The sequence below is a fragment of the Massilia sp. YIM B02443 genome, from assembly GCF_030411955.1.
Taxonomy (GTDB): Bacteria; Pseudomonadota; Gammaproteobacteria; order Burkholderiales; family Burkholderiaceae_D; genus Telluria.
The window spans coordinates 400,671-514,501 of sequence record NZ_JASNRA010000001.1 but is presented as its reverse complement, the minus strand read 5'-3'; the positions used below and the strand labels follow the sequence as shown (position 1 = coordinate 514,501).

104 protein-coding genes (1 of these 104 only partly in view) are annotated in these 113,831 nt (G+C 65.6%); 72 read left to right on the top strand and 32 right to left on the bottom strand.

From position 1 onward, the window contains the following. A protein-coding gene (locus QPK27_RS02225) for a hypothetical protein (RefSeq protein WP_290416559.1) crosses the window boundary here: on the top strand, nucleotides 1–248 show its 3' end. Its footprint begins 394 nt before the window's first position; only the last 248 of its 642 coding nucleotides appear in the window; its start codon lies beyond the left edge, outside the window; it ends in the stop codon at nucleotides 246–248. 191 nt (nucleotides 249–439) lie between these two features. On the opposite strand, the gene QPK27_RS02220 is transcribed toward QPK27_RS02225, so the two are convergent. Continuing rightward, the gene (locus QPK27_RS02220; protein WP_290416558.1) at nucleotides 440–2,059 is read right to left on the bottom strand and encodes a DNA polymerase Y family protein; all 1,620 of its coding nucleotides are present in this window, start codon (nucleotides 2,057–2,059) and stop codon (nucleotides 440–442) included. Further along, nucleotides 1,989–2,696: a translesion DNA synthesis-associated protein ImuA gene (gene imuA / locus QPK27_RS02215; protein WP_290416557.1), complete on the bottom strand. Its 708-nt coding sequence runs from the start codon at nucleotides 2,694–2,696 to the stop codon at nucleotides 1,989–1,991. The genes QPK27_RS02220 and imuA overlap by 71 nt, the downstream gene beginning before the upstream one ends. A gap of 233 nt (nucleotides 2,697–2,929) precedes the next feature. Between imuA and QPK27_RS02210 the strand changes: the two genes are divergently transcribed. The 7 genes from QPK27_RS02210 to QPK27_RS02180 all read left to right on the top strand — a co-directional run bounded on the left by QPK27_RS02210 (nucleotide 2,930) and on the right by QPK27_RS02180 (nucleotide 11,153). After that, the gene (locus QPK27_RS02210; RefSeq protein WP_290416556.1) at nucleotides 2,930–3,349 is read left to right on the top strand and encodes a DUF86 domain-containing protein; all 420 of its coding nucleotides are present in this window, start codon (nucleotides 2,930–2,932) and stop codon (nucleotides 3,347–3,349) included. 170 nt (nucleotides 3,350–3,519) lie between these two features. Continuing rightward, nucleotides 3,520–4,104, top strand: a complete 585-nt coding sequence (locus tag QPK27_RS02205; protein WP_290416555.1) for a DUF2760 domain-containing protein — start codon at nucleotides 3,520–3,522, stop codon at nucleotides 4,102–4,104. Beyond that, a complete protein-coding gene (locus QPK27_RS02200) occupies nucleotides 4,101–5,957 on the top strand; it encodes an Hsp70 family protein (protein ID WP_290416554.1) in 1,857 nt (618 codons plus the stop codon). The genes QPK27_RS02205 and QPK27_RS02200 overlap by 4 nt, the downstream gene beginning before the upstream one ends. Beyond that, the gene (locus tag QPK27_RS02195; RefSeq protein ID WP_290416553.1) at nucleotides 5,954–8,791 is read left to right on the top strand and encodes an Hsp70 family protein; all 2,838 of its coding nucleotides are present in this window, start codon (nucleotides 5,954–5,956) and stop codon (nucleotides 8,789–8,791) included. Before QPK27_RS02200 ends, QPK27_RS02195 begins: the two co-directional genes overlap by 4 nt. Nucleotides 8,792–8,831: 40 nt before the next feature. Further along, a complete protein-coding gene (locus tag QPK27_RS02190; protein ID WP_290416552.1) occupies nucleotides 8,832–9,467 on the top strand; it encodes a DUF4230 domain-containing protein in 636 nt (211 codons plus the stop codon). Between the two features lie 72 nt (nucleotides 9,468–9,539). After that, entirely contained in the window at nucleotides 9,540–10,070 is a 531-nt protein-coding gene (locus QPK27_RS02185; protein ID WP_290416551.1) for a nuclear transport factor 2 family protein, read from the top strand. Nucleotides 10,071–10,172: 102 nt separating this feature from the next. After that, nucleotides 10,173–11,153: a tripartite tricarboxylate transporter substrate binding protein gene (locus QPK27_RS02180; protein WP_290416550.1), complete on the top strand. Its 981-nt coding sequence runs from the start codon at nucleotides 10,173–10,175 to the stop codon at nucleotides 11,151–11,153. Between the two features lie 62 nt (nucleotides 11,154–11,215). On the opposite strand, the gene QPK27_RS02175 is transcribed toward QPK27_RS02180, so the two are convergent. Continuing rightward, the gene (locus QPK27_RS02175) at nucleotides 11,216–12,859 is read right to left on the bottom strand and encodes a mechanosensitive ion channel family protein (protein WP_290416549.1); all 1,644 of its coding nucleotides are present in this window, start codon (nucleotides 12,857–12,859) and stop codon (nucleotides 11,216–11,218) included. Nucleotides 12,860–13,040: 181 nt separating this feature from the next. Here QPK27_RS02175 and QPK27_RS02170 point away from each other — a divergent pair, with 181 nt between their 5' ends. The 3 genes from QPK27_RS02170 to QPK27_RS02160 all read left to right on the top strand — a co-directional run bounded on the left by QPK27_RS02170 (nucleotide 13,041) and on the right by QPK27_RS02160 (nucleotide 16,682). Then, a complete protein-coding gene (locus tag QPK27_RS02170; RefSeq protein WP_290416548.1) occupies nucleotides 13,041–14,069 on the top strand; it encodes an SDR family oxidoreductase in 1,029 nt (342 codons plus the stop codon). 413 nt (nucleotides 14,070–14,482) lie between these two features. Next, complete coding sequence (locus QPK27_RS02165) at nucleotides 14,483–15,124, top strand: PRC-barrel domain-containing protein (RefSeq protein WP_290416547.1); 642 nt, start codon at nucleotides 14,483–14,485, stop codon at nucleotides 15,122–15,124. 208 nt (nucleotides 15,125–15,332) lie between these two features. Continuing rightward, nucleotides 15,333–16,682, top strand: coding sequence for an ISNCY family transposase (locus QPK27_RS02160; RefSeq protein ID WP_290416546.1), 1,350 nt, complete (start codon nucleotides 15,333–15,335; stop codon nucleotides 16,680–16,682). A gap of 92 nt (nucleotides 16,683–16,774) precedes the next feature. Here the strand turns inward: QPK27_RS02160 and hrpA are convergent, their stop codons facing one another. Beyond that, nucleotides 16,775–20,953, bottom strand: coding sequence for an ATP-dependent RNA helicase HrpA (gene hrpA / locus QPK27_RS02155; protein WP_290416545.1), 4,179 nt, complete (start codon nucleotides 20,951–20,953; stop codon nucleotides 16,775–16,777). Nucleotides 20,954–21,009: 56 nt separating this feature from the next. Between hrpA and argA the strand changes: the two genes are divergently transcribed. Then, nucleotides 21,010–22,323, top strand: coding sequence for an amino-acid N-acetyltransferase (gene argA / locus QPK27_RS02150; protein WP_290416544.1), 1,314 nt, complete (start codon nucleotides 21,010–21,012; stop codon nucleotides 22,321–22,323). 93 nt (nucleotides 22,324–22,416) lie between these two features. Next, nucleotides 22,417–22,689 (top strand): oxidative damage protection protein, encoded by a 273-nt coding sequence (locus QPK27_RS02145; RefSeq protein ID WP_290416543.1) that lies wholly within the window; start codon nucleotides 22,417–22,419, stop codon nucleotides 22,687–22,689. Nucleotides 22,690–22,770: 81 nt separating this feature from the next. Here QPK27_RS02145 and QPK27_RS02140 read toward each other — a convergent pair whose 3' ends face one another. Both QPK27_RS02140 and rpiA read right to left on the bottom strand, forming a co-directional pair. Then, on the bottom strand, nucleotides 22,771–23,079 hold the full coding sequence (locus QPK27_RS02140; RefSeq protein WP_290416542.1) for a hypothetical protein: 309 nt from the start codon (nucleotides 23,077–23,079) through the stop codon (nucleotides 22,771–22,773). Nucleotides 23,080–23,092: 13 nt separating this feature from the next. Continuing rightward, a complete protein-coding gene (gene rpiA, locus QPK27_RS02135; RefSeq protein WP_290416541.1) occupies nucleotides 23,093–23,770 on the bottom strand; it encodes a ribose-5-phosphate isomerase RpiA in 678 nt (225 codons plus the stop codon). A 197-nt stretch (nucleotides 23,771–23,967) separates the two neighbouring features. On the opposite strand from rpiA, the gene QPK27_RS02130 reads away from it, so the two are divergent. Continuing rightward, a complete protein-coding gene (locus tag QPK27_RS02130; protein WP_290416540.1) occupies nucleotides 23,968–24,771 on the top strand; it encodes a hypothetical protein in 804 nt (267 codons plus the stop codon). Nucleotides 24,772–24,799: 28 nt separating this feature from the next. Here the strand turns inward: QPK27_RS02130 and QPK27_RS02125 are convergent, their stop codons facing one another. Further along, nucleotides 24,800–25,477, bottom strand: a complete 678-nt coding sequence (locus tag QPK27_RS02125) for a helix-turn-helix domain-containing protein (RefSeq protein ID WP_290416539.1) — start codon at nucleotides 25,475–25,477, stop codon at nucleotides 24,800–24,802. Nucleotides 25,478–25,609: 132 nt separating this feature from the next. Here QPK27_RS02125 and QPK27_RS02120 point away from each other — a divergent pair, with 132 nt between their 5' ends. From QPK27_RS02120 to QPK27_RS02090, 7 genes are read left to right on the top strand one after another with little or no spacing between them, the layout of a single operon-like run. Next, nucleotides 25,610–27,658: a serine hydrolase gene (locus QPK27_RS02120; protein WP_290416538.1), complete on the top strand. Its 2,049-nt coding sequence runs from the start codon at nucleotides 25,610–25,612 to the stop codon at nucleotides 27,656–27,658. Then, nucleotides 27,658–28,668, top strand: a complete 1,011-nt coding sequence (locus QPK27_RS02115) for a dipeptide epimerase (protein ID WP_290416537.1) — start codon at nucleotides 27,658–27,660, stop codon at nucleotides 28,666–28,668. Before QPK27_RS02120 ends, QPK27_RS02115 begins: the two co-directional genes overlap by 1 nt. Further along, nucleotides 28,665–29,975, top strand: a complete 1,311-nt coding sequence (locus tag QPK27_RS02110) for a peptide MFS transporter (protein ID WP_290416536.1) — start codon at nucleotides 28,665–28,667, stop codon at nucleotides 29,973–29,975. The genes QPK27_RS02115 and QPK27_RS02110 overlap by 4 nt, the downstream gene beginning before the upstream one ends. A 26-nt stretch (nucleotides 29,976–30,001) precedes the next feature. Continuing rightward, nucleotides 30,002–32,242, top strand: coding sequence for a TonB-dependent receptor (locus QPK27_RS02105; protein ID WP_290416535.1), 2,241 nt, complete (start codon nucleotides 30,002–30,004; stop codon nucleotides 32,240–32,242). Beyond that, nucleotides 32,242–33,267 (top strand): DUF1611 domain-containing protein, encoded by a 1,026-nt coding sequence (locus QPK27_RS02100; protein WP_290416534.1) that lies wholly within the window; start codon nucleotides 32,242–32,244, stop codon nucleotides 33,265–33,267. Before QPK27_RS02105 ends, QPK27_RS02100 begins: the two co-directional genes overlap by 1 nt. A 12-nt stretch (nucleotides 33,268–33,279) precedes the next feature. After that, on the top strand, nucleotides 33,280–34,857 hold the full coding sequence (locus QPK27_RS02095; protein WP_290416533.1) for a serine hydrolase: 1,578 nt from the start codon (nucleotides 33,280–33,282) through the stop codon (nucleotides 34,855–34,857). After that, nucleotides 34,854–36,053 (top strand): dipeptidase, encoded by a 1,200-nt coding sequence (locus tag QPK27_RS02090; protein WP_290416532.1) that lies wholly within the window; start codon nucleotides 34,854–34,856, stop codon nucleotides 36,051–36,053. The genes QPK27_RS02095 and QPK27_RS02090 overlap by 4 nt, the downstream gene beginning before the upstream one ends. Here QPK27_RS02090 and QPK27_RS02085 read toward each other — a convergent pair. The 3 genes from QPK27_RS02085 to edd are packed head-to-tail and all read right to left on the bottom strand — an operon-like array spanning nucleotide 36,050 to nucleotide 39,175. After that, nucleotides 36,050–36,598, bottom strand: a complete 549-nt coding sequence (locus QPK27_RS02085) for a Rhs element Vgr protein (RefSeq protein WP_290416531.1) — start codon at nucleotides 36,596–36,598, stop codon at nucleotides 36,050–36,052. The genes QPK27_RS02090 and QPK27_RS02085 overlap by 4 nt on opposite strands. A gap of 25 nt (nucleotides 36,599–36,623) precedes the next feature. After that, complete coding sequence (gene eda, locus QPK27_RS02080; protein ID WP_290416530.1) at nucleotides 36,624–37,247, bottom strand: bifunctional 4-hydroxy-2-oxoglutarate aldolase/2-dehydro-3-deoxy-phosphogluconate aldolase; 624 nt, start codon at nucleotides 37,245–37,247, stop codon at nucleotides 36,624–36,626. An 8-nt stretch (nucleotides 37,248–37,255) separates the two neighbouring features. Beyond that, entirely contained in the window at nucleotides 37,256–39,175 is a 1,920-nt protein-coding gene (gene edd / locus QPK27_RS02075; RefSeq protein ID WP_290416529.1) for a phosphogluconate dehydratase, read from the bottom strand. A gap of 228 nt (nucleotides 39,176–39,403) precedes the next feature. Between edd and pgi the strand changes: the two genes are divergently transcribed. Together pgi and QPK27_RS02065 are read left to right on the top strand one after the other, a co-directional pair. Continuing rightward, nucleotides 39,404–41,047, top strand: coding sequence for a glucose-6-phosphate isomerase (gene pgi / locus QPK27_RS02070; RefSeq protein WP_290416528.1), 1,644 nt, complete (start codon nucleotides 39,404–39,406; stop codon nucleotides 41,045–41,047). Between the two features lie 20 nt (nucleotides 41,048–41,067). Then, nucleotides 41,068–41,964, top strand: coding sequence for an SMP-30/gluconolactonase/LRE family protein (locus QPK27_RS02065; RefSeq protein ID WP_290416527.1), 897 nt, complete (start codon nucleotides 41,068–41,070; stop codon nucleotides 41,962–41,964). A gap of 120 nt (nucleotides 41,965–42,084) precedes the next feature. Here QPK27_RS02065 and QPK27_RS02060 read toward each other — a convergent pair whose 3' ends face one another. Next, nucleotides 42,085–42,294 (bottom strand): cold-shock protein, encoded by a 210-nt coding sequence (locus QPK27_RS02060; protein WP_290416526.1) that lies wholly within the window; start codon nucleotides 42,292–42,294, stop codon nucleotides 42,085–42,087. Between the two features lie 276 nt (nucleotides 42,295–42,570). Between QPK27_RS02060 and QPK27_RS02055 the strand changes: the two genes are divergently transcribed. The 6 genes from QPK27_RS02055 to tal all read left to right on the top strand — a co-directional run bounded on the left by QPK27_RS02055 (nucleotide 42,571) and on the right by tal (nucleotide 48,314). Next, nucleotides 42,571–43,749 carry an ATP-binding protein gene (locus QPK27_RS02055; RefSeq protein ID WP_374046999.1) on the top strand — a complete coding sequence of 393 codons (1,179 nt, stop codon included), beginning with the start codon at nucleotides 42,571–42,573 and terminating at the stop codon, nucleotides 43,747–43,749. After that, nucleotides 43,746–44,123, top strand: a complete 378-nt coding sequence (locus QPK27_RS02050; RefSeq protein WP_290416525.1) for a response regulator — start codon at nucleotides 43,746–43,748, stop codon at nucleotides 44,121–44,123. Before QPK27_RS02055 ends, QPK27_RS02050 begins: the two co-directional genes overlap by 4 nt. Before the next feature lie 165 nt (nucleotides 44,124–44,288). After that, nucleotides 44,289–45,758 (top strand): glucose-6-phosphate dehydrogenase, encoded by a 1,470-nt coding sequence (gene zwf / locus QPK27_RS02045; RefSeq protein ID WP_290416524.1) that lies wholly within the window; start codon nucleotides 44,289–44,291, stop codon nucleotides 45,756–45,758. A gap of 7 nt (nucleotides 45,759–45,765) precedes the next feature. Continuing rightward, nucleotides 45,766–46,620 (top strand): SIS domain-containing protein, encoded by an 855-nt coding sequence (locus tag QPK27_RS02040; protein ID WP_290416523.1) that lies wholly within the window; start codon nucleotides 45,766–45,768, stop codon nucleotides 46,618–46,620. 74 nt (nucleotides 46,621–46,694) lie between these two features. Further along, complete coding sequence (locus QPK27_RS02035; protein WP_290416522.1) at nucleotides 46,695–47,192, top strand: GAF domain-containing protein; 498 nt, start codon at nucleotides 46,695–46,697, stop codon at nucleotides 47,190–47,192. 192 nt (nucleotides 47,193–47,384) lie between these two features. Next, nucleotides 47,385–48,314, top strand: coding sequence for a transaldolase (gene tal / locus QPK27_RS02030; RefSeq protein WP_290416521.1), 930 nt, complete (start codon nucleotides 47,385–47,387; stop codon nucleotides 48,312–48,314). A gap of 69 nt (nucleotides 48,315–48,383) precedes the next feature. On the opposite strand, the gene QPK27_RS02025 is transcribed toward tal, so the two are convergent. Then, nucleotides 48,384–49,001, bottom strand: a complete 618-nt coding sequence (locus QPK27_RS02025) for a TetR family transcriptional regulator (protein WP_290416520.1) — start codon at nucleotides 48,999–49,001, stop codon at nucleotides 48,384–48,386. 165 nt (nucleotides 49,002–49,166) lie between these two features. Between QPK27_RS02025 and QPK27_RS02020 the strand changes: the two genes are divergently transcribed. The 5 genes from QPK27_RS02020 to QPK27_RS02000 all read left to right on the top strand — a co-directional run bounded on the left by QPK27_RS02020 (nucleotide 49,167) and on the right by QPK27_RS02000 (nucleotide 57,957). Then, nucleotides 49,167–50,489, top strand: coding sequence for an efflux RND transporter periplasmic adaptor subunit (locus QPK27_RS02020; RefSeq protein ID WP_290416519.1), 1,323 nt, complete (start codon nucleotides 49,167–49,169; stop codon nucleotides 50,487–50,489). Between the two features lie 24 nt (nucleotides 50,490–50,513). Continuing rightward, nucleotides 50,514–53,699, top strand: coding sequence for an efflux RND transporter permease subunit (locus QPK27_RS02015; protein WP_290416518.1), 3,186 nt, complete (start codon nucleotides 50,514–50,516; stop codon nucleotides 53,697–53,699). Then, the gene (locus QPK27_RS02010; RefSeq protein WP_290416517.1) at nucleotides 53,696–55,138 is read left to right on the top strand and encodes an efflux transporter outer membrane subunit; all 1,443 of its coding nucleotides are present in this window, start codon (nucleotides 53,696–53,698) and stop codon (nucleotides 55,136–55,138) included. The genes QPK27_RS02015 and QPK27_RS02010 overlap by 4 nt, the downstream gene beginning before the upstream one ends. 199 nt (nucleotides 55,139–55,337) lie before the next feature. After that, a complete protein-coding gene (locus QPK27_RS02005; RefSeq protein ID WP_290416516.1) occupies nucleotides 55,338–57,017 on the top strand; it encodes a methyl-accepting chemotaxis protein in 1,680 nt (559 codons plus the stop codon). Between the two features lie 145 nt (nucleotides 57,018–57,162). Next, the gene (locus QPK27_RS02000; protein ID WP_290416515.1) at nucleotides 57,163–57,957 is read left to right on the top strand and encodes a hypothetical protein; all 795 of its coding nucleotides are present in this window, start codon (nucleotides 57,163–57,165) and stop codon (nucleotides 57,955–57,957) included. Between the two features lie 24 nt (nucleotides 57,958–57,981). On the opposite strand, the gene hemW is transcribed toward QPK27_RS02000, so the two are convergent. The 5 genes from hemW to QPK27_RS01975 form a co-directional block, all read right to left on the bottom strand. Continuing rightward, entirely contained in the window at nucleotides 57,982–59,220 is a 1,239-nt protein-coding gene (gene hemW / locus QPK27_RS01995; RefSeq protein WP_290416514.1) for a radical SAM family heme chaperone HemW, read from the bottom strand. 11 nt (nucleotides 59,221–59,231) lie between these two features. Further along, complete coding sequence (gene rdgB, locus QPK27_RS01990) at nucleotides 59,232–59,816, bottom strand: RdgB/HAM1 family non-canonical purine NTP pyrophosphatase (RefSeq protein ID WP_290416513.1); 585 nt, start codon at nucleotides 59,814–59,816, stop codon at nucleotides 59,232–59,234. 85 nt (nucleotides 59,817–59,901) lie between these two features. Further along, nucleotides 59,902–60,636, bottom strand: coding sequence for a ribonuclease PH (gene rph / locus QPK27_RS01985; RefSeq protein WP_290416512.1), 735 nt, complete (start codon nucleotides 60,634–60,636; stop codon nucleotides 59,902–59,904). Between the two features lie 12 nt (nucleotides 60,637–60,648). After that, the gene (locus QPK27_RS01980; RefSeq protein ID WP_290416511.1) at nucleotides 60,649–61,587 is read right to left on the bottom strand and encodes a PP2C family serine/threonine-protein phosphatase; all 939 of its coding nucleotides are present in this window, start codon (nucleotides 61,585–61,587) and stop codon (nucleotides 60,649–60,651) included. A 13-nt stretch (nucleotides 61,588–61,600) separates the two neighbouring features. Then, complete coding sequence (locus QPK27_RS01975) at nucleotides 61,601–62,590, bottom strand: serine/threonine-protein kinase (protein ID WP_290416510.1); 990 nt, start codon at nucleotides 62,588–62,590, stop codon at nucleotides 61,601–61,603. Between the two features lie 93 nt (nucleotides 62,591–62,683). On the opposite strand from QPK27_RS01975, the gene QPK27_RS01970 reads away from it, so the two are divergent. The 4 genes from QPK27_RS01970 (at nucleotide 62,684) to QPK27_RS01955 (ending at nucleotide 67,042) form a co-directional block, all read left to right on the top strand. Next, nucleotides 62,684–63,571, top strand: coding sequence for a YicC/YloC family endoribonuclease (locus tag QPK27_RS01970; protein WP_290416509.1), 888 nt, complete (start codon nucleotides 62,684–62,686; stop codon nucleotides 63,569–63,571). A 217-nt stretch (nucleotides 63,572–63,788) separates the two neighbouring features. Next, nucleotides 63,789–64,436, top strand: coding sequence for a guanylate kinase (gmk, locus tag QPK27_RS01965; protein ID WP_290416508.1), 648 nt, complete (start codon nucleotides 63,789–63,791; stop codon nucleotides 64,434–64,436). Between the two features lie 68 nt (nucleotides 64,437–64,504). Beyond that, nucleotides 64,505–64,708, top strand: a complete 204-nt coding sequence (gene rpoZ / locus QPK27_RS01960; RefSeq protein ID WP_005665923.1) for a DNA-directed RNA polymerase subunit omega — start codon at nucleotides 64,505–64,507, stop codon at nucleotides 64,706–64,708. A gap of 87 nt (nucleotides 64,709–64,795) precedes the next feature. Further along, nucleotides 64,796–67,042: a bifunctional (p)ppGpp synthetase/guanosine-3',5'-bis(diphosphate) 3'-pyrophosphohydrolase gene (locus QPK27_RS01955; RefSeq protein WP_290416507.1), complete on the top strand. Its 2,247-nt coding sequence runs from the start codon at nucleotides 64,796–64,798 to the stop codon at nucleotides 67,040–67,042. Between the two features lie 141 nt (nucleotides 67,043–67,183). Here QPK27_RS01955 and QPK27_RS01950 read toward each other — a convergent pair whose 3' ends face one another. Then, entirely contained in the window at nucleotides 67,184–67,777 is a 594-nt protein-coding gene (locus QPK27_RS01950) for a biliverdin-producing heme oxygenase (RefSeq protein ID WP_290416506.1), read from the bottom strand. A 68-nt stretch (nucleotides 67,778–67,845) separates the two neighbouring features. Then, nucleotides 67,846–68,415 carry a transcription elongation factor GreB gene (gene greB / locus QPK27_RS01945; protein WP_290416505.1) on the bottom strand — a complete coding sequence of 190 codons (570 nt, stop codon included), beginning with the start codon at nucleotides 68,413–68,415 and terminating at the stop codon, nucleotides 67,846–67,848. A 97-nt stretch (nucleotides 68,416–68,512) separates the two neighbouring features. Between greB and QPK27_RS01940 the strand changes: the two genes are divergently transcribed. The 15 genes from QPK27_RS01940 to sugE all read left to right on the top strand — a co-directional run bounded on the left by QPK27_RS01940 (nucleotide 68,513) and on the right by sugE (nucleotide 83,764). Next, nucleotides 68,513–69,631 carry a sensor histidine kinase gene (locus tag QPK27_RS01940; protein ID WP_290416504.1) on the top strand — a complete coding sequence of 373 codons (1,119 nt, stop codon included), beginning with the start codon at nucleotides 68,513–68,515 and terminating at the stop codon, nucleotides 69,629–69,631. Continuing rightward, nucleotides 69,628–70,272 (top strand): response regulator transcription factor, encoded by a 645-nt coding sequence (locus tag QPK27_RS01935; RefSeq protein WP_290416503.1) that lies wholly within the window; start codon nucleotides 69,628–69,630, stop codon nucleotides 70,270–70,272. Before QPK27_RS01940 ends, QPK27_RS01935 begins: the two co-directional genes overlap by 4 nt. 120 nt (nucleotides 70,273–70,392) lie before the next feature. Further along, complete coding sequence (locus tag QPK27_RS01930; RefSeq protein WP_290416502.1) at nucleotides 70,393–71,982, top strand: GGDEF domain-containing protein; 1,590 nt, start codon at nucleotides 70,393–70,395, stop codon at nucleotides 71,980–71,982. 62 nt (nucleotides 71,983–72,044) lie between these two features. Next, the gene (gene fliB, locus QPK27_RS01925) at nucleotides 72,045–73,277 is read left to right on the top strand and encodes a flagellin lysine-N-methylase (RefSeq protein ID WP_290416501.1); all 1,233 of its coding nucleotides are present in this window, start codon (nucleotides 72,045–72,047) and stop codon (nucleotides 73,275–73,277) included. 323 nt (nucleotides 73,278–73,600) lie between these two features. Beyond that, complete coding sequence (locus QPK27_RS01920; RefSeq protein WP_290416500.1) at nucleotides 73,601–75,172, top strand: flagellin; 1,572 nt, start codon at nucleotides 73,601–73,603, stop codon at nucleotides 75,170–75,172. A gap of 84 nt (nucleotides 75,173–75,256) precedes the next feature. Then, complete coding sequence (locus tag QPK27_RS01915; RefSeq protein WP_290416499.1) at nucleotides 75,257–75,610, top strand: flagellar protein FlaG; 354 nt, start codon at nucleotides 75,257–75,259, stop codon at nucleotides 75,608–75,610. A gap of 181 nt (nucleotides 75,611–75,791) precedes the next feature. Then, complete coding sequence (gene fliD, locus QPK27_RS01910) at nucleotides 75,792–78,413, top strand: flagellar filament capping protein FliD (protein WP_290416498.1); 2,622 nt, start codon at nucleotides 75,792–75,794, stop codon at nucleotides 78,411–78,413. Between the two features lie 59 nt (nucleotides 78,414–78,472). Next, a complete protein-coding gene (gene fliS / locus QPK27_RS01905) occupies nucleotides 78,473–78,922 on the top strand; it encodes a flagellar export chaperone FliS (protein WP_290416609.1) in 450 nt (149 codons plus the stop codon). A 40-nt stretch (nucleotides 78,923–78,962) separates the two neighbouring features. Continuing rightward, entirely contained in the window at nucleotides 78,963–79,298 is a 336-nt protein-coding gene (locus QPK27_RS01900) for a flagellar protein FliT (protein ID WP_308633363.1), read from the top strand. A gap of 29 nt (nucleotides 79,299–79,327) precedes the next feature. Next, nucleotides 79,328–80,506: a flagellar hook-length control protein FliK gene (locus QPK27_RS01895; RefSeq protein WP_290416497.1), complete on the top strand. Its 1,179-nt coding sequence runs from the start codon at nucleotides 79,328–79,330 to the stop codon at nucleotides 80,504–80,506. Further along, nucleotides 80,499–80,888, top strand: a complete 390-nt coding sequence (locus QPK27_RS01890) for an EscU/YscU/HrcU family type III secretion system export apparatus switch protein (protein ID WP_290416496.1) — start codon at nucleotides 80,499–80,501, stop codon at nucleotides 80,886–80,888. Before QPK27_RS01895 ends, QPK27_RS01890 begins: the two co-directional genes overlap by 8 nt. 2 nt (nucleotides 80,889–80,890) lie before the next feature. After that, nucleotides 80,891–81,640: a flagellar brake protein gene (locus QPK27_RS01885; RefSeq protein ID WP_290416495.1), complete on the top strand. Its 750-nt coding sequence runs from the start codon at nucleotides 80,891–80,893 to the stop codon at nucleotides 81,638–81,640. A 38-nt stretch (nucleotides 81,641–81,678) separates the two neighbouring features. Continuing rightward, a complete protein-coding gene (locus tag QPK27_RS01880) occupies nucleotides 81,679–82,812 on the top strand; it encodes an HD domain-containing phosphohydrolase (protein ID WP_290416494.1) in 1,134 nt (377 codons plus the stop codon). 44 nt (nucleotides 82,813–82,856) lie between these two features. Continuing rightward, entirely contained in the window at nucleotides 82,857–83,306 is a 450-nt protein-coding gene (locus QPK27_RS01875) for an Rrf2 family transcriptional regulator (RefSeq protein ID WP_290416493.1), read from the top strand. Between the two features lie 137 nt (nucleotides 83,307–83,443). Continuing rightward, entirely contained in the window at nucleotides 83,444–83,764 is a 321-nt protein-coding gene (gene sugE, locus QPK27_RS01870; RefSeq protein ID WP_290416492.1) for a quaternary ammonium compound efflux SMR transporter SugE, read from the top strand. A gap of 27 nt (nucleotides 83,765–83,791) precedes the next feature. Here sugE and fliE read toward each other — a convergent pair whose 3' ends face one another. Then, nucleotides 83,792–84,163, bottom strand: coding sequence for a flagellar hook-basal body complex protein FliE (fliE, locus tag QPK27_RS01865; protein WP_290416491.1), 372 nt, complete (start codon nucleotides 84,161–84,163; stop codon nucleotides 83,792–83,794). Nucleotides 84,164–84,360: 197 nt separating this feature from the next. Here fliE and fliF point away from each other — a divergent pair, with 197 nt between their 5' ends. From fliF to QPK27_RS01795, 14 genes are all read left to right on the top strand, one after another. Continuing rightward, nucleotides 84,361–86,064 carry a flagellar basal-body MS-ring/collar protein FliF gene (gene fliF, locus QPK27_RS01860; RefSeq protein ID WP_290416490.1) on the top strand — a complete coding sequence of 568 codons (1,704 nt, stop codon included), beginning with the start codon at nucleotides 84,361–84,363 and terminating at the stop codon, nucleotides 86,062–86,064. Further along, complete coding sequence (gene fliG / locus QPK27_RS01855; protein ID WP_290416489.1) at nucleotides 86,057–87,061, top strand: flagellar motor switch protein FliG; 1,005 nt, start codon at nucleotides 86,057–86,059, stop codon at nucleotides 87,059–87,061. The genes fliF and fliG overlap by 8 nt, the downstream gene beginning before the upstream one ends. Next, nucleotides 87,061–87,777, top strand: a complete 717-nt coding sequence (gene fliH, locus QPK27_RS01850) for a flagellar assembly protein FliH (RefSeq protein WP_290416488.1) — start codon at nucleotides 87,061–87,063, stop codon at nucleotides 87,775–87,777. Before fliG ends, fliH begins: the two co-directional genes overlap by 1 nt. A 2-nt stretch (nucleotides 87,778–87,779) precedes the next feature. Beyond that, nucleotides 87,780–89,192, top strand: a complete 1,413-nt coding sequence (fliI, locus tag QPK27_RS01845; RefSeq protein ID WP_374046993.1) for a flagellar protein export ATPase FliI — start codon at nucleotides 87,780–87,782, stop codon at nucleotides 89,190–89,192. Between the two features lie 40 nt (nucleotides 89,193–89,232). After that, nucleotides 89,233–89,676 (top strand): flagellar export protein FliJ, encoded by a 444-nt coding sequence (gene fliJ, locus QPK27_RS01840; protein WP_290416487.1) that lies wholly within the window; start codon nucleotides 89,233–89,235, stop codon nucleotides 89,674–89,676. A gap of 39 nt (nucleotides 89,677–89,715) precedes the next feature. After that, a complete protein-coding gene (locus tag QPK27_RS01835) occupies nucleotides 89,716–91,005 on the top strand; it encodes a flagellar hook-length control protein FliK (protein WP_290416486.1) in 1,290 nt (429 codons plus the stop codon). Nucleotides 91,006–91,374: 369 nt separating this feature from the next. Continuing rightward, on the top strand, nucleotides 91,375–91,896 hold the full coding sequence (gene fliL / locus QPK27_RS01830) for a flagellar basal body-associated protein FliL (protein WP_290416485.1): 522 nt from the start codon (nucleotides 91,375–91,377) through the stop codon (nucleotides 91,894–91,896). Between the two features lie 24 nt (nucleotides 91,897–91,920). Further along, nucleotides 91,921–92,904: a flagellar motor switch protein FliM gene (fliM, locus tag QPK27_RS01825; RefSeq protein WP_290416484.1), complete on the top strand. Its 984-nt coding sequence runs from the start codon at nucleotides 91,921–91,923 to the stop codon at nucleotides 92,902–92,904. A gap of 62 nt (nucleotides 92,905–92,966) precedes the next feature. Beyond that, the gene (gene fliN / locus QPK27_RS01820; RefSeq protein WP_290416483.1) at nucleotides 92,967–93,410 is read left to right on the top strand and encodes a flagellar motor switch protein FliN; all 444 of its coding nucleotides are present in this window, start codon (nucleotides 92,967–92,969) and stop codon (nucleotides 93,408–93,410) included. After that, complete coding sequence (gene fliO / locus QPK27_RS01815) at nucleotides 93,407–94,150, top strand: flagellar biosynthetic protein FliO (protein WP_290416482.1); 744 nt, start codon at nucleotides 93,407–93,409, stop codon at nucleotides 94,148–94,150. Before fliN ends, fliO begins: the two co-directional genes overlap by 4 nt. Continuing rightward, entirely contained in the window at nucleotides 94,140–94,880 is a 741-nt protein-coding gene (fliP, locus tag QPK27_RS01810; RefSeq protein WP_290416481.1) for a flagellar type III secretion system pore protein FliP, read from the top strand. Before fliO ends, fliP begins: the two co-directional genes overlap by 11 nt. Nucleotides 94,881–94,888: 8 nt before the next feature. Then, nucleotides 94,889–95,158, top strand: coding sequence for a flagellar biosynthesis protein FliQ (gene fliQ / locus QPK27_RS01805; protein WP_005665867.1), 270 nt, complete (start codon nucleotides 94,889–94,891; stop codon nucleotides 95,156–95,158). Between the two features lie 96 nt (nucleotides 95,159–95,254). After that, the gene (gene fliR, locus QPK27_RS01800) at nucleotides 95,255–96,109 is read left to right on the top strand and encodes a flagellar biosynthetic protein FliR (protein ID WP_290416480.1); all 855 of its coding nucleotides are present in this window, start codon (nucleotides 95,255–95,257) and stop codon (nucleotides 96,107–96,109) included. Between the two features lie 163 nt (nucleotides 96,110–96,272). Next, entirely contained in the window at nucleotides 96,273–98,372 is a 2,100-nt protein-coding gene (locus QPK27_RS01795) for an AsmA family protein (RefSeq protein WP_290416479.1), read from the top strand. Nucleotides 98,373–98,402: 30 nt separating this feature from the next. Here QPK27_RS01795 and QPK27_RS01790 read toward each other — a convergent pair whose 3' ends face one another. The 12 genes from QPK27_RS01790 to flgB all read right to left on the bottom strand — a co-directional run bounded on the left by QPK27_RS01790 (nucleotide 98,403) and on the right by flgB (nucleotide 110,249). Then, complete coding sequence (locus QPK27_RS01790; RefSeq protein WP_290416478.1) at nucleotides 98,403–99,095, bottom strand: hypothetical protein; 693 nt, start codon at nucleotides 99,093–99,095, stop codon at nucleotides 98,403–98,405. A 168-nt stretch (nucleotides 99,096–99,263) separates the two neighbouring features. Beyond that, a complete protein-coding gene (gene flgL / locus QPK27_RS01785) occupies nucleotides 99,264–100,475 on the bottom strand; it encodes a flagellar hook-associated protein FlgL (RefSeq protein WP_290416477.1) in 1,212 nt (403 codons plus the stop codon). A gap of 30 nt (nucleotides 100,476–100,505) precedes the next feature. Next, complete coding sequence (gene flgK, locus QPK27_RS01780) at nucleotides 100,506–102,485, bottom strand: flagellar hook-associated protein FlgK (protein ID WP_290416476.1); 1,980 nt, start codon at nucleotides 102,483–102,485, stop codon at nucleotides 100,506–100,508. A gap of 95 nt (nucleotides 102,486–102,580) precedes the next feature. Beyond that, entirely contained in the window at nucleotides 102,581–103,543 is a 963-nt protein-coding gene (gene flgJ / locus QPK27_RS01775; RefSeq protein ID WP_290416475.1) for a flagellar assembly peptidoglycan hydrolase FlgJ, read from the bottom strand. A 19-nt stretch (nucleotides 103,544–103,562) separates the two neighbouring features. Continuing rightward, complete coding sequence (locus QPK27_RS01770) at nucleotides 103,563–104,681, bottom strand: flagellar basal body P-ring protein FlgI (protein ID WP_290416474.1); 1,119 nt, start codon at nucleotides 104,679–104,681, stop codon at nucleotides 103,563–103,565. 18 nt (nucleotides 104,682–104,699) lie between these two features. After that, nucleotides 104,700–105,347: a flagellar basal body L-ring protein FlgH gene (locus QPK27_RS01765; RefSeq protein ID WP_290416473.1), complete on the bottom strand. Its 648-nt coding sequence runs from the start codon at nucleotides 105,345–105,347 to the stop codon at nucleotides 104,700–104,702. A 32-nt stretch (nucleotides 105,348–105,379) separates the two neighbouring features. Beyond that, nucleotides 105,380–106,162 carry a flagellar basal-body rod protein FlgG gene (gene flgG, locus QPK27_RS01760; protein ID WP_290416472.1) on the bottom strand — a complete coding sequence of 261 codons (783 nt, stop codon included), beginning with the start codon at nucleotides 106,160–106,162 and terminating at the stop codon, nucleotides 105,380–105,382. Nucleotides 106,163–106,229: 67 nt separating this feature from the next. Next, on the bottom strand, nucleotides 106,230–106,970 hold the full coding sequence (flgF, locus tag QPK27_RS01755) for a flagellar basal-body rod protein FlgF (protein WP_290416471.1): 741 nt from the start codon (nucleotides 106,968–106,970) through the stop codon (nucleotides 106,230–106,232). A 155-nt stretch (nucleotides 106,971–107,125) separates the two neighbouring features. Further along, on the bottom strand, nucleotides 107,126–108,646 hold the full coding sequence (locus QPK27_RS01750) for a flagellar hook protein FlgE (protein WP_290416470.1): 1,521 nt from the start codon (nucleotides 108,644–108,646) through the stop codon (nucleotides 107,126–107,128). A 40-nt stretch (nucleotides 108,647–108,686) separates the two neighbouring features. Further along, on the bottom strand, nucleotides 108,687–109,394 hold the full coding sequence (locus QPK27_RS01745; RefSeq protein WP_290416469.1) for a flagellar hook assembly protein FlgD: 708 nt from the start codon (nucleotides 109,392–109,394) through the stop codon (nucleotides 108,687–108,689). Between the two features lie 21 nt (nucleotides 109,395–109,415). After that, nucleotides 109,416–109,817: a flagellar basal body rod protein FlgC gene (gene flgC / locus QPK27_RS01740; protein WP_290416468.1), complete on the bottom strand. Its 402-nt coding sequence runs from the start codon at nucleotides 109,815–109,817 to the stop codon at nucleotides 109,416–109,418. Between the two features lie 15 nt (nucleotides 109,818–109,832). Then, nucleotides 109,833–110,249 (bottom strand): flagellar basal body rod protein FlgB, encoded by a 417-nt coding sequence (gene flgB, locus QPK27_RS01735; protein ID WP_290416467.1) that lies wholly within the window; start codon nucleotides 110,247–110,249, stop codon nucleotides 109,833–109,835. 166 nt (nucleotides 110,250–110,415) lie between these two features. On the opposite strand from flgB, the gene flgA reads away from it, so the two are divergent. The 5 genes from flgA to QPK27_RS01710 all read left to right on the top strand — a co-directional run bounded on the left by flgA (nucleotide 110,416) and on the right by QPK27_RS01710 (nucleotide 113,751). After that, the gene (flgA, locus tag QPK27_RS01730) at nucleotides 110,416–111,150 is read left to right on the top strand and encodes a flagellar basal body P-ring formation chaperone FlgA (RefSeq protein ID WP_290416466.1); all 735 of its coding nucleotides are present in this window, start codon (nucleotides 110,416–110,418) and stop codon (nucleotides 111,148–111,150) included. A gap of 106 nt (nucleotides 111,151–111,256) precedes the next feature. Further along, nucleotides 111,257–111,568, top strand: a complete 312-nt coding sequence (gene flgM, locus QPK27_RS01725) for a flagellar biosynthesis anti-sigma factor FlgM (RefSeq protein ID WP_290416465.1) — start codon at nucleotides 111,257–111,259, stop codon at nucleotides 111,566–111,568. Nucleotides 111,569–111,571: 3 nt separating this feature from the next. After that, complete coding sequence (locus tag QPK27_RS01720) at nucleotides 111,572–112,042, top strand: flagella synthesis protein FlgN (RefSeq protein ID WP_290416464.1); 471 nt, start codon at nucleotides 111,572–111,574, stop codon at nucleotides 112,040–112,042. Nucleotides 112,043–112,260: 218 nt separating this feature from the next. After that, a complete protein-coding gene (locus tag QPK27_RS01715) occupies nucleotides 112,261–113,496 on the top strand; it encodes a diguanylate cyclase (RefSeq protein ID WP_290416463.1) in 1,236 nt (411 codons plus the stop codon). Nucleotides 113,497–113,610: 114 nt separating this feature from the next. After that, on the top strand, nucleotides 113,611–113,751 hold the full coding sequence (locus tag QPK27_RS01710) for a hypothetical protein (protein WP_290416462.1): 141 nt from the start codon (nucleotides 113,611–113,613) through the stop codon (nucleotides 113,749–113,751). Nucleotides 113,752–113,831 lie beyond the last annotated feature (80 nt).

Here is a 113,831-nt window from a genome sequence, read left to right as displayed (position 1 = left end):
TTACAATCCCGAAAAAATACTATTGTCTCCAACATCGGCGTTTAGATACTCTAATCCGACGAAAAAGCAAAAGTTCATCTACGCCGCCAACAATAGACGCCTTCGGCACATTTCCGAAAAACTTCGAAATTTACGACTATGAAATTCTGCATGCAGGCAAGCCAAACGTAATCATTTCAGCCATTATGGACGAAAATTGTGTGATTGAACTTCGTTTTAATGTCGCAACAAATAAAAAGGGGGAATGATGGCATATACAGTTGCTCAACTCGTTACAGCATTGGAAGGAATTAATAGCTCGACCTTAAAATCACAGATTCTCGATTTTTAAATAGCGGCGGCCTTGTCGATATCACAAGTGCACCAGTGAGCCAGTATCAGTCGCAACCTGCTATTAACGGCGTCGTGCAAAACGGCACGTTCAAACGGGACTCGACACTTAACCGAACAAGCCATGCAAAAACCAGCGTGGCGTCGCATCCTCGCCCGAGCCATTGATGCGCTCGCGATACACCCAGTACAGCATGTGGTCCTTGCCTTCGGCAATAAAGTAATCACGCGTCTGCGTCTCGCTCCACCACCCTGCCTCGATGCGTTCGGGGTTCGACGCCACCCGCAATGGCGAGCCATAGAACGGCCGGTGGTCGCGCATCAGCAGCGCGATCGGCTTGGCCAGCAGCCAGCTCGGCCGCGGCAAACTTTGCACGTCGGGCGGCATCTGCGCCGCGCGCAGCGAGGGGCTGATCTTCTGCTGCACCGGCACCCAGGCATTCGCCACCTCGGGACGGTAGTCGGCATGCGGCAGGAACTGCAGCACGTTCTCGGTTCCCAGGCGCGCCACCAGCAGCTCGATCATGCGCATGCGGTCTTCCTCGCTGCCGCCGGGATCGGGGAACAGCGAATCGGTGGGCGGCGCCATCGCCTGCAATTGCTGCGCCTGCAGGCCGAGGCCGATCACCGGCGCCTCGAGTTCGAGCTTGGCCAGGCGCTCACGCAGCAGCCGCACCAGGTGCTCGTCGCGCCAGGTGGGTTCGGCCAGCGCCAGTTCGACCGGGGTGGGCGGACGCGCCACCCTGCCCCGCTCGTGTTCGAGCAGCAGCAGGATGCGCTCGACCGCCAGCTGGCGCGCGCACAGCCAGCCGGTCATCTGCAGCACCAGGCGGTGGGCGCCGGCCAGCAGCAGGTCGGCCTGCTCGATGCGATCGAACAGTTCGAGCCGCGCATGGAAGTGTTCGGGCGGTGCCACCCACTCGAACAGTTCGTGGCTGTGGCCGTAGGCGGCGTCGAGCACGTCGAGCAGCGCGCGCCCGCAGCGCCGCTGCAGGCCGGGACGCGGCAGGCGCCGCAGCGCGTCGAGCCGGCGGCAGCCGAGGCCTTCGAACCAGGCGGCATAGGGACGCGCCGGCGGCAGCAGCGCCACCGGCAGGCGGTCGAGCCGGCGCACCAGCGACTCCATGCGCAGGGCGCGGCCGGCGTTGCGACGCGCCAGCAGCCAGGCGCCGCGCGCGGTGGGGGCGCAGCTGATGCAGGCGGTGAAGCCGAGCGCATCGAGGTTGGCGCGGATGCGCGCGCACAGGCGGCGGATGCCGCCGAACAGGCGCAGGCTGGCGCCGACGTCGAGCAGCAGCGTGGCTTCTTCGGCCATGGCCACCTGCGGCGTGTACTGCAGCATCGCCATCGCCGTCGCGTTCAGGGCCTCGGCTTCGCGCTCGTGGCTGCGTTCGACGATGCGCGCCTCGGGCATCAGCATCAGCACGCCGCCACGGCGCATGCCGGGCTGCACGCCGGCGGCGCGCGCCAGTGGCGACAGCGCCATCACCCGCTCCTGCTCCAGCACGACGCTGCCTGCGTCGTTGCCGAAGCTGGCGCCGACGCCGGCAGCGGTGTGTGGTGCTAGAGCGGAAGCGGCGCCGATAGCCGCACCGGCAATAGCGCCAGCAGCGGTGCCAGCAGCGGCGCCAGCAGTAGCGCCAGCAGCGGCGCCGCCGTCAGTGCGCCAGCGCGGGCTGAAGACCTCGAGCGGTAGCTGGGGCAAATACAGGCCGATCCAGAGGCGCATGGCGTTGCAGCAGTGAAGGGGTCAATGGAAGGAACAGCGGCGCTTCGCGCAGCGGCCCCCGGCGTTTGACGAAGTCGATGCTCATGCCGCCGGCCGCCGGCCGCAAGGCAAGACGCAAGGGCGCGGGAGAAGCGTCCTGCGCCGCGGCCAGCGGACGCAGCATGAAGAACAGCGTGTCGCCACCCTGGGCCGCCAGGTGCAGGCGGCGCAGGCTGTCGGGACGCACGTGATTGGCCCAGAACAGCAGCGCTCCGCAACTGCCGCTACGCAGCACCTGCTCGGCCGCCCACAACGCGTCGGCGCTGCGCTTGCTGCGCAGCCACAGCAATTGGGCCGGGTCGAGGCCGAGCGCGGCCAGCGCCAGCGCCTGCGGCGCATGGGGCGGCTGCAGCAGGACGATACGGCGTTCGGCGCAGGCCGACAGCGCCGGGCGCAGCAGGCGCATTTCGCCGATGCCGGGTTGCTGCAGCAGCAAATCGACCAGGGTGCCGCTGGGCCAGCCGCCACCCGGCAGCTGGCTGGACAACGCCGCATGGCCGGTGTCGATGCAGCGCGTGTCGGCATGCGCCAGTTGCGACGCGCGCCACAACGATGGGTGCAAGGCCTCCGGCGCGGCAAGAATGGATGAACAATTCATGGCAGGTTGGCAAACTAATACTGTATAAACATACAGTACTCGTTGAAGCCGGGTTTGGCAAGATCTATTCATTTTAGCTATACCAGTTGGGTGATTGGTATTGACCGAAATTAAACGTACTGCCGAGCTGGCGCACATTTCCGTGTGATCGCGGCGCTTGTTTATTGGCGCTTTGGCACCAGATGGCCTGTGCGCTGCTTTTACCCTGCAGCGCCCACGCACAAGGAGCATCCATGCAAGACGACATCCTGGTCAGCAAGGCCGCCACCATCGAACGCTGCTGCGCCCGCGCGCGCGAGGAATTCGACAAGGATCCGGCCACCTTCCCCGACGACGTCACGCGCCAGGACGCCGCCACGCTGAACGTGATCCGCGCCTGGGAAGCGGCCATCGAGATGGGCGACTACGTGATCGGCAACGCGCGCCTGGGGCTGCCGCAGGACGAGCGCGCAGTCATCACCCTGCTCGCCGAGCATGGATGGATCGCGCCGACGCTGGCCGAAGACCTGAAGCGCAGCGGCGAATTCTGCCGCGCCGAATGGGATTACCAGGCCGCGCCGTTGCCGGCGCTGGTGACCATCATCAAGCGCGGCCTCGACGATTTCACCGATTACGCGGCGGCCCTGCTCGGCGGCGCCCGCACCGTCGACTGAAAAGAACGATCAGGCAACAGTCCGCCAACATCGAGGCAACATCGCGGCAACAACCGTTGTCAGCGCGCCAACCTCGCCCTAACTGGTATCATGCGCCATTTTCCGGATAACCAAGCGCCGTTTGTCCGACACGAACGCCCGCCAATCCGCACTATTCAGCACAACAACAAATGACCACACCAAACAACCTGCCCGGCTTCTTCAGCCGTCTTTCGATCGCCTTCGGCGCCCTGTTCAAGTCGCTGGGCGACGCCGAGTTCGCCGCGCGCGTGCGCGATGACGGCGTCGGCCCGACCGCCGCTCCCGCTCCCGCGCCTGCGCCCGTCGTTACGCCGGCACCTGCGCCAACTCCAGCACCGGCGCCGCTGCGCGCCCCAACCCCGGACGCGGCCTTGCAACTGCTGAGCCTGTTCCAGCGCGAAGCACGCCTGATCGACTTCACCCAGGAAAACCTGTCCGCCTACTCCGACGCCGACATCGGCGCCGCCGCGCGCGTGGTGCACGAAGGCTGCGCCCGCGTGCTGCGCGAGCACTTCACCATCGAGCCGGTGCGCAGCGAAAACGAAGGCAGCCGCGTCACCCTGCAGGAAGGCTTCGACGCCGCCAGCGTGCGCCTGACCGGCAACGTGGTCGGCAAGGCGCCGTTCACCGGCACGCTGTCGCACCGCGGCTGGCGCGCCTCGAAAGTCACGCTGCCGCAGCTGGCCGAGAGCCACGACGCGCGCGTGCTGGCTCCGGCGGAGGTGGAACTGTGAGCGACCAGACTAGCGCACGTTACGCCATCGGCATCGACCTGGGCACTACCCACAGCGCCCTGTCCTATGTCGACCTGCAGGCCAGCGACGGCGAAAAGGCCGTCGAAGCGGTGCTGCCGATCCCGCAATTGACCGCACCCGGCGCTGTCGAAGCGCTACCGCTGCTGCCGTCCTTCCTGTACCTGCCGCACCCGGACGAACTGCCGCCTGGCGAGCGCGCCCTGCCCTGGAACGAAAGCCCGGACAGCGCGATTGCCGGCGAGATGGCGCGCAGCCGCGGCGCCACCACTCCGATCCGCCTGGTGTCGTCGGCCAAGAGCTGGCTGTGCCACCCGGGCGTCGACCGCCGCGCCGCGATCCTGCCACAGGATGCGCCGGAAGAAGTCACGCGCGTGTCGCCGCTGGCGGCATCGACCCGCTACCTGGAACACCTGCGCCAGGCCTGGAACGCCGCGCACCCCGAAGCGCCGTTCGACCAGCAATCGGTGACAGTTACCATTCCCGCTTCGTTCGATCCGGGCGCGCGCGAGCTGACCGCGGAAGCCGCGCGCCAGGCCGGCTTCGCCCCGACCCTGCTGGAAGAGCCGCAAGCGGCCCTGTACAGCTGGATCCAGGGCAGCAACGGCCGCTGGCGCAAGCAAGTGCAGCCGGGCGACATCATCCTGGTGGTCGACGTCGGCGGCGGCACCAGCGACTTCTCGCTGATTGCAATCCTCGAACGCGACGGCAAGCTGGAACCTCACCGCATCGCGGTGGGCGACCACATCCTGCTGGGCGGCGACAACATGGACCTGGCGCTGGCGCACTTCGTGGCCCGCAAACTGGCGGCCAACGGCACCCAGCTCGATGCCTGGCAGATGCGCGCCCTCACCTACGGCTGCCGCAGCGCCAAGGAAGAACTGCTGGCCAACCCGAACGCCACCACGCATCCGATCGTGGTGCCGAGCCGCGGCTCGAAGCTGATCGGCGGCTCGATCCGCACCGAACTCACACGCGAGGAAGTCACCGCCTTCATCACCGACGGATTCTTCCCGCGCGTCGAAGCCAGCGCCCGTCCTGCCGTGCGCGCCCGCGCCGGCCTGACCCAACTCGGCCTGCCGTATGCCCAGGACGCGGCGATCACGCGCCACCTGGCCGCCTTCCTGGCGCGCCAGGCCGGCGCCACCGCCGAACTGGAAGGTTTCGCGGGCCGCGTGAATGCGGAACATACCTTCCTGCATCCGAGCGCGGTGCTGTTCAACGGCGGCGTGTTCAAGTCCGGCATCCTGGCCCAGCGCGTGATGGACACCATCAACGACTGGCTGTACATGGAAGGCGCGGAACCGGCGCGCATGCTGGAAGGCGCCGACCTCGATCTGGCGGTGGCGCGCGGCGCAGCCTACTTCAGCTACGCCCGCCGTGGCGGCGGCGTGCGCATCCGCGGCGGCACGGCGCGTTCGTACTACGTCGGCGTGGAGTCGTCGATGCCGGCCATTCCCGGCATGGAGCCGCCGCTGGAAGCGCTGTGCGTGGCGCCGTTCGGCATGGAAGAAGGCAGCGAACTCGAACTGCCGGGCCAGGAATTCGGCCTGGTGGTCGGCGAGCCGGTCACCTTCCGCTTCTTCGGTTCGACCGTGCGCCGCCAGGATCGCATCGGCGAAGTGCTCGAATTCTGGGGCCCGGACGAGCTGCAGGAAATGAACGAGATCCAGGCCACGCTGTCGCCCGAGGGCCGTGTTGCCGGCGACGTCGTGCAGGTGAAACTGCACGCATTGGCAACCGATGCCGGCACGCTGGAACTGGCGGCGGTGGCGCGTGACGGCCAGCGCTGGAAAGTCGAGTTCGACGTTCGCAGCGCGCCCGACGCCCAGTGACCACCTTAGTCGGCATCGACCTCGGCACCACCAACACGGTGCTGGCCTATGCCGCGCCCGGCCAGGATGGTCCGGGCGCGATCGAGCTGTTCTCGATCGAACAGCTGGTGGCGCCCGGCGAAGTGACCGGCGCCCCGCTGCTGCCGTCGATGCGCTACCACCCGGCCGACGGCGAGCTGGCGCCCGGCGAGCTGCAACTGCCGTGGAATGCGCCTGACGTCGCCGGCGTCGAACGCGTCGCCGTCGGCCGCCTGGCGCGCCTGCTCGGCGCCGCCACGCCGGGACGCCTGGTCGCCAGCGCCAAGAGCTGGCTGTCGCACCAGGGCGTCGACCGCATGGCGCCGATCCTGCCCTGGGGCGCCGACGGCGACGTCGCCAAGGTGTCGCCGGTGGCGGCCAGCGCCAGCTACCTGGCGCACCTGCGCGCCGCGTGGAACCAACGCTTTCCCAAACAACCCCTGGAACGCCAGCAGATCGTCCTCACCGTCCCCGCGTCGTTCGACGAAGGCGCCCGCGCGCTGACGCTGGAGGCGGCCAGACTGGCCGGACTGCCGGACGTGCGCCTGCTGGAAGAACCGCAGGCGGCGCTGTACGACTGGCTGTACCGCTACCGCGCCAACCTGGCCTGCGAACTGGGCGAGGCGCGCCTGGTGCTGGTCGCCGACGTTGGCGGCGGCACCACCGACTTCAGCCTGGTCAAGGTCGAGGTCAATGACGGCGAGCCGGTGCTGACCCGCATCGGCGTCGGCAACCACCTGATCCTGGGTGGCGACAATATGGACCTGGCGCTGGCGCACCTGATCGAGGCGCGCATGGCGGGGCAGGATGGCACTGACGCCGGGCGTACGCGTTTGTCGGCCGCGCGTCTGGCCCAGCTCACCGAACGCTGCCGCGCCGCGAAGGAGCAGCTGCTGGCCGATGAAGGACCGGACAGCGTCGGCGTCACCCTGCTCGGCGCCGGCAGCCGCCTGATCGGCGCCAGCCGCAAGGCCGATCTGCGGCGCGAGGACATCGAGCGCATCGTGCTGGACGGCTTCTTCCCATTGAATCCCGAACGCGAGGAAGCACGCCGCGCGCGCGCCGGCATCGTCGAATTCGGCTTGCCGTATGCGAGCGATGCCGCCGTTACGCGCCACCTGGCCGGCTTCCTGCGCCAGCATGCAGCAGCAGCGCGCGAAGCGCTCGGCATCGCGGACGGCAACGTGATCCCGGTGCCCGACACGCTGCTGCTCAACGGCGGCGTGTTCCGCGGCGCAGCGCTGGCGCGGCGCCTGGCCGACACCCTGGCCGGCTGGCGCGGCGCGCCGCTGCGCATTCTGCACAACGAAAATCCGGACGTCGCCGTCGCCCGTGGCGGCGTCGCCTACGCGCTGGCGCGCCAGGGCCTGGCGCCGAGCATCGCCAGCGGCGCCGCACGCAGCTACTACCTGCTGCTGGACGAAGGCCGCGGCGACAAGCTGTCCACCGTCTGCCTGCTCCCGCGCGGCACGCCGGCGGCGATCGAGGTCGCGCTGGCCGGGCGCAGCTTCGCGCTGCGCGTGGGGCGGCCGGTGCGCTTCCACCTGGTCTCGACGGTGGCCGACGCCGGCGCCGCGCCGCAAGCCGGCGACCTGGTCGAACTCGATGCGGCCGAGGTGGTGCGCCTGCCGACCATCGCCACCGTGCTGCGCGCCGCGCGTGGCACCGCCAAGGGCGACACTCCGGCAGAAATCCCGGTGCAGCTGGTGGCGATGCTGAGCGAAGTCGGCTCGCTCGACGTGCACTGCGTCGCCGAGAATGGCGGCCAGCGCTGGCAGCTGGCCTTCCAGCTGCGCGACCAGGCCGACGTCGATGAAGGCGAGGATGAAGTCATGCCGCCTCAGTTGGATGCGGCCATCGAGAAGATCGAGCGCGTATTCGGCGCCCGCTCGAAACAGGTCGACGCCAGGGAAGTAAAGCAGTTGCGCGCCAGCCTGGAACACCTGCTCGGTTCACGCGAGCGCTGGACCACGCCGCTGCTGCGGCGCCTGTTCGACGCCCTGCTGGCGCGCGCCAAGGGCCGGCGCCGCTCGGCCGAACACGAACGCGCCTGGCTCAACCTGGCCGGCTACAGCCTGCGTCCCGGCTTCGGCCACCCGCTCGACGAGTGGCGCATCGAGCAGCTGTGGGCGATGTTCGAAGGCGGCGTGCAGCAGCACAAGGACAGCCAGGTGCGCGCCGAATGGTGGACGCTGTGGCGGCGCGTGGCCGGTGGCCTGTCCACCGAAGCGCAACTGCGGCTGCTGGACGATTTCGCCTTCAACCTGCAGGCCGACGAATCCGAACGCGGCCGGCGGCCGGTCACGCTGGTCGACGGCAGCGAGGAAGACATGCTGCGCGTGGGCGCCTCGCTGGAACGCATCCCGTCGGCCTACAAGGCCGAGATCGGGGAATGGCTGCTGGGCCAAATCACGCAGATCGGCAGCGCCGGCAAGCCGGACGCGCGCGCCATGGCGCGCTATGGACGCTACCTGTGGGCGCTGGGCCGGGTCGGGGCGCGCCAGTCGTTCCAGTCGAGCGCGCACGAAGTGGCGCCGCCCGAGGTGGCCGAAGGCTGGCTGCAAACGCTGATGCAACTCGACTGGCGCAAGATCGAACCGGCCGGCTTCGCCGCCGCCCACATCGCGCGCATGACGGGCGACCGCTCGCGCGACATCGGCGAGGCGGTGCGCGCCGATGTACTACGGCGCCTGGCCGCGAGCGGCGCGCCGCAGGCGTGGACGGCGATGGTGCGCGAGGTGGTGGAACTGGACCAGGCGGTCGAGACGCGCCTGCTGGGCGATGCCCTGCCGCCGGGTTTGAAATTGTTACGTTAAGAACTCCCACATCATCACCGATGCGTCACCACCTGCACCCATGAAACAGCCCTTCCGCCTCCCCTTCGTGCTCGTCGGCCTGGTCGCCTTCGTCATCATCTACGCCTTCATCCAGCGCCCCGCCCCGCAGCCACCGGCCCCGCCGCCGCCGCTGATCTCGCTCGAGAAAATGGGCCACCTGGTCTCGCTCAAGATGAACTATGCCGACATCATCGAGTTCACCCAGCCCAACGCCGTCGACATCCCCTGGACCCGGCGCGAAGTGCCGCTCGGCTCGACCCGCGTGCTGCTGGTCGCGCGCGGCGACTGCACGGTTGCGACCGACCTGCGCCAGGCGCGCTACGAGAACATCGACAACAGCGCGCGTACCCTGACGGTGGTGCTGCCGCAGCCGGCGCCGCTGCAGGCGCGCCTCAACCACGAGGCGCGCGAGAAAGGCGGCTCCTACTTCTACGCCGTCACCGAACAGGGACTGCAGACCATCATCCCCGACGCAAAGACCCGCACCGGCGCCATGGACAAGGCGCTGGCCACCGCGCAGGCCTCGGTGCAGGCGGCCTGCAGCCAGCCGGCGCTGCTGGCCACGGCGCGCGAAAACGCCGCCGGCGTGCTGCATGCGACGCTGCTCGCCACCGGATGGACGCCAGAGGTGACCTGGGAAACCGCGCCGCGCTGACGGCGTGACAATCGGCGAGATTCGACAGCACGTTCCCTGCCTATACTCATCGGTTTCACTCACGGAGAAACGATGAAAACGATATTCGCCGCAGCATGCCTGGCCTTCGGCCTGTTCCTGTCCGCCCCATCGGACGCCGCCACGCCGACGCCGGCCCAGGATCGCCAGCAGATCGAAGCCGTCGTCGAGACCTTCCGCAAGGCGATCATCGACAAGGACAAGGACAGCTTCATGCAGCTGTTCCTGCACGGGAACGTCACCTGGTCCGGCGTGACCACCGACGCCAGCCTCGAGCATCTCTACGCCACTCGCCCAGACCCCAAGCTGCCGCGCCCAAGCAAGTACTTCAACGGCAACCCGCGCACCTTCATCGAAGGCATCGCCAAGAGCAGCACCCGGAAGGAGGAAACTTTCGAGAACGTGCGCATCGACAGCGATGGCGAAGTGGCCCAGGTGTGGTTCGACTACAGCTTCATCGACGACGGCCACAGGCAGAACTGGGGCAAGGAAAGCTGGCAGATGGTACGCACCGAGAATGGCTGGAAGATCGCCGCCGTGGTGTGGTCGATGGAATTCGGCCCGCCGAAGAAGACGGCCGGCTGATCCGGGTCGAACGTACTACTACGTACGCAATCCGCATGAGCATTCGTGTAGAATCCTTGCAGCAGGTTATCGAAATAATTTAACTATATAGGTGACACAACCATGCGAGTCTTCCCGTCCAAAGGAAAATCCCTCGTCTTCGCTTTCGCTGCGACCGTCCTCTCGGCCAGCGCCTTCGCCCAGAACTGGCCCGACAACACCGTGACCGTGGTCGTGCCATGGCCGGCCGGCGGCCCGTCGGACATCGCGGCGCGCCCGCTGGCGAAAGGCCTGACCACCAACCTGAAACAGTCGTTCGTGATCGATAACCGCGGCGGCGGCGGCGGCAACATCGGCACCGCGGCGGTGACCCGCGCCAAGCCGGACGGCATGACCATGCTGATCACCTCGAGCGCACCGATCGTGATCAACCCGAGCCTGTACAAGAAGATGCCGTTCGATCCGGCCAAGGACCTGATCCCGGTCACCAACCTGCTGCGCGCACCGCTGGTGCTGGTCGCCCACCCGTCGGTGCCGGCCAAGAACCTGAAGGAGCTGATGGCGCACATCCAGTCGAAGAAGGGCCAGTTCTCGTACGCTTCGTCGGGCAACGGCACGCCGCAGCACCTGACCGGTGAACTGTTCCGCAGCGTGACCAAGCTGGACATGGTGCACGTGCCGTACAAGGGCTCGGCGCCGGCGATTTCGGACCTGCTGGGCGGCCACATCCCGATGATGTTCGACAGCACCATCGCCATCATGCCGCACATTAAGAGCGGCAAGGTGAAGCCGATCGCCGTCTCGGGCAACAAGCGCTCGCCGCTGCTGCCGGACGTGCCGACCTTCGCCGAAGCCGGCCTGCCGGCGATCGAATCGTACGCCTGGTACGGCCTGTTCGTGCCGGCCAAGACCCCGAAGGCGGTCGTCGACAAGATCAACGCCGAATCGCAGAAGGTCATGAAGCAGCCTGACTTCCAGCGCGTGCTGACCGACACCGGCACCGAATACGTGGGCGACTCGCCGGAGAACTTCGCCAAGTTCGTGGCGGCCGAAAGCCAGAAGTGGTCGAAAGTCGTGAAGGACAGCGGCGCAACCGTCGACTGATCCTTGCCCGATCCATGAAAAACGGCTGGCGCGTGCCAGCCGTTTTTTTATGCCCGTTCTGTTCAGGCCTTGTCCGCGCTTGCGGGCGGCGCCGACCATCCGGCGCGCGTCGCCACGTGCATGAAGTGCGGCGCCGTCAGGCTCACGCCCTGCGCGCCGAAGGCATCGACGATCTGCTGGTGCAGCCCGGTGCGCACCTCGGCGCGCTCGCGCGGGTCGGCCACGTCGGCATACGCCGTCAGCCGGTATTCGACGTAGAAATCCGAGAGCGCGGTCTGCACCACGAACGGGCGCGGCTCGGCCACCACGCCCGGCGTGGCCAGCGCCGCCTGCTCCAGCAGCGCGTGCACCTGGCGCCAAGGCGTGTCGTAGCCGAACGTGACCCGGGTCTCGACCACGAAGCCGCTTTTCGCAACGCCATCGGGATGCGCGCGCGAGTAGTTGCGCGTGGTATTCCCGAGTATCCAGGCGTTGGGCATCAAGACCTCTTCGCCCAGGCCGGTGCGCAGGCGCGTCTCGAACATGCCCAGCTCGATCACCGTGCCTTCAGAATCTCCCACCTTCACGTATTCGCCCTTGCGCAGCGAGCGGGTATACATCAGGATCAGGCCGGCCGCGCCCTGGGCCACGATGCTCGACGCGCCGATCGACACCATCAGGCCGGCCAGCACCGTCACGCCCTGGAACGCCGCCGTGTGCGATCCCGGCAGGTAGGGATACGACATCGCCAGCGCGAACAAAGCGATCACCAGGTTGACCAGGCGCCGCGTCGGCGCCGCCGTGTCCTGGTCCAGCCAGCCCACCTGCAATTCTCCGCTTTCGACGCGCTTGAACACCGAAGCCGCGGTCAGCATCACGATGCGCGCCAGCGCCACGATCACCAGCACCACCAGCAAGCCCGGAATCGCCGCCGCCGTCGACTGGCCGATGCCGGCCGCCATTTCGAGCAGGTAGCCCTTGAGCCACTCGCCCCAGCTGCGCGTATAGGCGAATTCGCGCAGCAGGAAGGTGATCCAGATGTAGGTGGCGAGCAGGCGCAGCGCCCACACCACCGCCATCGTCACCTGGCTCAGGAAGCGCACGTAGAGCTGGGCGTCGAGCAGGCGCACGTTGCGGAAACTGAGCTGCGCCAGGCGCCGGCTCAACAGCCGCTCGAAGCGGGTCTTGGCGGCGCGGCGCAATGCGATCAGGCCGCGCAGCACGAAGCCGTACACCACGGTGGCGCCGATGCACAGCGCGGCCGCTTCCAGCAGCACGCGCGGGTCGCTCGCTTCGCGCCGCGCCTGCAACGCGCGCCCCAGCCGCTCGGCGCTGTCCTGCGCCACGTCGTGCGGGGTGTCGCCGGCCAGCGCGTTGACGTCGCCCGGCGTCACCAGGAACAGCGGCGCACCATCGAGCAGCACCTGCGTGCCTTCAGCGATCCCCTGCAGCGTGACGCGCTGCGGACCGTTCTTGGCCAGCGCCTTGTCCAGGCGCCGCTGCGCCGCTTCCAGGCGCTCTTGCGGCGAATGGCCGGCCAAGGTCGAGCGGAACACGAACACCTTGCGCGTGGCGACCGTGAAGTCGGCACGGGCCGTCAACGGCGCCGCTGGTGGCGCCTGGGCGGCCGCGGACGCCGCCGCGGCCAGGGACGGCTCGGCAGCGCAGCCTGGCGCCAGCGGCGACAGAAGGATCAGCGTCAGCAGGAATAGTCGTAACAGCGGCATGGAACGATCGCGCAAAATCGGAAAAATCAGAATGTTACCCTAGATCATTAAATCGGGCGAATCGCTGTTGCAAACTTGCTGCCCAGCTACCGTATGCCGTGTCTTTTCGATAACGACTAACATTTTCGTTATCGTCGTGGCCACAAATCAGTGGCCGTTCAACACTTCAGAGGAGCCAAGCATGGATTCGCAAGACAAGAAGCCAGAGGAAGGCGTGACGCCGTCGCGCCGCCGTTTCGTCAGCACCGTTGCCGCCGGGGTCGCCGCCTCGGCCGCTGCCGTTCCGGCCCTGGCCCAGCAGGCGGGAGGTGGCAGCCAGCCCGCCGCCGGCGCCGTGCGCGAAGCGGCCAAGCGCTACCCGCGCCCGCCGTTCCCGAAGCAGGACCAATCGTGGCCGGCGCTGGCCAGCAAGATGACGCCACGCCCAGACCATGGCGAAACCACCTACCGCGGCAGCGGCCGCCTGACGGGGCGCAAGGCATTGATTACCGGCGGCGACTCGGGCATCGGCCGCGCCGCCGCGATCGCCTATGCGCGCGAAGGCGCGGACGTGGCGATCGGCTACCTGCCGGCGGAAGAACCCGATGCGCGCGAAGTGATCCAGCTGATCCGCGCCGCCGGCCGCAAGGCGGTGGCGATTCCCGGCGACATCCGCGACGAAGCCTTCTGCAAGAAACTGGTGGAAACGGCGGTGCGCGAACTGGGCGGCCTGGACATCCTGGTCAACAACGCCGCGCGCCAGCAGAACAACGCCTCGATCCTGGACATCACCAGCGAGCAGTTCGACTGGACCATCAAGACCAATGTGTACGCGGTGTTCTGGATCACCAAGGCGGCGATCCCGCACATGGCGGCCGGCAGCGCCATCATCAACACTTCCTCGCAGACGGCCTACGATCCGCCCGAGAAGCTGCTCGACTATTCGGGCACCAAGGCGTTCGAGGTGGCGTTCACCAAGTCGCTGTCCAAGCAGATGGCGGCCAAGGGGATCCGCGTGAATGCGGTGGCGCCGGGGCCGGTGTGGACGCCGCTGCAGCTGGCAGGCGGCAATTCGCCGGAAGGCCGGGAAAAGTTTGGGGAAGATACGCCGATGAAGCGTCCGGGCCAGCCGGCCGAGCTGGCGGGCATCTATGTGCTGCTGGCGTCGGACGAAGCGAGCTTCACCACCGGCCACGTGTATGGCGCGGCAGGTGGTGGCGGCCAGCCGTAAGCGTCAATGGACATGGCGAGCCATGGCGGCTCGCCATTGCAGGGAAGATGCGGCCTGCCCGGAATCGGCGGGCGCGGGCCGGTGGTCAGCGGCGCAGCAGGCGCGCCAGCAGCGACGGGATCGAACGGGTAGGAATCAGTTTGCCCAGCGGGCCGGCATAGTTGCAACGCGACGTGACGGTCATTTTTTTATCTCCTCCGAAACATAGCTTGCAATGTAAGCAAAGTTGCCCGGCGGTTCTGTGCGTTGACGCGCATAGCATGAACGATCCCCCATCCCTGCCGCGCGCGCCCCGATCCGATTGAGCCATATCATTTGCGAAGTGGCGCCGCGTCCTATCCTCGCAGATCGGACGGCAGCACCACCGCCTCACGTATGACAGGCATTCATTCTCAACCGACATGGAGGACGACATGGGCTACGCAGATCGTGACAAATACGGCATCTACCGCGGCGGCAGCAGCACGGGTCCCGGCCCGGCGCTGATGGGCGCCGACACCCTGATCGGCGACGGCGTGGTCAACGCCGCCGAGGAAGACCTGGGCGACATCAAGGAAATCATGCTCGACATGCAGACCGGCCAAGTGGCCTACGCCGTGCTGGCCTTCGGCGGCTTCCTCGGCATGGGCGAAAAACTGTTCGCCGTGCCGTGGCAGGCACTGCACCTGGACACGGTGAACAAACGCTTCGTGCTGAACGTGGACAAGGACCGCCTCAAGAGCGCGCCCGGTTTCGACAAGGACGCCTGGCCCGACATGAGCGACATGAGCTGGGCCAGCGGCATCCACAGCTTCTACGGCACCGACATCAACCGCTCGGGCGGCCCGACCATGGGTCCGGGCGTGCCGATGGGCGGGATGGTGAGCGGTTCCGGCACCGGCAGTTCGACCTATGCGGGCGGCGCGGCCGGGTCGAGCATGGGTTCCGGCTCGGCGGGCAGCATGGGCTCCGGTTCGGCCGGCAGCATGGGCTCGATCGGCAGCGTCGATCCGCGACCGGGCAACCTGGGCGACGACAAGGATATCAGCAAGATCCGGGGTAGCAATATCGGTTAAGCCGATCGAGCCGGGACGGATGCCCGTCCCGCCGTAGGGTTGGCGGCTATGCCGCCGACACGGTGATAGTTGGCGGCAGATTCATCCGGCACGATGCCGGAGCCGATAACAATCACCGCGTCGGCGGCCGAGCCGCCAACCCTGTTAGGGCAAAGTTGTAATGTCCCTTTCTAGCAAAGTTGAAATGTCCACTTTTGCTAGATAGCTCATGCTGATGATTCCAAAACGTTTGGGGTCCAGCGTGAGCGCAACTGGGAGCATTACCGTGCAGGAGTTGGAGCGGGCTAAAGTCATCGAAGCCTATGCCAGAGGCGAGATCAAAGCCGCAGTCGCGGCGTTCAGGCTGCAACTTAGTACGAAGCAGGTTCGGCGGCTGCGAGCAAGCTTCGAGCAGGATGGATTGCAGGGTTTAGTCTCTCGCAGACGAGGAAGGCCGGGCAACAATCAGCTCGAGCCAGGAATAGCTCAGAAAGCACTGCAGCTAGTCCGAGATCACTATGCTGATTTTGGACCAACACTGGCTTGCGAGATGCTCAAAGAGCGGCATCAGGTAACGCTGTCGAAAGAGACATTGCGTGCCCTGATGATCGATGCCGGCATATGGGTGCCGCGCGCAGCAAAGCGCGCTGGCTTGCATCAGCCGCGTGAGCGGCGCGCTTGCCTGGGTGAGCTGGTGCAGATCGACGGAAGCCGTCACGAATGGTTCGAAGAACGCAATCGAGCCTGCACTGTTCTGGCGTTTGTCGATGATGCTACTAGCCGGATTCTGCATCTGCAGTTTGCCGAGACCGAAACCACAGTAAGCTACTTCGATGCCATGCGCAGTTATTTGCAGCAGTGTGGCAAGCCCCAAGCGTTCTATGCAGACCGCGCTGCTGTCTTCCGTGCTCCTGCAGCAAACAAACATGTTCCGACGCAGTTCCAGCGAGCCTTGGACGAGCTAGGTATTGAACTGATCTGCGCTAACTCGCCCCAAGCCAAAGGACGAGTAGAGAGGGCCAATCGTACGCTACAAGACCGGCTTGTGAAGCAGCTGCGTTTGGAGGAAATTAGCGATATCGAAGCCGCCAATGAATGGAGCCAAGGATTCGTACGGGCATACAACGACCGCTTTGCCCGCATCCCGCGCAGCCCGTTGGACTTACATACCCCATTGCGTAAAAACGAAGACTTGACGCTTATTCTATCTCTGCGTCATCTTCGAAAGCTCAGTACTCAGCTGACGCTGCAACTCGACGGTCGAAAATTTGTGCTCGAGGATGTACCCGAAGCGCGTGCCCTGATTGGCCAACCGATTGCCATCCACACTTACCGGGATGGACACATCGAATTACGTGGAGCCGGACTAGTGCTAGCGCACTCGATACACGAACCAGCACTTCTAGCTGGGCCAACAGAAGTCGATAGCAAGTCGTTGCATCAGGCCGTCGACCAAGTCGCTTCACAAAAGTCCAGGCGTGCTCGACCGTACCTAGATCACCAGAGCGCTACCCAAGTCTCACAAGGCGTAAGGTCGGCCAAGAAGATGTCCGCTGAAAAACGTAGCCGGCAGCCTTAAACGTCCCAGGAAAAAGGGACATTTCAACTTTGCTAGAAGCGGACATTTCAACTTTGCCTTTACAAACCCTACGTCTTATCTTGATGCGCACGTCACCGCTGCATTGACTCCCACACCTTCTGCAAACGCTTGGCCGACACCGGCATCGGCGTGCGCAGCTCCTGCGCGAACAGCGACACGCGCAGCTCTTCCAGCATCCAGCGGAACTCGATCATGCGCGGATCGTTGTTCTTGCCGGCCCCGTTCTTGAGCGTGCGCTGGAACTGGGCGGCGGCCGTCTGCCACTCGGCCATCAGCTGCGCATCGCGCGACGGATTGCCGCGCAGCTTCTCGAGACGCACGTTGATCGCCTTGAGGTAGCGCGGGAAGTGCGCCAGCTGGCTGTACTCGTTGTCCGCGATGAAGCGCTTGTGGATCAGGCCCTGCAGCTGCGCTTGAATGTCCGACGCCACCGGCGCAGGCAGCGCCTGCACCCGCTTTGGCAGCCCATGGAACTCGCCCAGGATCTGCCCCGCCAGGCGCGCCACTTCGTTGATCAACAGCCCGATGCGGCCCTTGCCCTCGTCCTTGCGCTTGTTGAACGAGGCCGCGTCTGTCGGCAGCGGGTCCTGCAAACACGCGATGTCGATCGCCTTGGCCACGATCTGGTCGCGCAGGTCTTCCTGCGAACCGATGTTCATGAACTGCATGCCCATGCCCTGCAGGCCCGGGATGTTCTTCTCGGCGAACTTGAGCTGTTCCTTGAACTGCAGCGCGAACAGGCGGCGCAGGCCGATGCGGTGGGTGCGCGCGGCCACGTTCGGGTCGTCGAACACTTCCAGGTCGCAATGCGTGCCCTTGTCGACCAGCGCCGGGAAGCCGATCAGCGTCAGCTTGCCCTGGGTGATCTCGAGCAGTTCCGGCAGCTCGCCGAAGGTCCAGCCCGTCAGTCCCGTGTGCGCGCCCGGTGCGCTCGGCGCCGGTGCGGCCGCCGGGGTGGCAACCGCGCCCTTGCCTTTGCCGGCAGCCGGCGCAGGCGCAGCCGTTACCGGCTTGGCCGCCTGGGCCCGGCCGCTCGCCACGTCCGGCTTCGCCTCCGCCATCTTCTGGAAGCTCTGGCGTGCCTGTCCCCCGAGTTCACCCTGCAGCGTGGCCAGGTTGCGTCCCATGTCGAGCTGGCGGCCATGCTCGTCGATGACCTTGAAGTTCATCGTCAGGTGCACCGGCAGCGTCTCGAGCTTGAAGTCGCCCGTGAGCACGGCGATGCCGGTCTGGGCGCGGATGTCCGCGATCAGCACGTCGACCAGGTCGCCGCGGCCGAACGAACCGGCGGCGTCGATGCGCTCCACAAAACGCGCCGCGTAGTCCGGCAGCGGCACGCAATGGCGGCGCAGCTTCTGCGGCAGGGATTTCAGCAGCAGGTGCACCTTCTCCTTGAGCATGCCCGGCACCAGCCAGCCGGCGCGCTCCTGCGGAATCTGGTTCAGCGCGAACAGCGGCACCGCCAGCGTGACGCCGTCGCGCGGGCTGCCCGGCTCGAAGTGGTAGGTCAGTCCCATCTCGATGCCGGTGACGAGCATCGTCTTCGGGAACAGCTCGGTGGTGACGCCGGCCGCCTCGTGCCGCATCAGTTCTTCGCGGTTCAAGTACAAGAGCTTCGGATTGTCGCGCGCCCCGTCCTTGTACCACTTCTCGAAGCCGGCGCCGTTCACGATGTCGTGCGGGATCTGCTGGTCGTAGAAGGCGGCGATCAGCTGGTCGTCCACCAGCACGTCCTGGCGACGCGACTTGTGCTCGAGGTTCTCGATGTCCTTCACCAGCTTGTGGTTGTGGATGTAGAACGGCAGCCGCGTTTCGTAGTCGCCCGCGACCAGCGCGTCGCGGATGAAGATCTCGCGCGCCTCGACCGGGTTGCGCTGGCCGTAGTTGATGCGCCGGCCGCCATAGACCACGATGCCGTACAGCGTGGCGCGCTCCAGCGCAGTGACCTGGGCCTGCTTCTTTTCCCAACGCGGCTCGCCCCATGATTTTTTCAACAGGTGCGCGCCGACCTTCTCCAGCCACTCGGGCTGGATCTGGGCGACCGTGCGCGCATACAGGCGCGTGGTCTCGACCAGTTCGGCCGCCATGATCCAGCGCCCCGCCTTCTTGCCCAGCGTCGAGCCGGGCCAGATGTGGAACTTGATGCCGCGCGCGCCCAGGTACACGCCGCCCTGCTCGTCCTCGGCCTTGAAGCCGATGTTGCCCAGCAGGCCAGTCAGCAGCGCCAGGTGCAGCTGTTCATAGGTGGCCGGCGACTCGTTCAAACGCCAGCCCTGCTCGCGCACGATGGTCAGCAGTTGCGAATGCACGTCGCGCCACTCTCGCAGGCGCAGCTGCGACAGGAAGTTGGCGCGGCAGTTGTCGGCAAGCTGGCGGTTGGTTTTCTTGTGTTCGATCGCGTCTTCGAACCAGGCCCAGATCTTGAGGTAGCTGAGGAATTCGGACTTCTCGTCGGCGAATTTCTTGTGCTTCTCGTCGGCCTGCTGCTGGTACTCGATCGGGCGGTCGCGCGGGTCCTGCGTCGACAGGGCCGAGGCCACGATCAGCATCTCGGTCAGGCAGTGGTTGTCGAGCGCGGCCAGGATCATGCGGCCCACGCGCGGGTCGAGTGGCAGCTTGGCCAGCTTGCGGCCCAGCGGCGTCAGCTCATTGCTGTCGTCGACGGCGCCGATTTCCTGCAGCAGCTGGTAGCCGTCGGCGATCGCGCGGCCTTGCGGCGCCTCGATGAAAGGGAAGGTCTCGACATCGGTCAGGCGCAGGGACTTCATGCGCAGGATGACGGCGGCCAGCGACGAGCGCAGGATCTCGGGTTCGGTGAACTTCGGACGCTTGAGGAAATCGTCTTCCTCGAACAGGCGGATGCAAACGCCGTCGGCCACGCGGCCGCAGCGGCCGGCGCGCTGGTTGGCGGCCGATTGCGCGATCGGCTCGACCTGCAGCTGCTCGACCTTGTTCCTGAAACTGTAGCGTTTTACACGCGCCAGGCCGGTGTCGACCACGTAGCGGATGCCCGGCACGGTCAGCGAGGTCTCGGCCACGTTGGTGGCCAGCACGATGCGGCGCGCGTTGCCGTTCGGGCGGAACACGCGGTCCTGCTCCTCGACCGACAGACGGGCGAACAGCGGCAGGATGTCTACGTGCGGCGGGTGGTGCTTGCGCAGCGCCTCGGCGCAGTCGCGGATCTCGCGCTCGCCCGGCAGGAACACCAGCACGTCGCCCGAGCCGATGCGGCACAACTCGTCGACCGCGTCGACCACGCCGTCCATCAGGTCGCGTTTTTCACGCGCGGCCTGCGCTTTCGGCAGCGGCTTGGTCGGATCGGACGGCGCCGCGCCCGCAACCGGATCGCGGTCGATCGGGCGATAGCGCACCTCGACCTTGTACAGGCGGCCCGAGACCTCGATCACCGGCGCCGGCTTGTCGTTGGCCGCGAAGTGGCGCGCAAAACGGTCCGCATCGATGGTCGCCGAGGTGATGATCACCTTCAGGTCGGGACGGCGCGGCAGCAGCCCCTTGAGGTAGCCGAGCAGGAAGTCGATGTTCAGGCTGCGTTCGTGGGCTTCGTCGATGATGATCGTGTCGTAGCCCTTGAGCAGCGGGTCGGTCTGGGTTTCGGCCAGCAGGATACCGTCGGTCATCAGCTTGACCGAGGCGCCCTTCTGCAGCGTGTCGTTGAAACGCACCTTGAAGCCGACGTGTTCGCCCAGCGGCGAACCGAGTTCCTGCGCGATGCGCTTGGCGGTCGACGACGCGGCGATACGGCGCGGCTGGGTGTGGCCGATCAGGGCCTTCGATCCACGGCCCAGTTCCAGGCAGATTTTCGGCAGCTGCGTGGTCTTGCCGGAACCGGTTTCGCCCGAGACGATGACGACCTGGTTCTCTTGAATCGCCTTCGCGATCTCGGCGCGGCGGCCGGATACCGGCAGGTCTTCGGGGAACGTAATCAAGGGTAGCGGGTTGCGCACGACAGGAGCATCCTCACGCGGCGCGCGTTCCTGGCGCGGGCGCTGGCCTTCGGTACGCGGCTGACCATTGCCCGCCGGGCGCTGGCCTTCGGTACGCGGCGGACGCGCCCCTTCCGCACGCGCAGGCGCGCGACGCGGCCCGCCGTCGCGGCGTTCCGGCCTGGTCTGCAGTTCGCCGTCCGGCGTCTGCGTCATTGGCGCGCGCGTTTCCACCGGCGTCGAAGCGTTCTCGTTGGTTGCAGCGCGCGCCGGTTGCGGCAAAGGCTTGTTACTCTGTTCAGACATTGATTTTTACTAGGGAATTTGGTGCGCACGACGCGCAGCGAATTATAATGCGGCAAATGGAAAATCCTACCCAATTCGTCCAGTGGCTGCGCTCGGTCGCGCCGTATATTCACGCCTTCGGCGGCAAGACTTTCGTGGTCGCTTTTCCCGGCGAACTGGTCGCCGCCGGCGCCCTGCCGGTACTGGCGCACGACCTCTCTTTGCTGGTCGGTCTCGGCATCCGCATCGTGCTGGTGCACGGTTCGCGGCCGCAGGTGGCCGAACAGCTGGCGCTGCGCAACGTCGAGGGCCGCTTCCATAACGGCATCCGCATCACCGACACCGCCGCGCTCGAGTGCGCCAAGGAAGCCGCCGGCGAACTGCGCCTCGACATCGAGGCCGCCTTCAGCCAGGGCCTGCCCAACACACCGATGTCGAACGCCCAGATCAGCATCGTCTCGGGCAACTTCGTGGTCGCGCGCCCGCTCGGCGTGATCGACGGCGTCGACTTCGAACTGACCGGCGTCACGCGCAAGATCGCGGCCGAGAAGATCCACCCGATCCTCAAGACCGAAGACAACCTGGTGCTGCTGTCGCCGCTGGGCTTCTCGCCCACCGGCGAGATCTTCAACCTGACGCTGGAAGACGTCGCCGCCTCGGCCGCGATCGCGCTGCGCGCCGACAAGCTGATCTTCCTGACCGAATCGTCGATGCTGCAGGACGCCGCCGGCGCCGAGATGCGCGAACTGTCGTCGCACCAGGCCGAAGCCGTGCTGCAGGCGGGCTTCCTGCAAGAGAACGCCGGGTTCTACCTGCGCCATGCGATCCGCGCCTGCAACGCCGGCGTCGACCGCGCCCACATCATTCCGTTCGAGATGGACGGTTCGGCATTGCTCGAAGTGTTCACCCACGACGGCGTGGGCACCATGATCACCCACGAGAACCTGGAAAGCCTGCGCCAGGCCACAATTGAGGACGTCGGCGGAATTATCAAGCTCATCGAACCGCTGGAAGCCGACGGCACCCTGGTGTACCGCGGCCGCGAGCTGATCGAACGCGAGATCGACCAGTTCTCGGTGATCGACCACGACGGCGTGATCTTCGGCTGCGCCGCGCTGTATCCCTTCCCCGAAGAGAAGATGGGCGAAATGGCATGCCTGACGGTGAGCTCGGACGCGCAGGCCCAGGGCGACGGCGAACGGATCCTGAAGCACATGGAAAACCGCGCGCGCGCCGCCGGGCTGACCAAGCTGTTCGTGCTGACCACGCGCACCTCGCACTGGTTCAAGAAGCGCGGCTTCGTGCCCGCCACGGTGGACGACCTGCCGAAGGACCGCCAGCACATGTACAACTGGCAGCGCCGCTCGCAGGTGCTGATCAAGCAGTTGTAATCATGAGCACCGCCCGGCAGCGGGCGGTGCAAGTCTTTATAATGTCGGCTTCATCCAGAATTCGCATTTGAACCAGACAACAGGAGTACCACAATGGCCCGCACCGTCCACTGCATCAAACTGAACAAGGAAGCCGAAGGGCTGGATTTCCCGCCAGTGCCCGGCGAAATGGGCAAGAAGCTGTACCAGTCGGTCTCGAAAGAGGCATGGCAGGCATGGCTCAAGCACCAGACCATGCTGATCAACGAGAACCGCCTGAACCTGGCCGACGACCGCGCGCGCAAGTACCTGGCGACGCAGATGGAGAAGCACTTCTTCGGCGAAGGCGCGGATCAGGCGGTGGGTTACGTGCCGCCGGCGGCGTAAGCAACCCTTCGTTCCGTAAAAAATCCCCCATGGCGTGTGCCACTGGGGGATTTTTTTATGTCCTTGCGTGTAGTGTCGGGATCACATGCTGCGGCACTGTCTCAGTTCGCAGCGCGCCGTGAACACCTTGCCGTTGTCGCAACGCACCCGGTAAACCTCCACCGGCCCCGGTTCGGTCATCAGTCCCGCCCCTTGCGCACTGGTGCACGCCTGTTCACGCGCCAGCTTCTCGACCGTCGTCGACGACGTGCCGACACGGAACGGCACGCGCTGGATCGCCGCCACATCCGGCGACGGCTGCACCGCCGGCGCAACCGCCGGCTCCATCGGACTGCGGAAAACGGAACAACCGCCCAACAACACAGCCACCAGCACCAGCGCGCGTTTCATACACAAGCTCCGATCAGAACGACAGGGTCTTGACGCCTTCCGCCGTGCCCAGCAGGCAGACGTTGGCGCCGGCCCTGGCAAACAGGCCCACGGCGATCACGCCGGTGATCCCGTTGATCTCGTTTTCCAGCGCCACCGGATCGGTAATCGACAGGCCGGCAACGTCGATCAGCTCACCGCCGTTGTCGGTGATGTACGGCTGGTCGGTGCCCGCCTTCAGGCGCAGCTTCGGCTGGCCGCCCAGCGCCACCAGCTTGCGCATCACGGACGCGCGCGCCATCGGGATCACTTCGACCGGCAGCGGGAACTTGCCGAGCGTCTCGACCAACTTCGAGCCATCCGCGATGCACACGAATTTCTTGGCCACCGAGGCCACGATCTTCTCGCGCGTCAGCGCTGCGCCGCCGCCCTTGATCATCGCGCCCTGCGCGTTGATCTCGTCGGCGCCGTCGATGTACACCGCCATCGACTCGACCTCGTTCAGATCGAACACCGGGATGCCGTGGCCGCGCAGGTGTGCGGCGGTCGCTTCCGATGACGCCACGGTGCCCTTGATGCGGTCCTTGATCTTCGCCAGTTCGTCGATGAAGAAGTTGGCGGTCGAGCCGGTGCCGACGCCGATGATTTCACCGTCGACCACGTAGTCGATGGCGGCGCGCGCCGTAGCTTGTTTCAGTTCGTCTTGAGTCATGATGCGATGTCGTTGCGATGGTAAGAAGGGAAGCCGTCATTCTAGCGGATTCCGTCGCTGGGCCTGACGATCGCGATCGCCGTCGGCGGCGCGGCAGTGGTCGGGATTTTCTATCCGGCGCGCAGGATGTCGCGCCTGCTGCCGGTGGATTGTTTACGATACGAGTAAACTACGACACTTCGAGCAAAGGATCACGGATGAAGCACATTTTTCAGGCGCTGACGGGTCGCCGCATCCCGGCGTTGCTGGCGCTGCTGGCAGCACTGGGCAGCGCCCATGCCGCGGCGCAGGACGCAGCGCCCCTCGACACGCCGGCTGTGACCGAAGCGCCGGCCGGCGCGCAATCCCCGGTCAAGATCAACGCCGGGAAGAACGCCGGCGACCTGTCGTACAAATCCTTCTTCGGCATCCAGTCGCTGCTGCAATCGTTCCAGCCGCCCGAGCCGCGCGTGATCGACTTCACCTACCGGCTTTCGTTCAAGGAACCCGACGGCGCCGCGAACGACGCCTACAATCCCGAGACCTGGGGCGTCGCCATTGTCGGCGACACCTTCGACCAGGTGGTGCCGGTCGGCCGCGGCGGTTACTTCGTGCTGCCCTACCTGGCGCAGGCGGTGCAGGAAAGCGCCACGGTCATGTTCAATGCCCAGACCAAGTGGCGCAGCCTGAACGTGGCATTCAAGCTGCGCCTGTCGCCCGAGCAGACGCTCGCGTATGCGGATTTCGCCAAGGCCATCGACGAGTTCAAGATCGTGCAGAACCAGGTTCCGTGGTACCGGCTCGGCCTGCGCGAGATCCGCAACGCCAGCATCGCCGGCTTGCGGGCGTGCTTCCGCTCGGCCGACGCGCGCATCGAGATCGACGGCGTGCCGGCCGCGACGCGTGTCGAAGGCCTGTGCCACGTGCTGCCGTTCGACCCGGCCAGGGCGGCAACAGGCGCGGCAACCATCGGCTTCGTCGGTCCGCTGGACAACGTGACGCTCGACGAAAAGAAAGGCTGACCGGATTCTCCGATCGGAGAATTACTTGTCAGGCGCCGCTGCGCTTGCGCCCCCGAGCCGGCTCCGGCTTCGGCTTTTCTTCGGCCCGCACCGGCGCATGCGACGCCATGATCGCGTGCTGGTCCTCATCGTCGTTCGACATCACGGTCAACATCTCGACCTCGTCGCAGCCCTCCGCCGTCAGGTAGGCGTGTCCCATGCTCGAATCGAAATAGATCGACTGCCCGGCGCTCAAGGTCACCGGGTCGTAGAACTCCGTATGCAGCACCATCGTCCCTTTCAGCACATAGGTGAACTCCTCGCCCGAGTGGTGCACCAGGCTGCCGAACTGCTTGACGCTGCTGGCGCGCAGGCGCGTGAACACCGGGATCATGCGCTTGCGGCGTAGCTCGGCGCACAGGTAGTGGTAGTCGTAATTGGGCGTCTCGACCCGCAGCGCCGTCTCCAGGCTGCCCACGCTGCGGCGCGCCGTCACCGGCGTCTCCCCCTCGCTTTTCTCTTCCGCGAATAGTTCCGACATGCGCATGCCGAGCTTTTGGCTCAGCTGGTACAGCTTGTCGTAGGTCAGCGTCAGCTGCCCGTGCTCGACCTTCGACAGCGTCGAGACCGGGATGCCGCTCTTGACGCTCATTTCCTTCAGCGTCCAGCCCTGGCGGCTGCGCAGGCCGCGAATCAGCGCGGCCAGTGTCGGGGAGTCAGATGACATGTTTATTTTTCGTTGTTGACAAATTTTCCGTCGAGGTAGATATTTCTCTAATCAGAGAAAAATACTCGGATCAGGAACTATTTTATAGGCTCGATCCGGCGATCGCAATCAACCGTGGAGATGGGGGACTGTATGAGATTCCTGAAGTTATTGCTGCTCGGCCTAGCCTGCTGGCACGCGAATGTGACAGCGCAGCAGGCGGTCCAGGCGCCGACGCCGCCCTCGACTCCCCTCTCCCCGCTCAAGCCCGGCCCCAAGCCGTCGGACACGCCGCAAAGCGCAGTCCAGGCAGGCACGCCGGGCCAGCCGCAAGCGCTCGACAAGACCAATGTCGACGCCTGGCTCGACGGCTACATGCCGTTCGCGCTGAACACCAGCGACATCCCCGGCGCCGTGGTCGTGGTGGTCAAGGACGGCCAGATCCTCACCGCGCGCGGTTTCGGCTACGCCGACGTCGACAAGCGCACTCCGGTCGACCCGCTGCGCACGCTGTTCCGTCCCGGCTCGGTGTCGAAGCTGGTCACCTGGACCGCCGTGATGCAGCTGGTCGAACAAGGCAAGATCGACCTCGACGCCGACATCAACACCTACCTCGATTTTAAAATCGCAGCACGTGGCGACAAGCCGATCACGATGCGCAACGTGATGACCCATACCGCCGGCTTCGAGGAAGCGGTCAAGTACCTGATCGTCTACGGCAAGGGCGACTACAAGCCGCTCGGCGCGCTGCTCAAGAGCTGGGTACCGGAGCGCATCTTCGAGCCCGGCGTCACGCCGGCCTACTCCAACTACGCGACTTCACTGGCCGGCTACATCGTCGAACGGGTGTCGGGCCAGTCGTTCGACGACTACGTCGAACAGCACGTCTTCGCCCCGCTCGAGATGAAGAGCGCCAGCTTCCGCCAGCCGCTGCCCGCCGCGCTGGCCCCGCACATGGCCACCGGCTACATCACGCCGGGCGAGCCCTCGCTCGGCTTCGAGATCGTCAATTCGGCGCCGGCCGGGGCGCTGTCGGCCAGTGGCGTCGACATGGCCAACTTCATGATCGCGCACCTGGCCGGCGGCGAATTCAAGGGCCGCCGCATCCTCTCCAGCGCCACCGCAGCGATGATGCACGACAGCCCGCTCGACAAGATCGCCAGGTCGACCATCATCGGTCCGCTCAACCGCATGGAACTGGGCTTCTTCGAGACCAACGTGAACGGCCGTGACGTGATCGCCCACCTGGGCGACACCGAAGCCTTCCACACCTCGCTGCACCTGTTCATGCGCGAAGGCGTCGGCCTGTACCTGTCGGTGAACGGCAGCGGCCATCCGGGCGCGTCCAACACGCTGCGCGGCGCCCTGTTCCACGATTTCGCCGACCGCTATTTCCCGAACCAGGGCGCGCCGGATGGCCGGGTCGACGCCGACACGGCCAAGCGCCATGCGCAGATGATGGTGGGGTCGTGGCAAAGCAGCCGCCGCTCGGAGTCGAACATCTTTGCGCTGTTTGGCCTGCTGGGCCAGGTGAAGATCCATACCGGGCCCGAAGGCGAACTGGTGGTCCCGGCCCTGCTCGGCCCCAACAACCGTCCGCGCGAATGGGTCGAGATCGCGCCCTTCGTCTGGCGCGACCGCAATGGTGAAGACCGTCTCGCGGCGCAGGTGGTGAACGACCAGGTGGTGCGCTGGAGCATGGACTTCATGTCGCCGTTCATGGTGCTCGACCGCGTCCCGGCCGGGACCAATGCGGCCTGGCTGCTGCCGGCGCTGGGCGCGGCGGTGCTGGTGTTCCTGTTCACCTTTGTGGCGATGCCGGCCGGCTGGATCGTGCGCCGTCGCTACAAGCTCGCGTATCCGCACGGCGGCGCGGCGAAGAAGACGGTGCTGGCGATGCAGCTGGCGGCGCTGGCCAGCCTGCTGGTGCTGGCCGGCTGGACCGGCGTGGTGCTGGCGCTCGAAAACACGGTCGCCAACGCCACCGCCGCGCTCGACGGCTGGCTGTGGCTGCTGCAGGTCGCCGGCCTGCTGGCCTTTTTGGCGGCGCTGGTCGCCGGCGCCAGCAACCTGCGCCTGGCGTTCAAGCCGCAGCAGGGCTGGTGGCGCAAGGCGTGGAGCATGCTGTTCCTGCTCAGCGCCCTGCTGGTCTGCTACGTGGCGGTGCGCTACCACCTGGTGGCGATGTCGGTGAGCTACTGATGAAGCGCCTGACCATGTCGATCGCAGCCGAGCGGCTGCGCCTGGCCAAGCCGTTCCGGATTTCGGGCTACGTGTTCGAGGCCTTCCAGGTGGTGGTGGTCACGCTCGACGACGGCCTGCATCGCGGCCGCGGCGAAGGCGGCGGCGTGTATTACCTGGGCGACGACGTGCCGCACATGCTGGACACGCTGGAGGCCGCGCGCGACGCCATCGAGGCCGGCCCGACGCGCGAACAGCTGCGTGCCATCCTGCCGCCGGGCGGCGCGCGCAACGCGGTCGATTGCGCGTTGTGGGAACTGGAGGCGGCGCGCGCCGGCGTGCCGGTGTGGAAGCTGGCCGGCCAGGACGTACCGCGTGCACTGCGCACCACCTTCACGCTGGGCGCCGAGGAACCCGCGGCGATGGCCGAAACGGCGCGCAGCCACGCCCAGGCGCGCGCCATCAAGATCAAGCTCACCGGCGAACTCGATCTGGACCTGGCGCGCGTTGGCGCGATCCGCGCCGCGCGGCCCGACGTCTGGCTCGGCGTGGATGGCAACCAGGGCTTCGTCCCGGGCCAGCTCGACGCGCTCATCGCCGGGCTGCAGGCGCACGACGTGGCCCTGCTCGAGCAGCCGCTGGCGCGCGGGCAGGAAGCCAGCCTCGCAGGCTTGAAGTCGCCGATTCCGATCGCCGGCGACGAGAGCATCCTGTCGCTGGAAGACGTGCCCGGCGCCGTGGGCCGCTTCGACGTTGTTAACATCAAGCTCGATAAATGCGGCGGCCTGACCGAAGCGCTGATGATGGCGCAGGAAGCGCGCCGTCTGGGCCTTGGCGTCATGGTCGGCAACATGGGTGGCTCCAGCCTGGCGATGGGCCCGAGCTTCGTGCTGGGACAGGTGTGCGACATCGTCGACCTGGACGGCCCGATCTTCCTGGCTAACGACCGCGACCCTGGCGTGCAGTACGTCGACGGCGAGGTCTGGGCCGGCCCCGAAGTCTGGGGTGCGCCGGTCGGAGTCACGGCATGAACAACGCCGCGCCGACCTGGTTCGGCCACCCGCGCGGCCTGACGATCCTGTTCCTGACGAATATGTGGGAACAGTTCTCGTACTACGGCATGCGCGCGCTGCTGGTCTACTACATGACCAAGCAGCTGATGCTGGGCCAGGCCCACGCCTCTTTCGTCTACGGCGCCTATACCGCCTGCGCCTATTTCACGCCGATCCTGGGCGGGGTGCTGGCCGACCGTGTGCTCGGCAAGCGGCGCGCGATCGTGACCGGCGCCTCGATCATGGCGGCGGGCCACTTCATGATGACCTTCGACGCCCTGTTTTACCTGGCGCTGGCCACCATTGCGCTCGGCAACGGCCTGTTCCTGCCGTCGCTGCCGAGCCAGGTGGGCGACCTGTACGCGCATGGCGACGCACGGCGCGGCTGGGCGTTCAACGTGTATTACGTCGGCGTCAACATCGGCGGCTTCCTGGCGCCGCTGATCTGCGGCACCGTGGGCGAACTGTATGGCTGGCACTACGGCTTCGGCCTGGCCGGCATCGGCATGCTGGCCGGGCTGGCGATCTACGTGGCGGGACAGCGCTATCTGCCGCCCGAGCTGCCGCGCACACCTGCGGTCGATGCCGAACCGCGGCGCGGCATGGCGCGCGACACCGTGCTGGTGCTGCTCGGCGTCGGCCTGGCGGTGACGGTATTCCGCGCCGCCTACGAACAGGTCGGCAACACGGTGGCGCTGTGGGCCGACACCGGCGTCGATCGCAATGCCGGCGGCTTCGCGATCCCCATGACCTGGTTCCAGTCGCTGAACCCCTTGTTCGTGATGCTGATGACGCCTCCGCTGCTGGCCTGGTGGGGCCGGCGCGCCGCGCGCGGGGTCGACCAGGCGCCGCTGCGGCGCATGGCCTGCGGCGCCGCCATCGTGTCCGCGGCCTACCTGCTGCTGGCGGCGGTCAGCTGGAACGCCGGCGCCCAAGCCAAGGCCACCACCGGCTGGATCTGGCTGCTTCTCTTCTTCCTGGTGCTGACCTTCGGCGAACTGTTCATCCTGCCCGCCGGCCTGGGCCTCTTCGCGCGCCTGGCGCCGCGTCATCTGGGTTCGACCACGGTCGCGGCCTGGTTCCTGGTCACCTTCGCCGGCAGCCTGTCGGCCGGGCTGGTGGGCAGCCTGTGGAGCCGCATGGGGCACGGCGCGTTCTTCGCCCTGCTCGCGCTGCTGGCGCTGACCGCCGCCGCGCTGCTGTGGCGCCTGGACGGCCCGATGCGACGCGCCGACCGCCCCCAACCATCGGACACCGCGACGTCCACTGCAATCCAACACACCTGATGACTACAAGACGACGGGAGATGCACATGGCAACAGTAGCGGGTCGTATCGGTTTGAAATCGCTGGCGGCGACGTCGATGGCGCTGGCCGTGTCCGGCGCCTTCGCGGCCGGCCAGCAAGCGTTGCGCGACGACACCCAGCAGGTGGTGGTGACGGCGCAAAAGCGCGCGCAGGCGACAGTCGACGTGCCGCAGTCGATGTCGGTGGTCGGCGGCGACGCGCTCGAGAAGCACCAGGCGGTCGGCTTCTCGGACTACCTGAAACTGGTGCCCAGCCTGCAGCTGGTGCAAAGCACGCCGGGCGAAGGCCGTATCGTGCTGCGCGGGCTCGATACCGGCGGCGTGGCGTCGACGGTGGCGGTGTACCTGGACGAGACGCCGTTCGGCTCCAGCAGCGGCCTGGTGAACGGCGCGATCCTGGCCGGCGACTTCGACACCTTCGACCTGGCGCGCATCGAGGTGCTGCGCGGCCCGCAAGGCGCCTTGTACGGCGCCAGCTCGCTCGGCGGCCTGGTCAAGTTCGTGACCAATGCGCCCGACTTCGACGGCTTCGCGCTGCGCGCACGGGTCGGCGTGGCGTCAAGCGACGGCGGCAAGACCGGCTACCGCTCCAACCTGGTGGTGAACACGCCGATCAGCGACACGCTGGCGTTCCGGGCATCCGGCTCGTACCTGAAGGAACCCGGCTACATCGACTCGATTGGCGTGGCCGGCTCGGACCGCGAATCGAACATCAACGACGCCCGCAACTATGGCGGGCGCGCGTCGCTGCTGTACAAGCCGAACGCCCAGTTCAACCTGCGCCTGTCCGCTGTCGCGCAGAACATCGCCGCCGACGCGCCCAGCGCCGTGGAGAGCGATCCCGATACGCTCGACACGCTGTACGGCCGCCCCACCCTGTCCCAATACGTGCCGACCCGGCGCGACATGCACTACCGTGTCTACAACGGCACCGCCAACTGGGACTTCGGCGCCGCCAGCCTGACCTCGTCCACCAGCTACAGCACCCAGAAGCAGTTCATCCGCGAAGACGCCACCTTCAACCTGAGCGGCATCGTCGCCGACAACTTCGGCGTCGCCAATGAGCTGTACCTGGGGCAGGAAGTCGAGTCGAAGAAATTCACCCAGGAACTGCGCCTGTCTTCCAACGAAGGCCAGGCGTTCGACTGGCTGGCCGGCCTTTACTACACCGATGAAGACGGCGCCATCGCCCAGCGCTACCACGCGGTGGTGCCCGGCACCATGGACCCGGCGACCGGTCTGCCGCTGCTGGCCGACATCGGCCTGCGCTCGAACTACCGCGAGATCGCGGCCTTCGCCAATACCACCTTCCATCTCGGCCAGCACTACGACCTCGACCTGGGCGGGCGTTACAGCCGGAACGAGCAGGATGCGCGCCAGGTGTCCGACGGCGCGCTGGCCGGCGGCGCATCGGACTACCGCGCCGACTCGAAGGAAAACGTGTTCACCTACGCCGTCGCCCTGAAGCGCAAGTTCGGCGAGCGCACCGCGCTGTACGCGCGCGCCGCCAAGGGCTTCCGTCCGGGCGGGCCCAACGTGCTGCCGCCGGACACGCCGCCCGGCACCCCGGCCACCTACGAGTCGGACAGCGTGATGAGCTACGAGGCGGGCCTCAAGACCGAGTCGAGCGACGGCCGCTTCGCGCTCGACCTGTCGGCCTATCACATCAAGTGGAAGGACATCCAGCTGCTGGCCATCGTCAACGACTACGGCGTGAACACCAACGGCGCCGGCGCCACCAGCGATGGCATCGAATTCACCGCCAGCTACCGGCCCGTGCGTAATCTGCGGCTGTCGGCTAACGGCACCTGGGGCAAGGCGAAGCTGGACGGCGATACCGACCCGCTGGTGGGCGGCGTCAAAGGCGACAAGCTGCCGTTCTCGCCGAAATACACGCTGGCGCTGATGGCCGACTACCGCTGGGTGATCGGAACCACCACCCCGGCCTATGCCGGCGTCTCGGGCCGGCGCGTGGCCGGCCAGCACGGCGCGTTCGATAGCGACTACCGCGCCGCCAACGGCCGCCAGCGCGAGATCCCGTCGTACAACGTGTTCGACGCCCATTTCGGCGTCGAGCTGGGATCGTGGACGGTGGAAGCCTTTGCCAAGAACATCGGCAACAGCGACGGCAAGACCTCGACTTCGGCGATCGTCGCCAACGGCGGCTTCGTCTATCCGAACGGGGCGATGAGCACCGGGATCATCACGCCGCGCACGATCGGCCTGACCCTGACCAAGGAGTATTGATGACGGCATCGAACCAAGGATTGGGCATCAAGCGCTGCCTGCTGTTTTTGGGCGACATCACCGAACCGGGCTTCGCCAAGACCGCCTTCGGCCTGCGCGACTGGGCGGGCGAGCGCTGCGTGGGCGAGCTGCGCCTGCCCGGCGCCACCGTCTCGGCCGGCCTGCCTTCGCTGTCGCCGGCGCAGGCCGCGGCGCAGGGCGCGCGCGAGCTGGTGATCGGCGTGGCGGCGCCCGGCGGCGGTATCCCGCCGGCCTGGGCGCCGGCATTGGTGGAAGCGCTGGAAGCGGGCCTGGACATCGTCTCGGGCATGCACGTGCGCCTGGCGTCGCTGCCGCAGCTGCTGGACGCCGCCGCACGCCACGGCCGGCGCCTGGTCGACGTGCGCAACCCGCCGCCGTCGATCCCGATTGCGAACGGCTTGCCGCGCAGCGGACAGCGTTTGCTCACCGTCGGCACCGACTGCGCGCTGGGCAAGAAGTACACGGCGCTGGCGCTCAGCCGCGGCCTGCGCGCGCGTGGAATGGACGCCGAGTTTCGCGCCACCGGCCAGACCGGCATCATGATCGCCGGCAGCGGCATGCCGATCGACGCCGTGGTGTCCGACTTCGTGGCCGGCGCCGCCGAGGTGCTCAGCCCCGCCGCCGCGCCCGGCCACATCGACGTGATCGAGGGCCAGGGCTCGCTGTTCCACCCGGCCTTCGCCGGCGTCTCGCTCGGCCTGCTGCACGGCAGCCAGCCCGACATGTTCGTGGTCTGCCACGATCCGACCCGCAGCCACCTGCTCGGCTACCCGCACGTGCCGCTGCCCTCGATCCGCGAGGTGGTGGCGCAGACCATCGCGCTGGGCCGGGTCACCAATCCCGCCATCCGCTGCGTGGGCGTGGCCCTGAACACCGGCAGCCTGGACGAGCACGAAGCCGCCGCCGAGATCGCGGCGCTGGCTGAACGCCTGCCCTATCCGGTGGCCGATCCGATGCGCGGTGGACCGGCGTTCGAGCGCCTGCTCGACGCCTGCTGCGACTGAACTGGAGAACCCATGCGAATTGCTCCCATTACCGTCCTGGCGCTGACAGTGGCGCTGGCCGTCCCCGCGCTGGCCGCGCCGCCGCGCGGCTTCGAAGCGCGCGCCGAACAGCTACGCGCACGCATTGGCACGCCCGGCATGGCGATCGCCATCGTCGAAGACGGCAAGACGACGCTGGCGCGCGGCTTCGGCGTGCGCCAGCTGGATGCGCGCGAACGGGTCGACGGCGACACCCTGTTCCCGATCGGATCGAGCTCGAAAGCGATGACGGTGGCGGCGCTGGCCACGCTGGTCGATGCAGGAAAAATCAAGTGGGACGACCGCGTGGTCGATCACCTGCCCGGCTTCCAGATGTACGACCCGTGGGTGACGCGCGAGATCACCATCCGCGACCTGCTGGTGCACCGCAGCGGCCTTGGCATGGGCGCGGGCGACCTGCTGTTCGTCCCGCGCAGCAGCGTGCCGCGCGCGGAGGTGGTGCGCCGGGTGCGCTACCTGAAGCCGGAGACCAGTTTTCGCAGCACCTTTGCGTACTCGAACCTGATGTACGTGGTGGCCGGCCAGCTGATCGAGACCGTCGGCGGCCAGCGCTGGGAAGACTACACGCGCGAGCACGTGCTGCGCCCGGCCGGCATGCGCGTCTCGACCACCGACAACGTCGACAACTTCGCCACCGTGAACCGTGCGTATCCACACGCGCGCATGGACGGCGGCCTGCGCGGCGCCGGAAGGCAGGAGCGGCTGGACGAGCGCGACGACCTGGGACGCAACGCCGCGCCGGCCGGCGGCGTGGCCAGCAGCGCCAACGACCTGGCGCGCTGGCTGCAGCTGCTGCTCGGCGCCGGCGCCACGCCCGAGGGCAAGCGCGTGTTCAGCGCCGCCACCCACGCCCAGATGTGGACCCCGGCCATGACCATGCCGGCCGACGAGATGCCGCTAGACCTGAAACTGATGCAGTCGCAGTTCTCGAACTATGGCCTGGGCTGGGACATCGTCGACTACCGAGGCGCGCGCATGGTGTGGCACGGCGGCGCGGTGTTCGGCTTCAAGACCGCGATCGTGGTGCTGCCCGAGAAGAAGGTGGCGTTCGCCATCACGGTCAACAGCGAAGACGGTGAACTGGTGCGCGGGTTGATGTACGAGCTGGCCGATCATTACCTCGGTTTGCCGGCCGCCGACTGGCCTTCGAAATTCCAGGCGTTCAAGACGCAGCAGGTGAAGCAGGGACTGGACGTGCTCAAGTCGAGCCAGCGCAATCCGGTGCGCGCCGGGCCGTCGGTGCCGGGGCGCGCGCTGGCTGGCACCTATGCCGATCCCTGGTACGGCGACATCGAAATCGTCTCGAGCGGCGACGGATTGCGGGTCGACTTCAAGTCGACGCCTCGCATGGCGGGCCGGCTCGAGCATTGGCAATACGACACCTGGATCGCGCGCTTCGACGATAATGCGCTCGAACCCGCGTACCTGAGCTTTGCCTTCGACAAGGACGGCAAGGTGGAGCGGATCGCGCTCAAGCCGGTCTCGCCGCTGGCCGACTTCAGCTGGGATTATGCGGACCTGAACTTCACGCCGAGGAAAGCTGCCGAATGAGTCTGAACAAGCCCCGCCGCATCGCCATTGCCGTCCTGTTCCTGCTTGCCGGCTGCGCGTCGCAACCGGCGCCGGTCGGTCCGCTGCACCGCCAGCTGCTCACGCTCGACGGACACCTGGACACGCCGATGCACTTCGGCCGTCCCGGCTGGGACTTCGGCGCGCGCCACGATCCCGCCACCGAGATTGCCCAACTCGACCTGCCGCGCATGGCCGACGGTAATCTCGATGGTGGCTTCTTCGCCATCTTCACCGAGCAGGGGCCGCTGACGCCGGAGGGCTATGCGGCCGCGCGTACGCACGCGCTGGCGCGTTCGGCGTTGATCGACACCACCCTCGCCCGCTACCCCGCGCGCATTGGCGCCGCCACGGGCGCCGACGATGCGCTGCGCCTGAACGCCGCCGGCAAACTGGCCGCCTTCAAGAGCATCGAGAACAGTTATCCATTCGGTGAAAGCGTGGCGCCGCTGGCCGAGTTCCAGCGCCAGGGCGTGCGCCTGGTCGGCATCGTCCACAGCAGCAACAACCAGTTCGCCGATTCGTCGACCGACAAGCCGCGCTGGAATGGACTGAGTCCGTTGGGACGGGAGTGGGTGCGCGAGATGAACCGGCTCGGGATGGTGATCGACGCCAGCCACGCGTCGGATGCGACGCTGGACCAGATGCTGGCGCTCTCGAACACGCCGCTGCTGCTGTCGCACTCGAATTCGCGCACCAGCTTCGACCATCCGCGCAACCTGGATGATGAACACATCCGCAAGGTGGCGGCCGGCGGCGGCGCGATCTGCGCCAGCACGATCTATCTGAGCCCGTTGACCATGAGCCCCGAGCGCGAACAGTTGTTCGGCCAGACCGAACACATGGCGCAGATGACGGGCGAGGAGCAGGCACGCTTGACCGCGCGCTGGCGTGAGCTCGACAAGACGGAATCGCTGTGGGCGACGAGCTTCGACCAGTACATCGCGTCGGTGCTGCATCTGGTAAAAGTGGCCGGGATCGACCACGTGTGCATGGGCGCCGATTTCGATGGCGGCGGCGGTTTCCCGGGGCTGGACGACATCACGGCACTGCCGCGCGTCACGGCGCGCCTGAAGGCAGAGGGGATGTCGGACGACGACCTGGCCAAACTGTGGAGCGGGAACATGCTGCGCGTGCTGCAGGCGGCCGAGCAAGGCGCGGCGAGCGTGCGGCGCTAGGCCGACAGCAGCGCGCCCAGCGTGCGCGCCGGCCCGCGCCGCAAGTTGGCGCGGTTGCCCGGCTGCGCCAGGAACAGCGCCAGCACCCGCTCGTACAGCGCCAGGCTGTCGCGATAGCGCTGCTGGCGCATCGCCGCCGGCTTCTTCAGGTGCTTGAGCACGAAGTAATCGGCCAGCAGATCGCCCTGCGCTTCCATATTGTAGTCGGCCAGCGTGGCGTCTTCATGCAGCGTGTAGCCGTACGACAGCCCGATCCGGAACATCCCGCGCAGGCGCACCGGATACCCCAGCTGGTGCTGCCAGACGTGCACCATCTCGTGCATGAACCAGTGGATCGCCGGCGGATCGCCGCGCGCATAGTCGGGGAGAAAACAGGACTGATGAAAGTAGATATTGCCGTTCGGAGTCATCGCGCAGTTACGCGGCTGGAACGGCATGTAGCGCCGGTTGTAGATGCGTACCCGGCGGTAGTCGATGGCGTCGCGAAACAGCAGCGACGCCAGCGCGATCTCGGCTTCGCTCAAGGGACGGAACCGGGATCGCATGCTGCGGATCGGATGAAGAATCAGATCACGCGGCGCGCAGCGCGGCAGCCGCTTTGGCCAGCTCGGTGATGCGGCCCCAGTCGCCGGCCTGGATCGCATCCTTCGGGGTCAGCCAGGAGCCGCCCACGCAGGCCACGTTCTTGCAGGCCAGGAAAGCGGGCGCGGTCTCGATCGAGATGCCGCCGGTCGGGCAGAAGGTCACGTCCGGCAGCGGACCGCCGATCGCGTTGAGCATGCCGACGCCGCCCGCCGGCACCGCCGGGAACAGCTTCAGCTGGCGGAAGCCGGCCTCGCGCGCCGCCATCACTTCGCCCGGCGTCATCACGCCCGGCAGCAGCGGCAGGCCGCTGGTTTTCGCCGCTTCGATCAGCGCAGGCGTCAGGCCCGGCGACACGCCGAACACGGCGCCGGCATCGCGCGAAGCCGCGAATTCTTCCGGCTGGGTCAGGGTGCCGACGCCGACGATGGCGCCTTCGACCTGGCTCATGGCGCGGATCGCGCCCAGGCCATGTTCGGTGCGCAGCGTGACTTCCAGCACGCGGATACCGCCGGCCACCAGGGCCTTCGCCAATGGCACGGCGTGCTCCGGATCGTCGATGGCGATGACGGGGATCACGCTCGCCGAGCGCATGATGTCAAGTAAAGTCATTGGGTTGCTCACTTTTGCGTCCTAAAGAGAAAGTCTTCGTCGGAGCCGGGCATGATTTCGCCGGCATCAATGCCATCGTGCAGCGGCACGGTGGTCTGGATCGGCGACGGCAGCGGGAAGGTGGCAGCACCCTCTTCCGCCGCGCTGATCGCATTGCGGAACACGGCGAACAGCTCGCGGCCCATGCCGATGTGGCTCTTGCTCAAATCGGCGCTGGCCATGCTGCGCGCAGCCCACACGTCCGGCGCCACCAGGGCGTCCAGCTCGCCGGTGGTGGCGTCGACCCGGATCAGGTCGCCGTCGCGCACCAGGCCCAGTGGACCGCCGGCCAGGATCTCGGGCGACACGTGGATCGCCGCCGGCACCTTGCCCGAGGCGCCCGACATGCGGCCGTCGGTGACCATCGCCACCTTGTAGCCGGCATCCTGCAGGTTGGCCAGCGCCGGGGTCAGCGCGTGCAGTTCCGGCATGCCGTTGGCGCGCGGGCCCTGGAAGCGGATCACGGCCACGAAGTCGCGGTTCAGCTTGCCGTCCTTGTAGGCGGCCATGAAATCTTCCTGCGAATCGAAGGTCAGGGCCGGCGCCTCGATCACATGGTACTCGGCCTTGACGGCCGAGATCTTCATCACGGCGCGGCCCAGGTTGCCCTGCACCAGCACCATGCCGCCGTTGTTGGCGAACGGGTTGCTGGCCGGGCGCAGCACGGCTTCGTCGCCGCTTTGCACAGGCAGGTCGCGCCAGACCACCTTGCCGTCGGCGCCCAGGAACGGCTCTTTACAGTGGGCGCGCAGGCCGTGGCCGAGGATGGTGTTGACGTCTTCGTGCGCGAGACCCGCGTCGAGCAGTTCGCGGATCACGAAGCCCGGGCCGCCGGCGGCCTGGAAGTGGTTGACGTCGGCTTCGCCGTTCGGGTAGATGCGGGTCAGCGACGGCACCACTTTCGACAGTTCGTCGAAGTCGTTCCAGTCGATCACGATGCCGGCCGCGCGCGCGATCGCCACCACGTGCAGCGTGTGGTTGGTCGAGCCGCCGGTGGCGTGCAGCGCCACGATGGCGTTGACGATGCTCTTCTCGTCGACGATGCGGCCGATCGGCATGTAATTACCGCCTTGCTGCGAGATCGCCACCGCCTGCTGCGAAGCGGCGCGGGTCAGCGCGTCGCGCAGCGGCGTGCCCGGGGTGATGAAGGCGGCGCCCGGCAGGTGCAGGCCCATCATCTCCATCAGCATCTGGTTGCTGTTGGCGGTGCCGTAAAAGGTACAGGTGCCGGCGCCGTGGTACGAGGCCGATTCGCCTTCCAGCAGCTCTTCGCGCGTGGCTTCGCCCTTGGCGTAGCGCTGGCGGATCGCGGCCTTCTCTTTGTTCGAGATGCCGGTGGTCATCGGGCCGCCCGGCACGAAGATGCCCGGGATGTGGCCGAAGTGCAGCGCGCCGATGAGCAGGCCCGGCACGATCTTGTCGCAGATGCCCAGGTACAGGGCGGCGTCGAACATATTGTGCGACAGGCCGATGGCGGTAGCCATGGCGATGGCGTCGCGCGAGAACAGCGACAGTTCCATGCCCGGCTGGCCTTGCGTCACGCCGTCGCACATGGCCGGCACGCCGCTCGCGAACTGGGCCACGGCGCCGATTTCGCGCACCGCGTCCTTGATCACTTTCGGGAAGTATTCGAACGGCTGGTGCGCCGACAGCATGTCGTTGTACGACGAGACGATCGCCACCGACGGCTGCTTGTATTCACGCAGTTTCAGTTTGTCGTTGGCGGGGAAGGCGGCGAAGCCGTGCGCGAGGTTGGTGCACGACAGCGCGCCGCGCTGCACGCCCTGGATGCGGGCGGCTTCGAGATGCGCCAGGTAAGCCGCACGCGAAGCGCGGCTGCGCTGGATGATTCGGTTGGTGACCTGTTCGACTACGGGGTGCAGCGCCATGTTCATTCCTTCCAAAATTTTGTACTGAAATTTTACTACAAAATGGATGCGTGCGCTGTTGGCGCTGGTTTCCACTGATACTGTTGGGCAGATGCTCGAACGGACCGGTTCGCAGTTGGAAACGGAACAGGCTGCGCTCCGTTGTATTATGTAGTGAATTTACGCGCAGATGCTTGTATTATTCGATAATCTTGCCATTGCTAACATTGTGCCACGCACCCCTACTCCATGCGCCAGCCTTCCCTGACCTCTACCGCCAGCTTCCAGGAACTTGCCAACCACGCCGCCACCGCCACGAATTGGCAGATGCGCGATCTGTTCGCGGAAGATCCGCAGCGCTTCGAGCGCTACTCGAACGAGGCCGCCGGCCTGTTCCTAGACTATTCAAAAAATCGCCTCGACGGGCGCACGCTTGAACTGCTGGTCGCGCTGGCCAAAGAGCGCGGCGTCGAAGCCCGGCGCGACGCCATGTTCGCCGGCGAACGCATCAACAACACCGAGGACCGCGCGGTGCTGCACACCGCCCTGCGCGCCCCGCGCGGCAAGGCCCTGACGGTGGACGGCCAGGACGTCAACGCCGATGTGCACGCGGTGCTCGACCGTGTAAAGACCTTCACCGACGCCGTGCGCAGCGGCGACTGGCTCGGCCATACCGGCAAGCCGATCACCGACATCGTCAACATCGGCATCGGCGGCTCGGACCTGGGTCCGAAGATGGTGGTGCTGGCGCTGCGCCACTACGCCCATCCGCGCCTGCGCATGCACTTCGTGTCGAACGTCGACGGCCACGACATGGATGCGGCGCTGAGCCAGGTCGATCCGGAAACCACGCTGTTCATCGTGGCCTCCAAGACCTTCACCACCGCCGAGACCATGATGAACGCGCAGACCGCGCGCGCCTGGTTCCTGCAGAGCGCTTCCGAAGAAGCGCTGGCCAGGCACTTCGTTGCCGTCTCGACCAATACCGAGGCGATCAAGCAGTTCGGCATCGACCCGGCGAATATGTTCCCGTTCTGGGACTGGGTCGGCGGCCGTTATTCGGTGTGGTCGGCGATCGGTCTGCCGGTGGCGCTAGCCGTCGGCTTCGGCTACTTCAGCGACTTCCTCGCTGGCGCGCACGAGCTCGATGAGCACTTCCGCAGCGCGCCGCTCGAAGAAAACCTGCCGGTCCTGCTGGCGCTGGTCGGCTTCTGGAACCGCCAGTTCCTGGGCTGCGCCTCGGTGTCGATCGCGCCATATCACCAGGACCTGAACCGCTTCCCGGCCTACCTTCAGCAGCTCGACATGGAAAGCAACGGCAAGCGCGTGACGCGCGACGGCGAGCCCGTGGACACCCCGACCTGCCCGGCGATCTGGGGCGAGTGCGGCACCAACGGCCAGCACGCCTACTTCCAGCTGCTGCACCAGGGCACCGACGTGACGCCGATGGACTTCATCGCCGCCCTGCGCCCGGCGCACGAGATGGACAACCACCACACCGCGCTGCTGGCCAACTGCTTCGCGCAGTCGGAAGCCTTCATGAAGGGCAAGACCGCGGACGAAGTGCGCGCCGACCTGCAGGGCCAGGGCTTGCCGGCGCAGGAAGTCGAGCGCCTGACGCCGCACAAGACCTTCCCGGGCAACCGTCCGAGCAACACCATCCTGATGGAGCGCCTGACCCCATCGACGCTGGGCGCCCTGATCGCGCTGTACGAACACAAGACCTTCGTGCAGGGCGTGCTGTGGAACGTGAACAGCTTCGACCAGTGGGGCGTGGAGCTGGGCAAGGTGCTGGCCAAGAAGATCGAGGCCGAGCTGGCGGGCGAGCCGCAACCGGCCAATCACGACAGCTCGACCAACGGCCTGATCGCGCGCGCCAAAGCGGCCGTCTGAACTCTACTTTCTACCTCATTATGGCAACCGAAAAATTTGAAGTAGTCCACGACGCGCCGATGCTGGTCGGCGAATCGGCGATCTGGCACGAAGTCGAGTCGGCGCTGTACTGGGTCGACATCGACGGCCTGACCGTCAACCGCCTGCACGCGGCAAGCGGCAAGTTCAGCTCGTGGAAGATGGGCTCGGAGCCGTCGGCGCTGGCGATCGACGACAACAACTGCCTGGTGGTGGCCACCCGCAACGGCTTGCTGCGCCTGAACACCACCGACGGTTCGGAAACCCCGATCGCGGATGCCCCCTACGACACCAGCAAGGTGCGCTTCAACGACGGCCGCGTCGACCCGGCCGGCCGCTTCTGGATCGGCACCATGTACGAGCCGCGCGACCAGCCGGCCGCCGAGATGTACGTGCTCGACAAGGACCAGCTGCGCTGCGCCTGGCGCGGCGGCATGACCAACTCGAACGGCCTGGCCTGGAGCCTGGACGGGCGCACCATGTACCACGCCGACACCACCACCCACCGCATCGACTGCTACGACTACGACCCGGCCACGGGCGAGCAATCCAACCGCCGCACCATCCTCACCTTCCCGAGCGACAAGAAGGCGGCCGACTATGGCGGCCGCCCGGACGGCGCGACCATGGATTCGGAAGGCATGTACTGGGTGGCGATGTTCGAAGGTGCGCGCGTGCTGCGCATCGCGCCGGACGGACGCATCGACCGCGAAATCAAACTGCCGGTGAAGTGCCCGACCTCGATCTGCTTCGGCGGCCCGGACTTGCGCACGCTGTACATCACCAGCGCCAGCCATGGTCGCTCGGAGGAAGAGATCGCGCGGTATCCGCATACCGGCAAGGTGCTGGCGCTGCGGGTCGACGTGGCCGGGCGCGAAGAGCCGGAATACCGGATCTGAACCGGCGCCGGCCAGCTGGCCCCAACGCAAAAAGCCCGCCGGATGGCGGGCTTTTTCCATTGCCGGGCCGACCTCGCCCGCGCTATCTGCGCGGTGCGCGCCGGCACATCGACCTGGCGTTCAGATCGCGCGGATATCGCCCGCTTTTTCGCCTTTGGGGCCGGTCGAACGCACGAATGAAACGCGCTGGTTTTCGGCCAGGCTTTTGAATCCCGCGGATTGGATGTCCTGGAAATGGGCGAACAGGTCGCCGCCGCCCGCGTCAGGCGTGATAAAGCCGAAGCCTTTTGAATCGTTGAACCATTTGACGGTGCCGGTTTGAGTAGTCATTGTCTGTTCCTTTTATTGAAGCGGGCAAAATTGCCGAAAGCGCACATCGACCAAGAAGGGAAGTAACAAGAGGAAATCAAACAGGATTGCCGTAAAAGGCATCAGGAGAAAAAGCCAGCAAGAACAAGGACTTGATGTAGTGCGAGAGGAACGATACAGGGTTTCCCCTCAATCACCTAATCATTTCTCGATTTATTTCCGTATTTATTATTTTTATTGATTTTCATGGATTCCAGGTAACGACTGTTATCATGAAGGACGAAATGCGACGCTCGCATCGTCGACATCAATGAGGGATACCTACTGAAACCACATCGCTTAAGCGAATTCATCCGCGCTAATATGGAACCGATCATGCAGGCGTGGGAGGATTTCGCCCGCACCATCGAGCCGCCCGCATTGACGATGGATGACACCGCATTGCGCGACCATGCGCAGCAAATGCTGCAGGTGTTCGCCGCCGACCTCGACACGCCGCAAACCGCCAGCGAACGCAGCGCCAAGGCGCAGGGCCGGGCGGCGCCCGCCGAAGCCGACACGGCGGCCGAGGTCCATGCCGAGGCACGGCTGCAATCGGGCTACACCGTGGTGCAGCTGGTGTCGGAATACCGCGCCCTGCGCACCAGCGTGCTGACGCTGTGGACCGCCAACCACCCGGACAACCATGCCGACGACATGGCCGACGTAACCCGCTTCAACGAAGCGGTCGACCAGGCGCTGGCCGAGTCGGTGGCGCGCTATGAAACCATGGTCAAGCGCTCGCAGAACATGTTCCTGGCCATACTGGGGCATGACTTGCGCAATCCGCTGGGCACCGTGGTCACGGGCTCGAACTTCATCATGGAGGCGGTCGACATACCGCCCAGGTACATCCTCGTCGCCACCCGCATCTTCAACAGCGCCAAGCGCATGAACAAGCTGGTATGCGACCTGATCGACTTTACCCGTACCCACCTGGGGCCGGGCATCCCGATCCGCCCGCGCGAAGGCAACCTGGTCAAGGTATGCGAAGAGGTGGTCAACGAACTGCGCACGTCGCATCCCGAAATGCAGATCGACCTGCACGCCCCGGCCATGCTGGAAGCGCATTTCGATGAGCAGCGCATCGCCCAGATGCTGTCGAATCTGGTCGGCAACGCCATCCAGTACGGCGCATCCGACTTTCCGGTCACGATCCGCATGACGCCGGGCACCGGCGACATCGGCGTCGCCATCAACAACCGCGGCGCGCCGATCCCGGCCGATGCGCTGGCGGGCATCTTCGATCCCCTGGTGCGCATCGCGGGCACGGTGCCGATGGCGGCGTCGGAACGCACCAGCCTGGGCATCGGCCTGTTCATCTCGCGCGAGATCGTCCACGCCCATGGCGGGCGCATCGAGGTGACCTCGGACACCGTCTCCGGAACCACGTTCAACGTCACGCTGCCGCGCCGCCAACCCGGAAGCGCGGCGTGAGCGCCGCCGGCGCGACGCTGCCCGCTCCGCGGCAGCGATGCAGGGTGCTGGTGGTCGACGACGAGCACGACCTGGCGGACCTGGCCCAGGACCTGCTGCTGCATTCCGGCTTCGACGTCAGCGTCGCCTACGGCGCGCCCGAAGCGCTGCAGATGCTCGGCAGCGGCCGGGTCTTCGACGCGGTGTTCTCGGACATCATGATGCCGGGCATGGACGGCATCGCTTTGGCCGAGATGATCAACGTGCTGCATCCGCGCATCCGGGTGGTGCTCACCTCCGGCTATGCCGGGCCGTCGCGCATGCCGCACTCGCACCACCCGTTCATTCCCAAGCCCTACCGCATCGCCCAGGTCATCGCCCTGCTGGTGTCGTAGCAAGGCGCCGCACGGCTCGCTCGCGACCCGGCGGCGTCGAATATGGCAACATGGCTGTCGGGCGCCAGGCGCTGCGTGGAAACCAAGTTACGTAGTATATTTTCTTGATTTAGCCAAAAAATCGTAGTAAATTTACACGAACACCGTTTTCTCGATATCCCGACCATGGCTCTTTCCGATTTCGACCTCGTTTTCTTTGGCGGCAGCGGCGACCTTGCGATGCGCAAGCTGCTGCCTGCGATGTATTCGCGTGACGTCTGCGGTGACCTGCCGGAAAGCGCCCGCATCATCTGCGTCGGCCTCGACAAGCTGAGCCAGGAGCAGTTCCTGCACTTCGTCGAGACCAACTCGAAGCCCCATATCAAGGAAGCGCCGCAGGAGGCCAACTGGCAGCGCTTCCTGGCCCGCATCAGCTACGTCGCACTGAACGCCACCGACGTGCGCACCTATGAACAACTGGTCGCCGCCCTGCGCGACGATCCGGCGCTGACGCGCGTGTATTACCTGGCCACCCCGCCGCAGCTGTTCGCGAAGATCTGCGACAACCTCGCCAGCACCGGCCTGGCCACGCCGAATTCGCGCGTGGTGCTGGAAAAGCCGCTGGGGCGCGACCTGGCCTCGGCGCGCAAGATCAACCTCGACGTCGGCAAGGTGTTCAGCGAATCGCAGATCTACCGCATCGACCACTACCTCGGCAAGGAAACGGTACAGAACCTGCTGGCGCTGCGCTTCGGGAACATCCTGTTCGAGCCGCTGTGGCGGCGCGAATGGATCTCGGACGTGCAGATCACCATCGCCGAGAAGATCGGCGTGGGAAATCGCCTCGGTTACTACGACAACTCGGGCGCGCTGCGCGACATGCTGCAGAACCACCTGCTGCAGCTGCTGTGCATCGTGGCGATGGAGCCGCCGGCCTCGATCGCGCCGGACGCCGTGCGCGACGCCAAGCTGCAGGTGCTGCGCTCTTTGAAACGCTTCACGCCGACCACGCTGTCGCAAAACATCATCCGCGGCCAGTACCGCGCGGGCTACATCGACGGCCAGCAGGTGCCGGGCTACCGCGACGAACCGGATGCGCCGAAGAGCTCGAGAACCGAGACCTTCGTGGCGATGAAGGCCGAGATCGACACCTGGCGCTGGGCCGGCGTGCCGTTCTACCTGCGCACCGGCAAGCGCATGGCCGACCGCCTGGCCGAGATCGTGGTGCGCTTCAAGCCGATCCCGCACTCGATCTTCAACCAGCCGACGTCCAGCTTCCAGCCCAACAGCCTGGTGATCCGCCTGCAGCCGGACGAAGGCCTGTCGATGAACCTGATGGCCAAGACCCCGGGCGACTCGATGCGCCTGAAGCAGGCCGAACTCGAACTCGATTTCCGCGAGCAGTTCAAGGCGCCGCGCATGGAAGCCTACGAGCGATTGCTGCTCGACGTGCTGCGCGGCCAGCTGACGCTGTTCATGCGCGGCGACGAGTTGGAAGCCGCGTGGGAATGGGTCGAGCCGATCCTGGAACACTGGGAGCAGGACGATACCGCGCCGGCGCCCTACACCTCGGGCACCTGGGGCCCGGCTTCGTCGAGCGCCCTGATCGGCCGCGACGGCCTGCAGTGGCGCGAAGAAGCGCTGCCCGAGGACTGATACGGCCATGCTGCTCGACTCGATCCGCACCCAGCTCGATTCGCTGTCCAAATCCGAGCGCAAGGTGGCGCTGGCGGTGCTGGCCGCGCCATCAAGCACGGTGAGCCAGAACATCACCGCGCTGGCGCGCGCCGCGCAGGTGTCGGAACCGACCGTGGTGCGTTTCTGCCGCACGCTCGGCTACGACGGCTGGCACGAGTTCAAGCTGAAGCTGGCGCAAGGCCTGGCGCTGGCCCTGCCCGGCGCCAGCGAAGCGCCGGACCAGGACGACCTGGCCTCGGACCTGATCAACAAGATCTGCAGCCGCTCGATCAACACCCTGCTCGACCTGCGCAACAACCTCAAACCCGAACTGATCCAGCAGGCGCTGGAAGTGCTGGCGCGCGCCAACAAGATCGAGTTCTACGGCCACGGCACCTCGGGCTTCGTGGCGGCCGACGCGCAACATAAATTCTTCCGCTCGGGCGTGCCGACGGTGGCTTATACCGACCCGGCGATCCACGCGATCGCGGCGGCGCTGCTGCGCCAGGGCGACGCGGTGGTGGCGATCTCGCAGCGCGGCAACAACCCGGCGCTGACCCGTTCGGCCAAGCTGGCCAAGGCCGGCGGCGCCGACGTGATCGTGCTGGCGCCGTCCGGCACCCCGCTGGCCGAGATGGCGACGCTGTTCATTCCGATCGACCTGGTGTTCGCCACCGATCCGTATACCCCGATCTCGGCGCGCCTGGCTTATCTGGTGGTGATCGACGTGCTGGCGGTCGGGCTGGCGCTGCGGCGTGGGCCGGAGTTTCGCAAGAAGATGCAGAACGCGCAGAAAGCGCTGCAGGAATTCGACATGCAGTTCGATTCCTTCATCGGCTGACTGGCCAGGGCGCTCACGACACCTCGCGTGGCTGGCTGTAGAATAGCGGTTTTTCACCGCACCCCTACAGCGCCATGCACATCAATCCAGAACGCAGCGACCGTCCCGACTATGACCTGCTGGTGCGCCAGGTTACCAGCGTCCTCGAGGGCGAACGCAACCTGACCGCCAACGCGGCGCAGTTTTCCGCGCTCGTCTATGACACTCTGTCCGACCTGAACTGGGCCGGCTTCTACCTCACCGTGCCGTCGAAAAAAGGCGAAGGCCAGGACCTGCTGGTCGGCCCGTTCCAGGGCAAGCCGGCCTGCGCCCGCATCCCGTTCGGCCGCGGCGTGTGCGGGACCACCGCCGTCAAGCGCGAGACCATCGTGGTGCCGGATGTTCATGCGTTTCCGGGACATATCGCGTGCGACTCGGCGTCGGCGTCGGAGATCGTGCTGCCGGTGATCAAGGACGGTGTGCTGGTGGGCGTGTTCGATATCGACAGCCCGAAGCTGGACCGTTTTTCGGACGAAGACCGCGCCGGCCTGGAGGCCATGATCGCGGCGTTTGTTGCAGGTACCGATTTTTGATTGCGTAGCGGGTTTGCACGTTGAACTTGGATCCCCGCCTGCGCGGGGATGACGGTCTATAAGTTAGAGAGAATGGCGGAGCCAACTTTCGGCCTGCCCCCTAAAAACCGTCATTCCCGCGGAGGCGGGAATCCAAGTTTCCTACCGAAGCCCGCTCCCCCGAGATTCCAAGTTACACATCACGAGACCACCATGAACCAACTCGAACAACTGAAGCAATACACCACCGTCGTCGCCGACACCGGCGACTTCCAGTCGATCAAGGCCTACTCGCCGAAGGACGCGACCACCAACCCGTCGCTGATCCTGAAGGCCGTGCAAAAGCCGGAATACCGTCCGCTGCTGGAAAAAGCCATCGCCGACGCGCCGGATGCCACCACCGAAGGCATCGTCGACAGCCTGTTGATCGCCTTCGGCGTCGAAATCCTGAAGTACGTGCCGGGCCGCGTCTCGACCGAGATCGATGCCGCGCTGTCGTTCGATACCGAAGCCACCGTCGCCAAGGGCCGCGAACTGATCGCCCTGTACGAAAAGGCCGGCGTGTCGCGCGAGCGCGTGCTGATCAAGATCGCCTCGACCTGGGAAGGCATCCGCGCCGCCGAGATCCTGGAAAAGGATGGCATCCACTGCAACCTGACCCTGCTGTTCTCGCTGTGCCAGGCGGTGGCCTGCGCCGAAGCGAACGTGAAGCTGATCTCGCCGTTCGTCGGCCGCATCTACGACTGGTACAAGAAGTCGACCGGCACTGAGTACCAGGGTGCGGAAGACCCGGGCGTGCAGTCGGTAAAGGGCATCTACCAGTACTACCGCAAGTTCGGCTACAACACCGAAGTGATGGGCGCGAGCTTCCGCAACACCTCGCAGATCCTGGAACTGGCCGGCTGCGACCTGCTGACCATTTCGCCGGACCTGCTGCAGAAGCTGGCCGACGCCGATGCGCCGGTCGAGCGCAAGCTGGTCAAGGACGACGGCGCCGACATCCAGAAGATCGCGATCGACGAAAAGACCTTCCGCTTCATGCTCAATGAAGACGCGATGGCGACCGAGAAGCTGGCCGAAGGCATCCGCGCCTTCGTGGCCGATTCGATCAAGCTGAAGGTGATGATCGAAGGCATGCGCTGATCTTCACGCCAGGTCATTCGCGATAGCAGTGAAAACGCCCGGCTGGTCCGGGCGTTTTTCATGGGCCGATCAACGCGCCCGCAAGCCCGCCAGGAAGGTATCGATCACCTCCCCACCCAGCTGCACCAGGTCGAACGCTTCCGACTCGAACAGCCAGTTGCGCAACAGCCCGTCAAGCATGATCCACATGCACATCGATGCATTGCGTGGATCGACTCCCGCCGGCAGGCGGCCTTCGTCGCGCGCCTGCGCCAGCTGGGTTTCCATGCGCCCGCGCCACTCGCACACGGCTTCGCGCTTGCGCACCCGCGCCGAATCGACCTCGTCGGTGAACTCGGTCTTCAGCGTCGCGATCTCGAACACGCGGCGCGCGGTGTCGTCGGTGACCACGATCTGCAGCACCGCCATCATCTCGTCGCGCAGGCGCTGCAGCGGGTCGCCCGCCGGCCGCTCATCGAGCAGCTTCACCGCGGCGTCCATCGGCATCGTGGCGCGGTCCATCATGGCGCTGTAGAGCGCGCCCTTGTCGACAAAATGCCAATAGATCGCGCCGCGCGTCACACCGGCTGCGCTTGCGATATGCTGCAACGTCGTCCGCGAAACGCCTTGTTTCGCGAACAAGATTTCAGCGGCGTCGAGAATGCTGTCGCGGGTCGCGGCTGCTTCTTCCTTCGTCCTGCGAACCATTTCTTCTGATCAACTCCAAAAATCCTCGGGGGCAAAACATTTTACATACAGTCGTGATAGTATATAAAATTATTTGCAAAAGCCAGCGTCGCCGTCGCCCCGGACAGAATATATGACCGGAGTGTGACAGCGGCGTGTTTTACTAACTAGAAGGAAGCACACGTAATGCGCCCTGCCAACTCCTCATCCCTATCCCTGACCCGGGCTGCCGCCGCCACCATGGCGGCCCTGGTCCTGCTGTCCGCCTGCGGCAAGAAAGACGACGCTGCCAAGGGCGGCGCACCAGCCGGCCAGCAGATGCCAGCGCCTGAAGTCGGCGTCGTCACCACCAGGTTCGAAACCGTTGCGCTGCAGACCGAGCTGCCGGCGCGCGTCGAGCCGATCCGCACCGCGCAAGTGCGCGCGCGCGTCGACGGCGTGGTCCTGAAGCGTTCGTTCACCGAAGGCAGCATGGTCAAGCAGGGCCAGTCGCTGTTCACCATCGATCCGGCGCCGTACCAGGCCCAACTGGCTGCCTCGCAGGCCGACCTGGCCCAGGCCGAAGCCAACCTGGTGCAGGCGCGTTCGCTGGCCAACCGCTACAAGCCGCTGGTCGAAGCCAACGCGGTCAGCAAGCAGGAGTATGAAAACGCAGTCGCCGCCCAGAAGACCGCAGAAGCGCAGGTCGCCGCCGCACGCGCCCAGGTGCGTGTGCAGCAGATCAACGTCGGCTACACCAGCGTGAACGCGCCGATCTCGGGCCGCATCGGCCGCGCCCTGGTCACCGAAGGCGCACTGGTCTCGGCAGCCCAGGCCACCGAGCTGGCGCTGATCCAGCAGACCGACAACATGTACCTGAACATCACCCAGTCGGCCACCGAACTGCAGCGCCTGCGCAAGCAGGGCGGCGGCGCCGACAACGTGCCGGTCACCGTCATCACCGAAGACGGCAGCACCCTGGCCCAGCGCGGCCGCCTGCTGTTCTCGGACGTGACCGTGGACCAGAGCACCGGCCAGATCACCCTGCGCGCCACCGTGGCGAATCCGAACAACGCCCTGCTGCCGGGCCAGTACGTGCGCGTGCGCATCGCCCAGGCTTCGCTGCCGAACGGCATCCTGGTGCCGCAGCAGGCGGTCACCCGCGGCGGCCAGAACGGCGACACCGTGATGGTGGTCGGCGCCGACAACAAGCCGGTCGCCCGTCCGGTCAAGATCGCGTCGCAGCAAGGCGAGAGCTGGGTCGTCACCGACGGCCTGAAGGAAGGCGAAAAAGTGATGGTCGACGGCTTCCAGAAGCTGCAGATGCTGCCGCCGGGCACCCCGGTCAAGACCGTGCCATGGACCCCGGCCGCGGCCCAGCAGGCGCCAGCCCAGGCCGGCGCCACCGGCGCCCAGCCGAACGCCGCCGGCGCGAATGCCGCTGCCACCGCGAATGCCGCCGACACGCGCACCCCGGACGCCGGCTCGCCGGCCGCCGGCGCGACCACGCCAAGCGACAGCAGCCGCTAAGAACACAAGGAACAGGAACTTCCAATGGCCCGTTTTTTTATTGACCGCCCAATTTTTGCCTGGGTGATCGCGCTGTTCATCATGGTGCTCGGTGGCGTCGCCATCAAGCAGCTGCCGATCGCGCAATACCCGTCCGTGGCGCCGCCCTCGATCGTCATCAACGTCGCCTATCCGGGCGCGTCGGCGCAGACGCTCGAGGATTCCGTCATCTCGATCATCGAACGCGAGATGAACGGCGCCCAGGGCATGATCTACATGGAATCGACCAGCCAGGCCAACGGCAGCGGCTCGATCACCATCTCGTTCGAGACCGGCACCGATCCGAACCTGGCCCAGGTCGACGTCCAGAACCGCCTGTCGCGCGCCACGCCGCGCCTGCCGCCGGCGGTGACCCAGCAGGGCGTGCGTGTCGACCAGGCGCGCTCGAACTTCCTGCTGTTCACCATCCTGTCGTCGGATGATCCGAACATCACCAACATCGAGCTGGGCGACTACGCCTCGCGCAACGTGCTGCCTGAAATCCAGCGCATCACCGGCGTGGGCCAGGCCCAGCTGTTCGGTACCGAAAAGGCGATGCGGGTCTGGATCGACCCGACCAAGCTGGTCGGCCTGAACCTGTCGCCGGCCGACGTCACCGCCGCCATCCAGCAGCAGAACGCCCAGGTGGCCTCGGGCACCATCGGCGACCTGCCGGTGGCCAAGGGCCAGCAGATCAGCGCCACCGTGATCGTCACCGGCCAGCTGTCGAACGTCGAACAGTTCGGCAACATCGTGCTGCGCGCCAATCCGGACGGCTCGACCGTGCGCCTGAAGGACGTGGCGCGTATCGAGATCGGCGGCCAGGCGTATGCCACCACTGCGCGCCTGAACGGCAAGCCGTCGGCCGGTATCGGCGTCCAGCTGGCCCCGTCCGGCAACGCGCTCCAGACCGCCGAGCTGATCAAGGCCCGTATGGCCGAACTGCAGAAGTACTTCCCGAAAGGCATGAAGTACTCGATTCCTTACGACTCGACCACCTTCATCGACATCTCGATCGAACAAGTGGTGCATACCCTGGTCGAAGCGATCGTGCTGGTGTTCCTGGTGATGTACCTGTTCCTGCAGAACTTCCGCTACACCGTGATCCCGACCATCGTGGTGCCGATCGCCCTGCTCGGTTCCTTCGCCTGCCTGATGGCGCTGGGCTTCTCGATCAACGTGCTGACCATGTTCGGCATGGTGCTGGTGATCGGTATCGTGGTCGACGATGCGATCGTGGTGGTGGAGAACGTCGAGCGCATCATGGCCGAAGAAGGCCTGCCGCCGCTGGAAGCGACGCGCAAGGCGATGGGCCAGATCTCGGGCGCCATCATCGGCGTGACCGTGGTCCTGATCGCGGTGTTCGTGCCGCTGGCGTTCTTCGCCGGCGCGGTCGGCAACATCTACCGCCAGTTCTCGGTGGTGATGGTGACCTCGATCGGCTTCTCGGCCTTCCTGGCGCTGTCGCTGACCCCGGCGCTGTGCGCGCACCTGCTGAAACCGATCGAAAAAGGCCATCACGAAAAGAAAGGCTTCTTCGGCTGGTTCAACCGCAACTTCACCAGCGGCGCCAAGAAGTATGAAGGTTTCGTCGGCGCCATCCTGAAGCGCGCCGGACGCTGGATGATCGTGTTCGCGGTGCTGGTCGCCGTGGTCGGCCTGATCTTCACCCGCATGCCGAACGCCTTCCTGCCGAACGAAGACCAGGGCTACGTGATCGCCAACATCCAGCTGCCGCCGGGCGCCACCGCCGAGCGTACCGGCACCGTGCTGCGCGCGCTGGAAGACTACGTCATGAAGCAGCCCGAAACCGCGAACATCGTGGCCGTGACCGGCTTCTCGTTCTCGGGCCAGGGCCAGAACATGGGCCTGGCGTTCATCCCGATGAAAGCCTGGGACGAGCGTAAGGAGAAAGGCCAGGACGCGCAATCGTTCGCCGGCCGCATCACCGGCCACATGGGCGCGCTGCGCGACTCGTTCATCTTCGTGGTGAGCCCGCCGCCGATCCCCGAACTGGGCACCGGCACCGGCTTCTCGTTCCGCCTGCAAGACCGTGGCGGCAACGGCCACGCCGCCCTGCTGGCCGCGCGTAACCAGATGCTGGGCATGGCGATGCAGAGCAAGGTGTTGACCGGCATGCGTCCGGAAGGCCTGGAAGATGCGCCGCAGCTCAAGCTCAACATCGACCGCGACAAGGCGCAAGCCCTGGGCGTGACCTTCGGCGCGATCAATACCGCGCTGTCGACCTCGCTGGGTTCGTCGTACGTGAACGACTTCCCGAACGCCGGCCGCCTGCAGCGCGTGATCGTGCAGGCCGATGCGCCACAGCGCATGCAGCCGGACGACCTGCTGCGCATCAACGCCCTGAACAGCCAGGGCCAGCCGGTGCCGCTGTCCTCGTTCGCCTCGACCGAATGGACCACCGGCCCGATGCAGACCACCCGCTACAACGGCTACCCGGCGATGAAGCTGACCGGCGAACCGGCGCCGGGCTACTCGAGCGGCGATGCGCTGGAAGAAATGCAGCGCCTGGCGTCGCGCCTGCCGGCCGGCTTCGCGTTCGAATGGACCGGCCAGTCGCGCGAAGAGATCCTCTCGGGCTCGACCGCGTCGATCCTGATCGCGTTCTCGCTGCTGGCGGTGTTCCTGGCCCTGGCCGCGCTGTATGAAAGCTGGACCATCCCGGTGTCGGTGATGCTGGTGGTGCCGCTCGGTATTCTCGGCTCGCTGCTGGCGGCCACCATGCGCGGCCTGCCGAACGACGTCTACTTCAAGGTCGGCCTGATCACCATCATCGGCCTGGCGGCGAAGAACGCGATCCTGATCGTCGAATTCGCCAAGGACCTGCAAGCCGAAGGCAGGTCGCCGATGGAAGCGGCGCTGGAAGCGGCGCACCTGCGTTTCCGTCCGATCATCATGACCTCGCTCGCCTTCATCCTCGGCGTGCTGCCGCTGGTGATCGCCAGCGGCGCCGGCTCGGCATCGCAGCGCGCCATCGGTACCGGCGTGATGGGCGGTATGATTACGGCAACCGTGCTCGGCGTGATCTTCGTGCCGGTGTTCTTCGTGGTGGTGCGCACCCTGTTCAAGGGCAGCAAGCGCCAGAACGACATGTACGCCCGCGCCCAGGAAAAACAGCACGCGCTGGAAAAGCAGGAACATCAGGCCGCAGAAGAAGGAAACAAACCATGATGAAACAGATGAAACTCGCAACCCCGCTGGCGCTGGCCATGGCGCTGGCCGGCTGCTCGCTGGCGCCGGACTACCTGCGCCCGGCGGCGCCGGTGGCAGCCGCCTTCCCTGACGTGCCGCAGGCGGCCACCAAATCGGCCAGCCCGCTGCTGAACGCCAACCCGGCCGCGGTGCCGTGGCAGCAGTTCTTCGCCGACGCCCGCCTGCGCACCCTGATCGACCAGGCGCTGACCAACAACCGCGACCTGCGCATTGCCATCGCCAACATCGAGCAGGCGCGTGCGCAATACCGCATCACCCGCGCCGACCGTCTGCCGACGGTGGGCCTGGGCGTGAGCGGCCAGCGCCAGACGGTGGGCGAAGACCAGCCGATCTCGAGCACCTACTCGGCCGGCCTGCAGGTCTCGGCCTTCGAGCTGGACCTGTTCGGCCGCGTGCGCAACCTGTCCGAAGCGGCGCTGGCACAGTTCCTCGCCACCGAGGAAGCGCGCAAGACCACGCAGATCAGCCTGATCGCATCGGTCGCCAACGCCTGGCTGCAACTGCTGGCCGACGAAGAACTGCTGCGCATCACCGACGAAACGCTGAAAACCCGCGTCGAATCGGAACGCCTGACCCAGCTGCGCTTCGACAACGGCGTCGCTTCGCGCCTCGAGCTGCAACTGTCGCGCTCGTTGGTCGAGACCGCACGCGCCACCCTGGCCCAGCAGCAGCGCTTCCGCGCCCAGGACATCAACCTGCTGACGCTGCTGGTCGGCCAGCCGCTGGGGCCGGACCAGTCGCAGGGCGCCACCCTGGCCAAGACCGAGCTGCCGGACATCCCGGCCGGCCTGCCGTCGGACCTGCTGGCGAACCGCCCCGACATCCGCAGCGCCGAGCAGCAGCTGATCGCGGCCAACGCCAACATCGGCGCGGCGCGCGCCAACTTCTTCCCGCGCATCACGCTCACCGGCAGCGCCGGCAGCGTCAGCAACCAGCTGTCGGGCCTGTTCGAAAGCGGCACCTGGGGCTGGAGCTTTGCGCCGCAGGCGATCCTGCCGATCTTCGACTACGGCCGCAACAGCGCCAACCTGGCCAGCGCCCGTGCCCAGAACGACATCGCCGTGGCGCGCTACGAGCAGTCGATCCAGACCGCGTTCCGCGAAGTGGCGGACGCGCTGGCCGGCCAGGCGACCTACAGCGAGCAGTTGCGCGCCCAGGCCGCGGTGAGCGAAGCCGAAGCCGACCGCTTCAACCTGTCCGACCTGCGCTACCGCAGCGGCGCCGCCAGCCAGCTGGATCTGCTGGATGCGCAGCGCTCGCTGTTCGAATCGCAGCAGCTGGCGATCAATGCCAACCTGCTGCGCCTGCAGAACCAGGTGACGCTGTATCGCGTGCTGGGTGGCGGCTGGACCGAGCCGGCGGCGGATGGCACGGCAGCCCCAGTAGCGGCGCGTTAAGCAGAACCTCATGTCGCCGTAAGGTGACGCAGCAACACCAACCGGGCCCGCGTGGCCCGGTTTTTATTTGGGCGCCAGTCGGCATGTTCGACGGCACGCTTCAACGCATCGATATATCTCCAGGCTGTGGGGCATATGCAACCAATAGGTATTTCCACTGTGCAATAATATTGGTCCTAAGCAGTACTTTGATGCCGGCGTGAAGCTATTTGCGCACCCATCATCCGCTTCGCAACCCTCCTCTATATATCCCATGAAAAATCTACGAATCGGCCCCCGGCTGGCCATTAGCTATGCCGTGGTCCTTGGTCTTTTGATTGTCCTGATTCTCGTCAGCCTGATGCGCATGAGCGGCATGAACGACGCAACCAACCGCCTGGTGAAGACCAGCATGGTCAATCAGCGCGCAGTGGCGGAATGGGCCAAGATCATCGAAGTCAACAGCACGCTGGTCGAGATGGCGTACCGCACACCGGATGAGAACGTCGTGAAAGACATCGCCGCGCGCATGCAAGCCGGATCGGTACGTTCGGCCGCGCTGCAGGAGCAGATCAAGGCCGGGCTGCGCAACCCCAAGTCGCAAGCGCAGTTCGAAGAAGTCAAAGCTGCCCGGGTTCCTTACCTGGCGGCGCGCAAGGACCTGATGGCGGCCAAAGATGGCGGCGACCAGGAAGGCGCGGAAAAGATTTTCGTTGAACGGATGCGTCCTGCCAGCCTCGCCTATAACGCTGCCGTGCAACGGCTGGCCGTGGCGCAGCAAAACTCGGCGGAAAACTTTGCCAACGAAGCCGCCGACACGTATACCAATTCGCGCTCCATCCTCATCGCGCTGGGTATTCTCGCCGTCGCGCTGGGCCTGGGCTTCGGCGTCTACATCACGCGCTCCATCGTGCGTCCGATCCAGGATGCCGTGACGATTGCGCAGCGCGTCGGCGAAGGCCATCTCGACACGCATATCGCGAGCGAGGGCAAGGATGAAACCGCGCAACTGCTGGCGGCGTTGCAGAAAATGAGCAGTAACCTGATCGTCATCGTCGACCAGGTCCGCAGCGGCACCGACACCATCGCCACGGCATCGGCGGAAATTGCCGCGGGCAACCAGAATCTGTCGAGCCGCACCGAACAGCAGGCCGGTTCGCTGGAAGAAACCGCATCCTCGATGGAAGAGCTGACCTCGACCGTGCGCCAGAATGCCGAGAACGCCCGCCGTGCCAACACGATGGCAGCGGAAGCGGCGGGCATCGCGGGCCAGGGCGGCGCCGTGATCGCCAACGTGATCGGCACGATGAGTGAAATTAACGCGTCGTCGCGCAAGATCGTCGACATCATCAGCGTCATCGACGGCATCGCCTTCCAGACCAACATCCTGGCGCTGAACGCCGCGGTCGAAGCGGCCCGTGCAGGCGAACAGGGCCGCGGCTTCGCCGTGGTCGCCTCCGAGGTGCGCAACCTGGCGCACCGCTCTGCCGCCGCGGCCAAGGAAATCAAGGGACTGATCGACGCTTCGGTGCAGAAGGTCGAAGCAGGCACCACCCTCGTGGACAATGCCGGCGCCACCATGGCCGACATCGTGCAAAGCATTTCGCGCGTGACCGACATCATGAGCGAAATCTCGCATGCCAGCGACGAACAGACCGCAGGCATCGAGCAAGTCAATGAAGCCATCAACGAGATGGACCAGGTGACGCAGCAGAATGCCGCGCTGGTGGAACAGGCCTCGGCCGCCACCGAGGCCATGCAGCAGCAGGCCGCGCAACTGGCCGACCTGGTCAGCGTATTCAGGACCGGCAGCGCCCGCACGCAGGCGGCGACGCCGCATGCCGGGTCACAAGCCAATCTGCAAGCCAGGCCGGCGCAACGGGTCGCCCTGCCGGCCTGACGCGGCGCGCATCGAACGCCGGCGCGCCCCATGCGGCGCGCCGGCGATTGAACGTTGTAACGCGGAATTGCATCATCGCGGTCGGCAGGCCGATATCATCCTCGCTACACTGGATGCATCGACGCCGACCGGACAGCGTGACGCCATGCGTAACTTCTTCAATTCCCACTGGAAGGTCATTCTCGCGATCCTGCTCGCCATCGTGCTGGCGATGTTGACCGTGGACACCAGGTCAAATGGTCCGCCGCTGGCGGCGCGCCTGCACGAGCATGTGCAGGCGTTGGCGTCCGACCGGACGCCGCAGGCGATGCGCCATGTCGAGGTGTCGCTGATGCGCTCGGGGTATGCGCCACGCACCCTGCACGACGGCAGCTGGCGCGGACACGGCATCGAGGTCTCGATCGCCAACCTGGCACCGGGCGTAGGGCCGCAGCAACTGTTCATCGTCGGTGCACGGCTGGGGCCGGACGGCAATCCCGGCGCGGCCGCCGTGCTGGAACTCGCGCGCGCCGTCAAGGACGTGCGGCTGGCCTACGGGACCGAGATCCGGTTCGTGTTCTTCGACAGTGGAGAAAAGCAGCGCACGAGCCATGACCTGGCGCTGGCCGATCCGGGGGCAGGTGCGAACTTCATGGCCTTCATCGGCTCGCGCGAAGCGTCGGCGCCGGTGCGCCAGGCGCTGGCGGCGTTCCGCAGCGATCCCGTGATGGCGCGCCAGGGCCTGGCGGCGCCGGCGCATGTGATGGGGGTGACCATGTACGGTCATGGCGCGGTCCGGGGAGATGGTCCGGCGCTGGTGATCACCGACACCGGCTTCCTGCGCTACCCCTATTTCCGCGCCAACGACGACGTCGACGACCTCGATTACGAGGGCATGGCGCACGTCGTCGATGGGTTGGCGCAGACGCTGGCAGCGCTGGCCGGGGCAGTCGAGACCTGAACCTCCCTGCCCTGACAGCCGGCCTCACTCGGCCAGGAACATCTCCTGCAGGTCGTTCAAAAAGCGCCGTCCCAGCTCCGTCGGCTGGATCAGCTGGTGGTCGCGCGTGAGCAGACCCTTGGCTTCGGCTTCGTCCAGCGCCTTGCGGATGGCGCCGATGTTCATGCCGGTGCGCTCGCCGAACAGGTTCGGATCGAACCCTTCGGTCAGGCGCAGCGCGTTGAGCATGAATTCGAAGCCCATGTCGGCGCGGCCGATCTCGTGCTCTTCCTGCACCGGGTTGCCGCGCTTCGCCGCCTCGATATAGGAACCCGGCTGCTTGAAGCGCGCCTGGCGCAGCACGCGGTGCGGGAACGACAGCTTGGAGTGGGCGCCGGCGCCGATGCCGAGATAGTCGCCGAACTTCCAGTAGTTCAGGTTGTGGCGCGCGCGGTGGCCCGGTTTCGCATAGGCCGACACCTCGTAGTGGCCGTAGCCGGCGCCAGATGTCATCCCGGCGATCAGGTCCTGCATGTCGGCGCTCAGGTCGTCGTCCGGCAACAGCTCGGGCGGGTACTTGGCGAATACCGTGTTCGGTTCCATCGTCAGGTGGTACAGCGACAGGTGCGGCGGTGCGAAGTCGAGCGCGGTCTGCAGGTCATGGCGCGCCTGCTCCAGCGTCTGCGACGGCAGCGCGTACATCAGGTCGAGATTGAAGTTCTCGAACGTGTTCTGCGCGATCTCGACCGCGCGCAATGCTTCGTTGCCGTCGTGGATGCGGCCCAGCGCCTGCAGGTGCGCCGGGTTGAAGCTCTGGATGCCGATCGACAGGCGGTTGATGCCGCTGTCGCGATAGCTCCTGAAACGCTCGGCCTCGAAGGTGCCGGGATTGGCTTCCATCGTGATCTCGGCGTCCAGCTCCAGCGGCAGCAGCGTGCGCAGGTCGGACATCAAGCGATCCAGTCCGGCGGCCGAGATCAGGCTCGGGGTGCCGCCGCCGATGAACACGGTGTGGATCTTGCGGCCCCAGATCAGCGGCAGCGATTGCTCCAGGTCGAGGCGCAGCGCGTCCAGGTATTCCTGCTCGGGCAGCTCGCCCCTGGCTTCGTGCGAATTGAAGTCGCAATACGGACATTTGCGCACGCACCAGGGCCAGTGCACGTACAGCGACAGCGGCGGCAAGGCCGCCAGGTTGAGCGCGCCCGGCTGCAGGTACTGCAGCGCGGCGCTGGCCGGGGTACGCGGCTCGCCGGCCGCCGGGGCGGCCACTTTAATTGGAATCATTTCAGCAGTGATTACTTCAGTTTCTCGACCAGCGCACGCAGCGCCTGGCCACGGTGCGACAGTGCGTTCTTTTCCTGCGGCTCGAGTTCGGCCGTGGTCTTGCCCAGCGCCGGGATCAGGAAGTGCGGGTCGTAGCCGAAGCCGTTGGCGCCGCGCGGCGTGACCACGATCTCGCCGTCCCAGCGGCCGTCGGCGATGATCGGCTGCGGGTCGTCCGGATGGCGCACGTAGACCAGTACGCAGTAGTAATAGGCCGACTTGTCGGCCTTGGTCGACAGCTCGGCCAGCAGCTTGCGGTTGTTGCGTTCGTCCGATTTCGGTTCGCCGCCGAAGCGCGCCGAATGCACGCCGGGCGCGCCGCCGAGCGCGTTGACGCACACGCCCGAGTCGTCGGCCAGCGCCGGCAGGCCGGTCAGGCGCGATGCGTGGCGCGCTTTCGCCAGCGCGTTCTCGACGAAGGTGCCGAACGGCTCCTCCGCTTCCGGCACGTCGAATTCGCCTTGCGCATGCAGGTCGAAACCGATCGGGGACAGCAGCTGGGCGAATTCCTTCAGCTTGCCGGCGTTGTTGGAGGCGAGGATCAGGCGTTGGGTCATGGTGGCGGGAGAAGCTTGGGTGGAAAGGCGGGTATTTTACGCCCTTGTTGCCAGGGCGTGCGACGCCCTGCAACCATCCGCGGATTCAAGCGTCGACGCGCAAGGCCTGCTTCTGCAGATGCACCAGATCCGCGATCCCCTGCTGCGCCAGGTCCAGCAGGCGGTTCATTCCGGCGCGGTCGAACGCCGCCCCTTCGGCCGTGCCCTGCACCTCGACGAAGTTCCCGTGCTCGGTCATCACCACGTTCATGTCGGTGTCGCAGTCCGAATCTTCCACGTAATCCAGATCCAGCACCGGCACGCCGCGATAGACGCCAACCGACACCGCCGCCACGAAATGGCGCACCGGGATGGACGCGATCAGCCCGCGCTCCAGCAGCACGGAAAACGCGTCGTACGCCGCCACCATGGCGCCGGTGATCGCGGCCGTGCGGGTGCCGCCGTCGGCCTGGATCACGTCGCAGTCCAGGTGCAGCGTGCGTTCGCCGAAGGCCTCCAGGTCGAACGCGGCGCGCAGCGAACGGCCGATCAGGCGCTGGATCTCCTGGGTGCGACCGGTCTGCTTGCCGCGCGCGGCTTCGCGGTCCATGCGCGTGTGGGTCGAGCGCGGCAGCATGCCGTATTCGGCGGTCAGCCAGCCCTGGCCCTTCCCTTTCAGGAACGGCGGCACCTTCTCTTCGATGCTGGCGGTGCAGATCACCTTGGTGTCGCCGAACTCGATCAGCACCGAACCCTCGGCGTGCCTGGTGTACTGGCGGGTAATGGAGATCGGGCGCAACTGGTCGACGGTGCGGCCGCTGGGACGCTGTTCAAAAGTCATGGTGATGCTTTCTTATTTGAGTAACTGGGATGATTTCTCGATCGCGGCCCTTATTTCAGCAACTGCGTCTGCGATCGCTTTTTCGATGTCGTCCGCGCCGAAGCTGTCCGATTCGCCCGGCGCCGGTTCACCGGCCACGATGGTGGAACTGACCGCATCGTCGGCCAGCATCTGGGTCGAGATCACGTTCGGAAGTGCAGCGTCCACATCGGCGCCCTGCCACATGATGCCGAGCGCGGTGACGTTGTCGGCGCCGGCGCCGCCGATCGCGGCCGCCATGTTCACCATCTCGGGCACCGCCGCCACCACGCCGCCGGGATGGGCCAGGCGGTGCACGATCTCGCTGTCGGGCAGCATCGACCACAGGCCGTCGGAGCACAGCAGCAGCACGTCGCCCGGCTGCAGGCCGGCGCGCGCCGACAGTTCGATCTTCGGTGGGCTGGACGCGCCCAGGCAGTTGTACAGCTTGTTGCGGTCGGGGTGGGTGGCGCGCTCGAGCGGGTCAGCGCGGCCGCGCTCGATCAGGTATTCGATGTGCGAGTGGTCGCGTGTGCATGCCAGGATCTGGTTGCGCCGCACCCAGTACAGGCGCGAGTCGCCGCAGTGCGCCCACAGCGCGCAGTTGTGCTGCACCAGGCAGGCCACGATCGTGGTGCGCGGCAGCTCGGGCAGGTCGTTGGCCACGGCGTGGGCCTGGATGTCGTGGTGCGCCTGCAGCAAGGCCTCTTCCAGGAAGCGCTCGGGCTTTTTCACATAGGGCCGCGCTTGCAGCCGGAACATCATGCCCACCGTCTGCATCGCGATCGAAGCGGCGACTTCGCCGCCCTGGTGCCCGCCCATGCCGTCGGCCAGCAGCAGCAGCAGCGCGTCGCGCGTGAAGCTGTAGCCCATCCGGTCCTGGTTGATCTTGCGTCCGCCGATATGGCTCTGCTGGTACACCGAAAACTGCATCGCTCGATTCCTTTCAGCCGCGCCGGAATGCGCTCAGGCGGCGCACCACGCCGCGCCAGCCTGCCGGCGCATCCGCTTCCGCCTCGTCCCCGGCGTGCGCATCGCGTTCCGGCGCCGCCTCGTAAGGCTCCGTCAGCGCCTTCTGGATCGCGAACACGCTTTGCGGACGCGCCAGCGGATCGAGCTCCAGGCAGGTGCGCACCAGCGCGGTCAGTTCGCGCGAGTAGCGTCCCTGCAGCGCCGCCAGGTGGCCCAGCACCTTGTCCTGGGCGCGGCGCGCGTCGACCGGCTGGGGCGTGGTGCAGGTCATGCAGGCGAACATCGCCGCGCCCAGGCTGTAGATGTCGGTCCACGGCCCGAGATTGCTGCCACGCGCGTACAGCTCGGGCGCGGCGAAGCCGGGCGTGTACATCGGCGCCAGCATCGGCGCGTCGCTGTGCAGGGTCTGGCGCGCGGCGCCGAAATCGAGCAGCAGCGGTGTGCCATCAAGGCGCAAGTAGATATTCGCCGGTTTCAGGTCCAGGTGCAGCAGCTTGTTGGCGTGCACTTCACGCAGGCCGCGGCAGACGCAGCCGAACACCTGGCGGATGAATTGTTCGCTCGGGCGGCTGCGGCGGGCAGCGCAGCGCGCGATGTGTTCCTGCAGCGCGTGGCCGGACTCGTAGGCCATCACCATGTACACGGTCTCGTGGGCGCTGAAGAAGTTCAGCACCCGCACCACGTTCGGGTGCACGATGCGCGCCAGCGCCCTGCCCTCTTCGAAAAAACACTTGAGGCCGATGCGGAAGACCGGCAGGTTTTGTTTGGCGACAGTCGGCGTCAGTTCGCCCGGCTGGCGCAGCGCCAGCGCGCTCGGCAGGTACTCCTTGATCGCCACCGCATTGCCCTCGCCGTCATAGGCAAGGTAAACAATACTGAACCCACCGGACGCAATTTTCTTTACAATGCGGTATCCGGCAATGTCCAGCCCATCGGGCAGGGGAGCGTTATTCTGTGCAGCCATCCAAAGGGTTTCCTTGCTAAACAGGGCGATTGTGTGGATAAATGTCGGCTTTGTAAAGAATAAAAACCGGGGATCCCATTGAGCATTTCAAGCATGACAGGTTATGCGGTCGCCACCAGCGAAGGCGCTGCCGGAACCCTCACGATCGAAATCAAGAGCGTCAATTCGCGTTTCCTCGATCTGCAGTTCCGCATCAACGATGAATTGCGCGCGCTGGAACCCGACCTGCGTTCGGCGATCATGGCCGCCATCACGCGCGGCAAGGTCGAGGTGCGCCTGTCGTTCGGCCGCAAGGCCAGCGGCGGCTCGCAGGCCCTGAACCACGCGCTGCTGGCCGACCTGGCGCGGCTGCAGGTCGAGGTGGCGAACCACTTCGCCCAGGCCGCGCCGATGACGGTCGCCGAGCTGCTGCGCTGGCCGGGCGTGGTCGAGGAATCGACCATCGGCCAGGAGTCGCTGCAGGCCGACGTGGCCGCCCTCACCGCCACCACCATCGCCGCTTTTGTGGACAGCCGCAAGCGCGAAGGCGCGGCGCTGGAAGCCATGCTGCAGTCGCGCATCGACGCGATGGAAGTGATCGTCAAGCGCATCACGCCCTTGATTCCGCAAGTGATCGCGCAATTCCAGCACAAGGCGATCGAGCGCATGCAGGATGCATTGGGCCTGGCCGGCCACGGCAATCCGTCGACCTTGACGCGCCAGGAAGTGCTGGAGCGGATTCGCCAGGAAGTGACCTTGTACGGGATCCGGATCGACGTCTCGGAAGAATTGTCGCGCCTGTCGGCGCACCTGAACGAAACGCGCCACATCCTGAAAAAAGGCGGCCAGGTCGGCAAGCGCCTGGACTTCATGATGCAGGAACTGAATCGCGAAGCCAATACGCTGGGCGCCAAGGCGTCGGTCAAGGAATTGGCGGATGCGTCGATGGAATTGAAACTGCTGATCGAGCAGATGCGCGAGCAGGTGCAGAATCTCGAGTAATGACGCCGGAGTGATCCGGAAATAAGAAATGATCGGCCGAATTCGAGCCGGTTGAACGCGTCGACGGGGAACCCGTCAACCCTACGTTGATGCATGTTGCCGCATTCGTAGGGTTGGCGGCTACGCCGCCGACGCGTTCAACGTTAACATGACATGTCGCGACATCACGCTCGCAACGCAACCGCGCATTGAAGCCGCATTAACAAAGGAATCCCCCATGCTCCCACACGCTTTCTCCGGCAGCCTGTTCATCGTCGCCGCCCCGTCCGGCGCCGGCAAGTCGAGCCTGGTCAACGCCCTGCTGGCCCAGGAGCCGGGCATCAAGCTGTCGATCTCGACCACCACGCGCCAGCCGCGCCCTGGCGAGCTCGATGGCCAGCACTACCACTTCACCAGCGCCGAGGATTTCGTGAATCGCGCCGAGCGCGGCGAATTCCTGGAATGGGCCGAGGTGCACGGTAATTACTACGGCACCAGCCGCCTGACCGTGGAAAACGAAATGAAGAACGGCACCGACATCCTGCTCGAGATCGACTGGCAGGGCGCGCGCCAGGTGAAGAAGCTGTTCCCGGACGCGGCCGGCATTTTCATTTTGCCGCCGTCGATCGAGGCGCTGGAAGAGCGGCTGCACAAGCGCGGCACCGACGAACCGCACATCATCACCCGTCGTCTGCTGGCGGCCGGGGGCGAGATGGCTCACGCTCCCGAGTTCGAATATGCTATCATCAACGAAGAGTTCAACGTCGCCCTGGCCGAACTGCAGGCGATTGTCAAAGCGACACGTTGCCGATTCGCCCAGCAGGCGGCGCGCAACGCGGCGCTGTTTGCCCAGCTGGGTATCCACGCGCAACAACCGCAATCCTGATTCCGCGCGCCCTTATTGACATATCTGGGCGCGCTGTACTTGTTTATATCCTTCATTAGGAGCACCACATGGCCCGCATCACCATCGAAGACTGCCTCAAGAACGTCCCGAACCGCTTCCAGCTGACCCTGGCCGCGACCTACCGCGCACGCCAGCTGCTGCAGGGCCACACCCCGAAGGTCGAAGCCAAGGACAAGCCGACCGTGGTCGCCCTGCGCGAAATCGCCGCCGGTAAAGTCGGCCTGGAAATGCTGAAGAAAGTCCCGATGTAATTACTCGGGGTTGCCCGAGTTTTGCTCCGAATCTGCGTCATCCCGTCTTCTGCTATTCTGTACTCACCACGGATTGACGATTAAAGTATGAACCTGTTTCCCCCGGACTCGACTCAACCACGCAACCCCGTTCAAAAGGAACGGCGCGCCGATAACCGTCCACCGGACTATATCGAGACCGCCGCCGTTCCCGGTGTCGCGTCGGTGACGCAGCTGATCGCCAAGCTGTCCGAGTACCTTACCCCCGCCGAACTGAAAAAGGTCAAGGAAGCCTACCGCTTCTCTGACGAAATGCACCTGGGCCAGGTCCGCAAGTCGGGCGAGCCGTATATCTCCCATCCGATCGCGGTCGCGGAAATCTGCGCCGAGTGGAAGCTCGACGCCCAGGCCATCATGGCCGCCCTGCTGCACGACGTGATCGAAGACCAGGACGTCAAGAAGGACGAACTGATCGAGCGCTTCGGCGCCCAGGTCGCGAACCTGGTCGACGGCCTGTCCAAGCTCGAAAAAATCGAATTCCAGAGCCAGCTCGAGGCGCAGGCGGAAAACTTCCGCAAGATGCTGCTGGCCATGGCCTCGGACGTGCGCGTCATCCTGATCAAGCTGGCCGACCGCCTGCACAATATGCGCACGCTCGGCTTCATGGTGCCGGCCAAGAAACGCCGCATCGCCGGCGAGACGATGGAAGTGTACGTGCCGATCGCCCACCGCCTCGGCCTGAACAACATCTACCGCGAGCTGCAGGACCTGGCCTTCTCGCACCTGTATCCGCTGCGCTACCAGACCCTGTCGAAGGCGATCAAGGCCGCGCGCGGCAACCGGCGCGAAGTGGTCAAGAAGATCATGGAGTCGGTCAAGACCCAGCTGGCCAGCAGCGGCCTGCAGTTCGAGGTCGACGGCCGCGAAAAGACGCTGTTCGGCATCTACAAGAAGATGCGCAACAAGCACCTGTCGTTCTCGCAGGTGCTGGACGTGTACGGCTTCCGCGTGGTCGTGGATAGCGTGCCCAACTGTTACGTGGCGCTGGGCGCCCTGCACGCGCTGTACAAACCGATGCCGGGCAAGTTCAAGGACTACATCGCGATCGGCAAGATCAACGGCTACCAGTCGCTGCACACCACCCTGATAGGCCCCTACGGCACCCCGGTCGAATTCCAGATCCGCACCCAGGACATGCACCGCACCGCCGAGAGCGGCGTGGCGGCGCACTGGTTGTATAAAACCGGCGACTCGAATCTGTCCGACCTGCAGCAGCGCACCCACGCCTGGCTGCAGTCGCTGCTCGACATCCAGCAGCAGACCGGCGACTCGGCCGAATTCCTCGAGCACGTGAAGGTCGACCTGTTCCCGGATTCGGTGTACGTGTTTACGCCCAAGTCGAAGATCATCGCCCTGCCGCGCGGCGCCACGGCGCTCGACTTCGCCTACTCGATCCACACTGGCATCGGCGACCACACGGTGGGCGTCAAGATCAACAACGAAGAACAGCCGCTGCGCACCGAGCTGCACAACGGCGACATCGTCGAGATCCTGACCGACACCGAATCGCGTCCGAGCCCGACCTGGCTCAGTTTTGTCCGCACCGGCAAGGCACGTTCGGCGATCCGCCACCACCTGCGCACGGTCGACGTCAACGAATCGAGCGAACTGGGCCGCGAACTGCTGGCGCAATCGCTGGCGGTGCGCAACATCAAGCCCGAGCTGCCGGAAGCGACCGTCGCCAAGCTGCTGGCCGAATCCTCGGCCAACACGATGGACGAGCTGTACGCCGACATCGGCATCGGCAAGCGCATGCCGGCCCTGGTGGCGCGCCATATCTTCGGTTTGATGGAAGGCGACCCGGACCTGCTGCCGTCGCACCAGCCGCTGCCGGCCGGCGACGTGGCGCCGGTGACGATCTACGGCAGCGAAGGCGTGGCGGTGCAGCTGGCGCCATGCTGCCTGCCGATTCCCGGCGACCAGATCATCGGCCAATTGCGGCGCGACCAGGGCCTGGTGGTACACACCTGCGACTGCGTACCGGCCAAGCGCGTGCGCGCCAAGGAGCCGGACCGCTGGATCGCGGTGCAGTGGGGCGAGGAATTGAACCGCCGCTTCGAGACCCGGATCCGTCTGCTCATCAACAACGAGAAAGGCATCCTGGCGCGCGTGGCGGCCGAGATCGGCGAGTCGGACGCCAACATCACCTACGTCGGCATGGATGAGGACGACGAAGGCACGATGACCCAGCTGCGCTTCACGATCCAGGTACAGGATCGGGTGCATCTGGCGCAATTGATCCGCAATCTGCGGCGGGTGACCGGGGTCAATCGCGTGGAGCGCGAGCGGACGTAATGTTCGGCGCCCATGCGGGCGCATGCTTACCCCGTAGGGTTGGCGGCTCCGCCGCCGACGCGATGATGGTTGGCAGCGAGATCATCCGGCACGGTAGCGGAGCTGATAACAATCGACGCGTCGGCGGCAGAGCCGCCAACCCTACGCCTTGCTCACCGCCAGGATGCTGTCGAACGCATCGCACGCACCCTTGCACGCTTCGGCAATCTGCTCCGGCGTCGTCACCTCGGCCTTCAACGCCCCCATGAACGCGCGCCAGCGCGGGCCGGGACCGGCGTCTTCTCCACGCAGATAACGCAGCGGATGCGGCGCCAGCCGCTCGGCCAGGCGCCCGTACAGCACCTTGCCGCCCAATTGCGAACCTTCGATTACATAGCACACGCCCCAGCGGTAAGCGGCGCTGGCGTCCAGCGGCCAGCCCTCGGGCGATGGTGCGGGAGGATGGCGCGGCGCGGCTGCCGGCGGCATGCCGGGGCCGTGCAGGTCGGCCTCGATCAGCGCCACATGCGCCACCGCCGGCAGGGCTGCCTGCGGACCGTCGTGGAATCGCCCCAGCCACGCCTTGAGCGGCAGCAGCCAGTCGCGCACCATGGTCAGGTGCGCGGCGTAGTCGGTGAGGTCGGGCTCGGGCCGCGCCAGCGGCATGCCGCCGTCGAGCCGTTCGTGACGCGCGCCGGTGGCGGCGCGCAGGGCGGCCAGCGCATCGGCGTGCGCGGTGTCGTGGGATTGGTTCATGCGGCGGCCAGGAAAGATGGGGAAGGATTCTGGGAAAGCATCCACCATCTTACCAGTCGACACCGCTTTCAGTCGGCGACCGGCTCGGGATACTCGACCGCGACGATCTCGAGCTCGTCCATGCCGAGCGGAGTCTGCAGCTGGGCGACGTCGCCCTCGCGGCACTTGGTCAGCGCGCGCGCCACCGGCGACACCCAGCTGATCTTGCCCTTCAACGGGTCGAGCTCGTCGATGCCGACGATGGTCACCACGTGCTCTTCGCCGGCCTTGTTGATGTAGGTAACGGTGGCGCCGAAAAACACCTGGTCGTTGCCGTGGTGGACGCTGGGGTCGACCACGAACGCCGAATCCATGCGCTTGGTGAGGAAGCGGATGCGGCGGTCGATCTCGCGCAGGCGGCGCTTGCCGTAGATATAGTCGCCGTTCTCGGAACGGTCGCCGTTGGACGCGGCCCAGTGCACGATGCGCACCACCTCGGGCCGGTCGACGTCGATCAGCTGCAGCAGCTCGTCCTTGATGCGCTGATAGCCGGCAGGCGTGATGTAGTTCTTGGCGCCCTCCGGAATGGCTTGCGCCAACGCCAGTGCTTCGCCGTCATCGTCGTCGTTGTCGGACTCTTTTACGAATGCCTTGTTCATGACGCCATTGTAACGAGAGTTCACGGGAATCGCGGCGCGTTTGCCGTATCATGTTGCCAACATCCGTCGCGTGCGGCCACAACCAGAGAGACAAACGATGAGCACGCCCTCGCCTGCATCTTCCCCCGCCGAGCCGCAGCCTGCCGCCCACCAGCCGCCCGGCCTGGTCTACCAGTTCCGGCTGTGGCCGGACGGGCGCAGCGCCTTCCCCAGCCTGAGCGACGGCTGCCACTCCCTGCTCGGCCTGTCGGTGGACGCGCTGCAGCGCGACCCGTCCCTGTTCGAATCGCTGATCCTGGACCAGGACCGCCAGGGCTACCGCGACGCCATGCACGCCTCCGCCACCACCTTGGGCAGCTGGAACTGGGAAGGCCGCATCTGCATCGCCGCCTGGAACGACGTCAAGTGGATCAACCTGCGCGCCACGCCGCATGCGCTGCCCGAAGGCGTGATACAGTGGGACGGCATCATGACCAACATCAGCGCCAGCCGTCACGAGCAGGAAGCGGCGCGCCGTTCGCACGAGCGCCTGCTCGAACTGACCGCCCACATCGAGCAGGCCAAGGAAGACGAGCGCGCCCGCATCGCGCGCGAGCTGCACGACGACCTGGGCGGCAACCTGACAGCGATCAAGATGGCGCTGGCAATGCTGGCGGCGCGCCTGCCCGACGACCAGCCTGGCCTGCTCGAAAAAGCCGCCTACGTCGACGGCCTGGTCGACCGCAGCATCGAGGCGGTGCACCGCATCTCGCTCGACCTGCGCCCCAGCACGCTCGACCTGGGCCTGGTGGCGGCGCTCGAATGGCAGGCGCGCGAATTCGAGAAGCAGACCGGCATCGCGGTGGTGATGCGCTGCCCGGACGGCGACGTCGAGCTCGATCCCGACCACGCCACCGCCCTGTTCCGGGTCTACCAGGAGGCGCTGACCAATATCGCCAAGCATGCCGGCGCGACCCGGGTCACGGTGTCGCTGCGGCGCCAGCGCAGCCACCTGACCCTGACCGTGTGCGACAACGGCCGCGGCCTGGTCCCGAGCGACCGCCTGAAGCCGCACTCCTTCGGCCTGCGCGGCATGAGCGAGCGCGCCGCAGCGATGAAGGGAACGTTGGCCTTGTCGGCGGGGCCAGGAGGTGGCACGATGGTGACCATCAAGACCAGGCTGGCCGCGCCGCCGTCTCCTTCGGGCAGCGGACGCCCGGCACAAGAACAAGAATGACCGAGAAAACTATCCGCGTGTTCATCGCCGATGACCACGCCATCGTCCGCGCAGGACTCAAGCAAATCCTGGCCGAAGAACGCGACATCGTCGTCGCCGGCGAAGCCGAGACCGGCCTCGACGCCGGGCGCCTGGTGGGCAAGGCGCGGCCGCACGTGATGCTGCTGGATATCTCGCTGCCGGACCGCAACGGCATCGAGGTGCTCAAGCAGATCAAGAAGGACAAGCCCGAACTGGCGGTGCTGATGCTGTCGATGCACCGCGAAGACCAGTACGCGATCCGCGCCCTCAAGGCCGGGGCCGCCGGCTATCTGACCAAGCAGAGCGCGCCGCGCGAGCTGGTGACCGCGATCCGCCAGGTGGCGGGCGGGCAGAAATACGTCAGCGCGGCGCTGGCCCAGACCCTGGCCAGCCAGGTCGGCGCCGACCACGAGGCGGCCCCGCACGAAGGCCTGTCGGACCGCGAATACCAGACCCTGACCATGATCGCGTCGGGCCGCACCGTGAGCGAAATCGCGCAGGAGCTCAAGCTGTCGGTGAAGACCGTCAGCGAATACCGCGCGCGCCTCTTGGTGAAGATGCAGCTCAAGACCAGCGCCGAACTGACCACCTACGCGATCCGTAACGGCCTGGTCGACTGAATGTGACATTCTGTTGTAAGGCGGAGGCGTAATCGTGCTTGTCGTCTTTTTTAATTGATAAGCGGCAAGAAAGCTGCTTATCATGTCGCCAATCCGGCAAATCCGTCCTCGCAGCATCCCATGGCTACTCCGACCACTCCCACCGCCAATTCCACGCTGAATCCGGCGGACATCGCGCGCGAAGCGTTCCGCCGCCTGGCCACGCGCCGCATCGCGCCGACGCCGGACGCCTACCGCGCCATCTACGACGAGATCGCGGGTGTACCGTCCAAGCGTGCCGAACCGCCATCGCCATCACCGCCGGCGCCCGACCATGGCGCGAGCGAAGTGCTGGCCGCTTTCGCGCGGCGCCTGCTGGAGACCCCGGGCGAACTGTCGGACTACGGCCGGCGCATGGCGCGCGCCGTGAAAACCGCCGACTGGAGCGGCTATACCCAGGCGCTGGCGCAATTGTCCGAGCGTCACCTGCGGCGCAACACGCCGGTGATGGCGCTGGGCACCGAAGAACCCGATACCCGCCTGCTGCGCGAGATGCTGGCGCGCACCCTGTCGTTCGCCTGCGCCTCCCTGCTGGACGGCAATCCCGAGATGGTGCTCGAGGCCGAAGCGCTCGGCGCCCTGGTCAAGAATGCGGTCGGCGAAGCCGAGCTGCAGGACATCGCCGCGCGCCTCAAGCAACTGTGCTTCCAGATCGAACTGCGCAAGGACGAAGGCGCCGAGCGCCAGGAACTGCTGCTGCGCCTGTTCCGCCTGCTGCTCGACAACGTCGAAGGTTTATTGGAAGACGACAACTGGATGCGCGGCCAGGTGCTGGCGGTGCAGGACCTGATCGCCGGTCCCCTGGACGCGCGCGCGCTGGAAGACGCCACGCGCAGCCTGAAGGACGTGATCATCAAGCAGGGTCACCTGAAGCACGGCATCGCCGACGTGCGCGCCACCATGAAGAACATGATGGCGACCTTCATCGACCGCCTCGGCTCGGCCGCCGCCTCGAGCGGCGAATACCACGCCAGGCTGGGCGGCCTGTCGGAACGGATCGCCGGCGCCGCCGACATCGACGAACTCAACGCCGTGCTGGACGAGGTGCTGCGCGAGACGCGCGCCGCGCAGGACGAGGCGCTGGCTTCGCGCGACCGCATGCTGGCGGCGCACCAGGAGGTGCAGGACGCCGAACTGCGGATCCGCGAGCTGGAAGCAGAGCTGCAGCATATGAGCGAGCTGGTGCGTGAAGACCAGTTGACCGGCAGCCTGAACCGGCGCGGCCTGGACGACGTCTTCGAGCGCGAATCGGCGCGCGCCGACCGCCGCAATACGCCGCTGTGCGTGGCATTGCTGGACCTGGACAACTTCAAGCGCCTGAACGACACCTACGGCCACATGGCCGGCGACGCCGCCCTGCGCCACCTGGTGAAGGTGGTGCGCGAGACGCTGCGCGCGGTGGACGTGATCGCGCGCTTCGGCGGCGAGGAATTCCTGATCCTGCTGCCGGAGACCAGCGTCGAGGCGGCAGCGGCGGCGATGGTGCGGGTGCAGCGCGAGCTGACCAAGCATTTCTTCCTGCACGATAACGAAAAGATGCTGATCACGTTCTCGTGCGGGGTTGCGCTGCGCCATCCGCACGAGGAGCAGGCCAGCCTGATGAAGCGCGCCGATGGGGCCATGTACCAAGCCAAGAATAGCGGCAAGAATCGGGTGGTGATCGCGAGCTAAGCTGAGTTTCCACAAGGTTACACTCGGCCTCATCGCTCATCTTTCATCCCGATCGACCGCTCATGGCTATTTTGCATCATACCGTTACTTTGCCTGCGCTCATGCCGCGCTACGTCGAACGCTTTCGGTGTATTGGCGCCAGCTGCGAGGATAGTTGTTGCTCCGGCTGGCCAGTCCATATCGACAAGAAAACCTACAACGCCTATCGCAGTAAAACGTTTCCTATCCTGCGCCAGCTAGAAACCAAACTGAGGCGAGTCGAAGGCGCTGAGAGCGATGCAATGTACGCCACCATTGAACCGGTAGGCGAACATCAGAATTGTGCTGCTTTCAAAAATGGCAGCTGTACGGTGCAGGCCAGCATCGGGGAAAGCTTTCTCTCGAATGTGTGCCATACCTTTCCTCGAGTGAACCGAAGTATTAATGGACATTTTGAGCAGGCCATGTCGCTTTCATGTCCGGAAGCAGCACGTCTAGCACTACTGGCCGAGGACGCATTTGATTTCGTTGAGTCGCCGGCTGGTGTGCGTGTAGACACTGTACATGCGATCGAGATGAGCAATTCGCTGATGGCCGAAGCCATGACTGAAGCGCGTATTTTCTGCCTGAACCTGATGCGCACCCGCGAACTGCTCTTATGGCAGCGTCTGGCCCTGCTAGGTACATTCTGCGAAGCTCTAACATCTAATCAACGTGACCAGGACGGGCAGAACGTTCAAGCGCTGATCAAGGATTTCACGCAACTGATCGAGAGTAGCAACATGACTGCAACGCTCGACCTGATCCGTCCGGACCACGGCGCTCAGGCCAAGGTATTTGCCTTGTTATGGAGCGCCAAGGGTTTCACTGCTACGTCGCCATTCCAGCAATCCGTTATCGAACAGTTATCGCGCCAGCTCGGTGCTGACGAACATGGCGTGGTCAGTGAATCCAGCCTGATACGCGGCTATCAGCGCGGCCTGGCGCGGCTGGACGAAGCGTTGCAACAGACACCCTATCTGCTGGAACACTTTGTACTCAATGAAATGTTCACTCAGTTGGTTCCGTTCAATAGCAAGGACGCGTATGACAGCTATCTGGGGCTGATCGCGCGTTTCGGTCTGCTGCGCCTGTTGCTTGCTGCCCAGTGCAATACTACCGGCGGCCTGCCGCCTGTGGCGACTCTGATGGCGACTGTGCACTTGCACTGTCGTCGCTTCCAGCATGACCGTGCCTATACGGTGCATGTCAAGAATGCGCTGCGTGATAGCGGCTGGGCTGGCTTGGACAGGCTCTATACGCTACTGCGCACTTAACGCAGGCTGCTGTCAAGTACCTTACTGGGCCGGACTTTTCACGTGCGATGGAGCTTTTCGGCGCTGCCACAGCATATCGAACTCATCAAAAAAATTCTTTTTTGCCCTCAAGTTAGCCTTTTACCTGCCGTCAAGACCGAACCTTGCACCGCAGCTCCCCAAAAAATGCACTTTTTTTGTGATGGCCGCCCTAAACTTTTTCCGTAGGGCACCGTTACCAGTAACAACAGCGGATTGAACGTCACGGAACAGCGTGGCGGTCCAATGTGAACCAGCGGTAAAGTCGCCGCACCCCGCAAGACCACGTCTCTGGAGTAGACACCATGGCATCCGTCATCAATACCAACGTAGCATCCCTGAACTCGCAGCGTAACCTGTCGGCTTCGCAATCGTCCCTGAACACCTCGATCCAACGCCTGTCGTCGGGTCTGCGCATCAACAGCGCCAAGGACGACGCCGCCGGCCTCGCGATTTCGGACCGCATGAACTCGCAGATCAAGGGCATGAACCAGGCCACCCGCAACGCCAACGATGGCGTGTCGATGGCCCAAACCGCAGAAGGCGCCCTGTCGAGCTCGGGCGACATCCTGCAGCGTATCCGCGAACTGGCAGTGCAATCGTCGAACTCGTCGAACTCGGCCAGCGACCGCCAGGCCCTGCAGACTGAAGTGACCCAGCTCAGCTCGGAACTGAACCGCATCTCGAACACCACCGAATTCAACGGCCAGAAGCTGCTGGACGGCACCATGGGTACCGCCAACTTCCAGGTCGGCGCCAACGCAGGCCAGCTGATTTCGATGACCGGTTCGAACTTCCAGACCAACACCTACGGCAACAACAACATTTCGTCGAATGGTGTTGCCGCTGCCGCTACCAGCAGCGCGAAAGAAGGTTCGTTCACCATCAACGGCGCGCTCGGTTCTGAAACCATCAAGACCATCGCAGCTGCTGCCGGCACCCCGGGTACTGCCGGTCCTGACGGCGTTGCCGGGAATGCCGATGACGTGGCCGCAGTTGCTGCCGCCAAAGGCTCGACAGCCAAGTCGATCGCCAGCGACATCAACAACAAGACCGCGAAGACCGGCGTTACCGCAAGCGCCACGACCGAGATGAACCTGAAGATGGAAGCAGGCTCGTACTCGTTCACGCTGCAATCGGACAACGAAAAAGCCGTCAATATCTCGTTCTCGGTGGGCGGCAGCGCATCGAACGCGACTGATTATGCGTCGGCCATCAACGCGATCAACGCCCAGTCGGCCAATACCGGCGTGACTGCCCAGTACGACAGCAAGGAAGGCGGCATCAAGCTGACCAATGCGACTGGCGAAAACATCGCGATCGCCAACGGCGCCACCGCCAACACCAAGCTGGAAGTGCGTAACTACCAGGCCGACGGCAAGGTACCGGCTACTGCCAACATTGACCTGACCGCCGCCAACGCAACCGCTGTTGCCAATGGCCGTGTCTCGTTCGACTCGGAAAACAGCTTCTCGGTGACTGACGCAGCAGGTAGCGCCACCCCCGCAACCAGCGGCTCCGGCTTCAACCTGGCTGCTGACGGCAACGCTTCGAAACTGAAATCGGTCGCATCGCTGGACATCACCACCTTCGAAGGCTCCCAGGCAGCGATCAAGATCGCCGACGCCGCCCTGGCCAAGGTCAACGGCCAGCGCGCCCAGTATGGCGCCCTGCAGTCGCGCTTCGAATCGGCGATCTCGAACCTGTCGTCGACCACCGAGAACCTGTCGGCATCGCGCAGCCGTATCGTCGATACCGACTTTGCTGCTGAAACCGCGAAAATGACTCGCGGCCAGATCCTGCAGCAGGCCGGCACTTCGATGCTGGCCCAGGCGAACTCGCTGCCGAACGGCGTCCTGTCGCTGCTGCGTGGCTAATCGCTAGCACAAGGTAACAACGCGCTGTAAGCGATTCCCCGGCTGAAGAAATTCAGCCGGGGAATTTTTACTAGGGAAATCGACATGCAAATCCACACTACCGGTTTGCCGCTCACCCCGCGCCTGGACGAACGTCCGGCTGCGGCGGCCGAGAGTGGCGCGGTCGCCGGACGCCCCGTGCGTCCTGAGTCCGACATGGCCACCACGCCGCCGAGCAAAGAAGATGTTTCGGCTGCAGTGGACAAGCTCAACGAGGCTATGCAGGTCTCGTCCCAGAGCCTGAAGTTCGAGATCGACGACGATACCAAACAGATCGTGGTCAAGATCATCGACCAGAGCACCCAGGAAGTGGTGCGCCAGATGCCGACCGAGGAAGCCTTGCAGATGGCCAAGTCGATCGACAAGATGCAGGGATTGCTGATCCGGCAAACCGCCTGAACAGAAATCGTTGCTGCGCAAACGGCGCCGTCTCTCTGGAGACGGCGCCGTCTTTCTTTAATGGCAAAGTGTTTTCTGCGAGCTGAGCGGCAAAATAAAAACAGAGCTGCCTTTACCGCTCTTCAGAACCGTTTGTTTCTGTCGATAACCACTTACATTATCGCTTTCACGGGAGAAACAAGTGGCCTCACTCGACATCAACAGTATCGTCACCCAGCTGATGCAGGCGGAATCGGCACCTCTGGCGAACTTCGACAAGAAGACGGCTTCGCTGCAGGCGCGCAACGCTGCCCTGGGAAAAGTGAGTGCCGCTGTCGGCACCTTCCAGGCTGCATTGACTTCGCTAAATTCCTCCTCCACCTTCCAGGGCCTGAGCGCGACCGGCTCGAATAAAGACGTCCTGAGTGCCACTGCCGGCGCGGGCGCCGTGCCGGGCAAATACAATATCAACGTCACCCAGCTGGCTCAGGCGCAAAGCCTCAAGACTGGCGGCATGGCCAGTAATACTGCGATTATCGGCAAAGGCGCCCCGACCACCATCACCGTCCAGTTTGGCACCGCCAGCGGCGGCAGCTTCGGCGCCACCGGCAATGCGCTTGGGTCAGCAGTCGCTACCAGCGGTATTTCAAACGGTTCGCTCAGCATCAACGGCACCGCGATCACGACCGGATCGACCACCAATAGCGCGCGTGCGCTGGCCGAAGCGATCAATGCCCAAAGCACGAAAACCGGCGTTATCGCTACCGCCGGCAGCACCAGTACCGCGACCGATTTGTTCAAGAACTTTGGCGAAGTCACCACTGTATCCGGTTCCAGCTATGCCCTGTCTGTCGGGGGTGTGCAGATTGCATCGCTGAGCGGCGCCGCTACCCTGAGCACCGCCGACCTGAATGCAGCCCTGGCCAGCGCCGGCACCCGCAACGCGCTGGCAGCTGCCAACATCACCGTCGAAGGCAGCGCCACCAATGGATCGCTGAAGTTTACCGCCGCCGACGGTTCCAGCATCGCGGTCACCGAGACCGTGAGCGGCAGCGTTACTGGCGGTATCGGACGCAACGACGAGGCCGCCAATCCGGGTTCGAGCATAACGGCAACGGCCGGCATCAAGCTGAGTTCGACCAGCGGTACTCAGATCACCGTTGGCGGTACCAATCCAGGCGCCGCCGGCCTGAGTGCCGGTAGCGTGGGCAGCCATATCGGTTCCGAATTCGCACTCAACGGCGCCATCGCCAGCAAAACTATCACACTCGATGCCGGCGCCCAGTCGCTGCAAGGCATCCGCGACGCCATCAACAAGGGCGACATGGGCGTAACCGCCACCATCGTGTCGGACGGCAGCGCCAATCCTTACCACCTGGTGCTCACATCGAACAAGACCGGCGAGGCGACCACCATGAAGATCACCGTCGGCGGGACCAATGGCGACGCCGGTGACCCGGCCATTGCCGCCATGCTCGGCTACGACCCGGCCGGTGTGCAGAACTTGACGCAGACAGTCGGTGCCCAGAGCACGGTGCTGAACATGAACGGCATCGACATCAAAAGCGACAGCACTACCGTAACCGGTGCTGTCGAAGGCGTGTCGCTCGACGTCAGCGCTCTCGGCAGCAGCACCGTCACGGTCTCGAAGAACACCGCCGCCATCTCTACGGCGGTGAACGACTTCGTCAAGGCATACAACGATATGCAGAAGACCATCGGCGGTCTGACCGGCTACAACGCCACCACCAAGACCGGCGGCGTGCTGCAGGGCGACGCCAGCGTGCGGTCGATCCAGAGCCAATTGCGACGCCAGATCGGCAGCGTCATGGAAGGCACCGGCGGCAAGCTGAACTCGCTCAGCCAGGTCGGCATCTCGTTCCAGCAGGACGGCACCCTGAAACTCGATTCCACCAAACTCAACAAGGCAATCAGCGAGAACGCCGGCGACATCGGCAGCCTGTTTGCCGCGATGGGATCGACCACCGACGGCCTGGTCAAATTCGACAAGTCGAGCGCTACTACCAAGCCCGGCAGCTATGCGGTGAACGTCACCGAACTGGCCACGCGCGGCACGTTTGTCGGCGGCACTGCTTTGAGCGGCTCGACCACGATCGAACCGAACACCACCTGGCGCGTCACGCTGAACCAGACCGATCCAGTCACCGAAAGCAAGACCCAGGAAATCAAACTGACTGCCGGCACCTACAGCAATGCCGATCTGGCAGCGATGCTGCGCTCTGCGATCAACGGCAATTCCACGTTCGCCGGCGCCGGCGATACGGTCGAGACCTCGGTCGAAGGTGGCATCCTCTCGCTGTCGTCGAGCAAGTACGGCTCGATGTCAAACGTCTCCATCGAGAGCGTCAGCGGCAGCTCGCTGGCCAACGTTTTCGGAGCAACCACGGCAGAAAAGGGTAAAGACGTGATCGGAACCATTGGCGGCGTGGCCGCCAAGGGCAATGGTCAACAGCTGACCGCCAGCGACAGTTCAGGTGCGTCCGGGATCCAGGTATCGATCACCGGCGGCGCCAAGGGTGACCGCGGTACCGTCACGTTCTCGCAAGGCTTCGCTTACCAGCTCACCAACCTGGCGGCCAGCTTTATCGGCAAGGGCAGCATCCTTACCAGCAAGACCGACGGCCTGAACGCGTCGATCAAGTCGATCGCCGACCAGCGCTCGAGATTCGAGACGCGCCTTGAAGGCATCGAGAAACGTTACCGAGCCCAGTTCGTGGCGCTCGACGCTTCGCTGGCGTCGATGCAGAACACGTCCAACTATCTGACCCAGCAGTTGGCAGCGCTGTCGGCGAACTGGGGTTGATCTACGCTTTATCGCACAATTTTCAGCACGATTCATTATCAGAATTTTTGGAGAAACCTATGTTTGGAACCCCTAAGCGCGGTGTCGGCGCGTACGCAACGGTGGGCCTTGAAACCGGTGTCGCCGCGGCGTCGCCTCACAAGCTGGTCGTGATGCTGTACGACGGCGTCATCGTCTCCCTGCTCAGTGCAATCAACAACATCAAGTCGTCGAATGTGGCGGCCAAGGGCGCGGCTCTGTCGAAGGCGATCGCAATCATCGATAACGGCCTGCGCGCCGCGCTCGACAAGAGTGCAGGCGGCGAGATCGCGGCGAATCTGGACGCCCTGTATGACTACATGAGCCGCCGCCTGCTCGAAGCAAACATCAAGAACGACATCGCAATTCTGGAAGAAGTCCATGGCTTGATGGCCGACTTGCGCGGAGCCTGGGTACAGATCGGTGAGAACGCGGAACCGGGCATGCCGTCGTCGGCAATGCAGCAAGCCCCTTCCCTGATGAGCGCCTGACCCGGTTACCACGCCAAGCACGAGAACGAGAGTACAAAGAATGATGATGACGATGAGCGGACAGGAAGTCGTGTCGGTGTATGAAACCATGGTCGGTATCACCGACCGCATGCTCGACGCGGCCAGCGCCAGCGAATGGGATCTGCTGGCCGAGCTGGAAAAGGAATGCGCGGCCTGCGTGCGCCGCCTGAAGGCCGACGGCGACGGCCAGCCGCTGGCCGGCCAGGAGCGCCAGCGCAAGGTCGCCGCGATCCGCCGCATGCTCGACACCGACCGCCAGATCCGCGACCTGACCCAGCCGTGGATGGCGCACCTGTCGGCCATGATCGGCAACACCGCGACCGAACGCCGCGTCGTGCGCGCCTACGGCGTCTGAACCTTCGTTTTACCCCTGTGGCCTGAGCCATGCTGCCGCGCGAGCTGGTCTCGAACGTTACCCCCGTCACCCCGGCCCGGCCCGCCGAGCAGGCCGCCGATCCGCGCCAGCAGGCGTTCGCGCGCGAAGTCGCGCCACTGCTGGGTAAAGCGATCCACGGCGCGGTCCAGGCCAAACTGAGCGACGGCAGCTTCGTCGTCAAGTTCGCCGACACCCAGGCGCGCATGCAACTCCCCACCGGCGCCCAGGTCGGCGCCGATGTTCCGCTTACCCTCGTCTCGCTCCATCCGCGCCCGACCTTCCAGGTCGGCGCCCAGACCGGCGCCGGCGGCGGCGCCGTGTTCAGCGAAGCCGGCCCGCCCCTGTCCGACGGCGCCGATCCGGCCAAGTCGCCGCTGAACCTGCGCGAAGGCGCGGCGATCGGGCGCGCGGCGGCGCTGCTGGCCTCCGGCGCGCCCGGCGCGCAAGCCTTCGCCGGCGGCGCCGAAGCCCGGAACACCACCCTCAGCAAGACCGCACAGACGCTCGGCAGCGTATTGGCCGCGGCGCAGAAGGCCGACACGGTGCTGAAATCCGTGGCCGGCAGCGCCCCGCTGCTGGCCACGCCGGAGGCGGCCACCGATCCGGCCGCGCTGGCCAAGGGCCTGCAGCAGGCGCTCGGCAACAGCGGCCTGTTCTACGAATCGCACGTGGCCGAATGGGCGCAAGGCGGGCGGGCGCTGGCCGACCTGGCCGGCGAACCGCAGCAGCAGGCGGCCCAGGCCGGCGCGCGGCCGAATCCGCAGGATCCCGCCACCGCCCAGTTCATCAGCATGCAGCTGGCGACCCAGGAGCAATCGCAGCTGGCCTGGCAGGGCCAGTTGTATCCGGGCCAGCCGATGGAATGGGACGTGCGGCGCGAAGACAAGCAACAGCAGCAAGGCTCTGATGGCGACGGCGACGGCGACGGCGCGGTGTGGCACAGCCGCCTGCGCCTGCGCTTTCCCGAACTGGGCCAGCTCGAGGCCCAATTGACCATGGTGAATGGCGCGCTGCAGGTGCGCTTTGCCACCGGCGACGACGCCACCGCCGACCTGCTGCGCGGCCAGATGCCGCGCCTGGCCGGCGCGCTGGACGCGGTCGGCACGCCGCTGGCCGGCTTCGACGCGCGCGCCCAGGACGGCGCCTCCGCGGACGCGGTGGACGAGGTGGTGCACAAGCATGCCTGACTCGCTCGACAAGCGGCGCCAGAGCGCGGTCGCCCTGGCCTATGGCGGCGTGCACGGCGACGGCGCGCCCAAGGTGGTGGCCAAGGGTTCCGGCATGGTGGCTGAGCAGATCATGCAGCGCGCGCGCGAGGCCGGCGTGTTCGTGCACGAATCGAAGGAGCTGGTGCAGCTGCTGATGGGCGTGGACCTCGACCGCGAGATCCCGCCGGCGCTGTACCGCGCGATTGCGGAACTGCTGGCCTGGCTTTATCATATCGAGTCGGCCAAAAAGAACGGCACGCCCTTGCCGGCGGCGCCCGATCCGACACCCCACCTCCCACAGGACAGCGCGCTTGATGCCGTCATTCCCGATGCCGGCGGCGCGGCAAATACAGAAGAATAACGATGGATGACGCAGAACTGGAAAACTGGCACGACTACGAAGTCGGATCGCGCCGCGAGATCGTGGCGCTGATGCGCCAGCTGGCCGAGAAAAACTCCTTGATCCGCATGCTGATCAAGGGCGAATCCGACGTCTGCGTCACCACCATCCTGGCGGTCGACGAGGACAGCGGCGCCATCGTGCTGGACCGCTCGATCGAGCGCGCCCAGAACGAGCGCATCGTCGCTGCCGGACGCGTCAAGTGCGAAACCTCGCTCGACAAGATCCGCATCCTGTTCTCGGTCGACGAGCTGGGCGAGACCACCCACCGCGGCGACGCCGCCCTCAAGGCCGCGATCCCGCCCACCCTGATCCGCCTGCAGCGGCGCGAAGCCTATCGCATGCCGACGCCGGTGAGCAATCCGGTGCGCGCGCTGGTGCCGCTGACGCTCGACGCCGGCGGTGGCATCGGCGTGTTTCCGCTGCACGACATCAGCGTCGGCGGCATCGCCCTGCTCGACAACAAGCTGCAGCTGGGCACCGAGGTCGGCCGCGTGATCGGCGGCTGCCGCATCGAGTTGCCCGAGATCGGGCCGATCGCCACCGCGCTCGAGATCCGCAACTCGCTCGACCTCACCCTGCTCAACAACAAGACCAGCCGCCGCATCGGCCTGCAGTTCACCGACATCTCGCGCGGCGGCATGGCCGCGGTGCAGCGCTACATCACCAAGCTCGAGCGCGAGCGCAACGCGCGCCTGGCCGGCCTGGCCTGAGCGCGTTGACCGGGCGCGCCTTGCCCTCGACGGTTGCGATGCAGCGCCTCTCCTCTCCGGTCGACCACGGCCACGCCGCGGTGACGCTGGAGCAGGCCGTCGGCCTGCTGGCGCTTGCCGGCGCCATGGCGCTGGGGCAGCCGCTGGGACACGCCGCACAAGACACGCCGATGGCCGCGCGGCTGCGCTGGGCGGGCCGGCCGGCAGCCGTATCGGCCGGCGCCGCGTTGCAGGACCAGGTCGCGGCCGAGGTGGCGGGCGAAATCGCCGCCGCGATGGGTCTGCCTGCCGCACTGGAAAGCAGCCTGCGCCAGGTGCGCGCAGCGCTCGCCGCGCCGGCGCCGCAACAACACGCGGACCCGGCCCCTGCGCCTGCCCCTGCCCTCTTCCTGCCGGCCTCGGTCGCGCTGACGCTGGTGGCCGACGCGGTCGAACTCAAGCTGCCGTGGCTGGCCGGCCATTCGCGCCGCGTGGCCGTGTTGGCGCAGCGCGCGGCCGCCGTCCTCGGTCTGCCGGAAGCGCAGCAGCGCCTGCTGGTGCGCGCCGCGCTGCTGCACGGCCTGGGCCGCGCCGCGGTGCCGAATCTGGTCTGGGAACAGCCGCGCCGGCTGGCGGCCGGCGAGCGCGGCGCGATGCCGCAAGCGCCCTACTGGACCGCGCGCGCGGCCGGCGCCATCGCGGGACTGGAACAGGAAGCCGCGCTGGCCGCGCAAGCCTGGATGCGGCTGGACGCCGGCGGGTACGCGCGCAGCCTCGAGGATGCCGGGCCGGGCATGGCCCAGCGCGTGCTGGCCGGCGCCGTGATCCACGTCGCGCTGCGCTCGCCGCGGCCGTGGCGCCCGGCCTATGCACCGGCGGCGGCGCTCGCCCTGCTCGAAGCCGAAGCGGCCGGCGGCCGGCTCGACCGCGATGCCGTGCGGGCGGTCAGCGCAGTGGCCAGCGCCGTGCCCAGGATCGATACCGGCCCGGCTGCGACCACCGATATTCTGTCCGCGCGCGAGACCGACGTACTACGCCGCGTCAGCCTGGGACAGCGAGAAAGGGACGTCGCACGTGCACTGCGCCTGAGCACAGGCGCCGTGCGCACGCATGCCGACGCCATCATCGACAAGCTCGGCTGCACGACGCGCCAGGGCGCCACCTTGAGGGCGCTGACCCGTGGACTGATCTAGCCGTTGCCGGAACGGCATCGCCGATCGGTTATACTTGACCAATCATGCGTCTGACATCTTTTACCGACTATACGTTGCGCACGTTGTTACACCTGGGCACAAACCCAGGCCGTCTGGTCACGATCCAGGAGATCGCCGACCTGCACAGCATCTCGAAGAACCACCTGATGAAGGTGGTCAACGAGCTGGCGCGCAATGGCGTCATCGAGACCGTGCGCGGCCGCAACGGCGGCTTCCGCCTGGCCCATGCTCCCAAGGACATCAATATCGGCGCCATCGTGCGCATGAGCGAGAGCGACTTCTACATGGCCGAGTGCTTCGACCCGGGCGGCACACCGTGCGGCCTGGTCACGGCCTGTGGCCTGAAGGGCGTGCTGGGCAGCGCCACCGCCGCCTTCCTGGCCGAACTCGACCGTCACACGCTGGCCACGCTGCTGCCGGAACCGGCACCGCGCGAGATGTCGGTGGTCATGCAGCAACGCAAGACGGCCTGAGATCGGCCACAAAACGCAGTTCCTGGCGCCCCATGCGCTGCGCTTGCCCTTGCTCCAGCAACTCACGGCCCATGCCGACTTCTTATCTTGGAAGAATGCACATATCATCACGGCATTCACTTTCAAGGAGCAAGAAGATGGTTTGGATCGTGCTGTTTTTCGCCGGCGTGTTCGAAGTGGTCTGGGCGGTGGGCCTGAAGTACAGCGATGGCTTCAGCCGCCTGTGGCCGAGCGTGGGCACGCTGGTGGCCGCGATGATCAGCTTTGTCCTGTTGTCGGCCGCGATGAAGCAATTACCGCTGGGGACGGCATATGCGATCTGGACCGGGATCGGCGCAGTGGGCGCGGCGCTGGCCGGCATCGTGCTGTTCGGTGAATCGGCCAGCCCGGTGCGCCTGCTGTGCATCGGACTGATCGCGGCCGGCATCATCGGCCTGAAACTGGCGACGCCGGCCTGACGCCGCCGCCAGCACGTCAAGCAGGCGTCACACCTGCATGTTCATGATGTCGTGATACGCCGACACCAGCTTGTTGCGCACCTGCACCGTGGCCTGGAATGCGATGCTCGACTTCTGCATCGCGATCATGGTGTCCGACAGGCTGACCGTGTCGTCGCCCATGGTAAAGCGCTTGCTCAATGCCTGCGCTTCGGCCGAGCGGTCGCTGACGCCCTGCAGGGTGTTGTGCAGCGCCTGCGCGAAGTCGAGCTTGACCGCGGGCTTTTCCGCCACCCCGCCCAGCGCGCCCGCGCCCGGGGCGACCGGGGCCGCCGCCGGCTTGCTTGCCGCCGCCTTGAGCTGCTCCATCATGGCCTGGATGCGGCTGCTGTCGATGCCGCCGATACCGCCGATACTCATCGCTACCTCCTGCGTGTTATTGCCCTGTAGAATCTACACAGGGCCACCAATGCTATTCAAGGCTGCCAGAATAGCAGCGCCGGTCAGGATTTCAGCCGCGAGTTAGGCCGGTAAACGCCCCCTATTTCCGCATTTGATTGTTGCCCCACGGCTTCATAATGCTGGCTGTTCCCACCTTTCACCTCATTCACATCCCTATGGCAGCTACCGCGGACGAAGTGCTCGATACGCCACCGGCAACCACCGAAAAACCATCGTTCTTCCAGACCACGATGGGCAAGCGCGTCGCCATCGGCGGCGGCGTGGCCCTGATCCTGGCGCTGATGGTGGCCGTCTGGATGTGGAGCCAGGCGCCGGAATACCGCGTGCTGTTCTCCAATTACAGCGACCGCGACGGTGGTGCGATCACCGCCTCGCTCGACCAGATGGGTGTGCAGTACAAGTTCTCGGAAGGCGGCAACGCGATCCTGGTCCCGGCCGAGCAGATCCCCGACCTGCGCCTCAAGCTGGCCGCGCAAGGCTTGCCGAAAGGCGGCAACGTCGGCTTCGAACTGATGGAAAACCAGAAGCTGGGCGTGTCGCAGTTCCTCGAGCAGGTCAACTACCAGCGTTCGCTGGAAGGCGAGCTGGCGCAGTCGATCCAGTCGCTCGGTTCGGTCCTGAGCGCGCGCGTCCACCTGGCGCTGCCGAAGCCGTCGGTGTTCGTGCGCGACCAGCAGAAGCCGACCGCGTCGGTGCTGCTGACCCTGCAGCCGGGCCGCGCCCTGGACCCGGGCCAGGTCAGCGCCATCGTGCACCTGGTCGCGTCCAGCGTGCCGGAACTGACCTTCAGCAACGTGACCGTGGTCGACCAGACCGGCGCCCTGCTGTCCGAGCAAGCCAACAAGGCCGCCAACAGCAAGATGCTCGACGCCACCCAGCTGAAGTACGTCGACCAGGTCCAGCAGAACATCATCAAGCAGGTCGAGTCGATCATCAAGCCGCTGGTCGGCGAGGGCAACGTGCGCGCCGAAGCGACCGCCGAAGTGGACTTCGCCCAGGTCGATACCGCGGCCGAGATGTACAAGCCGAATTCGCCGCCGGAGCCGCAAGCGATCCGCAGCCAGCAGACCTCGGAAACGCAAGGCGCCGGCGCCAGCGCATCGGGTGTCCCGGGCGCCCTGTCGAACCAGCCGCCGGGCGTGAACACCGCGCCGATCGACGGCCAGCCGCCGGCGGAAGTACCAGCGCCAAGCGGTCCGAGCACCAAGAACTCGACCACCAACTTCGAAGTGGACAAGACCATCCGCTACGAACAGCGTCCGATGGGCGGCATCAAGCGCCTGACCGTGGGCGTGATCGTGAACTACCGCCGCATCGTCGACCCGGCCACCGGCAAAGTCACCGTGCGCCCGCTGGCGGCGGCCGAAGTGGCCCAGATCAACGAGCTGGTCAAGCAGGCGATGGGCTACAACCAGGCACGCGGCGACACCCTGAACGTGGCCAACGCCCCGTTTGACGGTGTGGACAAGCCGGCCGAAGCGGTGGTAGAACCGGACTGGTGGCGTGACCCGGCAAACATGCCGCTGTTCAAGGACCTGGCCCGCTACGCCTTCGTGTTCGCCGTCATCGCTTTCCTGTACTACCGCTTCCTGCGCCCGCTGCTGCGTCCGGCGATCAAGAAGTTCGACGAAGCGACCGCCATGCCGGAAGATCCGAAGGAAGAAGAGGAAGGCGAGAAGGATGGCGACGAGGCCGATGCCGCCGATGCCGAAGAGGAAGAGGAAGACCTCGAGGAAGAAGAGAAGATTCGCCGCGACATGGGCTACCGCGCCAACCTGAAGCTGGCAAAAGAGCTGGCGGCACAGGATCCGCGTATCGTTGCAAACGTCATCAAAGGATGGTTGGGTTCAAATGAGTGATAAAGACAAAGACGCTACCAACAAGGCCGCCATCCTGATGCTGGCCCTGGGCGAAACCGAAGCGGCCGAGGTGATGAAGTTCCTCGGCCCGCGCGAAGTGCTCAAACTCGGCGCCGCCATGGCCCAGATGAAGGCGGTGCAGCACGGCCAGGTGGTGACGGTGCTGGAAGAGTTCGTCGAAGAGACCAACCTGCACTCGACCGTCGGCCTGGATTCGGACGAATACATCCGCCAGGTGCTGACCAAGGCGCTGGGCGATGACAAGGCCGCCGTGCTGCTCAACCGCATCCTGGGCGGCAAGGACGCCTCGGGCATCGAGAGCCTGAAGTGGATGGACTCGGTCTCGGTGGCCGAACTGATCCGCAACGAGCACCCGCAGATCATCGCCACCATCCTGGTCCACCTCGAGCGCGACCAGGCTTGCGAGATTCTGGCAAACTTCACCGAGCGCCTGCGCAATGACGTGGTGCTGCGCATCGCGACCCTGGATGGCGTGCAGCCGGCTGCCTTGCGCGAACTGAACGACGTGCTGACCAAGCTGCTGTCGGGCAATGAGCACATCAAGAAGTCGTCGCTGGGCGGGGTGCGCACCGCGGCCGAGATCCTGAACTTCATGAGCGGCGAACAGGAACAGGCGGTGATGGACAACATCAAGAACTACGACAACGACATGGCGCAGAAGATCATGGACGAGATGTTCGTGTTCGACAACATCATCGACATCGACGACCGCGGCATCCAGCTGCTGCTGCGCGAAGTGCAGAGCGAGATGCTGATCGTGGCGCTGAAAGGCGCCTCGCAGGATCTGCGCGAGAAGATCTTCAAGAACATGTCGCAGCGTGCCAGCGAGATGATGCGCGAAGACCTGGAATCGAAAGGTCCGGTGCGCCTGTCCGAAGTCGAGTCGCAGCAGAAGCAGATCCTGCAGATCGTGCGCCGCCTGTCCGACGAAGGCCAGATCGTGCTGGGTGGTAAAGGAGAGGATTCGTTCGTCTGATGGCTATTCCGAAAGAACAGCAGAGCGCGTATCAGCGCTGGGAAATGACCTCGTTCGGCGACAACCGGCCGAGCACCCTGGCCCAGCGCATCGCGGAGCAAGAAGCGGCGGCGGCGGCCGTCCCGCCTTCCATCGACCTGCCACAGATCGCCCTGCCGAGCGTGGAAGAGCTGGAAGCGATGCGCGAAGCGGCGCGCCAGGACGGCTACGCGCAAGGCCTGGAAGAAGGCCGCGCCGCCGGCCATGCCGAGGGCTACGCCGACGGCGCGCGCCAGGGCAAGCAGCAGGCCGAGCACGAACTGGAACAGCTGCGTTCGATCGCCGCCACCTTCAGCGACGCCGTCAACGCGGCCGACGAGACCATCGCCGCCGACGTGCTCGAGCTGGCCCTGCGCCTGGCGCGCGGCATGGTGCGCACCGCCTTCGACGTGCGTCCGGAACTGATCCTGGACGTGGTGCGCGACGCCATCGACCGCCTGCCGGCGCTGCAGCAGCCGGCCATCATGACCCTGCATCCCGAGGACGCGGTGCTGGTGCGCGAAGGCATGGCCGAGGAACTGGCCAAGGGCGGCTGGCGCATCATCGAAGACAGCCAGATCGCGCGCGGCGGCTGCAAGGTCGAGACCGCCAGCAATCAAATTGATGCCCAGGCCCAGGCGCGCTGGCAGCGCCTGACCCACGCGCTGGGCGCCAACGTCGACTGGCTGGGGCAATAACAATGGATCAATCCACTGCGCACGCCAGCGCCGGCGACCGCCACACCGCGCGCTGGAAATCCTATCTGGCCGACTGCGACACCCTGGTCGGCTTCGCCGAACCGATGCAGATCTCGGGCCGCGTCACGCGCGTGGCGGGCCTGGTGATGGAATGCGTCGGCCTGCGCCTGGCGGTGGGCGCGGCCTGCACCATCCCGACGGCGATGGGCTTCATCGAAGCCGAAGTGGTCGGCTTCGAGGGTGAGCGCCTGTTCCTGATGCCGCAAAGCGACACCGAAGGCGTGGTGCCCGGCTCGCGCGTGTTTCCGGTGGAAAGCGTGCTGCCGCGCCCGGGCAGCGTGCCGCATTCGCGCCGCCGCCCGCAAGACCGGGCGCGCCACCTGCCGGTCGGCGAACAGTTGCTGGGCCGCGTGGTCGACGGCGCCGGCCGTCCGCTCGACGGCCTCGGCCCGCTCGGCACCCACGAGGTCGGCCCGCTCAACGCCCGTCCCGTCAATCCGCTGGACCGGGCGCCGATCAAGGACACGCTCGACGTCGGCGTGCGGGCCATCAACGCCATGCTGACCGTCGGCCGCGGCCAGCGCCTGGGCCTGTTCGCCGGTACCGGCGTCGGTAAATCCGTGCTGCTGGGGATGATCGCGCGCTACACGGAGGCCGAAGTGATCGTGGTCGGCCTGATCGGCGAGCGCGGTCGCGAGGTGAAGGAATTCATCGACCAGATCCTGGGGCCGGAAGGCCGCGCCCGCTCGGCCGTGGTGGCGGCGCCGGCCGATGCCCCGCCGCTGCTGCGCCTGCAAGGCGCGGCGTATGCGACCGCGATCGCCGAGCACTTCCGCGACCAGGGCAAGAACGTGATGCTGATCATGGACTCGCTGACCCGCTACGCGATGGCGCAGCGCGAGATCGCGCTGGCGATCGGCGAGCCGCCCGCGACCAAGGGCTATCCGCCCTCGGTGTTCGCCAAATTGCCGGTGCTGGTGGAACGCGCCGGCAACGGGCTGGAAGGCGGCGGTTCGATCACGGCCTTCTACACCGTGCTGTCCGAGGGCGACGACCAGCAGGATCCGATCGCCGACGCGGCGCGCGGTATCCTGGACGGCCACATCGTGCTCAATCGCCACCTGGCCGAGGCCGGCCACTATCCGGCGATCGACATCGAGCAGTCGATCTCGCGTGCGATGCACTCGATCACGACCCACGACCACCAGCTGGCGGCGCGCAAGCTCAAGCAACTGTATTCGCGCTACAACCGCTCGCGCGACCTGATCAACGTCGGCGCGTATGCCGCCGGCAGCGACCCGGTGCTGGACCAGGCGATCGCCAAGCACGGCGTGATCGAGGAATTCCTGTGCCAGGAAATCCACGACAACGCCTCGCTGGGCGAGAGCTTGGGGCGACTTACCTCGCTATTCTGACGATTGCCCAGAAGCATCTGGCCGTACAATCTGATCCATTATGGCCCAAGCTTCCGCACTAGACACCCTGATCGACCTGGCGCAGCGCGACTCCGACGACGCCGCCAAGCGCCTGGGCGTCGCCCTGAAACTGGTCGAGGAAGCCGAACAGAAGCTCGAGATGCTGACCGGCTACCGCGACGAATACGCACGCAAGCTCGATGCGGCCCAGGTGGCCGGCATCACGCCCTTCGCGTACCACAACTTCGTGGCCTTCATTGGCAAGCTGGACAATGCCCTGAACGGCCAGCGCGAAGTGCTGAAACACGCCCAGTACAAGGCGAACACCGAACGCGCGACCTGGCAGGAAAGCGAGCGCAAGCGCCTGTCGTACCGCACGCTGAACGAGCGCGCGGCGAGCGAGGCGCTCAAGATCCAGAACAAGCGCGACCAGAAGATGATGGACGACCACGCGGCGCGTGGCGCCCGTTACAAGCAGCGCTGATCCACCGTTGACCCACCGTTGACCATTACTGAGCCAACAATGACGATGCAAACCAATTCCCTTCCGTTCCAGGTGTCCGGCGCGAATGCGCTGAACGGCAATAACGCCACCCAGCGCAATGCCTCGGCCGACAAGCCGGCCGCGAACGCGAATGGTGGCTTCGGCGCCACCTTCTCGCGCGAACTGGCCCAGCGCCAGCAGCCGCAGCCGGCCGCTCCGGCGCCAGCGCCCGCACCGGCCCAGCAGGCTAAGCCGGCCCAGCAGGGATCCAAACCGGCCCAGGCCGACAAGCCCGCCAGCCGCGAGCCGGCGCACCAGGCCGCCGCCAAGCCGGCCGCCGACAGTGCGCCCAAGACCGCCAAGGCCGACAGCAAGGGCAGCGCCGAAGAGTCGGGCGACGCGGCCCAGGCCGCCGAGGCGGCCGAAGCGGCGACCACGCCGGTGACCGACATGCTGGCCTTCATGGCCAGCCTGCAGCAGCCGGCCGCGAATGCCGCTGTCGCCACCGATGCAGCCGCCGGCGGCAGCGCCGTCGAAGCGCAACTGACCGCGCTCGAGAACGCCATGAAGAACCTGAAAGGCAGCGCCACCGGTGCCGACGGCGCGGCAGTGACGAGCGACGACAGTGGCGCCGGCCTCAAGCTGGCCACCGGTGTGGTGCCGGCCGCCACCGATGCGGTCGCTGCGCAGCAGGAAGTGGCCCTGCAAGGCCAGGATGGCCAGCAGGACGCCGCCCAGTTCGGCGCCCACCTGCGCGAAGCCCAGCAGGCTGTGCCGGCCGCCGCCGAAGAAGCCGCGCCGCCGCTGGCCCAGCTGCAAGCCCAGGCTACCAAGCTGGCCGAGGTGCAGAATCCGGCCGCCACCGGCGACCGTATCCCGGCCCGGGTCGGCACCCAGGCCTGGGACAACCAGGTCAGCCAGCGCATCGTGTACATGATCGGCAAGGAACAAGCCGCCACCCTGACCCTGAACCCGCCGGATCTCGGTCCGGTGCAGGTGGTGCTGAACGTCAGCAACGACCAGGCCACGGTCGCCTTCTCGTCGCAGCAGCTCGAGGTACGCCAGGCGCTTGAAAACGCCATGCCGCGCCTGCGCGAGATGATGAGCGAGAGCGGCATCGCGCTGGGCAATGCAACGGTGGACGCCGGTGCGGCCAACCAGCAGGGTTCGCAGAATAACGAGCGCCGTGCCGAGGGCGGTAACGGCAATGGTGGCGGGAATGGTCTCGCCGGGACCGGCCAGGGCGAGGTGGCCGTGAATGAAGTGGCGCCGCGCGCGACGCGCACCGTGGCGCTGGGTGACCGCGGGATGGTCGACTTGTTTGCGTAATCGCCTCGGGATTTCCTCGTGATCGCTAGCTAACTCAACCATATCCACCACCCTGAAGACCGTCATCCCCGCGCAGGCGGGGATCCAAGTTTCTGTGCTCAGCCACTATGGTTTGCGCTAGTGGCTGCAGGAAGAACTTGGATTCCCGCCTGCGCGGGAATGACGGTTTTTAGGCTAACAACAAGGTTGAGAGCGACGGCATAGCCACGAGATTACGATCTTTCCACGCCCTCTCCACAACCCCCAAATTACCCCCTCTTCTCCCCTCTGTTCAAAGCTTGCCCCACCGCATCTTTCCGCGACAATGCATAATGTTGTCCCACCCAATCAACCAGCTCACACCGACCTATCTTGAAAGCGAATCCGAAAATGAAGGCTGATCCGAAAGCGGACGCGGCAGCAGCGGCGCCAGCCGGCTCGAAGAAAAAGCTCATCATCATGATCCTCGCCGCCATTCTCGTGCTTGGCGCGGGTGCGGGCGGCGGCTGGTATTTCAGCCAGTCGCAGGCCGCGCATGGCGAAGAAGAAGCGCCGGCCAAGGAACACAAGAAAAAGAAAAAGAAAGATCCTGAAGCCAAGCCCGAATACGTGCCGGTGGAAGCCTTCACCGTCAACCTGCAGCCGGAAAACGGCGAGCAATACCTGCAGGTACAGTTCACCCTGCAGGTGGCCGGCGCCGAACAGGCCACCCTGGTCAAGGACAATATGGCGGTGGTGCGCAACCGCGTGCTGCTCCTGCTGTCGGGCAAAAAAGCGTCTGAGATCAATACCGTGCAAGGCAAGCAGCAGCTCGCCACCGAGATCAAGGAAACGGTGACCGAGCCCTTCGAGAAAGATGGCGACGAACAGGAAGTGTCCGACGTATTATTTACTTCGTTTATCATCCAGTAAACGCACTCGACGATAGCAAGCACCATGGCCGATAATTTCCTCTCCCAGGAAGAAGTCGATGCCCTCTTAAAAGGGGTCAACGGCGATCAGGACGACATTGCGACGCCTGAAGACACCTCGGGGGTCCGCACCTATAACCTGGCAACGCAGGAACGCATCGTGCGCGGCCGCATGCCGACGCTCGAGATCATCAACGAGCGTTTCGCCAGGTATCTGCGGGTCGGCCTGTTCAACTTCCTGCGCCGCAGCGCGGAAGTCTCGGTGGGCTCGGTGCGGGTCTCCAAGTACAGCGAATTCATCCGCAACCTGGTGGTCCCGACCAACCTCAACCTGATCCACATGAAGCCGCTGCGCGGCACCGCCCTGATGGTGTTCGATCCGGGCCTGGTGTTCCTGCTGGTGGACAACCTGTTCGGCGGCGACGGGCGCTTCCATACCCGCGTCGAGGGCCGCGACTTTACCCAGACCGAGCAGCGCATCATCATGCGCATCCTCGACATCGTGTTCGAGGCCTACGGCAAGTCGTGGGAGCCGGTGTACCCGATCGAGTTCGAGTACATCCGTTCCGAGATGAACACCCAGTTCGCCAACATCGCGACCCCGAACGAGGTGGTGGTGTCGTGCACCTTCACGGTCGAGCTCGGTTCTGTATCGGGCCAGATCCACTTCTGCATGCCCTACTCGATGATCGAGCCGATCCGCGATGCGCTGACCTCGAGCATCCAGGGCGAGGCGCTGGAAGTCGACAAGCGCTGGGTGCGCCTGTTGACGCAGCAGATCCAGGTGGCCGAGGTCGAGCTGGTCGCGGTGCTGGGCCACGGCAAGGCCAATTTCGACGAGATCCTGAACATGAAGGTGGGCGACGTGATCCCGCTGGTGGTGCCGGAAATGCTGGAGGCCACGGTGGACGGGGTGCCGGTGATCGAGTGCAGCTACGGCGTCAACAACGGCCAGTACGCGCTCAAGGTCGAGAAGCTGCTCGCCAATAGCGACACGTTCAGCAAGTAACAGGTAAATTATCCATATTGGCAAGGCGCCACGCGCCGGCCACGCAATACAGGAGAAACAGCATGGCTGACAACCAGGACGACCAGGACCACATCGACGACGATTGGGGCGCGGCGATTGCCGAGCAGGCCGCGGCCGAAGCGGCGGCGCTCGAGCGCCAGCAAACCCAGCAGGCCACCGCCCCGGCAGCGGCCGCCGCCGTGTTCAAGGATTTCTCGAACAAGGGCGCCAAGAGCGACACGCCGAACGACATCGACTTCATCCTCGACATACCGGTGCAACTGACCGTGGAACTGGGCCGCACCAAGATCGCCATCAAGAACCTGCTGCAGCTGGCGCAGGGCTCGGTGGTCGAGCTGGACGGCCTGGCCGGCGAGCCGATGGACGTGCTGGTGAACGGCTGCCTGATCGCCCAGGGCGAGGTGGTGGTCGTGAATGACAAGTTCGGGATCCGGCTCACTGATATCATCACGCCATCTGAACGGATTCGTAAATTGAATAAATGATTCCTCGTCTCGCCCTGGCGTTGCTGATCCTTCCCTTGATGGCGTCGGCAGCACCGCAAAACACCGCCGCCGAGTTGCCGGCCCATGCGCCGGCGCCGGCCGCCCAGCAAGACTCGGCCGACCCGCGCCGCCCGGGCGAGACCACCACCGGCCGCCCGCCCGCTTCGGCGCGGCCGGCATCTGAAACCGCGCAGCCCGCACCCAACGAGGCGCCGATCGCTCCGCTACCGGGCGACAACCCCGCAACGGCCCCGACCGTATCGCCCGATACCGCCGCCGCGCCGGCCACTACCACTCCTCCAGCTCCCACCGTCACGCCCGCGCCCGCACCCGCGCGCCCGCAAGTGACCATGCCCGCCACCACCGGTCCCGGCGCCGGCGGCCTGCTGCAGACCATCTTCGCCCTGCTGCTGGTGCTCGGCCTGCTGGCGGGCCTGGCCTGGTTCATGAAACGCTACGGCCCCAAGGCCATGGGCAGCAGCGCCAACCTGCGCGTAGTCGGCGCCCTGAACATCGGCGGACGCGAACGCATCATGGTGGTCGAAGTCGGCGACCAGTGGATCGTGGTCGGCGCCGCGCCGGGCCGCGTGAACGCCCTGCACACCATGCCGCGCCAGGAAGGCGAGGCGGAAATTGCTCCGGCCGCTGGCGGCGCGCCGGCCGCCAGCTTCGCGGACTGGCTCAAGAAGACGATCGACAACCGCGGCATCCGACCTGGTATCAAGCGCAATGCGAACTAAACACATCCTGCTGGCCGCCGGCCTGGTGGCGCTGCCACTGCTCGCCATCGCCCAGCCCGGCATTCCGGCCTTCCAGACCAGCACCGCACCCGGCGGCGGCACCGCGTATTCGCTGCCGATCCAGACCCTGCTGCTGCTGACCTCGCTCACCTTCCTGCCCGCCGCGCTGCTGATGATGACCGGCTTCACCCGCATCATCATCGTGCTCTCGCTCTTGCGCCAGGCGCTCGGCACCCAGACCGCGCCGCCGAACCAGGTGATGGTCGGGCTGGCGCTGTTTTTGACCTTCTTCGTGATGGGCCCGACCTTTGACCGCATCTACAGCGAAGCCTACCTGCCGCTGCAGAGGAACGAGATCCAGATGCCCGAGGCCATGACGCGCGGCGCGGTGCCGCTCAAGGAATTCATGATCAAGCAGACGCGCCAGTCCGACCTGGCGCTGTTCGTCAAGATCTCGCGCTCGGAAGCGCTGCAGGGCCCGGAAGACATTCCGCTGCGGGTCCTGATCCCGGCCTTCGTCACGAGCGAGCTGAAGACGGCGTTCCAGATCGGCTTCGCGATCTTCATCCCGTTCTTGATCATCGACATGGTGGTGGCCTCGGTGCTGATGTCGATGGGTATGATGATGATGTCGCCGGCCGTGATCGCGCTGCCGTTCAAGCTGATGCTGTTCGTGCTGGTCGACGGCTGGCAACTGCTGCTGGGCTCGCTGTCCCAGAGTTTCTACTAGAGGACGCGATGACCCCCGAAAGCGTGATGACGATGGGCCGCACGGCCATGGAAGTGACCCTGATGATCTCGGCGCCGCTGCTGCTGGTGGCCCTGATCATCGGCCTGATCATCAGCATCTTCCAGGCCGCGACCCAGATCAACGAAGCGACGCTGTCGTTCATCCCGAAGCTGGTCGGCGTGTTCGTGGCGCTGGTGGTGGCGGGGCCGTGGATGCTGTCGGTGATGCTGGACTATATGCGGCAGGTGTTTACCGGGATTCCGGGGTTGATCGGCTGAGATGGTGGTGCGGGCGGCGGTGCAAGCGGTGATTGAGCGCGTCGGCGGCACAGCCGCCAACCCTACGGTGAGCATCGGCGTGCCGGTCGTGGCGGCATGCTGACGCTCACCGCGGCAGAGCTCAACGCCTGGGTTGCGGGGCTGCTGTGGCCGTTATCGCGGATCCTGGGGCTGATCGCCTCGGCGCCGCTGTTCGGCAATGCCGGCGTGCCGGTCTCGGTCAAGGTCTCGCTCGGCGTGCTGCTGGCGCTGGTGATGGCGCCGCTGGTGCCGGCGGCGCCGGCGGCCGACCCGACCTCGTGGGCCGGCCTCCTGATCCTGGTGAAGGAAATGATCATCGGCCTGGCGATGGGCTTCGCCATGCGCCTGGTGTTCGCCGCCATCGAATATGCCGGCGAGGTGGCCAGCCAGACCATGGGCCTGGGCTTCGCCATGTTCTTCGACCCCTCCACGCGCGGCCGCTCGTCGGCCGTGAGCCAGTTCATGGCGCTGGTGGCGACCATGGCTTTTCTCGCCGTCAATGGCCACCTGGTGCTGCTCGAGGCGCTGGCGGAAAGCTTCATCACCATGCCGATCACCAGCACCCCGTTCTCGGGCAACGCGCCGCTGGAACTGGCGCGCTGGGGCGGACGGATCTTCTCGGCCGGGCTGCAGCTGTCACTGCCGATCGTGGCCGCCCTGCTCATCACCAACGTCGCGCTCGGCATCCTGACGCGCGCCGCGCCGCAGCTGAACCTGTTCGGCATCGGCTTTCCGATCACGCTGGGCGTGGGCTTCCTGACCCTGAGCCTGTCCTTGCCCTACCTGAGCACGCCGATCGTCAACCTGTTCAACCAGGGTGTCGAGGCCGGCCGTTCGCTGCCGCGCGCGGCCAATCCGCAACCGGGCGCGCCAGGGTCCACCGTGACCCCGCCGCCGGCCAACGCGCCGGTGACCACCGCCCCCGGCTAACATTCGCCAGCCACGCGCGGGCACGCTCACCGGCAATGGCACGCACAGCGGCGGAATTTCGCGCCAATGCTATTTAGCTAACAAACAAAACCGCATTGCAGGGGTAGCCTGAGGTTTCGGGGCGCGCTTCGTTTGCGCCAAGCCACTCTATGGCCTAGCTACCATGAAAACATCGAAACCCGTCAAAATCGTCGGCGCCGTCCTGCTCGGCATCATCACCATCGTCATCCTGTTCTTCCTGCTGTTCGACTGGAACATGCTACGGCCTTACATCAACCGCAAGGTGTCGGAAAGCACCGGCCGCGAATTCGCCATCCGCGGCGACCTGGACGTCAAGTTCCGGCGCAACCAGTACAGCCAGGAAGGCTGGCGCCGCTGGATACCGCATCCGCGTGTGTTCGCCAACGATGTCCACATGAGCAACCCAAGCTGGAGCACGGTCGGCCCGGAAATGGCCAGCGCACAGCTCGTGGAAGCGGCCTTCCACCTCCTGCCGCTGCTGGGCAAGAATGCGGTCCTGACCGACCTGCAGCTGGCGGCGCCGAACATCGCCGTCGAGCGGCGCAAGGATGGCCGCAACTCCTGGACCTTCAAGGATAACGGACCGTCGGAATGGAAGGTCGACATCCAGCGCCTGGCCTTCAACAGCGGCCGGGTGCGCTACGTCGACGAGCCGATCGGCCTGGATCTGCGCGCCGAAGCGAAATCGATCGAGGGCAATAACGCAGCGCCTGCAGACGGCGTGCAGCCCTACGGCCTGGCCTTCACCCTGGACGGCACCTACAACAAGGCGAAAATCAGCGGCGGCGGCCGCGCCGGCGCGGTGCTGTCGCTGACCGACGAGCACACCACCTTCCCGATCGAAGCCAAGGCCGACATCGGCGACAACAAGATCGGCCTGCAGGGCACGATCCGCGATCCGCGCTCGATCGCCGGCTTCGAGCTGCAGATGCAGCTGGGCGGCGCCAGCATGGCCGACCTGTATGCCCTGACCGGCGTGCTGCTGCCGGAAACCCCGCCCTACTCCACCAGCGGCCATTTGCTGGGCAAGAAGAACGGCGACTTCTGGTCCTTCACCTACAAGGATTTCAAGGGCAAGGTCGGCGCCAGCGATATCGGCGGCACCCTCACCTACGCCCAGCGCGCCACCCGTCCGCTGCTCACCGGCAACGTCGCTTCGCAGCAGCTGCGCCTGGCCGACCTGGGTCCGACCGTGGGCGCCGACACCGGCGCCGGCACCAAGGCCGCCGGCAAAGTGAAAGCGCCGGCCGAAGGCAAGGCGCTGCCGGTCGACCAGTTCAACACCGAAAAATGGGGCGCGCTCGACGCCGAAGTGAAGTTCAGCGGCAAGCGCATCGTGCGCACCCACGACATCCCGCTGAGCGACATCGAAACCACGATCCGCATGAAAGACAAGGTGCTGACGCTGACCCCGCTCTCGTTCGGCATGGCGGGCGGACGCATCACCTCGAACATCCGTCTGGACGGCACCGACAAGACGCTGGACGCCTCGGCCCGCATCGCGGCGCGCGGCCTGAAGATCCGCGAACTGTTCCCGAAACTGCAGTCGATGCAGGCCAGCTTCGGCGAAGTCAACGGCGACGGCGCCCTGGCCGGACGCGGCAACTCGGTGGCGGCCATGCTGGGCACCTCGCAGGGCGAGCTGAACGCCGTGGTGACCGAAGGCACGGTCAGCCGCTTCATCCTGGAACTGGCCGGCCTGAACGTGGCGAATGCCGTGTTCGTGAAGATCTTCGGCGACAAGCAGACCCTGCTGCACTGCGTGGCGGCCCAGACCACGGTGCGCAATGGCCGCGCCAACATCGACCGCTTCGTGCTCGACAGCGAAGAAGCGGTGGTGAACGCCACTGGCTACGTCGACCTGGCCAAGGAGCAACTGGACGTCGACGTGCGCCCGCGCACCAAGGGCACGCGCGTGCTGTCGCTGCGCACCCCGCTGTATGCGCGCGGCAGCTTCACCGATCCCAAGGTCGGCCCGCACGTGGGTCCGCTGGCGCTGAAGGGTGGCGCGGCACTGGCGCTGGCGGCGGTGACGCCGGTGGCAGCTTTGATTCCCTTGATTAACGTCGATCGCGCGCCGGATACCAATTGCGGCGCCGAGATTGCCGCGGCGACCAAGAAGCCGAGCATGAAGCCGGCGCCGAAGGTGGGGGATGCCGCGCCGGCAAGCGACAAAGCCGCACCGGCCGCAACCAAGAGCGGAAACAAGGCCGAGCTGCATCCGAAGGCCGCAACGCAATAAGCACTTCTACAGCTGCATGGCGACCACCCATCAGGCGCCATGCAGCCAATTCTGCCGCGTCATGTAAGCATCGCAATCGGCGCCTCTGCACAGCGGCAAGACTGATTGCTCAGTATCTGGCAGGCATTTGGCTTCGTAACGCGCCCGGGCGTCATTGCGCACGGTGAGAACATCGATATAGGTCTTGACCGTGGAGCGTCCCCTTAACCATTGCTGGGTCTGATGGTCGACGTGAAACGTCAGACCGCTGCTGCTTGCCGTTGCCCACACCTTGGGTCTTTCCTTCTTGCGGGGATGGATCGAGATGGCACCGAAGCGAACCGCGCACATGGCATATCCTTCCGGCGCCTTGATCGAGTAAATGTGATAGCCGCGCCGGGGTTGCTGCTGCTCTTGAGAGGTTCGCTCCGCGCCCGCGGCGGCGGCGCTTGCACCGAGCGCCGCTACCGTATCCGGAGGTACTCCCAGGTAGGCGGCACCAAGGACAATCACAGGTCCGATCACCGGATGTGACATTGCCGCATTCACTTCGTCGAGCACGCTTTCTGGATTTAGCCTCGATGACACAACCGTGGTAAAGACGATGCTTTCTGGTGCTGGCGCGTTGGTGGCTGGTGCTTGGGCGATGGCCGGCGCCATAATGACGGCGAAGGCAATATGAAGCGCGACGACAAGCGTGAGGACAAGTAAGGCGGCGCGCGAATGTCTGGCGATATCGTGCATGGCAGGCTCCTTGGTCAGTACCATTCGATACTGATACAAGCGTCTGCGCCGCCCGTGAGAACAGGGGTTTCCTTGCGCTGAATAGAGAACGAATTGTGCGAAAACGACTAATTCGCAGCCTGCATGCTGGCAGATCGGCAGCAGCCATCTGCCGCGGACGTCGAGCTGTTACAGGTAATTGAACAGCGACAGCCCCGACATCGTCTTGAACGACATCTGCGCCGCCTGCAGCGTCATCTGCTGCTGCGAGAAGTCCGAGATCGCCTTGACCATGTCCAGGCCCTGCAGGTCGTCCATGGTGGCCGAATACTGCACCGCCAGGTCGTCGCCGGCGCTGTCGAGGTAGTCGAGTTCCTTCATGTGGGCGCCGACCGAGGCCTGCACCGTCAGCACGTTGCTGTGGCCCTGCTGCAGATTGTTCAGCGCCGTGTTCAGGCTGTTGGTCAGCGCCGCCTTGCCGCTCGAGCCATCGGTCGGTTTGCGCAGGTCGGCGATCAGGTTGGTCACGGTGGTGAACACCGATTCCTTGGTACTCGGCGCCACGCTGAACTTGTCGCCGCTGGCCGGCTCGCCCTTGATGTCGAACGACATGCCATCGATCGCGATCGCCTTGCCCGCTTCATACGGCTGGGCCGGGCCGACCAGGCCGGTGGTCTTGTCGGTGACGGTATAGGTGGTCACCGGCGGCGTGGCGTCGCTGACGTTGAAGGTCAGTTCATACGGCTTGAGCGGTGCGTTGCGGTCGGTCACCGAGCCGGTCGAGATGATGGCTGCGCCCGTGTTCTTGGCATAGGCCTTGGTCTGGAACACGCCGTTGCCGGTCGGGATCGCGTCGAACACGGCGCTGCCCGAAGCCGACAGCGGTATCTTGCGCGAGTCGCTCACCTGCAGCTGGCGCACGCCCTGGTCGCCCTGGTAGGTGGCGCCGTCCGGTGCGCTGGTGTATGGCACGGTGGTGGTCTTGTAGCCCGAGAACAGGTAGCCGCCGTTGCCGTCCGAGGTGTTGGCCACGGCGAACAGGTCTTGCAGCCGGCCCTCGAGTTCCACCGCCAGCGCTTCGCGGTCGCTCGGCAGCATGGTGCCGTTGCCGGCGTCGACCACGATGCGCTGGAATTCCTGCATCAGCTCGCCCGCGTTCTGCAGCGCGCCCTCGACCGCCGACAGCGACGAATTGGCGCTGTTGCGGTTGGTGGCGAACTGCTCGTTCCTGCCCTGCGACTGGCTCACCTCCAACGCGCGCGCCGAGGCCACCGGATCGTCGGCCGGGGTCAGCACGCGGCGGTTGGTCGACAGCTGCATCTGGGTGCGCGCCAGCGCGCTCTGCAGGTTGTTGAGCTGGCTGGACGAGGTGTTGTACAGGTTCAGGGTGCTTACGCGCATGATTTACTCCGTATCCTTCAGGCGCCGCTTTTAGCGGCCGATCGACAGCAGGCTGTCGAAGATGGTGCCGGCGATCTGCATCACCTTGCTGGCGGCCTGGTAGGCCTGCTGGTACTTGATCAGGTTGGTGGCTTCTTCGTCCAGGTTGACGCCCGAGACGTCCAGCGCCGCGTTCTGCGACTGCTGCAGCAAGGCGTTGCCGGCGGCGGCATTGACCTGCACTTCGCGCGTCTTGTTGCCGACCGTGCTGACCATCTGGGCGTACGACGATTGCAGCGTCGCGGTGCCGTTGTTGAAGATGTTCTTGGTCTGCAGCTGGCCCAGCGCGGCGATGTTGCGGGTGTCGCCGATGCCGCCCTTGTTGTCGGCGATGGTGAATTCGTCGCCGGTGTTGGGCGCGCCGGTCAGGGTCACGCTCACGCCGCCGAAGGAATAGGTCGCGCCATCCACGAACTTGACCCGGTCGAGCGGGATCGGGTCGCCCTCATTGAGCGGCTCACCCGTGCTGTCGATACCGGTCACGATGGCGCCATCCGGGAAGCCGGTGATCAGGGCGTTGCCGTTTTCCTTCTTGTAGATGAGCGTGACCGGCAACGTCGTTGCTCCCGCGCCCAGGAAATTCTTGTCGACCACGCCTTCGCTGATCTTGCCGGTGCCGGTGTTCTTCAGATTCACACTGGTGGCGATCGGGGCGCCGGCAGCGATCTGCGACACGTCGTTGGCCAGCACCTTGAAGTCGGCGGCGCCGTTGAGGGTCGGACGCACCACGAAGTTGTCGCCGTCGCGTGGCGCCCCCTTGAAGTTGAACTCGACCCCGCCATACGTGACACTGGCAACGCCGTCCGCATCCGGCTTGACCGAAGCCATTTCCTTGCCGTCGGACAGACGCATGACACTGTAAGTGCCTTCCTTGTAGCGCACCTCGAAGTCGTTGTCGGTCAGCTTGGACGGATCGACCACCTTGGCCTTGAGCGAGGATTCGCTCAACGGCGAGCTGTTGATGCTCTTGCCTACAAACGCTTGCGCTTCCTCGAAGAATTTCTTGCCCGGCTGCCCATTCTGGTCCACGCCCAGCTCGTGCTGGCGGTTGAATTCGAAAGCCAGGCCGATCGCGACCTTGCCGAGCGCGCTCTGGGCCGTATCCAGGGTGCCGGTGCGGAACTCGAGCACGCCGCCCAGCTCGCCGCCGGTGAGGGCGCCGTCGGGCAGGATGGTGACCTTGTTGCCGGTCTGGTAGCCGACTTCCACGCGGCTCAGGTCGGTCGGCGACGGTACCGCCGCCAGCTGGAACGCGTCCTGGCCCACCACCAGCGGCTGGCCGCTGCCGATCGAGACCGTCAGGCTGTTGTTGTCGCCCGGACGGACGCTGGCTTTCACGTACTTGTTCAGTTCCAGCACCAGCTGGTCGCGCTGGTCGAGCAGGTCGTTCGGCGCGCGCTGGGCGGTGGTGGCGAAGTTGCCGATCTGCTCATTGAGCTTGGCGATCTGGGTGGCGTAGGTGTTGATCGCGGTGACGCTGGTCTCGATCTGGGCGTTGACGCCGCTGCGGATCTCGCCCAGGCGCGCATCGAGCGCCTGGAAGCGCGTGGCCAGGGTTTCGCTGGACGACAGCATGGCCTGGCGCGACGGCACCGAGGCGCCGTTGGCCGCCATGTCCTGCACGCCGCTGAAAAAGTCTTGCATAGCCGGCGACAGGCCCGAGGTGGTGTCGGCCAGCAGGTTGTCGATCTGCTTGATCTGGCTGTAGTACGACTCCAGGCCGCTGGTGCTGGCCTGGGCGGTGCGCACCTGGTTGTTCAGGAAGTCGTCGCTGTAGCGCTTGATCTGGGCGATCTGGGTGCCGGTGCCGAGGAAGCCGACGCCGGTGTCGAGCGCGACGCTGGTGGCCTGCACCACGCCCTGGCGGCTGAAGCCGGCCACGTTGGCGTTGGTGATGTTGTGACCGGTCGTGGACAAGGCTGCCTGCGCTGCGAACAGGCCGGTTTTACCGATGGCGAGGAGACTGGACATGACTTTTTTCTCTCTTTAACAATACCGTCTACGGCAGCGATTCAGAAAACTTGATAGTGGTATTTCTACCACGCTAATTGCCTTGTTTCGGCCGCTCAGGCCAGGGAATTCTTGATCACCCGGGTCAGCTTGGCGGCGTAGTTCGGGTCGGTCGCGTAACCGGCGCGCTGCAGGCCGTGGGCAAAGGCGGCGGCGTCGCCACCGCTGTTGATGACTTTTTCGTAGCGCGGGTTGCGGGCCAGCATATTGGCGTAATCCTTGAACGACTCGGCCGGCGAATCGTAGGCGCGGAATTTCTCGACGCGGGTCTGCGGACGGCCGTTGACGTATTCGGTGGTGACCGATTCGGCAACCTTGCCTTTCCAGCCAGGGCCGGCCTTGATGCCGAACAGGTTGTGGCTGTTGCTGCCGTCGGCGTTCTTGATCATGCGCTTGCCCCAGCCGGTCTCGAGCGCGGCCTGGCCCAGCATGAACTTGGCCGGCACGCCGGTGGTCTTCTCGGCTTCGAGCGCATGGTTGTGCAGCTTTTCCTGGAACGCACGCACGTGCGGCGCCTGGATGCGGCCGCTCTCGGTGGTGGCCGGCAGCTTGGCGACCTGGTCCGATGCCGACACCGGGGTTTGAGCGCCGGCCGCGGCCGCACTCTTGAGCATGGCGGCGGCATTGCCGAATGGATCAGCCGCAGCCGCCGCGCCACCGGCGCCATTGCCTTCGGCGCCGATCGCCAGCGCCTGCTGGCCCATCTGCTGGCTGCTCAGCTGGCGCACCAGCACGTCGGCCAGGCCCATGCCGCGCTTGGCCAGGTTCTGGCTGGTCTGCTGGTCGAGCATGGTGGTGAAGGTCTTGGTCTGCTGGCTGTTGCCGAAGCCGTCCTCGTCCTGAGGCGTGGCGTCGCGCATGCTCTTCATCATCATGTTGATGAACATCGCTTCGAACTGGGTCGCCGTCTCTTTCAGCGCGGCCGGAGTCCCGGCCTTGGCGTCCTTCTTCAGGGCGCTCAGGCTGTTGGTGTCGAGGGCAAACTTGTTCGACAGGTCGTTGGTGTTCGAAGCGATCATGCGAGTCGGGTCCGTTGGATTAGATGATCTCGAGTTCGGCGCGCAGCGAGCCGGCGGCCTTCAGCGCCTGCAGGATGGCCAGCAGGTCTTGCGGGGTGGCGCCGATCGAATTCATCGCCTTCACCACTTCCGCCAGCGAAGCGCCGCCCTTGATGGCCAGCACCTTGCCCGGGTCTTTCTTGATCTCGACCGAATTGTTCGGGGTCACGACCGTCGCGCCACGGCTCATCGGGTTCGGCTGGCTGACGTTGGCGTCGCCGCCGATGGTCACCGACAGGTTGCCGTGCGAGATGGCGCAGTCTTCCAGCATCACGGCGCGGTTCATCACCACCGAACCGGTGCGCGCATTCATGATCACTTTCGCAGAAGCCATGGTCGGCTTGACGTCGATCTGTTCCAGCATGCCGATGAAAGCCACGCGCTGGTCGCTCGACGACGGGGTGCGCACGCGCACCACGCGGCCGTCGAGGGCGGTGGCCACGCCCGGGCCGAACTGGTCATTCACGGCTTCGACCACGCGCGCCGCGGTGGCGAAGTCGGTTTCCTTGAGTTCCAGGCGGATCTGGTTGTCGGCGCCCAGGTTCGACTGCACGGCGCGCTCGACCGTGGCGCCGTCCGAGATGCGGCCCACCGACAGGTGATTCACCTGCACCTGCGCGCCGCCGCCCGGGGCTTGCGCGCCGACTCCGCCCACCACCAGGCTGCCCTGGGCCATCGCGTACACCTGGCCGTCGGCGCCGTGCAGCGGCGCCATCAGGAGGGTGCCGCCACGCAGGCTTTTCGCGTTGCCGATCGACGATACGGTGATGTCCAGCGTCTGGCCCGGCTGGGCGAAGGCCGGCAGCGAAGCAGTGACCATCACCGCCGCCACGTTCTTCATCTGCAGCTGGGTGCCGGCCGGCAGGTTGACGCCCTTCTGCTGCAGCATGGCCTTGATCGACTGCACGGTGAACGGGGTCTGGCTGGTCTGGTCGCCGGTGCCGTCGAGGCCGACCACGATGCCGTAGCCGGTCAGCTGGTTCTGGCGCACGCCGCCGATATTGGCGAGGTCTTTCAGGCGCTCGGCGTGAGCGACCGGGGCGATACCGGCGCCGGCCAGGGCAGCGCACAACAGCAGCAGGGATGGGAACTTGCGCATGACGATTGAATCCTTGACTTAGAACGGCAGCATCGACAGGAAGAAACGCGACAGCATCGACGTCACTTCGGCGCGGTCGAGACGGCTGTTGGTGCGGTACTCGACGCGGGCGTCGGCCACCACCGTCGACGACACGATATTGCCCGGCTGGATGGTGTCGGGGCTGACCATGCCCGAGAAGCGGATGAACTCGGTACCCTTGTTCATCGCCACCTGCTTTTCGCCGGCCACGATCAGGTTACCGTTGGGCAGCACTTCGGTCACGGTCACGCCCAGCGTGCCGGTGAAGTTGTTCGATGCGCTCTGGGTGTCGCCGTCGGCGTACTTGGTGCCCGACTCCAGGCCGACATTCGCGCCGATCTTGCCGGCCAGCAGGCCAGGCGCCTTGAACTCGGCGCTGCCGGTCTTGTTGCCCGAGCTGGCGCCGTTCTTGTTGGCGGTGGTGCGTTCGCTGATGTTGATGGTCAACAGGTCGCCGATGTGACGCGCGCGGCGGTCTTCGAACATCGGACGGTAGCTGCTGGCGTTGTAGATGGCGCCGTCGCTGCCCGGCGCGGTTTCCACCAGCATCGGACGGGCGCTGGTCGGGCCCTGCACGATGGTGCTGGGAGCGGTGGCGCAACCGGTCAGGACCAGCAGCGCAGCGAACGAAGTCAGGAGTTTCATGGTAGCCAGAAAAGGAATGATGAAAGTCAGAATTACAACTGCGCCAGCTTTTGCAGCATCTGGTCGGAGGTGGTGATCGCCTTGCTGTTGATCTCGTAGGCGCGCTGGGTCTGGATCATGTTGACCATCTCTTCGACCACGTTCACGTTCGACGCTTCGACATAGCCCTGCAGCACCACGCCGGCGCCGTTGGTGCCCGGCACGTTCAGGTTGGCGTTGCCCGAGGCGGTGGTCTCGACGTACAGGTTCTCGCCGCGCGATTCGAGGCCGGCCGGGTTGATGAAGGTGGCCAGCTGCAGCGCGCCGACCTGGGTCAGCTGGGTTTCGCCGGCGATCTTGACCGACACGGTGCCGTCGCGGCCGACCGAGATCGACTCGGCATTGTTCGGGATGGTGATGGCGGGCTGGACCACGAAGCCGCTGGAGGTCACCAGCTGGCCGTTCTGGTCTTTCTGGAACGAACCGTCGCGGGTATAGGCCTGGGTGCCGTCCGGCAGCAGCACCGGGAAGTAGCCGGGGCCGTTGACCATGACGTCCTTGTCGTTGCCGGTCTGCTGGGGATTACCCTGGGTGTGGATGCGCTCGGTGGCGACGGTGCGCACACCGGTACCGATCTGCAGGCCGGAAGGCAGGTTGGATTGCTGCGACGACTGGGCGCCGGGCTGGCGCACGTTCTGGTACAGCAGGTCCTCGAACACGGCACGCGACTTCTTGAAGCCGTTGGTGCTGACGTTGGCGAGGTTGTTGGAAATGACGTCCAGGTTGGTCTGCTGGGCTTCGAGACCGGTCTTGGCGATGTACAGCGAACGAATCATGGTGGCATTCTCCTATTGGCGGCAGGAGATTCCCGCCACGCACAATAGAATTATGCCGGGGCAACACTTAATTCATAGCGAGGATCTGGGCAGCTTTTGCGGCGTTATTCTCGGCGTTCTTCAACAGGCTCATTTGGGTGTCGAACGACCTTGCCAGGGCAATCATGTCGACCATGCAATCGACGGCATTCACGTTGCTGCCCTCGAGCGCGCCGCCGGCCACCTGCACCGCGGCGTCGGCCGGGGCCGGGTTGCCGTCCTTCATGCGGAACAGGCCGTCGTCGCCGCGCACCATGTCGGCTGCCGGCGGATTGACCAGCTTCAGGCGGCCGATGATGTTGGCGGCGGCCGGCTGGTCGACGTTCGAGATGGTCGAGATGGTGCCGTCAGCGCCGACCGTGACGGTGGCGTCGGGCGGGATCGCGATCGGGCCGCCCTCGCCGGCGATGATCTGGCCGGAAGCGGTCTGCAGCATGCCGTTCGGGCTCATCTGCAGCGAACCGTTGCGGGTGTAGGCCTCGGAACCGTCCGGCATCTGCACCGCCAGCCAGCCGTCGCCCTTCACCGCCACGTCCAGGTCGCGCCCGGTCACCTGCAGCGCGCCGGCCGAGAAGTCGGCGCCGGCGGTCGAGTCGACCACGAAGGCGCGCGTCGGCAGGCCCGGACCTTGCACCGGGGCCGAACGGAAGATGTCGAGCTGGGCGCGGAAACCCGTGGTGCCGACATTGGCCAGGTTGTTCGAGGTCGTGGCCTGCTTCTCGAGGATGTGCTTGGCGCCGGTGGCGGCGGTGTAGATCAGGCGGTCCATGGTGCGGTCCTTGTCGTGTTGCGGTCGTACGGCGTTGTGTTGCGTTTCGTTGATGCGGCGGTACGTTGAACGCGTCGGCAGCGGAGCCGCCAACCCTACGTAGGGTTGGCGGGTCTCCCGCCGACGCGTTCAACCGCCGCCGGCATCAACCATCATTAACGCAGGTTCACCAGCGTCTGCAGCACCGAGTCCTGGGTCTTGATGGTCTGCGCATTGGCCTGGTAGGCGCGCTGCGCGGTGATCATGTTGACCAGCTCGGCGGTCAGGTCGACGCTTGACGCTTCGGTCGCCGACGACTGCAGCACGCCCATGCCGCCGGTGCCGGCGGTGCCGATCAGGGCGCCGCCCGAGTTCGGCGATTCAGCCCAGGCGTTGTTGCCCAGCGGCTCCAGCCCGTTCGGGTTGGTGAAGTTGGCCAGGATCACCTGGCCCAGCGGCTTGACCTGGCCGTTGCTGTACTGGCCCAGGATGGTGCCGTCCTGGCCGGTGCTGAAACGCTGCAGCGAACCGGCCTTGTAGCCGTCCTGCTCCAGGCGCCCTTCGCTGGTCGTGGTGCCGTACTGGGTGGTGCCGGCGAAGTCGAATGTGACAGGGATTTTTAATTCCGCTCCAGTTGATGGCACCACCTGTAGGTCGAGTTTGAACTGGGCATTCTTGGAATCGGTATTACCGATGGTCATGTCCAGACCGCCATTTGTGTTGAATACCAGGGTACCTACTTTCTCCGGCGATGTCTTCAACACTTTTAACATGGCCGCGTTAACCTGTTCCGGTGTAGTGCCCGGCACCAGAGCGGCGAGGTTGGCGGCAGAGCTGATTGCCTCCAGTTCGTCAGTGCTCGGCGGCGGGACCGCTTTGCTAGCTTCGTTGCGGATAGCGGTAGCGGCCTTGATAGCGTAATCTTTCATCGCATCCACCTTGCCTGCGGCATCAGCCTTATCCCAAGTGGCGCGCGCGGCAGTTACAGTGGGATCGGTCTGAGCAACGCCCGCTGCTTTCAATGCACTGTTTTCATACCCGTCCATACTGGCATATACGTCCCAGTGGCCGGCTTCTGTTTTGACGTAGAAGGTCGACAGCGTGTGCGGATTGCCCAGCGTGTCGTATACACTCATCGCGCTTTGCTTGGTGTAAGTATCGGTATCGTCAACATTGAACGGCTTCTTGATGACCTGCGGGCTACGTGAATCGAGCTGCAGTTCGATGTCGATCTTCGAGGTGACCTTCGGCGGCTGGTCCGAAGTGTCGATCTTGAGCGGCACCGGCGCGCCGGCGGCGATCTTGCCGTTCGGGCCCAGGCCATAGCCGGTCAGCTTGGCGCCCTGGGCGTTGACGATATTGCCCGATTTGTCCAGCGAGAACTGGCCGTTGCGCGAGTACTGGACCACGCCGGCTTGCTCGATGCGGAAGAAGCCGGAACCGTTGATCGCGATGTCGAGCGGGTTGTTGGTGGTTTCGATATTCCCCTGGGTGAACTGCTGGGCAATGGCCGAGACTTTCACGCCGATGCCGGGCGTCATGCCGCCGGCGCCGTTGAGCGAGCTGGCGTAGACATCGGCGAACTGGGTGGTCGAGCCCTTGAAACCGACGGTGCTCGAGTTGGCGATGTTGTTACCGATGACGTCCAGCGATTTGGCGGCGCCGTTCAAGCCGCTCAGGCCTTGTTGGAAAGACATGTTGAGATCCTAAAAGTAAAAAGGAAGTAAGCGGCTTGGCTTACAGGACTTGTTTGATATCGGCGTAGGCAACCGCGCCTGCACCCGGGAGATTCAGTTTGACGCCATCCTTGCCGCCGGTGGTGACGCTGGCGACGCTGTCGAAGGACAGGGATTTGGCGTCGGTCACCGCTTCGCCGCCCTGGGTCGCCACCACCTTGAAAGTGTACTTGCCGTCGGCCAGCGCGATCGGCTTGCCCTCGGCGTCGACATTCTTGGCATCCGGCACGCCATCCCACGCCACCGGCACGATGCCCGCTTCCTGGGCGCCAAGGTCGATGGTGGCGACTTCGTTGCCGCCGGCGTCGCTGACCACCAGCTGCACCTTGTCGGCCGGGCTCGCCAGCTCCACGCCCAGGATCGCCTGGCCCTTGGCCAGCTGCACGCCATTGCCTTCGACCAGCACGCCGTGGCCGATCAGGTTGGTCGCGGCCAGCGATTCGCTCGACTGGTAGCTGGCCTTGAGCGACTCCAGCGTCGTGTTCAGCTTGTTCACGCCGGTCACGGTCTGCAGCTGGGCCAGCTGGCTGGTCATCTGCGCGTTGTCCATCGGATTCAGGGGATCCTGGTTCTGCAGCTGGGTCACCAGCAGGGTCATGAACTTGTCGGTGTCGGCCTGAACGCCATCGGCCGATTCCTGGGCCTTGGTGTTCATGGTCTTCATCAAGTCGTTGATGTTGGCGGTCGAGGAACTGATTGGAGAGGTCATGGGGTCGCTAGGTCAGAAATCTTATTGGCCGATGGTCAGGGTCTTGAGCAGCATGCTCTTGGCTGCGTTCATGGTTTCGACGTTGTTCTGGTAAGAACGCGAGGCCGACAGCATGTTCACCATCTCGTCCACCGGGTTCACGTTCGGCATCGACACATAGCCCTTGTCGTCGGCCATCGGATGCTTGGGGTCGTACACCTGCTTGAGCGGCGACGGGTCTTCGACCACTTCGCGCACCCGCACGCCGGTGGCGCCGGAAGCGGTCGGGACCGACTCGAACACCACTGCCTTGGCGCGGTAGGCTTCGCCGCTCGGGCTGGTCACGCTGTCGACGTTGGCCAGGTTGCTGGCGGTGGCGTTCAGGCGCTGCGACTGGGCGCTCATGCCCGAGCCGGCGACGTTGAAGATATTGAAGAGCGACATGCTGGATTACCCCGCTTACTGGCCCTGGATCGCGGCCAGCAGGCCCTTGATCTGGCTGTTGATCATCATGATGCCGGCCTCGTAGCGCAGCGCGTTGTCGGCAAACTGGTTGCGCTCGACGTCCATGTCGACCGTGTTGCCGTCGACGCTGCCCTGGCTCACGCCGCGGTACAGCACCGGGGTGCCGTTGGCCAGGGTGTCGCCGGTGGCCTTGCCGCGCGCCATGTGGCTGGTATCGGTGGTGGCCAGCGCGCCGGCGTTGCCGCCGCCGGCCAGGGCGCCCTTCAGGGCGCTGGCGAAGTCGATGTCGCGCGCCTTGTAGTTCGGGGTGTCGGCGTTGGCGATGTTCGAGGCCAGCAGTTCCTGGCGCTGCGAGCGCAGCGACAGCGCCGTTTCGTTAAAACGCATGTAGTCGTCGAGTTTGCCGATCATGCCGCCTCCTGGCGTGTGCTTGTTGGGACAGGATGAATCTTACGTGCCCTGTCGCAACACCAATCGAGGGAGAAGGACTGGCAAACCCCGGCTATTCAAAGTTTCGCTAGGGCATCATTCGACCTAAGATAGCAGCATTCCCGGATCTCTTTCACATTCGTATCCCATGAAACGACAGATCGTTGCGTGCTCGCTATTGGCGCTCTCAGGTATTACCTTGGGTAGCACTGCGCAGGCCCAGACCCAGGTGCAGGCCAAGCCTGCCGCCCAGGCCGCCGGACGCCAGAACCTGGCCGCCCTGCGCGGCGTGGCCGAACAATACCTGCAGACCCAGAGCGCCGGCCTGCCGGGCGCCGTCAGCGTCAAGGTCGGCGCCGTCGACCAGCGCCTGAGCCTGGCCGCCTGCCCGGCGCCGGAAGCCTTCCAGCAGCCCGGCGCCCGCCCGTGGGGCAAGACCACGGTCGGGGTGCGCTGCACCGCGCCGTCCTGGACCATCTATATCCAGGCCCAGGTCAGCGTCACCGCCGACTACATCGTGGCGGCGGTGCCGCTGGCCCAGGGCCAGCCATTGGAACAAGGGCAATTGACCGTGATGAAGGGCGATATTGCCGCCATGCCGAACGGCATCGTCACCGACGTGGCGCAGGCGATCGGCCGCACCCCGCTGGTGTCGCTGCCGGCCGGCACCGCGCTGCGCCTGGACACGCTGCGCAGCCAGCCGGTGGTGAAACAGGGCCAGGCGGTGCAGCTGGTGTCGCGCGGATCCAACTTCTCGGTCTCGAGCGAAGGTAAGGCGATCAACAATGCCGGCGACGGCCAGGTGGCGCAGGTGCGCACCGCGTCGGGCATCGTGGTCAGCGGTACCGCGCGCGCCGGTGGATTCGTTGAAATAATGCTGTAAAGAAATAGCATCAATCCTTGCCGGATCGGTCTAAAGTTTGTGACGCGCACGCCGTTACAGAGGACAGATCCCGGAGTTTCCGCTCCGAACAGAGAAGGATGATGCTGTGAAAATTACCGATACCCTGAAGAACAATCCGGCGCTGCAGCCGGCGACCACGCAGACCACTACCGCGCGTGGCGCCGACAAGGCGGCCGGCGCCGCGCCGACCCAGGCGCAAACCGACAGCGTCCGGCTGTCCTCGCAGGGCCAGGCGATGGCGAATGCGGTGGGCGGCGGGGCCCAGGTGTTTGATGCAAAGAAAGTAGAACGAATCAAGATGGCCATCGCCGATGGCCAGTTCCAGGTCAACTCCGAGAAGGTGGCGGACGGCTTGCTAGAAACCGTGCGCGACCTGCTCCATTCACGACAACGCTAATCCATGATCTCCAGCCCGACCCAGACGCTCGCCGCAGAACACCAACACCTCAATGCCCTCGTGGCGCTGATGAAGCAGGAACAGCAGATGCTGGTCGCGCTCGACGCCGACGCGCTGGCCGGCCTGACGCCGCAAAAGAATGCGCTGGTGGCCGAGCTGGCGGCACTGTCGCGGCAGCGCCACGGCGCGCTGGCGGCGGCGGGCTGCGAAGGATCGGAAGCGGGCATGGAGCCATGGCTGGCGGTGGGCGGCAACGGCGCCGCGCGCAGCCAGTGGGAAGGGATGCTGGCCACTGCGCGCGAAGCCAAGGAGCTGAACCGCGTGAACGGCATGCTGATCAACCGCCAGCTGGCGCACAACCAGGGCGTACTGAACGCCATGCGCACCCCGACCAACGCCCCGGCCGGCGCCATCTACGGCGCCAGCGGCCAGACCGTCGGCGTCGGCGCATCGAAGCGCTTCGTGGTGGGCTGAACACACTTCTCTGCAGTACCAGGAATACCGGAAAGGGCCGCGCGAGCGGCCTTTTTTGCGTCACGCCATCCCGGGGTATATGGCGTGCGACACGGCATTTAAAAATATGCCATTAAAAGTATGCCGCAGTGCGGCATAACGGCGGCATAATACGGGCTGCTCCCGAATTGCCTCTGTTCACGCCGTCAACGGCGCGCGCCCCCATACCCATTTCATTCATGCTCGCCACCCAGCAGATATTCCTGATCGCGTCCCTGCTCTGCTTCCTGGTCCTGATGGCGCTGTCGTCGGTGGCGGCGCAAGGCGTGCGCGGCACGCGCGCCCTGCTGCTGGCGGCGCTGCTGGGCATGACCGGCAACGTGCTGTACGCCTTCGGGCGCGAACTGCCGCCGCTGCTGGCCTACGAGGCCGCCAACGTGGCGTACACCGGCGCCGGCGCGGCGCTGGTGGCCGGCTACCGGGTGCTGGCCGGACGCGCGCCGCGCACCCTGCTGCTGAGCCTGCTGGTAGCGCTGGTCGGGGTGCTGATCGCGCTGTTCCACTACGTCGCCGATTCGTTCGCCGCGCGCAGCGCCGTGATTTCGCTGTTCCAGTCGGCGGTGTGCCTGGAGATCGGCCGCACCGTGCTGGCCGGACGGCGCGACTGGCAGCGCCCGTTGCACGTGGTCTGGTTCGTCCTCGGCATGTGCGCCCTGGTGACGCTTGGCCACGCGGCGCGCATGGCCTGGCTGCTGGGCGCCGAGCAGACGCCCGGCTCGCTGCTGCAGCCGAGCGTGTGGAGCGTAGCGATCCTGACCGCCGCCGCGCTGGCGCTGCCGGCCCTGATCCTGGGCGGCCTGTTGACCGCCCACCGCCACATCGTGCAGCGCGCCGAATTCGCCGCCAACCACGACCACCTGACCGGCGCCTGGTCGCGCAAGGCCTTCTTCGAGATCGCCACCCGCGAACGGGCGCGCAGCGCGCGCGCTGGCCGGCCGCTGGCGCTGATGCTGATCGACCTCGACAATTTCAAGACGATCAACGACGGCGGCGGCCACCATGCCGGCGACCTGGCGCTGCAGCTGGTCGCCGAGTGCGCCCGGCGCTCGCTGCGCGCGGTCGACTGCGTGGCGCGCCTGGGCGGCGACGAATTCGCCGTGCTGCTGCCGGATGCCGGCCTGGGCCACGCTGCAGGAGTGGGCGACAAATTGCAGGCGGCGGTGCGCGCCGCCGCCGATACCCTGCCGGCGGCGCCCGGCCAGCCGCTGACGCTGACGCTGAGCATTGGCGTCACCGTGCTGGCCGACGGCGAAACCGTGCAGGCGGCGCTGGCGCGCGCCGACGCCGCGTTGTATGCGGCCAAGGCGGCCGGACGCAACCGGGTGCATGCGCTGGCGCCGGAACCGCACCTGGCGCTGGCGCCCGACGTCCGGACGCCGGAGGCGCCAGTCGCGCTGGCGCGCAAGGCCGGCTGACCTGTTACGGGTAATCGTCTGCATCCAGCGGCAATATCTTGCCGTTCGAATATTTTTGCATACGCTGGACGATTTCGATCGCGATGGAAGCACTGGGCGCGCCTCTACTTCGTAATGGGACAGGAAGATCTGCTGTCCAGCCCCCGGGTCGCACGGCGCTACTTCGACGCGATCGAGGCGCCGGCCAAGGAGTTCATCGTGGTGCCGCGCGCCGGCCACGATCCGAACCAGCCGATGATGGCGACTCAACTCTAGGTGCTGCGCCGCGCCGCTGCTGGACGCTGAGCATCGTCCGTCCATTCCTACGTCGTCGCGGCGGGGTATCCTATTGGGAA

Bases quoted from the DNA above. Each gene is read 5' to 3' on its own strand.
- QPK27_RS02220 (WP_290416558.1), bottom strand. From the start codon at position 2,059: ATGCGCCTCTGGATCGGCCTGTATTTGCCCCAGCTACCGCTCGAGGTC.
- imuA (WP_290416557.1), bottom strand. From the start codon at position 2,696: ATGAATTGTTCATCCATTCTTGCCGCGCCGGAGGCCTTGCACCCATCG.
- QPK27_RS02210 (WP_290416556.1), top strand. From the start codon at position 2,930: ATGCAAGACGACATCCTGGTCAGCAAGGCCGCCACCATCGAACGCTGC.
- QPK27_RS02205 (WP_290416555.1), top strand. From the start codon at position 3,520: ATGACCACACCAAACAACCTGCCCGGCTTCTTCAGCCGTCTTTCGATC.
- QPK27_RS02190 (WP_290416552.1), top strand. From the start codon at position 8,832: ATGAAACAGCCCTTCCGCCTCCCCTTCGTGCTCGTCGGCCTGGTCGCC.
- QPK27_RS02185 (WP_290416551.1), top strand. From the start codon at position 9,540: ATGAAAACGATATTCGCCGCAGCATGCCTGGCCTTCGGCCTGTTCCTG.
- QPK27_RS02180 (WP_290416550.1), top strand. From the start codon at position 10,173: ATGCGAGTCTTCCCGTCCAAAGGAAAATCCCTCGTCTTCGCTTTCGCT.
- QPK27_RS02175 (WP_290416549.1), bottom strand. From the start codon at position 12,859: ATGCCGCTGTTACGACTATTCCTGCTGACGCTGATCCTTCTGTCGCCG.
- QPK27_RS02170 (WP_290416548.1), top strand. From the start codon at position 13,041: ATGGATTCGCAAGACAAGAAGCCAGAGGAAGGCGTGACGCCGTCGCGC.
- QPK27_RS02165 (WP_290416547.1), top strand. From the start codon at position 14,483: ATGGGCTACGCAGATCGTGACAAATACGGCATCTACCGCGGCGGCAGC.
- QPK27_RS02160 (WP_290416546.1), top strand. From the start codon at position 15,333: ATGCTGATGATTCCAAAACGTTTGGGGTCCAGCGTGAGCGCAACTGGG.
- hrpA (WP_290416545.1), bottom strand. From the start codon at position 20,953: ATGTCTGAACAGAGTAACAAGCCTTTGCCGCAACCGGCGCGCGCTGCA.
- argA (WP_290416544.1), top strand. From the start codon at position 21,010: ATGGAAAATCCTACCCAATTCGTCCAGTGGCTGCGCTCGGTCGCGCCG.
- QPK27_RS02145 (WP_290416543.1), top strand. From the start codon at position 22,417: ATGGCCCGCACCGTCCACTGCATCAAACTGAACAAGGAAGCCGAAGGG.
- QPK27_RS02140 (WP_290416542.1), bottom strand. From the start codon at position 23,079: ATGAAACGCGCGCTGGTGCTGGTGGCTGTGTTGTTGGGCGGTTGTTCC.
- rpiA (WP_290416541.1), bottom strand. From the start codon at position 23,770: ATGACTCAAGACGAACTGAAACAAGCTACGGCGCGCGCCGCCATCGAC.
- QPK27_RS02130 (WP_290416540.1), top strand. From the start codon at position 23,968: ATGAAGCACATTTTTCAGGCGCTGACGGGTCGCCGCATCCCGGCGTTG.
- QPK27_RS02125 (WP_290416539.1), bottom strand. From the start codon at position 25,477: ATGTCATCTGACTCCCCGACACTGGCCGCGCTGATTCGCGGCCTGCGC.
- QPK27_RS02120 (WP_290416538.1), top strand. From the start codon at position 25,610: ATGAGATTCCTGAAGTTATTGCTGCTCGGCCTAGCCTGCTGGCACGCG.
- QPK27_RS02115 (WP_290416537.1), top strand. From the start codon at position 27,658: ATGAAGCGCCTGACCATGTCGATCGCAGCCGAGCGGCTGCGCCTGGCC.
- QPK27_RS02110 (WP_290416536.1), top strand. From the start codon at position 28,665: ATGAACAACGCCGCGCCGACCTGGTTCGGCCACCCGCGCGGCCTGACG.
- QPK27_RS02105 (WP_290416535.1), top strand. From the start codon at position 30,002: ATGGCAACAGTAGCGGGTCGTATCGGTTTGAAATCGCTGGCGGCGACG.
- QPK27_RS02100 (WP_290416534.1), top strand. From the start codon at position 32,242: ATGACGGCATCGAACCAAGGATTGGGCATCAAGCGCTGCCTGCTGTTT.
- QPK27_RS02095 (WP_290416533.1), top strand. From the start codon at position 33,280: ATGCGAATTGCTCCCATTACCGTCCTGGCGCTGACAGTGGCGCTGGCC.
- QPK27_RS02090 (WP_290416532.1), top strand. From the start codon at position 34,854: ATGAGTCTGAACAAGCCCCGCCGCATCGCCATTGCCGTCCTGTTCCTG.
- QPK27_RS02085 (WP_290416531.1), bottom strand. From the start codon at position 36,598: ATGCGATCCCGGTTCCGTCCCTTGAGCGAAGCCGAGATCGCGCTGGCG.
- eda (WP_290416530.1), bottom strand. From the start codon at position 37,247: ATGACTTTACTTGACATCATGCGCTCGGCGAGCGTGATCCCCGTCATC.
- edd (WP_290416529.1), bottom strand. From the start codon at position 39,175: ATGGCGCTGCACCCCGTAGTCGAACAGGTCACCAACCGAATCATCCAG.
- pgi (WP_290416528.1), top strand. From the start codon at position 39,404: ATGCGCCAGCCTTCCCTGACCTCTACCGCCAGCTTCCAGGAACTTGCC.
- QPK27_RS02065 (WP_290416527.1), top strand. From the start codon at position 41,068: ATGGCAACCGAAAAATTTGAAGTAGTCCACGACGCGCCGATGCTGGTC.
- QPK27_RS02060 (WP_290416526.1), bottom strand. From the start codon at position 42,294: ATGACTACTCAAACCGGCACCGTCAAATGGTTCAACGATTCAAAAGGC.
- zwf (WP_290416524.1), top strand. From the start codon at position 44,289: ATGGCTCTTTCCGATTTCGACCTCGTTTTCTTTGGCGGCAGCGGCGAC.
- QPK27_RS02040 (WP_290416523.1), top strand. From the start codon at position 45,766: ATGCTGCTCGACTCGATCCGCACCCAGCTCGATTCGCTGTCCAAATCC.
- QPK27_RS02035 (WP_290416522.1), top strand. From the start codon at position 46,695: ATGCACATCAATCCAGAACGCAGCGACCGTCCCGACTATGACCTGCTG.
- tal (WP_290416521.1), top strand. From the start codon at position 47,385: ATGAACCAACTCGAACAACTGAAGCAATACACCACCGTCGTCGCCGAC.
- QPK27_RS02025 (WP_290416520.1), bottom strand. From the start codon at position 49,001: ATGGTTCGCAGGACGAAGGAAGAAGCAGCCGCGACCCGCGACAGCATT.
- QPK27_RS02020 (WP_290416519.1), top strand. From the start codon at position 49,167: ATGCGCCCTGCCAACTCCTCATCCCTATCCCTGACCCGGGCTGCCGCC.
- QPK27_RS02015 (WP_290416518.1), top strand. From the start codon at position 50,514: ATGGCCCGTTTTTTTATTGACCGCCCAATTTTTGCCTGGGTGATCGCG.
- QPK27_RS02010 (WP_290416517.1), top strand. From the start codon at position 53,696: ATGATGAAACAGATGAAACTCGCAACCCCGCTGGCGCTGGCCATGGCG.
- QPK27_RS02000 (WP_290416515.1), top strand. From the start codon at position 57,163: ATGCGTAACTTCTTCAATTCCCACTGGAAGGTCATTCTCGCGATCCTG.
- hemW (WP_290416514.1), bottom strand. From the start codon at position 59,220: ATGATTCCAATTAAAGTGGCCGCCCCGGCGGCCGGCGAGCCGCGTACC.
- rdgB (WP_290416513.1), bottom strand. From the start codon at position 59,816: ATGACCCAACGCCTGATCCTCGCCTCCAACAACGCCGGCAAGCTGAAG.
- rph (WP_290416512.1), bottom strand. From the start codon at position 60,636: ATGACTTTTGAACAGCGTCCCAGCGGCCGCACCGTCGACCAGTTGCGC.
- QPK27_RS01980 (WP_290416511.1), bottom strand. From the start codon at position 61,587: ATGCAGTTTTCGGTGTACCAGCAGAGCCATATCGGCGGACGCAAGATC.
- QPK27_RS01975 (WP_290416510.1), bottom strand. From the start codon at position 62,590: ATGGCTGCACAGAATAACGCTCCCCTGCCCGATGGGCTGGACATTGCC.
- QPK27_RS01970 (WP_290416509.1), top strand. From the start codon at position 62,684: ATGACAGGTTATGCGGTCGCCACCAGCGAAGGCGCTGCCGGAACCCTC.
- gmk (WP_290416508.1), top strand. From the start codon at position 63,789: ATGCTCCCACACGCTTTCTCCGGCAGCCTGTTCATCGTCGCCGCCCCG.
- rpoZ (WP_005665923.1), top strand. From the start codon at position 64,505: ATGGCCCGCATCACCATCGAAGACTGCCTCAAGAACGTCCCGAACCGC.
- QPK27_RS01955 (WP_290416507.1), top strand. From the start codon at position 64,796: ATGAACCTGTTTCCCCCGGACTCGACTCAACCACGCAACCCCGTTCAA.
- QPK27_RS01950 (WP_290416506.1), bottom strand. From the start codon at position 67,777: ATGAACCAATCCCACGACACCGCGCACGCCGATGCGCTGGCCGCCCTG.
- greB (WP_290416505.1), bottom strand. From the start codon at position 68,415: ATGAACAAGGCATTCGTAAAAGAGTCCGACAACGACGACGATGACGGC.
- QPK27_RS01940 (WP_290416504.1), top strand. From the start codon at position 68,513: ATGAGCACGCCCTCGCCTGCATCTTCCCCCGCCGAGCCGCAGCCTGCC.
- QPK27_RS01935 (WP_290416503.1), top strand. From the start codon at position 69,628: ATGACCGAGAAAACTATCCGCGTGTTCATCGCCGATGACCACGCCATC.
- QPK27_RS01930 (WP_290416502.1), top strand. From the start codon at position 70,393: ATGGCTACTCCGACCACTCCCACCGCCAATTCCACGCTGAATCCGGCG.
- fliB (WP_290416501.1), top strand. From the start codon at position 72,045: ATGGCTATTTTGCATCATACCGTTACTTTGCCTGCGCTCATGCCGCGC.
- QPK27_RS01920 (WP_290416500.1), top strand. From the start codon at position 73,601: ATGGCATCCGTCATCAATACCAACGTAGCATCCCTGAACTCGCAGCGT.
- QPK27_RS01915 (WP_290416499.1), top strand. From the start codon at position 75,257: ATGCAAATCCACACTACCGGTTTGCCGCTCACCCCGCGCCTGGACGAA.
- fliS (WP_290416609.1), top strand. From the start codon at position 78,473: ATGTTTGGAACCCCTAAGCGCGGTGTCGGCGCGTACGCAACGGTGGGC.
- QPK27_RS01900 (WP_308633363.1), top strand. From the start codon at position 78,963: ATGATGATGACGATGAGCGGACAGGAAGTCGTGTCGGTGTATGAAACC.
- QPK27_RS01895 (WP_290416497.1), top strand. From the start codon at position 79,328: ATGCTGCCGCGCGAGCTGGTCTCGAACGTTACCCCCGTCACCCCGGCC.
- QPK27_RS01890 (WP_290416496.1), top strand. From the start codon at position 80,499: ATGCCTGACTCGCTCGACAAGCGGCGCCAGAGCGCGGTCGCCCTGGCC.
- QPK27_RS01885 (WP_290416495.1), top strand. From the start codon at position 80,891: ATGGATGACGCAGAACTGGAAAACTGGCACGACTACGAAGTCGGATCG.
- QPK27_RS01880 (WP_290416494.1), top strand. From the start codon at position 81,679: ATGCAGCGCCTCTCCTCTCCGGTCGACCACGGCCACGCCGCGGTGACG.
- QPK27_RS01875 (WP_290416493.1), top strand. From the start codon at position 82,857: ATGCGTCTGACATCTTTTACCGACTATACGTTGCGCACGTTGTTACAC.
- sugE (WP_290416492.1), top strand. From the start codon at position 83,444: ATGGTTTGGATCGTGCTGTTTTTCGCCGGCGTGTTCGAAGTGGTCTGG.
- fliE (WP_290416491.1), bottom strand. From the start codon at position 84,163: ATGAGTATCGGCGGTATCGGCGGCATCGACAGCAGCCGCATCCAGGCC.
- fliF (WP_290416490.1), top strand. From the start codon at position 84,361: ATGGCAGCTACCGCGGACGAAGTGCTCGATACGCCACCGGCAACCACC.
- fliG (WP_290416489.1), top strand. From the start codon at position 86,057: ATGAGTGATAAAGACAAAGACGCTACCAACAAGGCCGCCATCCTGATG.
- fliH (WP_290416488.1), top strand. From the start codon at position 87,061: ATGGCTATTCCGAAAGAACAGCAGAGCGCGTATCAGCGCTGGGAAATG.
- fliI (WP_374046993.1), top strand. From the start codon at position 87,780: ATGGATCAATCCACTGCGCACGCCAGCGCCGGCGACCGCCACACCGCG.
- fliJ (WP_290416487.1), top strand. From the start codon at position 89,233: ATGGCCCAAGCTTCCGCACTAGACACCCTGATCGACCTGGCGCAGCGC.
- QPK27_RS01835 (WP_290416486.1), top strand. From the start codon at position 89,716: ATGACGATGCAAACCAATTCCCTTCCGTTCCAGGTGTCCGGCGCGAAT.
- fliL (WP_290416485.1), top strand. From the start codon at position 91,375: ATGAAGGCTGATCCGAAAGCGGACGCGGCAGCAGCGGCGCCAGCCGGC.
- fliM (WP_290416484.1), top strand. From the start codon at position 91,921: ATGGCCGATAATTTCCTCTCCCAGGAAGAAGTCGATGCCCTCTTAAAA.
- fliN (WP_290416483.1), top strand. From the start codon at position 92,967: ATGGCTGACAACCAGGACGACCAGGACCACATCGACGACGATTGGGGC.
- fliO (WP_290416482.1), top strand. From the start codon at position 93,407: ATGATTCCTCGTCTCGCCCTGGCGTTGCTGATCCTTCCCTTGATGGCG.
- fliP (WP_290416481.1), top strand. From the start codon at position 94,140: ATGCGAACTAAACACATCCTGCTGGCCGCCGGCCTGGTGGCGCTGCCA.
- fliQ (WP_005665867.1), top strand. From the start codon at position 94,889: ATGACCCCCGAAAGCGTGATGACGATGGGCCGCACGGCCATGGAAGTG.
- fliR (WP_290416480.1), top strand. From the start codon at position 95,255: ATGCTGACGCTCACCGCGGCAGAGCTCAACGCCTGGGTTGCGGGGCTG.
- QPK27_RS01795 (WP_290416479.1), top strand. From the start codon at position 96,273: ATGAAAACATCGAAACCCGTCAAAATCGTCGGCGCCGTCCTGCTCGGC.
- QPK27_RS01790 (WP_290416478.1), bottom strand. From the start codon at position 99,095: ATGCACGATATCGCCAGACATTCGCGCGCCGCCTTACTTGTCCTCACG.
- flgL (WP_290416477.1), bottom strand. From the start codon at position 100,475: ATGCGCGTAAGCACCCTGAACCTGTACAACACCTCGTCCAGCCAGCTC.
- flgK (WP_290416476.1), bottom strand. From the start codon at position 102,485: ATGTCCAGTCTCCTCGCCATCGGTAAAACCGGCCTGTTCGCAGCGCAG.
- flgJ (WP_290416475.1), bottom strand. From the start codon at position 103,543: ATGATCGCTTCGAACACCAACGACCTGTCGAACAAGTTTGCCCTCGAC.
- QPK27_RS01770 (WP_290416474.1), bottom strand. From the start codon at position 104,681: ATGCGCAAGTTCCCATCCCTGCTGCTGTTGTGCGCTGCCCTGGCCGGC.
- QPK27_RS01765 (WP_290416473.1), bottom strand. From the start codon at position 105,347: ATGAAACTCCTGACTTCGTTCGCTGCGCTGCTGGTCCTGACCGGTTGC.
- flgG (WP_290416472.1), bottom strand. From the start codon at position 106,162: ATGATTCGTTCGCTGTACATCGCCAAGACCGGTCTCGAAGCCCAGCAG.
- flgF (WP_290416471.1), bottom strand. From the start codon at position 106,970: ATGGACCGCCTGATCTACACCGCCGCCACCGGCGCCAAGCACATCCTC.
- QPK27_RS01750 (WP_290416470.1), bottom strand. From the start codon at position 108,646: ATGTCTTTCCAACAAGGCCTGAGCGGCTTGAACGGCGCCGCCAAATCG.
- QPK27_RS01745 (WP_290416469.1), bottom strand. From the start codon at position 109,394: ATGACCTCTCCAATCAGTTCCTCGACCGCCAACATCAACGACTTGATG.
- flgC (WP_290416468.1), bottom strand. From the start codon at position 109,817: ATGTCGCTCTTCAATATCTTCAACGTCGCCGGCTCGGGCATGAGCGCC.
- flgB (WP_290416467.1), bottom strand. From the start codon at position 110,249: ATGATCGGCAAACTCGACGACTACATGCGTTTTAACGAAACGGCGCTG.
- flgA (WP_290416466.1), top strand. From the start codon at position 110,416: ATGAAACGACAGATCGTTGCGTGCTCGCTATTGGCGCTCTCAGGTATT.
- QPK27_RS01720 (WP_290416464.1), top strand. From the start codon at position 111,572: ATGATCTCCAGCCCGACCCAGACGCTCGCCGCAGAACACCAACACCTC.
- QPK27_RS01715 (WP_290416463.1), top strand. From the start codon at position 112,261: ATGCTCGCCACCCAGCAGATATTCCTGATCGCGTCCCTGCTCTGCTTC.
- QPK27_RS01710 (WP_290416462.1), top strand. From the start codon at position 113,611: ATGGGACAGGAAGATCTGCTGTCCAGCCCCCGGGTCGCACGGCGCTAC.